The 82,435-nt window shown below is 70.2% G+C and carries 71 protein-coding genes and 3 pseudogenes (1 of these 74 only partly in view); 42 read left to right on the top strand and 32 right to left on the bottom strand.

The features are described from left to right. A pseudogene (locus tag O145_RS19835) lies at window positions 1-109 on the top strand (integrase core domain-containing protein); the annotation flags it as partial. A gap of 441 nt (window positions 110-550) precedes the next feature. Here the strand turns inward: O145_RS19835 and O145_RS05200 are convergent. Further along, window positions 551-1,471 carry an ABC transporter ATP-binding protein gene (locus tag O145_RS05200; RefSeq protein WP_043560570.1) on the bottom strand — a complete coding sequence of 307 codons (921 nt, stop codon included), beginning with the start codon at window positions 1,469-1,471 and terminating at the stop codon, window positions 551-553. 906 nt (window positions 1,472-2,377) lie between these two features. On the opposite strand from O145_RS05200, the gene tsaD reads away from it, so the two are divergent. Next, window positions 2,378-3,424, top strand: coding sequence for a tRNA (adenosine(37)-N6)-threonylcarbamoyltransferase complex transferase subunit TsaD (gene tsaD, locus O145_RS05195; protein WP_043560566.1), 1,047 nt, complete (start codon window positions 2,378-2,380; stop codon window positions 3,422-3,424). Window positions 3,425-3,575: 151 nt separating this feature from the next. Here tsaD and O145_RS05190 read toward each other — a convergent pair whose 3' ends face one another. From O145_RS05190 to O145_RS05180, 3 genes are all read right to left on the bottom strand, one after another. Continuing rightward, window positions 3,576-4,208, bottom strand: a complete 633-nt coding sequence (locus O145_RS05190) for a hypothetical protein (RefSeq protein ID WP_156966603.1) — start codon at window positions 4,206-4,208, stop codon at window positions 3,576-3,578. A 249-nt stretch (window positions 4,209-4,457) separates the two neighbouring features. After that, complete coding sequence (locus O145_RS05185) at window positions 4,458-5,642, bottom strand: glutamate--cysteine ligase (RefSeq protein ID WP_043560561.1); 1,185 nt, start codon at window positions 5,640-5,642, stop codon at window positions 4,458-4,460. Window positions 5,643-5,708: 66 nt separating this feature from the next. Further along, window positions 5,709-7,022, bottom strand: a complete 1,314-nt coding sequence (locus tag O145_RS05180) for a class I SAM-dependent methyltransferase (RefSeq protein WP_043560558.1) — start codon at window positions 7,020-7,022, stop codon at window positions 5,709-5,711. Between the two features lie 229 nt (window positions 7,023-7,251). Between O145_RS05180 and O145_RS05175 the strand changes: the two genes are divergently transcribed. Further along, on the top strand, window positions 7,252-7,974 hold the full coding sequence (locus O145_RS05175; protein ID WP_084682383.1) for a SanA/YdcF family protein: 723 nt from the start codon (window positions 7,252-7,254) through the stop codon (window positions 7,972-7,974). A 265-nt stretch (window positions 7,975-8,239) separates the two neighbouring features. Further along, the gene (gene groES, locus O145_RS05170) at window positions 8,240-8,536 is read left to right on the top strand and encodes a co-chaperone GroES (RefSeq protein WP_043560555.1); all 297 of its coding nucleotides are present in this window, start codon (window positions 8,240-8,242) and stop codon (window positions 8,534-8,536) included. Between the two features lie 185 nt (window positions 8,537-8,721). Here groES and O145_RS05165 read toward each other — a convergent pair whose 3' ends face one another. Continuing rightward, complete coding sequence (locus O145_RS05165; RefSeq protein WP_043560552.1) at window positions 8,722-9,021, bottom strand: WhiB family transcriptional regulator; 300 nt, start codon at window positions 9,019-9,021, stop codon at window positions 8,722-8,724. 247 nt (window positions 9,022-9,268) lie between these two features. Here O145_RS05165 and guaB point away from each other — a divergent pair, with 247 nt between their 5' ends. Further along, window positions 9,269-10,804 carry an IMP dehydrogenase gene (guaB, locus tag O145_RS05160; RefSeq protein WP_229118369.1) on the top strand — a complete coding sequence of 512 codons (1,536 nt, stop codon included), beginning with the start codon at window positions 9,269-9,271 and terminating at the stop codon, window positions 10,802-10,804. Between the two features lie 59 nt (window positions 10,805-10,863). On the opposite strand, the gene O145_RS05155 is transcribed toward guaB, so the two are convergent. Further along, on the bottom strand, window positions 10,864-11,640 hold the full coding sequence (locus O145_RS05155) for an exonuclease domain-containing protein (RefSeq protein ID WP_043560550.1): 777 nt from the start codon (window positions 11,638-11,640) through the stop codon (window positions 10,864-10,866). Between the two features lie 65 nt (window positions 11,641-11,705). On the opposite strand from O145_RS05155, the gene O145_RS05150 reads away from it, so the two are divergent. From O145_RS05150 to O145_RS05130, 5 genes are all read left to right on the top strand, one after another. After that, the gene (locus O145_RS05150; RefSeq protein WP_043560636.1) at window positions 11,706-12,830 is read left to right on the top strand and encodes a GuaB3 family IMP dehydrogenase-related protein; all 1,125 of its coding nucleotides are present in this window, start codon (window positions 11,706-11,708) and stop codon (window positions 12,828-12,830) included. A gap of 209 nt (window positions 12,831-13,039) precedes the next feature. Next, a complete protein-coding gene (locus tag O145_RS05145; RefSeq protein WP_084682382.1) occupies window positions 13,040-15,298 on the top strand; it encodes an alpha-galactosidase in 2,259 nt (752 codons plus the stop codon). A gap of 157 nt (window positions 15,299-15,455) precedes the next feature. Next, a complete protein-coding gene (locus O145_RS05140; RefSeq protein ID WP_043560547.1) occupies window positions 15,456-16,355 on the top strand; it encodes a carbohydrate ABC transporter permease in 900 nt (299 codons plus the stop codon). Between the two features lie 17 nt (window positions 16,356-16,372). Then, window positions 16,373-17,323: a carbohydrate ABC transporter permease gene (locus O145_RS05135; RefSeq protein ID WP_043560544.1), complete on the top strand. Its 951-nt coding sequence runs from the start codon at window positions 16,373-16,375 to the stop codon at window positions 17,321-17,323. Between the two features lie 8 nt (window positions 17,324-17,331). After that, entirely contained in the window at window positions 17,332-18,765 is a 1,434-nt protein-coding gene (locus tag O145_RS05130; protein WP_052374703.1) for an ABC transporter substrate-binding protein, read from the top strand. Between the two features lie 360 nt (window positions 18,766-19,125). Here O145_RS05130 and O145_RS05125 read toward each other — a convergent pair whose 3' ends face one another. Both O145_RS05125 and O145_RS05120 read right to left on the bottom strand, forming a co-directional pair. Continuing rightward, a complete protein-coding gene (locus tag O145_RS05125) occupies window positions 19,126-19,392 on the bottom strand; it encodes a Txe/YoeB family addiction module toxin (RefSeq protein WP_043560541.1) in 267 nt (88 codons plus the stop codon). Next, window positions 19,389-19,631: a type II toxin-antitoxin system Phd/YefM family antitoxin gene (locus tag O145_RS05120; RefSeq protein ID WP_043560538.1), complete on the bottom strand. Its 243-nt coding sequence runs from the start codon at window positions 19,629-19,631 to the stop codon at window positions 19,389-19,391. The genes O145_RS05125 and O145_RS05120 overlap by 4 nt, the downstream gene beginning before the upstream one ends. 716 nt (window positions 19,632-20,347) lie before the next feature. Here O145_RS05120 and O145_RS05115 point away from each other — a divergent pair. Further along, window positions 20,348-20,722, top strand: coding sequence for an alpha/beta fold hydrolase (locus tag O145_RS05115; protein WP_454931511.1), 375 nt, complete (start codon window positions 20,348-20,350; stop codon window positions 20,720-20,722). A 23-nt stretch (window positions 20,723-20,745) separates the two neighbouring features. On the opposite strand, the gene O145_RS19545 is transcribed toward O145_RS05115, so the two are convergent. Continuing rightward, complete coding sequence (locus O145_RS19545) at window positions 20,746-20,868, bottom strand: hypothetical protein (protein WP_267489914.1); 123 nt, start codon at window positions 20,866-20,868, stop codon at window positions 20,746-20,748. Window positions 20,869-21,111: 243 nt separating this feature from the next. On the opposite strand from O145_RS19545, the gene O145_RS05110 reads away from it, so the two are divergent. Beyond that, complete coding sequence (locus O145_RS05110; protein WP_043560536.1) at window positions 21,112-21,378, top strand: HPr family phosphocarrier protein; 267 nt, start codon at window positions 21,112-21,114, stop codon at window positions 21,376-21,378. 120 nt (window positions 21,379-21,498) lie between these two features. Here the strand turns inward: O145_RS05110 and O145_RS05105 are convergent, their stop codons facing one another. Together O145_RS05105 and O145_RS05100 are read right to left on the bottom strand one after the other, a co-directional pair. Beyond that, entirely contained in the window at window positions 21,499-21,780 is a 282-nt protein-coding gene (locus O145_RS05105; RefSeq protein ID WP_043560535.1) for a hypothetical protein, read from the bottom strand. A gap of 12 nt (window positions 21,781-21,792) precedes the next feature. Beyond that, window positions 21,793-23,538 (bottom strand): sodium:solute symporter family protein, encoded by a 1,746-nt coding sequence (locus tag O145_RS05100; RefSeq protein ID WP_043560533.1) that lies wholly within the window; start codon window positions 23,536-23,538, stop codon window positions 21,793-21,795. Between the two features lie 163 nt (window positions 23,539-23,701). On the opposite strand from O145_RS05100, the gene O145_RS05095 reads away from it, so the two are divergent. The 3 genes from O145_RS05095 to O145_RS05085 all read left to right on the top strand — a co-directional run bounded on the left by O145_RS05095 (window position 23,702) and on the right by O145_RS05085 (window position 25,851). Then, window positions 23,702-24,346: a MarC family protein gene (locus tag O145_RS05095; protein ID WP_043560627.1), complete on the top strand. Its 645-nt coding sequence runs from the start codon at window positions 23,702-23,704 to the stop codon at window positions 24,344-24,346. Between the two features lie 184 nt (window positions 24,347-24,530). Continuing rightward, window positions 24,531-25,160 carry an RNase H family protein gene (locus O145_RS05090; protein WP_043560530.1) on the top strand — a complete coding sequence of 210 codons (630 nt, stop codon included), beginning with the start codon at window positions 24,531-24,533 and terminating at the stop codon, window positions 25,158-25,160. Window positions 25,161-25,287: 127 nt separating this feature from the next. Then, on the top strand, window positions 25,288-25,851 hold the full coding sequence (locus O145_RS05085) for a GtrA family protein (protein ID WP_043560527.1): 564 nt from the start codon (window positions 25,288-25,290) through the stop codon (window positions 25,849-25,851). A 79-nt stretch (window positions 25,852-25,930) separates the two neighbouring features. On the opposite strand, the gene O145_RS05080 is transcribed toward O145_RS05085, so the two are convergent. After that, window positions 25,931-27,115, bottom strand: coding sequence for an acetate/propionate family kinase (locus O145_RS05080; RefSeq protein ID WP_043560524.1), 1,185 nt, complete (start codon window positions 27,113-27,115; stop codon window positions 25,931-25,933). A gap of 133 nt (window positions 27,116-27,248) precedes the next feature. Continuing rightward, the gene (pta, locus tag O145_RS05075) at window positions 27,249-29,309 is read right to left on the bottom strand and encodes a phosphate acetyltransferase (protein ID WP_043560521.1); all 2,061 of its coding nucleotides are present in this window, start codon (window positions 29,307-29,309) and stop codon (window positions 27,249-27,251) included. A 718-nt stretch (window positions 29,310-30,027) separates the two neighbouring features. On the opposite strand from pta, the gene O145_RS19830 reads away from it, so the two are divergent. From O145_RS19830 to O145_RS19820, 4 genes are all read left to right on the top strand, one after another. Beyond that, on the top strand, window positions 30,028-30,651 hold the full coding sequence (locus tag O145_RS19830) for a radical SAM protein (protein ID WP_084682381.1): 624 nt from the start codon (window positions 30,028-30,030) through the stop codon (window positions 30,649-30,651). Continuing rightward, window positions 30,584-31,081, top strand: coding sequence for an SPASM domain-containing protein (locus O145_RS19825; RefSeq protein ID WP_084682380.1), 498 nt, complete (start codon window positions 30,584-30,586; stop codon window positions 31,079-31,081). The genes O145_RS19830 and O145_RS19825 overlap by 68 nt, the downstream gene beginning before the upstream one ends. Then, complete coding sequence (locus tag O145_RS17085) at window positions 31,068-32,252, top strand: MFS transporter (protein WP_084682379.1); 1,185 nt, start codon at window positions 31,068-31,070, stop codon at window positions 32,250-32,252. The genes O145_RS19825 and O145_RS17085 overlap by 14 nt, the downstream gene beginning before the upstream one ends. A gap of 254 nt (window positions 32,253-32,506) precedes the next feature. Next, window positions 32,507-32,800, top strand: coding sequence for an SPASM domain-containing protein (locus O145_RS19820; RefSeq protein WP_169740318.1), 294 nt, complete (start codon window positions 32,507-32,509; stop codon window positions 32,798-32,800). A 603-nt stretch (window positions 32,801-33,403) separates the two neighbouring features. Here O145_RS19820 and O145_RS05070 read toward each other — a convergent pair. From O145_RS05070 to O145_RS05060, 3 genes are all read right to left on the bottom strand, one after another. After that, the gene (locus O145_RS05070; protein ID WP_084682377.1) at window positions 33,404-34,363 is read right to left on the bottom strand and encodes a sulfite exporter TauE/SafE family protein; all 960 of its coding nucleotides are present in this window, start codon (window positions 34,361-34,363) and stop codon (window positions 33,404-33,406) included. 199 nt (window positions 34,364-34,562) lie between these two features. Further along, window positions 34,563-35,561, bottom strand: a complete 999-nt coding sequence (locus tag O145_RS05065) for a sugar phosphate isomerase/epimerase family protein (protein WP_043560518.1) — start codon at window positions 35,559-35,561, stop codon at window positions 34,563-34,565. Between the two features lie 58 nt (window positions 35,562-35,619). Next, the gene (locus tag O145_RS05060) at window positions 35,620-36,825 is read right to left on the bottom strand and encodes a Gfo/Idh/MocA family protein (RefSeq protein WP_043560516.1); all 1,206 of its coding nucleotides are present in this window, start codon (window positions 36,823-36,825) and stop codon (window positions 35,620-35,622) included. A gap of 836 nt (window positions 36,826-37,661) precedes the next feature. Between O145_RS05060 and O145_RS05055 the strand changes: the two genes are divergently transcribed. From O145_RS05055 to O145_RS05045, 3 genes are all read left to right on the top strand, one after another. Beyond that, window positions 37,662-38,138, top strand: coding sequence for a peptidase inhibitor family I36 protein (locus O145_RS05055; RefSeq protein WP_043560514.1), 477 nt, complete (start codon window positions 37,662-37,664; stop codon window positions 38,136-38,138). A gap of 282 nt (window positions 38,139-38,420) precedes the next feature. Next, a complete protein-coding gene (locus tag O145_RS05050) occupies window positions 38,421-39,542 on the top strand; it encodes a LacI family DNA-binding transcriptional regulator (protein ID WP_043560510.1) in 1,122 nt (373 codons plus the stop codon). 294 nt (window positions 39,543-39,836) lie between these two features. Next, a complete protein-coding gene (locus O145_RS05045; protein WP_043560507.1) occupies window positions 39,837-40,268 on the top strand; it encodes a hypothetical protein in 432 nt (143 codons plus the stop codon). 201 nt (window positions 40,269-40,469) lie between these two features. Here O145_RS05045 and iolG read toward each other — a convergent pair whose 3' ends face one another. The 3 genes from iolG to O145_RS05030 form a co-directional block, all read right to left on the bottom strand. Then, entirely contained in the window at window positions 40,470-41,459 is a 990-nt protein-coding gene (gene iolG, locus O145_RS05040; protein WP_043560505.1) for an inositol 2-dehydrogenase, read from the bottom strand. Between the two features lie 198 nt (window positions 41,460-41,657). Next, entirely contained in the window at window positions 41,658-42,734 is a 1,077-nt protein-coding gene (locus O145_RS05035; RefSeq protein WP_043560503.1) for a transaldolase family protein, read from the bottom strand. Between the two features lie 245 nt (window positions 42,735-42,979). Further along, window positions 42,980-43,726 carry a GntR family transcriptional regulator gene (locus tag O145_RS05030; protein ID WP_043560500.1) on the bottom strand — a complete coding sequence of 249 codons (747 nt, stop codon included), beginning with the start codon at window positions 43,724-43,726 and terminating at the stop codon, window positions 42,980-42,982. Between the two features lie 239 nt (window positions 43,727-43,965). Here O145_RS05030 and iolC point away from each other — a divergent pair, with 239 nt between their 5' ends. The 10 genes from iolC to O145_RS04980 all read left to right on the top strand — a co-directional run bounded on the left by iolC (window position 43,966) and on the right by O145_RS04980 (window position 55,956). Next, complete coding sequence (iolC, locus tag O145_RS05025) at window positions 43,966-44,958, top strand: 5-dehydro-2-deoxygluconokinase (RefSeq protein ID WP_043560498.1); 993 nt, start codon at window positions 43,966-43,968, stop codon at window positions 44,956-44,958. Window positions 44,959-44,961: 3 nt separating this feature from the next. Next, window positions 44,962-45,840, top strand: a complete 879-nt coding sequence (locus O145_RS05020) for a Cgl0159 family (beta/alpha)8-fold protein (protein ID WP_043560495.1) — start codon at window positions 44,962-44,964, stop codon at window positions 45,838-45,840. After that, on the top strand, window positions 45,837-46,706 hold the full coding sequence (iolB, locus tag O145_RS05015; RefSeq protein ID WP_043560493.1) for a 5-deoxy-glucuronate isomerase: 870 nt from the start codon (window positions 45,837-45,839) through the stop codon (window positions 46,704-46,706). The genes O145_RS05020 and iolB overlap by 4 nt, the downstream gene beginning before the upstream one ends. A gap of 42 nt (window positions 46,707-46,748) precedes the next feature. Further along, the gene (gene iolD, locus O145_RS05010; protein ID WP_043560491.1) at window positions 46,749-48,656 is read left to right on the top strand and encodes a 3D-(3,5/4)-trihydroxycyclohexane-1,2-dione acylhydrolase (decyclizing); all 1,908 of its coding nucleotides are present in this window, start codon (window positions 46,749-46,751) and stop codon (window positions 48,654-48,656) included. Between the two features lie 251 nt (window positions 48,657-48,907). Further along, on the top strand, window positions 48,908-49,846 hold the full coding sequence (locus O145_RS05005) for a sugar phosphate isomerase/epimerase family protein (RefSeq protein WP_043560489.1): 939 nt from the start codon (window positions 48,908-48,910) through the stop codon (window positions 49,844-49,846). Between the two features lie 49 nt (window positions 49,847-49,895). Next, the gene (locus O145_RS05000) at window positions 49,896-50,903 is read left to right on the top strand and encodes a Gfo/Idh/MocA family protein (RefSeq protein ID WP_043560487.1); all 1,008 of its coding nucleotides are present in this window, start codon (window positions 49,896-49,898) and stop codon (window positions 50,901-50,903) included. A 177-nt stretch (window positions 50,904-51,080) separates the two neighbouring features. Next, on the top strand, window positions 51,081-51,953 hold the full coding sequence (locus O145_RS04995) for a sugar phosphate isomerase/epimerase family protein (protein WP_043560486.1): 873 nt from the start codon (window positions 51,081-51,083) through the stop codon (window positions 51,951-51,953). 144 nt (window positions 51,954-52,097) lie between these two features. Next, the gene (locus tag O145_RS04990; protein ID WP_043560484.1) at window positions 52,098-53,714 is read left to right on the top strand and encodes an MFS transporter; all 1,617 of its coding nucleotides are present in this window, start codon (window positions 52,098-52,100) and stop codon (window positions 53,712-53,714) included. Between the two features lie 291 nt (window positions 53,715-54,005). Next, the gene (locus O145_RS04985; protein ID WP_043560482.1) at window positions 54,006-55,016 is read left to right on the top strand and encodes a Gfo/Idh/MocA family oxidoreductase; all 1,011 of its coding nucleotides are present in this window, start codon (window positions 54,006-54,008) and stop codon (window positions 55,014-55,016) included. 76 nt (window positions 55,017-55,092) lie between these two features. Beyond that, window positions 55,093-55,956: a sugar phosphate isomerase/epimerase family protein gene (locus O145_RS04980; RefSeq protein ID WP_043560478.1), complete on the top strand. Its 864-nt coding sequence runs from the start codon at window positions 55,093-55,095 to the stop codon at window positions 55,954-55,956. Window positions 55,957-56,089: 133 nt separating this feature from the next. On the opposite strand, the gene O145_RS04975 is transcribed toward O145_RS04980, so the two are convergent. Both O145_RS04975 and O145_RS04970 read right to left on the bottom strand, forming a co-directional pair. Continuing rightward, window positions 56,090-57,121: a LacI family DNA-binding transcriptional regulator gene (locus tag O145_RS04975; RefSeq protein ID WP_043560475.1), complete on the bottom strand. Its 1,032-nt coding sequence runs from the start codon at window positions 57,119-57,121 to the stop codon at window positions 56,090-56,092. Window positions 57,122-57,302: 181 nt separating this feature from the next. Further along, the gene (locus O145_RS04970; protein WP_043560472.1) at window positions 57,303-58,931 is read right to left on the bottom strand and encodes an MFS transporter; all 1,629 of its coding nucleotides are present in this window, start codon (window positions 58,929-58,931) and stop codon (window positions 57,303-57,305) included. A 375-nt stretch (window positions 58,932-59,306) separates the two neighbouring features. Between O145_RS04970 and O145_RS04965 the strand changes: the two genes are divergently transcribed. Then, entirely contained in the window at window positions 59,307-60,464 is a 1,158-nt protein-coding gene (locus O145_RS04965) for a zinc-binding dehydrogenase (protein ID WP_043560469.1), read from the top strand. Window positions 60,465-60,569: 105 nt separating this feature from the next. On the opposite strand, the gene iolE is transcribed toward O145_RS04965, so the two are convergent. The 4 genes from iolE to O145_RS04945 all read right to left on the bottom strand — a co-directional run bounded on the left by iolE (window position 60,570) and on the right by O145_RS04945 (window position 65,820). Next, the gene (gene iolE, locus O145_RS04960; RefSeq protein WP_043560467.1) at window positions 60,570-61,496 is read right to left on the bottom strand and encodes a myo-inosose-2 dehydratase; all 927 of its coding nucleotides are present in this window, start codon (window positions 61,494-61,496) and stop codon (window positions 60,570-60,572) included. A gap of 116 nt (window positions 61,497-61,612) precedes the next feature. Then, a complete protein-coding gene (locus tag O145_RS04955) occupies window positions 61,613-63,277 on the bottom strand; it encodes an MFS transporter (RefSeq protein ID WP_043560464.1) in 1,665 nt (554 codons plus the stop codon). Window positions 63,278-63,329: 52 nt separating this feature from the next. Next, complete coding sequence (locus O145_RS04950) at window positions 63,330-64,526, bottom strand: Gfo/Idh/MocA family protein (protein WP_043560462.1); 1,197 nt, start codon at window positions 64,524-64,526, stop codon at window positions 63,330-63,332. 265 nt (window positions 64,527-64,791) lie between these two features. Further along, on the bottom strand, window positions 64,792-65,820 hold the full coding sequence (locus O145_RS04945; protein WP_043560459.1) for a LacI family DNA-binding transcriptional regulator: 1,029 nt from the start codon (window positions 65,818-65,820) through the stop codon (window positions 64,792-64,794). A 196-nt stretch (window positions 65,821-66,016) separates the two neighbouring features. Between O145_RS04945 and O145_RS04940 the strand changes: the two genes are divergently transcribed. Beyond that, window positions 66,017-67,399, top strand: coding sequence for an MFS transporter (locus O145_RS04940; protein ID WP_043560456.1), 1,383 nt, complete (start codon window positions 66,017-66,019; stop codon window positions 67,397-67,399). A 227-nt stretch (window positions 67,400-67,626) separates the two neighbouring features. On the opposite strand, the gene O145_RS04935 is transcribed toward O145_RS04940, so the two are convergent. Beyond that, window positions 67,627-67,884 (bottom strand): hypothetical protein, encoded by a 258-nt coding sequence (locus tag O145_RS04935; RefSeq protein ID WP_043560454.1) that lies wholly within the window; start codon window positions 67,882-67,884, stop codon window positions 67,627-67,629. Window positions 67,885-68,168: 284 nt separating this feature from the next. Between O145_RS04935 and O145_RS04930 the strand changes: the two genes are divergently transcribed. The 4 genes from O145_RS04930 to O145_RS04915 all read left to right on the top strand — a co-directional run bounded on the left by O145_RS04930 (window position 68,169) and on the right by O145_RS04915 (window position 72,305). Then, window positions 68,169-68,786 carry an HXXEE domain-containing protein gene (locus O145_RS04930; RefSeq protein ID WP_084682375.1) on the top strand — a complete coding sequence of 206 codons (618 nt, stop codon included), beginning with the start codon at window positions 68,169-68,171 and terminating at the stop codon, window positions 68,784-68,786. Then, window positions 68,783-69,235: an HXXEE domain-containing protein gene (locus tag O145_RS04925; protein ID WP_043560621.1), complete on the top strand. Its 453-nt coding sequence runs from the start codon at window positions 68,783-68,785 to the stop codon at window positions 69,233-69,235. Before O145_RS04930 ends, O145_RS04925 begins: the two co-directional genes overlap by 4 nt. Window positions 69,236-69,456: 221 nt before the next feature. Beyond that, entirely contained in the window at window positions 69,457-71,064 is a 1,608-nt protein-coding gene (gene guaA / locus O145_RS04920) for a glutamine-hydrolyzing GMP synthase (RefSeq protein ID WP_043560451.1), read from the top strand. Window positions 71,065-71,147: 83 nt separating this feature from the next. Then, window positions 71,148-72,305, top strand: a complete 1,158-nt coding sequence (locus tag O145_RS04915) for a DUF2974 domain-containing protein (protein ID WP_052374700.1) — start codon at window positions 71,148-71,150, stop codon at window positions 72,303-72,305. Between the two features lie 342 nt (window positions 72,306-72,647). Here the strand turns inward: O145_RS04915 and O145_RS19540 are convergent. Then, a pseudogene (locus O145_RS19540) lies at window positions 72,648-72,800 on the bottom strand (helix-turn-helix domain-containing protein); the annotation flags it as partial. A 157-nt stretch (window positions 72,801-72,957) separates the two neighbouring features. Between O145_RS19540 and O145_RS04910 the strand changes: the two are divergent. After that, window positions 72,958-73,761 carry a DUF4352 domain-containing protein gene (locus tag O145_RS04910; protein WP_229118366.1) on the top strand — a complete coding sequence of 268 codons (804 nt, stop codon included), beginning with the start codon at window positions 72,958-72,960 and terminating at the stop codon, window positions 73,759-73,761. Between the two features lie 887 nt (window positions 73,762-74,648). Next, complete coding sequence (locus O145_RS04905; RefSeq protein ID WP_052374698.1) at window positions 74,649-75,125, top strand: hypothetical protein; 477 nt, start codon at window positions 74,649-74,651, stop codon at window positions 75,123-75,125. Between the two features lie 97 nt (window positions 75,126-75,222). Here the strand turns inward: O145_RS04905 and O145_RS04900 are convergent, their stop codons facing one another. From O145_RS04900 to O145_RS04885, 5 genes are all read right to left on the bottom strand, one after another. Beyond that, window positions 75,223-76,233 carry an alpha/beta hydrolase gene (locus O145_RS04900; protein ID WP_229118365.1) on the bottom strand — a complete coding sequence of 337 codons (1,011 nt, stop codon included), beginning with the start codon at window positions 76,231-76,233 and terminating at the stop codon, window positions 75,223-75,225. Window positions 76,234-77,279: 1,046 nt separating this feature from the next. Further along, window positions 77,280-78,449 carry an ABC transporter permease gene (locus O145_RS04895; RefSeq protein ID WP_084682372.1) on the bottom strand — a complete coding sequence of 390 codons (1,170 nt, stop codon included), beginning with the start codon at window positions 78,447-78,449 and terminating at the stop codon, window positions 77,280-77,282. Beyond that, on the bottom strand, window positions 78,436-79,422 hold the full coding sequence (locus tag O145_RS04890; protein WP_229118364.1) for an ABC transporter permease: 987 nt from the start codon (window positions 79,420-79,422) through the stop codon (window positions 78,436-78,438). Before O145_RS04890 ends, O145_RS04895 begins: the two co-directional genes overlap by 14 nt. An 8-nt stretch (window positions 79,423-79,430) precedes the next feature. Beyond that, window positions 79,431-79,580, bottom strand: a complete 150-nt coding sequence (locus O145_RS18950) for a hypothetical protein (protein WP_229118363.1) — start codon at window positions 79,578-79,580, stop codon at window positions 79,431-79,433. Between the two features lies 1 nt (window position 79,581). Beyond that, window positions 79,582-80,544: an ABC transporter ATP-binding protein gene (locus tag O145_RS04885; protein ID WP_043560448.1), complete on the bottom strand. Its 963-nt coding sequence runs from the start codon at window positions 80,542-80,544 to the stop codon at window positions 79,582-79,584. 124 nt (window positions 80,545-80,668) lie between these two features. On the opposite strand from O145_RS04885, the pseudogene O145_RS19725 reads away from it, so the two are divergent. Beyond that, window positions 80,669-81,805, top strand: a pseudogene (locus tag O145_RS19725) (sensor histidine kinase); the annotation flags it as partial. Window positions 81,806-81,894: 89 nt separating this feature from the next. Beyond that, on the top strand, window positions 81,895-82,435 hold the 5' portion of the coding sequence (locus O145_RS04875; RefSeq protein WP_043560445.1) for a response regulator transcription factor. 128 nt of this gene lie beyond the right edge of the window; the window shows 541 of its 669 coding nt (coding positions 1-541); it begins with the start codon at window positions 81,895-81,897; its stop codon lies beyond the right edge, outside the window.

The raw sequence follows: 82,435 nt of genomic DNA, 5'->3' as shown, positions 1-82,435 counted from the left end.
GCCAGGCACCTGGAGAGCTACGGCATTCGCCCTTCGGTGGGCAGGACCGGGGTGTGCTGGGACAATGCCTGGGCGGAGTCGTTCAATGCGACCCTGAAGAACGAGAGGGTCTATCAGATGGTGTATCCCACAAGAAGCAAGGCCGTCCGGGATATTGCCTCCCAGGTCGAGCCCGGTACACACGCAGAAACGACTCCACTCCGCCCTGGGGCACAGGACGCAGGGCGAGGTCGACCAGGAGCACCGAGCAGTAAGACAAGCAGCCTGAAAGACCGCTTTCAGGGCTGTCCGAGACACGCCCAGCAGTCCATTCTGGCCTGTTCCGCCCTGGTTGTTTCGCTTCTCGGTATTGCTGCGCCTGCCGTTATAACTGCCGGGCAGGGCGCCGCTCCCCGCGTCTCTCGCGAGAGCCTTGGTTCTCCCGATTTCGATGACGTCTCAATAACTCATAGTCGAGGCGGCTGTCTTTTCCATATTCTCTGCCGCTGACCGCGCGTGATTTGTTTGTCCTCCTGTCCGCCCTGCCTTACAATAAATCGCGGCCCGAATATCACTGGCGGTCCGGGCGCTCATCTCGGGTGATCTTGATGTAGGCGTCTTCGAGGGTGGGGACGTGGATCTGAGCCCTGGCGGTGGAGATGCCGGCCTGCTTGAGAGCGGCGAGGGCCTGGTCGCGGTTGTGGACCTGGATGAGTATGCCGTTGGGCGCTGTTCGAGCGTGGTGTATCCCGGGCAGGGCGGTGATGGTGTCGAGGTAGTCGGCGGCATCGGGTGGGAGGAGGATTGCGCTCGGGACTGTGCCGGCGGTGAGAGTTGTTGGCGAGGCAGTGGTGAGCAGACGGCCTGCTTCGAGGATGGAGACCGTGTCGCACAGATGTTCAGCCTCGCTGGGGCAACAGGTGGTGCAGATGATGGTGGTGCCTTCTTCCCACATGGTTGTGAGCAGCTCGGCCAGATCGTGCCGGGCAGTGGCGTCCAGTGCTGCGGTGGGTTCGTCCAGGAAGAGCACCTCAGGATGATGGATGACGGCTGAGGCGATGGCGAGTTTCTGGCGTTCGCCGCCGGAGAGGTGCTCGACGCGCGAGCTTCGTACCCGACCCAGGCCCATAATTTCCATAAGTTGTTCGGCGCGGGCCTGCGAGGCTCCGAAAAGGGACGCGATGGTGCTCAGGTGCTCCCAGGCCGTGGCGTGTGAGAAGAATGCGGCGGCCTGGGACTGGACGCCGATTCGTGCCAGGAGGGCGGGGTCTCGTGGCAGTGGGGGGCGGCCCAGGAGCCTGATGGTGCCGGTGCGGGGCCTGCGTGCGCCGTGGATGATCTCGATCAGGGTGGTCTTGCCCGCCCCGTTGGGGCCGATGATGCAGTGAAAGGAATTGTGCTCGACACTCAGGTCGATCCCGTGGAGCACCTCACGGCTCCCGTAGGATTGGCGTACGCTGCGCACCACCACTGGCGCCTTGACGTCGTTCATTTTCTTCCCCTGTCAGAGAGATGCTTGGTGCCGGCCCGGCCGGAGCTCAGGGGCGCATCGCCGAGGTGTGCGTCCCCGGGATCTGCGGTCAGGCCCCTGTGCTGGCGCGCGAGCCGGCCGTTGACGGCTGCCCGGCGGATCTGTGCCGGTTCCCTGCGCCACTGGCGGTCGAGAGCCTGGTAGCGGCGGCGAGGCGCTCTGAGGTGTTTTCGTGCAGCCGTAGAACTCGTGCCCGGCCGGTGACGGCCCGCTCAGCCCGGTCGAGGGCCAGGGGCCTCCGGGCTGAACGTCTGGTGCACGGCGCCGACCGCGGCATTGATAATCCTGTAGCCGCGCGCGCAATGGTGCCGCGCCGGAGTCGACAACGCGGTCGTGCGGTCTCGATCACGGTCTCTCCTGTCCTGAGCGCAGTGGATTCACAAGCATCGCCTTGTTGCCGGGCAGGAGAAGAGTCTCTGAGGCGGAGGGGCTGCCGCTTCCTGCGCGAGGTTCGCCTGTTTCCTCCCTTCGGCGCATCCGCGGCCCTCCCTTGGGCCCGGGAGGCCCGGGAGTCTCTGCAGAGGAAGGGCCGCAGACGATCAGACGACGAGGCTCGTGGCCGGGCGCTGCTCGCAGTGCGTTCACCCGATGCGCCGCGCCCTCGCCGAGATCGGTCCGATCCCGTACCGAGGCAGGTGCGCGAAATCGTATGTGGCCCGTAAGCGAACGAAACCGCCGCAATCCGCCCCGCCTCGGCTCCCGGCACCGGGCACGGCTTCGCGCCCGGTGCCTGTAGGCTTCACCGTGAAGGGGCTCCCCTCCCGGGTCATGCGATCCTCGGCAAACCGCATTATCCCAGGCGGGACGAGTGCTTTCACCACGGTCCCGCCACCAACCGACGAAACCCCGAGGCTAGGCTGAGCGCTTGTGAGCGAACCTCTGATTCTGGGCATCGAGTCCACCTGCGATGAGACCGGCGTGGCCCTTGTGCGCGGCCGCGAGCTCCTCGGCGACGCCGTCGCCACCTCCATGGACGAGTACGCCCGCTTCGGCGGCATCATTCCCGAGATCGCCTCGCGCGCCCACCTGGAGGCCTTCATCCCCACCCTCGACGCCGCCCTGGAGGCTGCTGGAGCGGACCTGGGCGAGATCGACGCCGTCGCCGTGAGCGCCGGCCCCGGCCTCATAGGCTCGCTCACCGTGGGCATCAGCGCCGCCAAGGCCCTGGCCGCCTCCCTGGGCAGGCCGGTCTACGGCGTCAACCACGTCATCGGGCACCTGGCCGTCGATGAGCTGGTGGACGGCCCCCTGCCCGGCCGGTTCATCGGCCTCATCGTCTCCGGCGGGCACTCCAACCTGCTGCGCATCGGGGACGTCGCCACCGACGTCGTCGAGCTCGGCGGCACCCTCGACGACGCCGCTGGCGAGGCCTTCGACAAGGTGGGACGGCTGCTCGGCCTGCCCTACCCCGGCGGCCCGCACGTCGACCGCCTCTCCCAGGAGGGCAACCGGGAGGCCATCCGCTTCCCCCGCGGCCTGGCGGCGGGCAAGGACAAGGAGCGCCACCGCTACGACTTCTCCTTCTCCGGCCTGAAGACCGCGGTGGCCCGCTACGTGGAGACGCTCCGGGACGCAGGCCGGGAGGTTCCGGCCGCCGATGTGTGCGCCGCCTTCTCCGAGGCCGTCAACGACTCCCTGACCGCCAAGGCCGTCCAGGCCTGCCTGGACTCGGGCTGCGACACGCTCGTGGTCGGCGGCGGCTACTCCGCCAACTCCCGGCTGCGCGATCTGGCCGCCGAGCGCTGCGAGGCAGCCGGAATCGCCCTGCGCCTGCCGCCCCTGCGCTACTGCACCGACAACGGCGCCCAGATCGCCGCCCTGGGCGCCGCCGCGGTGCGCGCGGGCGTGGCGCCCAGCCCCATGGACTTCGCCCCCGACTCGGGAATGCCCCTGGACATCAGCGTCGCTTCCTGACTGCCACCGGGAGCCTCCGCCCGCCCTCCTCGCCGAGATCGGTCCAGTTCCGCACCGAGATCGGTTCACTTCCGGCTCGAGATCGGTTCACGGGGCCGCGCGACGAATGCGCCCGGGCCATCGCCCCGCGCGGCCGCCCTGCGACAGGACCTCACTGGAAGGGCTGGAGCGTGTAGGGGCGGGGCCGGTAGAGGCCGGGCCCCCACGGGGCGTAGGTCGACTCGGACGCGGTCAGGGGCTCGCCCTGGCGCCAGGGGTCGTAGGCCAGGATCCTCAGGGCGGTCCGATGGCTCTGCTGGAAGGCGGTGTGGGCGTTGCCGGCGTGGATCATGGTGCCGGGCAGGGGCGTCTCGCCCCCGTCGAAGGCGACGCACACGAATCCCATGGAGGCCGAGCCGACCAGGGCGGGCGTGTGCTGCGTGACGACCTTGACCAGGATGCGGCCGTGGGCCTCCTGCCAGGCAATGGTCCGAGCCTGCGCACCCGGCGCCCGCAGGGTGAGCCCGTGAGCGCTGACGATGGTGCACGTGCCACGGTGACGGCCTATCGCCCAGGCGCCTATGCCGATGGGGAGGGCGAACAGCGGAGTCGCGACGAGGACCAGGACGATGCCCATGCGGCCGAAGAACAGCAGCATGGCGAGCGCCATAGTTCCCAGGCTCAGCAGGAGCATCAGGACGATTGCGGCGCTCGAGCGCCGGGTGGACTGCGAGCGCAGAACAATGCTCCCAGCCGGGGTCGGCCCGGGGGGCGGAGCGGGGAGAGGCGTCATGGGGGCCGTCATGGAGACACGGTAGCGGGATCGCGGCGCCGCGGCGATGGGCCGGCCTCCCCGCCCGGGATCGCGGCGCCTGCCCGGGCGCGACGACGCCGGTCGGGCACCCGGGCGCGCGAGCGGAGCCGACGTCGGCGGTGGGACCGCCGGGCCGGGTCGGTGGCAGCGGCGGGCGCCCCGCCGGACTCCGTGAACCGATCTCGGCGCGGAATACGACCGATCTCGACGAAGGGGGGCGGCTCGGCCGGGCCCTCGGCCTCAGGCCGGGGCGGCCGGCGAGGCAGCCTCCTCGGGCCGCAGCGGGCGCCCGGCCCGCAGCTCGGCCAGCAGGAGCCGCACCGCCGCCTCGTTGCCGCCTTCGGCGCGCACGGCCGCCAGCTGGCGCTGGTAGGAGGCGCCCGCCTCCAGGGTGGCCCGCACCCCGTCCAGCTCGGCCTCGCACCCCAGGTCCGCGGCCACGGGCGCCAGCTCGGTCAGCATCCGCTCCACCGTGTCGGTCACCAGCTCCTCGTTGCCGAGCGAGTCGGTGATGAGGATGGCGTCCATGCCGTAGCGGGCCGAGCGCCACTTGTTCTCATCGACGTACCACGCCGGCATGACGTCCAGCTCCTCGCCGCGGTCCACGGCCCGCGAGAAGCTCTCCACCAGGCACTGGGTGAGCGCCGCAATGCCCGCCAGCTCGGTGAGGTTGGTGGCGGCGTCGCAGGCCCGCACCTCGACCGTGCCCAGGCGAGGCGAGGGCCTCACGTCCCAGCGGACCTCGGTGAAGTCCTCGATGACGCCGGTGTGGATCATGTCCCCGGCGTAGGCCTCGAGCTCGTCCCAGGTGTCCAGCTGGTGGGGCGCCCCGGCCGTGGGCAGCTGCTGGAACATCATTGCCCGGTTGTCGGCGTAGCCGGTGTCCAGGCCGGCCCAGAACGGCGAGGACGCGCTCAGGCACTGCAGGTGGGCCGTGCGGGTCAGCAGCGCCCGCAGGATCGGCAGCGCCTTGGCGCGGTCCTCCAGGCCGACGTGCACGTGGGTGCCGAAGATGAGCATCTGGTGGCCCCACAGGCGCGTGCGGTCCACCAGCCGCGCGTAGCGCTCGGCGTCGGTCACCTTCTGCACCAGGGGGTCGGCGAAGGGGTGCGTGCCGGCGCTGGCCAGGTCCACGCGCAGGGGCTCGGTGATCGGCAGGAGCCGGTCGAAGGCCAGGGCGATGTCCTCGACGCACTCGGCCACGGTGCGCCTGGCCCCTGAGACCAGCTCGACGGTGTTGAGCATCATCTCGCCGTGGATGTGCTCGTCGGGCCCCGCCGCCTGGAGGATCTCGGCGGCGCACTGGCGCAGGTCGAGGCTGTCGCGGTCGATGAGCTGGAGCTCCCACTCCACGCCGAGCGTGGAGCGCTCGGAGCGGGCGAAGGGCAGGGGTTGGCGGTGGACAAGGCGTGCGGGCGGGGCCATGGAGACTCCTCAACGGTGTCGGGGCGGGCCGGGGCGGTGGTCGGACGCCTGCCGGGGCGGCGCGCCTCAGGAGGCGGGAGCGGGGTCCTCGACGGGCGGAGTCGCCGGACAGGGCTCGGCGACGACGACCACTCCGCGCGTGCGGTCCTCACGGGGGCCCAGACGGGTCATGATCCAGGTCTCGTGGGCCTCGCCGCTGGGGCGGACGGCGGTGCGCACGGCCTCGGGCGCGACCGGCAGGCCGCGCTTGTGGATCTCCAGGCTGCCGATGCCGCGCTCGCGGACGCGGGCCCTGAGCGCCTTCAGGCTCAGGGGCAGCGCCTCGCGCACCCGCCACGAGCGCACGAACGGCGCCAGCGCGGTCTCGGGGAGCCGGTCGCCGCTGAGGTAGGCGATGCGCTCGCCCATCGGCGCCGCGTCGAGCCTCTGCGCCAGGTGGGCCACGAGCCCGGCGCGGATCGCGGCGCTGTCGGGCTCGTGGATGTAGGTTCTCAGGTCTCCGATCTCGGCCAGCGGCGCGAGCTGGACGGGTGGCGTGGAGGGGTCGTCGCAGTCGGGGTCGCGCAGGGTCCGCGCGGCCGGGCCGCCCTGCTGGCCCCGGACGCCCTGCGGGTCGCCGTCAGCGGGCAGGACGAGAGCCGAGCGGCCCGGGCCCTCGGCGGCGAGCGGGCCGCACCAGATGCCGGCCTCCACGACGTCGCCGCCCACGCTGACCCACTGCACGTGGGCGTCGGCGGGCAGCGCGGCGTGGTCGATGCCGGGGGCGGCCTTGACGCCGAGCGCCTCGACGTCCTCGCGCAGAGCCAGGACCCGGCCGAGCGCCGGCGACCACTGCTCGGGATCGGAGATGCGGCGCCCGTCGGCCCGGCGCGCCGGGTCGGCGAAGACGGCGTCGACGCCGTGCGCCGCCAGGTCGAGCTCGAGCGCGTCGGCGCACAGCACCTCGGCATCGGGGAAGGCCATGAGGTTGACCGTCGCCAGCGCGGCCGTCGCCTCGTCGCGCTCGACGGCGAGCACCTTCAGGCCCAGGCCCGCCAGCGCCATCGCGTCCCCGCCGATGCCGCAGCCCAGGTCGGCCACGCGCCGGAGCCCGGCGCGGGCGTACCGGGCGGCGTGGTGGGCCGAGACGGCCAGCCGGGTGGCCTGCTCCAGCCCGTCGGGCGTGAAGAGCATCCTGGAGGTGAACGGGCCGAACTTCGCCTCGGCGCGGCCGCGCAGCCGCTGCTGGGTCAGCGCGGCCGACACGAGCGCCGGCGGGTGCCCCTGGTCGCGCAGGGCCTGCCCCACCGACAGCGCGGTGGACTCGTCGTAGGGCGGGAGGTCTGCGAGCAGCGCCCAGCCCTCGGGCGTGAGCAGAGGAGCGAGGTGCGAGGCGTCCATCGAGCGATCATGGCACGCATTGGACCGGTGTGGGGTGACCCGCCGCGTGGCGATGGCAACGATCCGGGTGCGCCCGAGCGGCGGGGCCGGTGCGGTCCCGGCCGAACCCCCCGGTTCCGGGTGGAGAGGTCTCCCCCTCGTGGTGCGCCCGCCGCAGGATTACCGTGATGAGTCGACCGCCGCCCGGTGCCCGCCTGGGTGCGCTGCGGCGGTGAGAAGGGAGGCCCTCATGGGTACGGGTACGAGCGGGAGCACGGGTGCGCGGAGCAGGCGCCGGACCTGGGCGGTCCGGGCGGCGTGGATCACCGCGGCCCTGGCCGTCGTCGTCCTCGTGGTGCCCAATGCCTGGATCCTGGCGGCGAGCGCAGGCCGGGTGAGCGACTACGGCGAGGACGGGGACACGGCGGAGGCGCCCGTGGCCATTGTCCTGGGCGCGTCGGTCTGGGCCCCCGGCGAGCCCTCGCCGTGGCTGAAGTACCGGCTGGAGACCGCCGCCGGCCTGTACCGGGCGGGGCGGGTGGACGCCATCCTGGTCTCGGGGGACAACAGCCGGGTCGACTACGACGAGCCCACCGCAATGCGCGACTACCTGGTGGGCCTGGGCATCCCCTCCGAGGCGATCGCGCTGGACTACGCCGGGTTCGACACCTACGACACCTGCGTGCGCGCCCGCAGGATCTTCGGGGTCGATCAGGCGCTCCTGGTCTCACAGAGCTTCCATGTGAGCCGGGCGGTGGCGGTGTGCCGCTCGGCGGGCCTCGACGCCCGCGGTGTGGGCGACACCCAGGCCGCCGTCGACCGCGGCACGTGGGCGCGCAGCTGGCTGCGTGAGCGCCCGGCCGCCATCAAGGCCGCCTGGGACGTGATCACGAGACGCGACCCCATCCTGGGCAGGCGGGAGACCACCGTGGACGAGGCTCTGGCGTGGACGCGGGCCCACCGCGGGACGTGACCGCCGGCGCCGGCCTGCGGCGGTCCGGCCGGGTGAGGGGGGACGTCCTGCACGCCCAGGGCGAACCCGACCCGCCTTTCTGGCACTCGCATTGACTGAGTGCTAATCGCGCGCGTACATTCCGTGTCGGACGCGGGGCCCGTGCGGCCCCGCGGCGCGCGCCCTCGGCGCTGACGGACCGACCCCCGCGACGGCGGACCGGCACCGTCGGGACGCGGACCCAGACACTATCCGCATACTGAAGAAGCGAGAAGGGGAGGACGACATGTCGATCTCCATCAAGCCGCTCGAGGACCGGATCGTCGTGCAGACGGTCGAGGCCGAGCAGACCACCGCGTCCGGCCTGGTCATCCCGGACACCGCCAAGGAGAAGCCGCAGGAGGGCAAGGTCGTGGCCGTGGGCCCCGGCCGCGTCGACGACTCCGGCAAGCGCATCCCCGTCGACGTCGCCGAGGGCGACCTCGTCATCTACTCCAAGTACGGCGGCACCGAGGTCAAGTACGCGGGCGAGGACTACCTCATCCTCTCCGCGCGCGACGTCCTCGCCGTCGTCACCAAGTGACCCCTGCCTCGGAGCAGGCTCGCTGACGCGTCCCGGCCGGCCCGATGGGCCGGCCGGGACGCGTCGTCGCCAGGGGCGGCCCTGCATCGTTGTCGTGGTTATCGTGATCGCCGTGGCGGGGCGCGGCCGATGCGGGCCGCCGGGGGAGGCGCGGGGCCGCAGGGTCCTGAGCGGGGGACACGGGTTCAGGCCGGTGTCTCGCGCCCGCGCTCCTCCCGGTCTATCCAGGCGCGGCGCTCCTCCTCGGTCATGCCGCCCCATACGCCGTAGGGCTCATGGGTGGCCAGGGCGTGGTTGCGGCAGTCGACGATCACGGGGCAGGCGCGGCACACCGCCTTGGCGTCGTTGTCGCGTTTGCGGCGCGAGCTGCCGCGCTCGCCCTCAGGGTGGAAGAACCGCATGGAGTCCATGCCGATGCAGGCGCCCTGGTACTGCCACTCCCACAGCGTTGTGATGGGCCTGGGAAGACGTGCATTTCCTGCCATCACGCCCCTTCCTCGCGCGGATGCACGGATCGCACTTGAACACGTTGTGCCCGGTACAACATTAGGTACATCGCGGCGGCGAGATCAAGCACTTGCGGAGGGTGTTTTTTCTGAGATTCGGACGATCTCGGTGAGCGGGGCGGTCGCGGGGGGCGGGCTCCAATCTGACGCACGTTGGACACAGTTGGGCGTCTTCGCGCATCTGCAACGTCGCCGCGATGTGCGCCCGCGCGCACGCGGCCATACCATGCGAGTCGTGAGCGACTCGATCACCGCCCCCGACCTGTTTGCCCCCACCGGACTGACCTACGACGACGTTCTCCTGCTGCCCGGACTGACCGACGTCATCCCCTCCGATGTTGATACGGCCTCGCGGCTGACCGCGGGGATCTCCCTGGCCACACCCCTGCTGAGCGCCGCGATGGACACCGTCACCGAGTCCCAGATGGCGATCGCCATGGCCCGCCAGGGCGGCATGGGCGTGCTCCACCGCAACCTGTCCATTGAGGACCAGGCCCAGCAGGTGCGCCTGGTCAAGCGCTCGGAGTCGGGCATGGTCTCCGACCCGGTCACCGTCGGCCCGGACGCCACCATCGCCCAGCTCGACGAGCTGTGCGGCCACTACAAGGTCTCGGGCCTGCCGGTGGTCGACTCCGACGGCAACCTGCTGGGCATTATCACCAACCGCGACCTGCGCTTCGTGCCCCCCGAGAAGTGGGGGGCGCTGACCGTGCGCGAGTGCATGACGCCGCGCGAGCGCCTCATCACCGGACCCATGGGGATCTCGCGCGAGGACGCCAAGGCGCTGCTGGCCGAGCACCGCATCGAGAAGCTCCCCCTCATCGACGACGCCGGGCGCCTGACCGGTCTGATCACCGTCAAGGACTTCGTCAAGACCGAGCAGTACCCCCGGGCCACCAAGGACGAGGAGGGCCGTCTCGTCGTCGGGGCGGCCGTCGGCTACTGGGGCGACACCTGGGAGCGGGCCGGGGCGCTCGCCGAGGCGGGCGTGGACGTCATCGTGGTCGACACGGCCAACGGCGGCGCCACCCTCGCCCTGGAGATGATCGCCCGGCTCAAGCGGGACCCCGCCTTCGCGGGCGTGCAGATCATCGGCGGCAACGTCGCCACCCGCGAGGGTGCCCAGGCCCTCATCGACGCGGGCGTCGACGCCGTCAAGGTGGGGGTGGGCCCGGGGTCGATCTGCACCACCCGGGTGGTGGCGGGCGTGGGCGTCCCGCAGGTCACCGCCGTCTACGAGGCCGCCCGCGCCTGCACGCCGGCCGGGGTGCCGCTCATCGCCGACGGCGGCCTGCAGTACTCCGGCGACATCGCCAAGGCGCTGGTCGCCGGGGCCGACACCGTCATGCTCGGCTCCCTGCTGGCGGGCTGCACCGAGTCCCCCGGCGACCTGGTCTTCGTCAACGGCAAGCAGTGGAAGCGCTACCGCGGCATGGGGTCGCTGGGCGCCATGAGCTCGCGCGGCCGCACCTCCTACTCCAAGGACCGCTACTTCCAGGCCGACGTCACCGGTGAGGACAAGATCGTCCCGGAGGGCATCGAGGGGCAGGTGCCCTACTCCGGGTCGCTGGCCGCCGTCGTCTACCAGCTGGTGGGGGGCCTGCGCCAGTCGATGTTCTACGTGGGCGCCCGCACCGTCGGCCAGCTCAAGGAGCGGGGACGGTTCGTGCGCATTACGAGCGCGGGCCTGAAGGAGTCCCACCCCCACGACGTCAGGATGACCGTCGAGGCCCCCAACTACGCCGGTCGCGACAGCGCCTGAACGGCGCCCGCGGCTCGCCGGCCGGCGCACCGGGGCGCGGCTCGGGACCCGCCCGGGCCTCATAGCCCGGAGGGCAGGGGCCAGCCGGGGTCGGCGCCCGGGCGGCCGGGGCTCTTGCGGGCCAGCCACGCGTTGAAGGACTCGGCCCACATCCGGTGGGCGGACGCCTGGAAGGGGACGAGCTCGCCGAGGCTCAGGCGGGCCAGCTCGGGGTAGGCGCGCACCATGGCCTCCAGGACGTCGAGCGTGGCAATGACATCCACCTCGGCCGTGTGCAGCGACTCGTCCACGCTCACGCCGTAGACCTCGCACAGGTCGCCCAGGCGCCGCTTGCCGCGGCGGTAGCGGTCGACCCGGCGGTCCAGCACGAGCGGGTCGACCACCGGGCCCAGGTCCCCGCCCAGGCGCTCGCGCACGGTGGGCAGAGAGTGCCGGGCCAGCTCGGACTCCATGAGCGTCAGGTCGAAGGAGCCGTTGAAGACCACGACCGGCGTGCCCGCGTCCATGGCGGCGGCCAGCGCGTCGGCCACCTCCTCGAGCACCTCGGGCGCGGCCAGCCCCTCGGCGCGGGCGCGCTCGGTGGTCACGCCGTGGACCGCCGCGGCGGCGGCGGGGATCTCCACGCCCGGGTCGGCCATCCAGGTGCGCACCTGCTGCGTGCGCGTGCCGGCGGTCAGCGGCCCGCGCGCGACGAGGGCGGCCGTCACGAGCCGGTTCCTGCGCGGGTCCACGCCCGTGGTCTCGGTGTCGAAGCCGAGCAGCGGGCCGCGGATCCACGAGTCGCCGGTGCCGGCCGGGGCGGGGGAGGGGAGGGGGTGTCCGTGCTGTTGGTCCATGGCGGGGAGTCTGCCACCGGGGTGTGACACGAACCGTGGCGCGCACCGGCCGATACGATGCCGCCGTGAGCGGTGAGATCGAGATTGGGCGCTCCAAGCGCGCCCGGCAGGCCTACTCCTTCGACGATATCGCGGTGGTCCCGGCTCGCCGCACCCGGGACGTGCGCGACGTCCGCGTGGGCTGGCAGCTCGACGCCTACCACGTGGACCTGCCCGTCATGGCCTCGCCCATGGACTCGGTGATGAGCCCCGACACGGCGATCCTGGTGGGCCGCCTCGGCGGCATCGGCGTGCTCGACCTGGAGGGGCTGTGGACCCGCTACGAGGACCCCGCCGGTGCCCTGGACCGCATCCGCACCGCCGCCCCCGCCGAGGCCACCCGCGTCCTCCAGGAGGTCTACCGCGCCCCCGTGCGCCCCGAGCTCATCACCGAGCGCCTCACCCGGATCCGCGAGGCGGGCGTCGTCGTCGCCGGGCGCCTGAGCCCCGCCCAGACCCAGCGGCACTGGCGCACCGCGGTGGAGGCCGGGGCGGACCTGCTCGTCATCCGCGGCTCGGTGGTCTCCGCCGAGCACGTCTCGGGCAATACCGAGCCCCTCGACCTCAGGCGGTTCATCTACGAGCTCGACGTGCCCGTCGTCGTCGGCGGGGTGACCACCTACACCGCCGCCCTCCACCTCATGCGCACCGGCGCCGCCGCGGTGCTCGTCGGCCAGGGCGGAGGCGCCTCCTCCTCCGTGCGGCAGGTCCTGGGCCTCCACGCGCCCATGGCCACCGCCGTGGCCGACGTCGCCGCCGCCCGGCGCGACTACCTGGACGAGTCCGGGGGCCGCTACGTCCACGTCGTCGCCGACGGCTCGGTGGGCAACTCCGGGGACGTCGTCAAGGCCATCGCCTGCGGGGCCGACGCCGTCATGCTCGGCGCCGCCCTCGCCCGCGCGGCCGAGGCCCCCGGAGGCGGCTACCACTGGGGCGCCGAGGCCCGCCACGAGCGCCTGCCGCGCGGCTACCGCAGCCGCGTGGGCACCGTCGGCACCATGGACGAGATCCTCAACGGCCCCTCCGACCGCGCCGACGGCACCCTCAACATCATGGGGGCGCTGCGCCGCACCCTGGCCACCACCGGGTACTCCGACGTCAAGGAGCTCCAGCGGGTCGAGGTCGTCCTGGCCCCCTATGACCCGAGCTGACCCGAGCTGACCCAGGCTGACCCGGGCCGGGGCGCGCCGGGCGCCGTGGGAGAGTGAGCCGGGGAGCCCCGGGAAGGCCGCGCCAAGGTATTTTTTATCTCGAAAAAATGAGGTAGCCTGCCTCCTGAACCCGCCGTCCCACTGCGGCACCCCCGCACTCATCCGGGCCGTCCGGCACCGGATGGGCCCGACGTTCAAGGAGGAGCGTGATGACCGACCCGCGCATCGCCCCCACCGCCCCCACCGCCCCCACGGTCCCCGCCGCCGCCCCGGCCCCGCCCCGCCACCTGCGCCGGGGCGGCACCTCCCTGGTCCTCGACCTCATGGACGATCGCTTCCCCGTGGTGCGCCACTGGGGCGGGGACCTCGGCGAGACCGGCGCCTCCACCCTGGACGACCTGAGGGCCGCCCAGACGATGAGCACCGGCACCAACCGCACCTGGACCACCCCCGACCTGCCGGTGCTGCCCCTGCCGCACCTGGGCTGGTCCGCCCGGCCGGCGCTCCTGGTCCACCGCCAGGACGGCTCCGCCTTCTCCGCACACATCGACGCCGTCGCCCACTCGGTCGCCGTCGACGACGCCCCGGGCGGTGAGGCCGACGTCGTCGTCTCGCGCGGCACCGACGCCGTCCACGGCATCGAGGTCGTCACCGAGATCCGCCTGGAGCCCTCCGGCCTGGTGCGGCTGCGCGCACGGGTGACCGACGTCGCGGAGGAGGGGTCCTCCCCGCTGGAGGTCGACGAGGTCACCCCGCTGCTGCCGGTGCCCTCCGACGCCGCCGAGCTGGTCGACATGACCGGCCACCACGGCTTCGAGCGCCGCCTCGTGCGCACGCCCTTCGCCCCGGGCACCCGGTTGCGCGAGGCCTGGGAGGGCCGCCCCGGGCACGACGCCGCCACCTGGCTGGCCGCGGGGACCCCCGGCTTCGGCTGGCGCCGCGGCCGCGTCCACGGCGTGCACCTGGCCTGGTCCGGCAACACCCGTGCCCTGGCCGCCCACCCGCCGCAGGGCTACCGGCTCCTGGGTGCGGGCGAGCTCCTCCACCCCGGAGAGGTCGTCCTGAGCGCCGGCCAGTCCTACACCACGCCCTGGCTCGTCGGCTCCTGGGGCGAGGGCCTGGACGCCCTGGCATCCCGCTGCCACGCCCACCTGCGCGCCCTGCCGGCCCACCCCTCGCGGCCGCGCCCGGTCCTGCTCAACACCTGGGAGGCCGTCTACTTCGACCAGGACCCGGAGACCCTGACGGCGCTCGCGGACGAGGCGGCCGCCATCGGCATCGAGCGCTTCGTCGTCGACGACGGGTGGTTCGGGTCCCGGCGCGACGACACCTCGGGCCTGGGCGACTGGCGGGTCTCGCCCGAGGTCTGGCCGGCCGGGCTGGAGCCCCTGGCTGCGCACGTGCGCGACCTGGGCATGGAGCTGGGCCTGTGGGTCGAGCCGGAGATGGTCAACCGCGACTCCGACCTCGCCCGCGCCCACCCGGACTGGATCCTGTCCGACGGCGCCGGCGGGGCGGTCGAGCACCGCGGCCAGCGCGTCCTGGACCTGGCCGCCCCCGGGGCGTGGGACTACCTGTACGAGGCGATCAGCGGCCTCGTGGAGAGCCTGGACCTGGCCTACATCAAGTGGGACCACAACTCCACCGTCCTGGCCGCGGGCCACATGGCGGCCGGCACCGGGGCGGGCTCCCGGACGGGCGCGCGCCGCGGGGCGCCGGCCGTCCACGACCAGACCCTGGCCCTCTACCGGCTCCTGGACGCCCTGCACGAGCGCTTTCCGGCCCTGGAGATCGAGTCGTGCTGCGGCGGCGGCGGACGCATCGACCTGGGGATCATGGAGCGGGCCCAGCGCGTGTGGGCCTCGGACTGCAACGACGCCCACGACCGGGCGGACATCAACCGCGCCACCATGCTGCTGCTGCCGCCCGAGCTCGTCGGCACCCACGTCGGCGCCGGAAGGGACCACACGACCCTGCGCGGCCTTGACCTGTCCTTCCGTGCCGGCCAGGCGCTGTGGGGGCACATGGGGGTCGAGTGGGACCTGCTGTCCGCCACTGAGGGGGACCGGCGCGCCCTGGCCGACGTCATCGCCCTCCACAAGAAGCTGCGCCCCCTGCTGCACGGCGGCGAGGTCGTGCACGCCGACGTCGATGAGGACGACGCCGTGCGCATCCAGGGCGTCGTCGCCCCCGACCGGACCGACGCGCTCTATCAGCTCGCCGGACTCGCCCAGGCCACCACCTGGCCCGGGGCGCCCCGGCCGCTGCCCGGACTGGACCCCGGGCGCACCTACCACGTGCGGCTGGCGGTCCCCGCCTACGAGGGCCTCCACCACCAGGCCGCCTGGCTCCGGCCCGAGGGAGTCACCCTGCCCGGTTCCTACCTGACGGCCACGGGACTCAGCCTGCCCGTCATCCATCCCGACCACATGCTGCTGGTGCGCGCCACCGCGGTCGACAAGACCTGAGTCGACGACGCCGAGCCCGCTCCCGGTCGCGCCCGCGCGCCTGTCCGCCCCCGCGCACCCTCGGGGCGGAGCCGGCCCGCCTCGGCGGCTCATCCCATCCGCCCGGCCTCTTCCCCCGCCTCCATCACCTCCATCAACGACGAACGGAGAACCATACATGTCCGCAACCACTCCGGCGGCCTTACGCCGGCGGCCGAAGGACGACCGGGTCCTCGGCCTGACCTTCATCGTGCCCGCGGCGGTCGGCCTCATCGCCTTCTACATCTGGCCCCTCATCCGAGGCATCTGGCTGTCCTTCACCGAGTACAACCTCCTGACCCCCGAGAAGTTCGCGGGCCTGGACAACTACAAGCGCATGGTCCACGACGACACCTTCTGGAACGCCGTGTGGGTGACCCTGGAGTACGTCGTCATCAATATCGGGCTGCAGACGATCCTCGCCCTGGCCATCGCCGTCCTCATGCAGCGCCTGACCCAGTCCACCTTCGTCCGCTCGATCGTGCTGACCCCCTACCTGGTGTCCAACGTGGTTGCCGCCATGCTGTGGCTGTGGATCCTGGACAACACGCTGGGCATCACCAACCAGGTCATCGAGGCCGTCACCGGCTCGCGCGTGGACTTCTTCTCCTCCGCCCTGGCCATTCCCACCATCGCCGTCATCAACGTGTGGCGGCACGCGGGCTACACGGCCCTGCTCATCTTCGCGGGCCTGCAGTCCATCCCGAACACCGTCTACGAGGCCGGCAAGGTGGACGGCGCCAGCGAGTGGCGCATGTTCTGGAGGATCACCGTCCCCCTGCTGCGCCCCATCCTCGCACTGGTCCTCATTATGACGATGATCGGCTCCTTCCAGGTCTTCGACACCGTCTCGGTGACCACCCAGGGAGGCCCCGTCAACGCCACGCGCGTCCTGCAGTACTACATCTACGACATGGCCTTCGGGCGCTTCCAGTTCGGCTACGCCTCGGCCATGGCGGTGGGCCTGCTCATCATCCTCGCCGCCATCACCGCCCTCCAGTACCGCATGACCCGTGCGGGCCAGACGGACCTGGACTGAGACTAAGGAAGCCACCCATGACTGCTGCAACCGCAACCGCGAGCTCGCGCACCGACGTCGGCCCCGGCCCCTCCGCCACCGTCCCCCCCAGGACCCGCCTCACCACGGGCCGGATCCTGGCCTGGGCCGCAATGGTCCTCATTATGCTCTTCACCCTGCTGCCCTTCTACTGGGTGCTGCGCACCGCCCTGTCCTCCAACGCGGGCATCACCGCCGACCCCACGAGCATCCTGCCCGTGGATACCAACCTGCGCGGCTTCGCCCGCGTCTTCGGCGCGCAGTCCACCCAGGAGGCCCTCGCCGACGGCGGCTCTGGCGCCGCCATCAGCTTCTGGCTCTACCTGCGCAACTCGGTCGTCGTGGCCACCCTGGTGACGGCGGGGCAGGTCTTCTTCTCCGCCATGGCGGCCTACTCCTTCTCCCGCCTGCGCTGGAAGGGGCGCGACACGGTCTTCGGGATCTTCCTGGCCGCCCTCATGGTCCCCTCGATCTTCACGCTCCTGCCCAACTTCGTCCTGGTCAAGCAGCTCCACCTCGTCGACAGCCTCCTGGGCGTGGCCCTGCCGACCATGCTCATGACGCCCTTCGCCGTGTTCTTCCTCAAGCAGTTCTTCATGAACATCCCCCGCGAGCTGGAGGAGGCGGCCCTGCTCGACGGCGCCTCGAAGGTCCGCGTGTTCTTCCAGCTGATCCTGCCCATGGCCAGGGCGCCCATCTCCACCCTGGCGATCCTGACCTACATCACGGCCTGGAACGACTACTTCTGGCCCCTCCTGGTCTCCTACACCGACTCCTCCCGGGTGCTCACGGTGGCCCTGGCGGTCTTCAAGTCCCAGGCCCCGCAGACCGGGCCCGACTGGTCCGGGCTCATGGCCGCCACGCTCGTGGCCGCCCTCCCGATGCTCCTGCTGTTCGCGGCCTTCGCCAAGCGCATTGTCAACTCCATCGGCTTTACCGGCATTAAGTGAGGCACCAGATGACGGCTACGAATCTCACTCAGAATCTTACTCAGAATCTCACTAAGAATTTCGCCCCTCGCCCCTCACTGTCCCGTCGCGGATTCCTCGGCGGCCTGGCCTCGGGCGCCGCGGCCCTCGCCCTGGCGGCGTGCTCCGGGGGCTCCCGGAAATCAGGCCCCTCCGGCGCCGTGGAGTACTGGCTGTGGGACGCCAGCCAGCTCCCCGCCTACGAGGCGTGCGCGGCGGCCTTCGAGGAGGCCACCGGCATCCACGTCAATATCACCCAGATCGCCTGGGACGACTACTGGACCAAGCTGACGGCGGGATTCATCGCCGGCACCGGCCCGGACGTCTTCACCGACCACATCTCCAAGTTCGCCCAGTTCGTGGACCTGGACGTCCTGCTTCCTCTGGACGAGCAGGCCGCCTGGTCGGGCGTGGACGAGTCCGCCTTCCAGGAGGGGCTCATCGACCTGTGGAAGGGCGAGGACGGCCGCCAGTACGGCTGCCCCAAGGACTGGGACACCGAGGCGGTCTTCTACAACAAGGACATGCTCGCCGACGCCGGTCTGAGCGAGAAGGACCTGGCAGCCTGGACCTGGAACCCCGACGACGGCGGCACCTTCGAGAGGATCCTCGCCCGCCTGACCGTCGACAAGAACGGCGTGCGCGGGGACGAGGACGGATTCGACAAGAGCCGGATCGCCGTTTACGGCCTGAGCATCAAGGACGCGGGCTCGGCTGACGGACAGACCCAGTGGAGCCCCTTCACCGGTTCGGTGGGCGATTGGTACTACACGAACAAGGAGACCTGGGGAGACCGCTACCGCTACGACGATCCGGTCTTCCAGAAGACCATGGACTGGTACTTCGGCCTGGTGGACAAGGGCTACATGCCTCCTCGCGGCGCCTTCTCCACCACCTCGGGCACCGATGTCCAGCTGGGCTCGGGGTCCATCGCCATGTGCATCAACGGCTCGTGGATGTTCAACACCTACGCGAACCTGGAGGTCAGTGTCGGAATCGCCGCGAACCCGGTCGGCCCCAACGGCAAGTCCGTCTCCCTGTTCAACGGTCTGGGCGACTCCATCGCCAAGCAGTCGGGCAACATTGAGAACGCCTCCAAGTGGGTGGCCTTCCTGGGCACGGCCGAGGCGCAGGACATCGTGGCCTCCTACGGCGTCGTCTTCCCGGCCATCGCCTCCTCCACGCGCAAGGCGGTCGAGGTGTTCGAGAGGACGGGGCTGCCGACGGCGCCCTTCACCGACCACGTGGACAGGGGGACGACCTTCTACTTCCCGCTGACCTACTTCGGCGCTGACGTCGCGGCAATTATGAAGCCCGCCACGGACGCCCTGTGGGCGGAGCGGAGGCCCGCCTCCACGCTCACCAGGGCCAACGAGCAGATCAACCTCCTGTTCGAGACCTCCACGACGCACGACAAGGGCTGAGGACTGAGGCGCCCCGGAGCGTCGTCCGTCCCGCACGGAGCTCCGCAGGGGCGCCGGGCCCGCGGCTCCCCTTCGCCGAGATCGGTCCAGTTCCGCGCCGAGATCGGTCCAGTTCCGCGCCGAGATCGGTCCAGTTCCGCGTCGAGATCGGTCCAGTTCCGCGCCGAGATCGGTCCGAGATCCCGGCCCGCCGTCCGTCCTGCACGGGGCTGCACCGGGCTGTGCGTGACCGCGCACTCCACGACCGGTAGAGCACGCGCCGCGGCCTGTGCCCGCCTCGGGGGCGCCCCCCCCAAGACGGGCGCAGGCCGCACTCATATGAGGAGCCGTCCCCCGAGAAGTCTCCGTCATCGACCCGTGTCATTCATAGTGCGTCCACATCCGCAGGACCAGGACTATCCGCTCCTCCGGGAACACCTCGTAGACGAGTCGATGCTGGATGTTGATCCGACGGGAGTAGCAGCCCGCCAGGTCGCCCACCAGACGCTCGTAGGCCGGCGGGCGGGCGAAGGGATCGTCCGCGACGATGTCGAGAAGACGCTGCGCACGATTCCTGAGGTTCGAGGCGGCGAGCCTACGCGCATCCTTCTGCGCCTGACGCGAGTAGCGCAGAGTCCAGGCGCTCACCAGTCGAGCTCTTCCGATGCGGCCTCGACACCCTCCTCACGGGCCCGCCGAACAGAGTCAACCAGCCCGGGTACCGCCTGGAGATGCAGAGTCTCCTGGATCGCCTCCCAGTCCTCCTCGGACACGAGGACCGCGGTCGACCGCCGCCCGGTGATTCTGACAGGACGGGACTCCTCGGCGACCTGATCGATGAGTCGATACAGATTGGACCTGGCTGCTGTGGCGTTGATAGTACTCATGACGCATCCCCCTCCCGTAGCGTACGACTATGCGTACGTATCGGCAAGCTCCTTCGTCGAGATCGGTCGGGTTCCGCGTCGAGATCGGTTCGAGGCGCTCGCCGGGCGCCGCTGCGCCCCAGAGGGTGATCACCTGGCGCACCCGCAGCCTCGCGCGCCGCCCGTCCGGCCCGGGCCGACGCAGAGTCTCCTGGATCGCCTCCCGGTCCTCCTCGGACACGAGGACCGCGGTCGTCGTCGTGACCGAGAAAGAGAAAAGAGAAGAAAGCCCTGGCCGGTGCGGCATGGCCGAGGTTGTGCGCATCTGCCCCGAGCCCTTCCTCGGCTGCGCTCTCCACCGCCCCCGACCACTTGCGGCCTGCGCGGCGCGCTCCTGAGCGCGAACGGGCCGGAGACCACACCGATCCGCACGGTGTCCTCCGCACGCTGCGGGCACCAGGAGCGGGGAGTGCCGGCTGCCGCCGCGGTGCGGACGGTGGACGCGGACTATTCCTGAGCCGTACGGCGCGCTTCAGCCGGCGCCCGCCGCGGGGCGGTCCTCCGCCGCCCGCAGCGAGGAGATCTCGCTGCGGGGGATGGACGTGGTGAGCAGCTCGCAGGTCCTCCACGGGAGTGAGAGACCCGGTGCGCTCCTGGTGGGCGTCTGCCGCTGTCTCCACGATGGCGCGGCAGCCCGCGTGCACCAGCTCCTGCTTGGAGCTGCAGTAGTGGAGACCATGCCCGCTCCCAGCGAGACGGACGACGTCGCCACCAGCTTCGGAACGGTGCGCGTCTACACCTGGGCGGGCGGCGGGGAGCAGGACTCGCCTCCCGTGGTCCTTCTGCCCGGGAGGATCTCGGGAGCGCCCATGTGGGCGGCGAACGTTCCGAAGCTGGCCAGGTCCCGCCGCGTCATCGCCCTCGACGCGCTCGGAGACGCCGGCATGTCCGTCCAGCCCGCGCCCCTGACGTCCGTGGAGGACCAGGCCGCCTGGACCGACGAGGTGATCTCCGCCCTCGCCCCCGAGGGCCCTCACCTGGTCGGACACTCCTTCGGCGGCGCCACCGCCGCCGTCTACGCCGGCTCCATCCCGACCGCGTGCGCTCCCTGACCCTGCTCGAACCGGTCTTTCGCCTACCCGCCCGCGGAAGTCATGGCCTGGACGGTGACGGCCTCGGCGCCGGCTCTTCCCAAGAGCTGGCGGAACAGGGCGCTGGAGCGCATCGGCGGCGAGAGGCTGTCGGGAACAGACCCCATGGAGCTCATGATCACAGCGGGAGCGGAGAGCTTCGACGCCAGTCGGCCCACACCGAGCCCCTTGACGGATCAGGCAGACGCCGAGTCCTCGTGAATGAACCTTTGTGCGTCCGTAAGGCGCCGCCGGCCGCCGAAGTCGGGTAGTGTGAAGGCGCAATCAGCCGTCGGCTGGTCCTCGCATCGGCGCGCAGGTGCAGATGCCGCCCCATCGCCGTCGGCCCCATCCCCGTAAGGAGCAACTCCATGGCCCAGGTCACCGCCACCATCGCCTCCAAGGTCGGCCTTCACGCCCGTCCCGCCGCCACCTTCGTCAAGGCCGTCGCCGAGAAGGGCGTTCCCGTCACCATCGCCAAGGAGGGCGGCGCTCCTGTCGACGCCTCCTCCATCCTGGGAGTCATGACGCTCGGCGCCGGCTTCGGCGACGTCGTCACCCTGGCCTCCGACGCCGATGGCGCCGACGCCGCGCTCGGTGAGCTCAAGGCCCTGCTTGAGACGGACCTCGACGCCTGAGCCGACTCAACCGATCAAACGCGGTCGGGGGCTCCCACCACCTGGTGGGAGCCCCCGACCGCGTCGTCCGCCGGGGAGCGGACCCGCCGCACCCCGGCAGCCCCGGCGGCCTCGACGGGCTCAGCGCGAGCGGCTCTGCTCGATCTCCTCCTCCGGCATGCCGGTGATGTTCTCGTCGCCGGACTCCCCGCCCGGGTCCGCCACCCACCACAGGATCATGAGGACGGCGATGACGACCAGGCCCAGCCCCGACCACAGGTTGGCGTTGACGTCCCCGGTCTTGGCCATCTCCTCGGGGCCGTTGAGGAACGCCGAGCAGATCAGCAGGAACAGGCCGATAATGCTCAGGACGGCGCCGATGACGATGCGGATGTCCGCCAGGGAGCGAGTGCGTGCATTCATGAGTGGCTCCGATCAGTGGAAGATGAGGTTGAGCAGGACGACGAGGCCGCCGGACAGGATCGCCAGCGGCACGGGGCGGCGGAACCAGGCGAGCTCGGCGGCGGCAGGGTCGCGCCGGTCTGACGCGGGCGTCAGCGAGTAGACGAAGCCCTTGAGCTGGTCGTCCGGGCGCGGCGCCGTGCCGAGGGAGACCGCGATGGTCACCACGATGTCGACGGCGAAGGCGATGCCCGCCGCGAGGAAGGCGGCCCCCTGCCCGGGGAAGGTGACGATGTGGTTCCAGTTGAGGATGTTGACGGCCAGCGCCGCCAGCGTCCCGGCCGTCAGGCCCGCCCAGCCGCCGTGGTTCGTCGCGCGCTTCCAGAACATGCCGATAATGAAGGTGGCGAACAGGGGCGCGTTGAACATGGAGAAGAGCTGCTGGAGGTAGTCCATGAGGTTGGAGTAGGTCGAGGCGATCAGCGCCGTGAAGATCGCGACGACGGTCGCCACGCCGGTGGCGATGTGCCCCATGCGCAGGTAGCGGGCGTCGTCGGCGTCCTTGTTGATGTAGCGCTGGTAGAGGTCGACCGTGAAGACCGTGTTGAAGGCCGAGATATTGGCCGCCATGCCGGCCATGAAGGAGGCCAGCAGGCCGGTGATCGCCAGGCCCAGCAGGCCGTTGGGCAGGACGTCGCGCATGAGCAGCAGGACGGCGTCGTTGTACTTGACGTCTCCGGTCTCCGCTGCGGTCCCGGCCAGTGTGGCGAGCTTGAGGCCGTGGATCTCGCTCACGAGCACCGCGGCCACCATGCCGGGGATAATGACGAGGAAGGGCACGAACATCTTGGCGAAGGTTCCCACAATGGGCGCCGAGCGCGCCGAGGAGATGGAGTCGGCCGCCATGGCGCGCTGGACCTCGACGAAGTTGGTCGTCCAGTAGCCGAAGGACAGCACGAAGCCCAGGCCGAAGACGATGCCGACGACGGACAGCGCCGAGGAGTCGAACCCCGACAGCAGCACGCCGGGCCAGGAGTGCAGCTGGGCGTCGGGGTTGGCGTAGGCGTCCGCGCCGTGCGCGACGGCGTCGTCGGCGATCTTCGCCGTCAGGCCGCTCCAGCCCCCGACCCGGTGCAGGCCGACGAGGGTCAGGGGCAGCAGGGCGGCGACGATGACGAAGAACTGGAGGACCTCGTTGTAGATGGCTGCGGACAGCCCGCCGAGGGTGATGTAGGAGAAGACGATAATGGCGGCGACGATGAGCGCCACCCACAGGGGCCATCCCAGCAGGCGCTGGACGATCGAGCCCAGCAGGTAGAGGTTGACGCCCGCGATGAGCAGCTGCGCCAGGGCGAAGGACAGTGCGTTGATCAGGTGCGCCGCGGTCCCGTAGCGGCGGAACATGAACTCCGGGACGGAGCGGACCTTCGAGCCGTAGTAGAAGGGCATCATGACCAGGCCGAGGAAGATCATGGCCGGGATCGCGCCGATCCAGAAGTAGTGGAAGGTCGGCAGGCCGTACTGGGCCCCGTTGGCGGACATGCCCATGATCTCCACGGCGCCCAGGTTGGCCGACACGAAGGCGATGCCGGTGACCCAGGCGGGCAGCGAGCGCCCGGAGGTGAGGAACTCGTCGGAGGAGGCGGCCTTGCGTCTGGCCATGAATCCCACCCCGATGACGAAGGCGAAGTAGACGACGATCGGGAAGTAGTCGTACCAGCGCGCGTCAATGAGCGTGGAGCCGGAGGAGCTTGCGAGGAAGGCGGGGATGAAGGTCATAGGGGTCCTCGAGGTCGGATCGTGACGGGCGACATTGCCCGGCCCCGCCTACTCTACGTCTCGGACGTGAGACGCGTCATCGCTTCGGCGGGAGCGTGTCGAACGCGGAACAGGAGCCGTGCTCCGCCACCATGATCGGAGTCGGCGAGGCATGATGCTGTCCATGGACACAGCCCTGCTTGTGAAGGCCCTCGGCGCCTTCTTCGCCATTATGAATCCCTTCGTCAACCTGCCCCTGTTCCTGGGCCTGACGACCGGCCAGGAGGCCGCTCAGCAGCGCCGGACCGCCTGGCGCACCGTCGCCTTCAGCGCCGTCATGTGCGCGGTCGTGGCGGCGGCCGGAACCACTCTCCTGAACTTCTTCGGCATCACCGTGGACGACTTCCGGGTCGCCGGAGGACTCGTCCTGCTCACCATCTCCCTGGGCATGCTGAGCGGGCGCGGCGCGAGCGCCCACGAGGGCAGCAAGGCCGAGAAGGCCCAGGCCGCCGACTACGCGGCCGCCAACGACATCTCCTTCTACCCCATGACCTTCCCGATCCTCGTCGGGCCCGGCACGATCACGACCATTATCGTCATGGTCGCCCAGGGGCAGAACGTCAGCGGCAAGCTCACGGTGGCGCTCGCGCTGTTCACCATTCTGGCGCTCCTGGGCCTCGTGCTCCACTTCTCCGCCACCATCGGCCACTACATGTCCATCACGCTGCGCACCATTATGACCCGTCTCATGGGCATGATCCTGGCGGCGATCGCCGTCGGCATGCTGACCATCGGCCTGAAGAACCTCCTGCCCGGCCTGGCGGGCTGAGCGCGCGGGCGCCCGAACGCGGTCCGGCCGCCCCCGCCCGCAGCCCCCGCCCGCAGCCTCGCGGTCCTCTTCGCCGAGATCGGTCGTATTCCGCGTCGAGATCGGTTCACTTCCGACTCGAGATCGGTTCACTTCCGGCTCGAGATCGGTCCGGGGGCGCCCCGCGCGCCGGTAGGGTGCGGGCATGACGATCATCGCTGCTGCGGACGGCTCCGCGCTCGGCAACCCCGGACCCGCGGGCTGGGCCTGGTACGTGGACGACGGCTGCTGGGCGGCTGGCGGCTGGCCGGAGTCGACCAACAACCGCGGCGAGCTCACCGCCGTGCTCGAGCTCCTGCACGCCACCGCCCATACCGGGGAGGACCTGCTGGTCCAGGCCGACTCCCAGTACGTCATCAACTCCCTGACGAAGTGGATGAAGGGCTGGAAGCGGCGCGGCTGGCGCAAGGCCGACGGCAAGCCGGTCCTCAACGACGACCTCATGAAGGCGCTCGACGCCGCCCTGGCGGGACGGGCGGTGCGCTTCGAGTGGGTGCGCGGCCATGTCGGCCACCCCCTGAACGAGGCCGCCGACTCGCGCGCCCGCGCCGCGGCCATCGCCTACCAGCAGGGCCGCGCCGTTCCTGCGGGCCCCGGCTGGCGGGACACGGGCGGCACTGACGCCCCGACGGCGGCCGGCGCCAGGGCCTCCGGCGCTCCCGCGGTGTCCGACGACGGCGCCGCCCCCGCGGTCTCCGACGCTGCCGGAGCCGTCCCCGGCGCCACCGCCGCCCGCCGCGCCCGGCTCCGCAAGGAGAGCGGCAGGCTGTTCTGAGGCGGGGCCTGAGGCCACGGGTGAGAAGCGCCCGGCCCGCCCGCCGTGCCCGGCCCGCGCGGGCCCTCACAGGAACGGCACAGGCGAGACAGGTCGGCCGCACAAGGCCCCCCAGCAGGCTGGGGGCATGACGACGAACCTCGCCCTCCCCGCCAAGCCGGTTCTTCCGGGGCTCTCGGCGAGCCTGGGGCTCTCGGCGAGCCGGGGACTCCTGGCGGAGCTGGCGGCCCAGCCGGGGCTGGCGGCCCTGAAGGCGGCGAGGGCTCTGAGCGGGCTCCGCGACCGCCTGCCCACGGTCGTCCTGTTCGCCACCGTCTCCTTCTCCAGCTGGACGGTGGACTACGTTCTTGCGCTCCTGCTCAACTTTCTGACGGGCTCGGTCCTCTGCGCCGTCGTTGGGGCCCGGATGGTCTCCTGCACCATGAGCCTGCTGCTCAACCGTTGCCTCTTCCGGGCGGCCCCGGAGACCTTCTGGCGCTCGGTCGCGGGCTACGCGGCCGTCCAGACGACCACGACGACGATGTCGTACCTGGGGATCGCCCTCCTGACCGGAACGGGGGCGCCGCTGTGGCTGGCCAAGATCCTCGTCGACTCCAGCCTCTTCGGCCTCAACTACCTGCTGCAGTCCCGCCTGGTCTACCGTTCCGGCTCGACGCCGCTGCGCCTCGGGCCCGGAGCCGCCATCGCCTGAGCGGCCCAGCGGGAGGGGCGAGAAGCGGGCGGGCCCGAGCAAGGGGAAGCGGGCCCGCCCGCGGCCCGACGGCCCAGGCCTACAGGAGCGTGACCGCCTGGCGGGCGATGGCCAGCTCCTCGTTGGTGGGGAAGACCGTGATCACCACGGAGGACTCGGGCGTGGAGATCGTCACCGGCTCGGAGGCGCGCACGTCGTTGGCCTCGGCGTCGATGCGCACCCCCAGGTAGTCCAGGCGCCGGCACAGCTCGGCCCGCACGCGCGAGTCGTTCTCCCCGATGCCGGCGGTGAAGGTGATGGCGTCCACCCCGCCCATGACGGCGATGTAGGCGCCCACGTACTTCAGCAGGCGGTGGACGTAGACGTCGATGGCGTCCCGGGCGTTCTGGTCGCCGGCATCGACGAGCCTCCACACCTCGCGCATGTCCTGCTGACCGGTCAGGCCCTTCATCCCGGACTCGCGGTTGAACAGGTGGTCGATCTCGTCGATGGACATGCCGGCCACGCGCACCAGGTGGAAGACGGCGGCCGGGTCGATGTCGCCGGTGCGCCCGCCCATGACCAGGCCCTCCAGAGGGGTCAGGCCCATGGAGGTCTCCACGGCCCGGCCGTTCACGACGGCGGACACCGACGCGCCATTGCCCAGGTGCAGGACGATCTGCTTGAGGTCGTCGCGCCCCAGGCGCTTGGAGATCTCGCCGGAGACGAAGTGGTGGCTGGTGCCGTGAGCGCCGTAGCGGCGGATGGAGTAGGTGTCGGCCACCTTGCGGTTCAGGCCGTAGCGGGCCGCCTCCTCGGGCAGGTTCTGGAAGAAGGCGGTGTCGAAGACGGCCACGTGGGGCACGTCCGCCAGGAGCTCGCGCCCCACCTCGATTCCCTTGAGGTGGGCCGGGTTGTGGAGCGGGCCGAGCGGCACGAGCTCCTCGATCCTGGCCACGACGTCGTCGTCGATGAGGGCGGGCCCGGAGAAGTAGTGGCCGCCCTGGACGACGCGGTGGCCGACCGCGACGATGTTGGCCTCCGCCAGGCTGGGCCCCTTCTCCTCGAACAGGCGCAGGACCTCGGACAGGCCGAAGCCGTGGTCCGGGACCGGCTCGGTGATATCCGTCCTCTCCCCGGCGCGCTTGTGGGTGATGGAGCCGGTCGTGTCACCGATGCGCTCGACGATCCCGGAGGCGAGCGACTCCCCGGAGTCGGGATCGATCAGCTGGTACTTGATGGAGGAGGAGCCGGAGTTGATGACGAGGACGGTCCGGGTGGTCACAGTGGGCCTTTCTGGCTGTTCGACGGGGCCCGCTGGGCGGGCACGGACTGGGCGGGGGCGGGCGCGGCGGCGCGGGCACGACCCCGGAAGGATCTGCGGGAAAGGCTATCCCGCCGCGGATCGGGAGGCCGGGTCAGCCCTGCGCCTGAACGGCGGTGATGGCGACGGTGTTAATAATGTCCTCCACCAGGGCGCCGCGGGACAGGTCGTTGACCGGCTTGTTCAGACCCTGGAGCACCGGGCCGATGGCGATGGCGCCACTGGAGCGCTGAACCGCCTTGTAGCCGATGTTGCCGGACGACAGGTCGGGGAAGATCAGGACGTTGGCCCGCCCCGCCACCGCCGAGCCCGGCGCCTTCTTGGCGGCGACCACGGGGTCGACGGCGGCGTCGTACTGGATGGGGCCCTCCACGGCGAGCCCGGGGGCCTTGGCGCGCACCATCTCGGTGGCCTCGCGGACCTTGTCCACGTCCGCGCCCTTGCCGGAGGTGCCTGTGGAGAAGGACAGCATGGCCACGCGCGGGTCCACGCCGAACTGCCTGGCGGTGGCGGCGCTGGAGATGGCGATGTCGGCGAGCTGCTCGGCGGTCGGGTCGGGGTTGACGGCGCAGTCGCCGTAGACCAGGACCCGGTCCTCCAGCAGCATGAGGAAGACCGAGGAGACGATCGAGGTGCCCGGCTTGGTCTTGATGATCTGGAAGGAGGGCACGATCGTGTGGGCCGTGGTGTGGGCCGCCCCGGAGACCATGCCGTCGGCGTCGCCCATGTGCACCATCATGGTGCCGAAGTAGGACACGTCCTGGATGGTCTCGCGGGCCTGCTCCAGAGTCACGCCCTTCTTGGCGCGCAGGCGCGCGAACTCGGCGGCGTACTTCTCGCTCAGCTCGGGGTCGGAGGTGGAGGCGACGCGGGCCGCGGCGATGTCCAGCCCCAGCTCGGCGGCGCGGGCGCGCACGGCCGTCTCGTCGCCCAGCAGGACGACCTCGGAGATGCCGCGGCGCAGGATCGCGTCGGCCGCGCGCAGGATGCGGTCGTCGTCGGGCTCGGGCAGGACGATCGTCCTGCGGTCGGAGCGGGCCCGCTCGACCAGCTCGGCCTGGAACATGATGGGCGTGACCACGTCGCTGGGCTCGACCTCCAGGGCCGCCAGAAGGGCCTCGACGTCGGCCTCCTGCTCGAAGGTCGTCACGGCCACGTCGACCTTGCGCTCCGAGCCGTGCGCCAGCTCGCCGGTCAGGGAGCCCGCCGTCGAGGCCGCCGCGAAGGTGTCGAGCGGGGAGGTGAAGACCGGCAGGGGCATGTCCAGGCCCTGGATGAGCCGCAGCGCGTGCGGGGCGACCGGGAAGCCACCGTTGAGGACGAGGCCCGACATGCTGGGGAACGAGGAGGAGGCCTGGGCGGCCGCCAGCGAGATCAGCGCGGCGGAGCGGTCGGCGGGGACGATGACGAGCTGGCCCTCGACCAGGCGCTCCAGGACGTGGGAGACGTCCATGGCGGCCACGAGCACGGACTCGGCCTCGCGCTCCAGGAGCGCGGCGTCGCCGGAGATGAGCTCGCCGTCGAGGGCCTCGAGGACCTCGTGCACGCTCGGCGCGGTCAGCAGCGGGATCTCCGGCAGGGTCGTCGTCGCGACCCCCTCGACGCCGGCGATGGCGGCCGAGACGGCCTCGCGGGTGGCGGCCGGGCACTTGTTGGCGACGGCGGCGACCGTGCGGGCGTGGTTCTCGGCGATCTCGGCGATCGAGACCTCGATGCTGCCCCGCACGTCCTCGGGGGAGCCCTCCCCGGAGACCACCAGGAGGACCGGGACGCCGAGGTTGGCGGCGACGCGCGCGTTGAGGGCGAGCTCGGGGGTGCCCGCGACGTCGGTGAAGTCCGAGCCGTCGATAATGACGACGTCGTGGTCGCGGGCGAGCGCCCGGTAGGAGGAGACGATGCGGGACAGGGACTCCTCGGGCGCCGCGTGGTACTCGTCCCAGGTCACGCCGATGCAGTCGGCGGCCGAGGCGCTCGAGCCGGAGCGTGCCAGGAGCAGGGCCAGGAAGGGGTCGGCGCCGCGGTCGCGCGAGTCGACGAAGGGGCGGAAGACGCCGACCTTTGCGACGACCTTGGTCAGGGAGGCGACCAGGCCCAGGGCCACGGTCGACTTGCCGGTGCCGGCACTGGGTGAGGCGATGTAGATGCTGCGCGCCACGGTGTAGGTCCTTTTCGCGTCTCGACGTCGAGTGGTGCTGCCGGCTCCTCCGGCGATGCTCAGTCCGATTGTGCCCCCAAGTGGCGGGTGCATGTGACCAAAGGCCCGGCCGATCTCGTTCTGCGGCTGTGGGAACCCGCACAGGCCGGGGCGCGCGTGAGCTCCGTACGGCGGTTTGACCGTGCGCCGCCTGTGCTGCACGTGAGGGGCTCCACTGCGGCGGTAGATGGGACGTCCTTCCACGGCAGGGCCTTGAGCGCGGCCGGCAGGACGGGATGGGTGGCACTGGCCTTGACAGTTGGACCCGGTGGCCGCCTGCGGCTCTGATCGTCTCGGCGGCGGCCCGCCGGGTGTGCGCGGCATCGTCGGTGACCATCGTGCCGCCCAGATCTGAATACTCGTTCCACGAGCGCTGCGATGCCTCGGGACGGGGGCTTGTTGCTCCTGGATCCACCGCCCGATGTGCGATGACTGCGCCGGTGGCGTGATCCAAAACGGCTGGCAGATGGATGCCGGTGGCGCGGGCCCTCGTGACCAGGGATGCGTAGAACACGCCTGCTGTAATTCATCACCCGTGGAAGTTAAACGATTTTATTAATTAAATCTGATCTTAGTCGCTTGATCGGGCTCGCTCGGGCCTTGTTGGGCAGGTAGATGTGTGATACACTCAAGGTGTTGTCAGATTAGAAGTTTAAATGCTGTTCGCGGGCGGGCGTTGATGGGAGTCAAGATTGCAATGGGTCGTTGCAGGAGTCGCTTGTCCGAAAAGATGCCTCTCCATCTTGTGTGGTCACTTACGAACGCCTGCAATGCCCGGTGTATTCATTGCTATGCTTCTTCTGCTCGTCGCAGTCCCGGTGAACTCTCCAGGCAAGAAGTTCTTAAGGGCATAGATGAATGCGCGCGCGACGGGCTTCTGGATCTGGCGCTCAGCGGCGGGGAGCCGCTTCTGGTAGGAGACCTTGAGTTCATTGTAGAACATGCGGCATCAGTTGGGCTGACTGTTGGGGTGGGAACGGGTGGGTGGGCTTTGACTGCTCGTAGAGCACGTAACTTGGCGAGCCCCGGGATTTCCCGAGTTCAGGTTTCCTTGGATGGCCTAGCGGAAGCACACGATAGAATTAGGCAAAGGGAGGGGCTTTTTAGTCGCGCGCATAGAGCGATAGAGAACAGCCGATCTGTTAATATAAAGACCAGGGCGCGTTTTGCCGATCGCCGAGGAAACGTAAACGAGATGGGTCAAGTATTCGAGTTCTGTCGTTCGGCAGGAGTCGATGGGTTTAACCTTTCCCAACTCGTGCCGGCCGGCCGAGGAGACCGATTCAATGGATCTTCTCCCTGAACAATGGCGAGACGTTCTGTTGTGGTGGAATGAAATGCGCTTAAAATTCCCCGAGATTAGAATGACGGAGCACCTTGCACAACTTGTACTTGTCGCGCCGAATTTAGTTCTGAAGCCTCTGTTCCGTGGATGCCGAGCAGGCCAGTCGCAGGGCGCTATCAGTCCAACAGGAGAAGTTTTCCCCTGCGTGGTGTTTCCACATGCGTTAGGAAATATTCGGGCGAAGTCGCTTCGAGAGATGTGGAATACTTCACCGGAACTCATGCGCCTTCGAGACCGTAGCGGGCTTTTGGGGCGTGCGGCTCCTGCAAAATCAGTGATAAGTGCGGAGGCTGTCGTGCAACCGAATACGCACTTACGGATAGTTTTATGTCCTCTGATAGTCGCTGCTGGTCACCGGATGTTTGCTCGCAATCATGACGACGCCTAAAAGTACTTCTTCCCTGGCGCGGCTCCCGCGTCCAGTCTACTATCTGGTGCTCGCCACGCTCGCGAACTCCTTGGGCACTTTTTTGTTGCCATTTATACCGCTATATCTGGAGCAAATGCAGATTCCTGTGAACAGAATAGGGCAGATGGTGGGGGCTTATGGTGCTGGAGCACTTTTAGCGTGCGTAGGAGGCGGTCATCTTTCAGATAAGTTGGGGCGTAAGCCTGTCATTCTCATAAATCTCTTAGCGAGCGGCTGCTTTACTGCCGCTATACCGTTCGCACATGCTCTGCCCGTGATCCTCATCCTTTTATTTATCATTGGTTTTTCGGCAGGAATGTCGCGACCCGCAGTAAATGCTCTTGTGGGCGATTTGACGGACAGTGTAACGGGACCCCTTTCTTATGGCCTTCTCTATTGGGCCAATAATGCTGGGTTTCTCATTGCGTCGCTTGTCGGAGGAATCATTGCGTATCAGTCATTCTCGCTGCTGTTTGCGATCGATTCGGCAACATGTTTTTTAGCCTTTTCTGTCTTATCCATAGGATTTAGAAAAACTTCTATAAAAACAAGCTCCGCGACAGAAGTCTCGGAAGAACCTCAGCGTCGTTCTGGGTCCTTAATTCATTTAATAATTTTGCTATTCTTCATGTGGTTTATTCAAACTCAGGCATGGACTGCGCTTCCGATGACGATAACTTCTCGAGGCCTAAATTCAATCGATTGGGGAATAGTATCCGCTGCTAACGGCGCCGTAGTGCTGCTTTTTCAACCTGTGAGCATAAAACTCATCAAGTATATGGGTATGCAGTACTCTCTGGCTATTGGGTGTCTTGTTCTTGGGACTGGTTTTGCGGTTACGCCACTGCTCGCATCTGTAACCGGGTTCGTTCTTCAAACAGCAGTCTGGTCAACAGGCGAGGTTATGGTTGCGACAACTGCTCCCGCGATGATTGCGCAACTGACTTCGTCCGGTGGGCGTGGCAGGTGGATGGGATATATGGCTGCGTCATTTTCCTTAGCCTCAGTTATTGGCCCCGCGCTGGGAGGGGAAGCGATCGCCCGTCAGCTAGATTCTCAACTTTGGATGGCCTGCTTTATTCTGGGACTGTCTGGTGCCCTGTTTGTTGGGTACTCACATTTTTTTAACGTGAAGAGTGGATCAAAATGAAGTTCTGGCTGGAATTAAACAGAGCGGCATGCTGGGGTAACTACTGCAGGAGTTCTGGTTGGCATTTGCGGAGCGTCTTGTACAGAATCGCTCCGCCTTCATTCCCGCAAGCCTGTAGGTGTCCGAACGCTTTTTCCGCCTGGTGGGGATATCCCGTTCTTCGTTCGTCATGTCGATCTACATGAGATAATTCTCGTGCCGGGCGACCCGAGAGCGCCAGCCCAGACAACGATTTTATTTAATTCCAGCCATATTTGGCTCCTGAGGATAAGGCAAAATATACTGGATGTGGCGCTGGCCGCGTTCTTTGTAGGATTACTGTTGATGGTATGGTTGCTCCCTGTGCGACTCTTCCGATGGCGGCTGGGAGTCTTCGTGAGCAATTATTGGAGGATATTTGGCTCGATCCGGTAGTCATGAAACGCATACGGGACCGCGGCAATATTACTGGAAACTGCGTAGGGTGCGATTTGCTGAACTCCTGTGGGGGATGTCGCGCTATGGCGTTGGCTAGCGATGCTTTAGGGAATCCTGTGTCAGGTACTTGACCAGGGGTGAGGGCCTGACTGGCCGGGCTCAGGGGTCCGCACCAATGGGGCCGGGTCCCTATGTCGCTGCGCCGGGGGCGCGCCGGTGCCCAGGGTGGACTTCTAGCCCCGTCCCGGTGTGCCCCCGTCCGCTACCGGTAGTGCAGGAAACGGGTTGAAGGAGGCGGTGCCGGCAGGCGGCAGGGGGGGGTATCTTGGCCGGTGCTGGGCGGTGCGCGAGGTTGCTCCGGAGGAGGTGAGCTGGACTGCCGGGCGCGTCTTGGACGGTTTTGAGAGTGTGTTTCGGGCTGTTCGTCTTGTTGTTCGGTACTCCTGGTCGGCCTCGCCCTAGTGTCCTGTGTCCCGGGACGGGGTCGTTTGCGATCGTGTATCGGCCCCGGCCTGGGGGCGGTATCCCGGGCGGTCTTGCTTCTGGCGGTGGTGGGCCATCTGTGAGGTGCCCGGTGTTTCTCGAATACGGATTCTTCCCACCACTGCCCGAGAAACACCAGGCACCTCGCACCACCCTGATGAGAAAACTTCAGTGGCTGTGAATGGGCGCTGCGGGGCGGGCACCTGCGGCGCGCCCAGCGTGGTTGGTCGGCGTCGTGGTTCAGCTCTTCCTCACTGCAGCAGGGGCAGGGCCGACAGGATCGTCAGCGCGATGACAATGGGCTCGAAGACCCTCTGGTCCATGCGGTCGGCCAGGCGCCGGCCCGCCAGGGCGAGGACGACGACCACGGGCGCCAGGACAGCGTCAAGGGCGAGGTGCTCGGGGCGGATAATGCCCAGGCTCAGGGAGAAGGGGAGCTTGGCGAGGTTGACGAGGAAGAAGAACCAGGCGGTGGTCCCCAGGAAGGCCTTGACGGGGTAGCGGCAGGCGAGGAAGTACATGCTCGTGACGGGGCCGCCGGCGTTGGCCACCATGGTGGTGAACCCGGCGAGGGCCCCGTACAGGATCCGGGCCGGCGGGCTGGAGCCGGCTCCGGAGCGGGAGCCGACGGCGTCGTCCGCCGGCCGGGGCGAGGGCGCGGGGGAGGGCCCGCCCGCAGGGCCCTCAGGGCCCGCGGCGGCGGCCGCGCCGGGCGCCGGGCGCGCGCTGCGGCGCCGCCCCCACAGGGTCGCGGCGATCAGGAGCAGGAGCACGACGCCGATGACCCGCCGTGTCCCGGTGTCGGAGGCCAGGCGCAGGAAGACGGCGCCGGCGAGGACCCCCACGGCGACGGCGGGGATCAGCCTGCGCAGCATGGTCACGTCGGCGTCGCGCCGGTAGGACCACACCGCGAGCACGTCCCCGACGAGCAGGAGGACGAGCATGACTCCCGTGGACTCCTTGGCCGGCAGGACCGCGGCGAACAGGGCGACGGCGATCGTGGCGGCCCCGGGCAGCACGGTCTTGGCCAGGCCGGTCAGGCAGGCCGCGGCCAGCAGGAGCAGCCAGCTGCCCAGCGTCAGGGAGGCCAGGCCGGCGAACCCGCCGGCCAGGCGGACGGCTTCGGGCGGGGCGGCGCCGAGCGCGGCCAGGGGGCCGGGGCCCTGGGCGGAGAGCGGTAGGAGCGTCGTCGTCGATGCGGCGGGAGTCATGCCTGAGATCCTATTCTTTTGTTCGGACAAAAGTGGGTATTTCTTCCGCGGTCGGATTCGTGCCGCGCGATCCGTGCCGCGCGAGTGGGCCGACGGCGCTGCGCGCGGCGCCGTCGGCCCACTCGGGTGCTCACTCCTCGTGGAGGAGGGCTCACTCAGGGGGGCGGATCCGCCGCCCCGGGCCGTGCTCACGCGAGACTCACGCCAGTGCGGCGGCCTCGAGCAGGTTCTTGGCGGAGATCTGGAGCCCCTCGACATTGCCGTACTCGGCGTCCTCGTGCTCGATGTTGACGTTCATCTCCGGGTTGACCCGGGCGATGGCCCGAAGGAACTCGGCCCAGTAGTCGGCGTCGTGACCCAGGCCGAAGGCGACGAAGCGCCAGGCCGGGTCCTTCGGCCACGAGTTGCACCAGTAGCCGTAGGCCACCGGGACCTTGCCCTCGGCCTCGGCCGGGACGTGCCCGAAGTCGGTGTCCAGCACGCCGCGGTAGGCCGCGCCGGGGAGGATCTTGGTGTCCTTGGCGTGGACGTGCCCCACGAGGCCCCCGAGGCGCCTGGTGGCCTCGATCGGCTCCATCTGCTGCCAGAACAGGTGGGAGGGGTCCATGTTGACCTTGATGTTGGTGGCGCCGGTGGCCTCGACGAGCCGCTCGAAGGAGGGGACGTTGAAGACCAGGTTGCGCGGGTGCAGCTCCAGGCAGACCTGCACGTCGTTGTCGCGGGCCAGGGCGTCGATCTCCTTGAAGAAGGGCACGACGACGCTCCACTGGTAGTCGAGGATCTCCATGTCGATGCCGTTCCACGGGTTGACCACCCAGGTGGGGTACTTCGCCGTGGGGTCGGTGCCCGGGGTGCCGGACATGGTGACGATCTCGCCCACCCCCAGCAGGCCCGCCAGGCGGATGGCGCTGCGGATGTCCTCGGCGTGCTTGAGGCCCTCGTTGGGCAGGGGCGAGGTGGGGTTGCCCGAGGTGTTGAGGCCCGACAGGACCATGCCCCGCTCCTTGAAGATGCCCAGGTAGTCCTCGCGGGCGGTGGCCGAGGCCAGCAGGGCGTCGACGGGGCAGTGCGGGGAGGGGATGAATCCCCCGACGTTGACCTCCGCGCCGGTCAGCCCCGCGTCCTTGAGGACGTCGAGGGCCTCGGGCAGGGAGCGGTCCTGGAGGCAGGCGGTGTAGGCGCCGTAGGTGAGTGCCATGAGTGGGCTCCTTACTGTGAGATTCTGTGAGAGGTGTTCGTGCGTGGTCGGTCGGGGCTCACTTGCCGAGCCCGGAGACGTCGATGGCGGCCCCGCCGGCGGCTGCCGAGCGGGCCACGGCGTCGGCGATGAGCATCTCGCGGTAGCCGTCGGCGAAGGTGGCGCAGGGCGGCAGGGCCGCCTCGCCGGTCACGCCGGCGACCTGCTGGAGGAAGGCGTGGGCCTGGTAGGTGAACTGCTCGATCTGTGTCAGGCCCACCCCGCCGAAGGCCATGGAGGAGCCCCGGGCGAAGTAGGGGAAGCCGGGGTTCACCAGGACGCGGCGGGCGCCGCCGAGGTCGGCGGGGGAGCTCGCGTCGTCGATCTTGATCTCGCCGCAGCGCGCCAGGTCCCACGAGGCCCGGCCTCTGGTGCCCAGGACGTCGACCATGAGCGAGTTCGGCAGGCCCCAGGCCACGCGGGAGCAGGAGAAGGTGCCGACGGCGCCGCTGGCGAAGCGGGCGGTGAAGGTGGCGACGTCGTCGTTCTCCACGGGCTCGTAGATGGCGTTGGCGGTGTCCAGGGCGGTGCCGCGGGTGACGTGCCCGGTGGCGACCGGGCGCTCGGTGATGGAGGTCATCATGGCGGCGCCGGAGACCGAGACGATGGGGCCGAGGATCGTCTCGGCGGTGTCGATGAGGTGGCTGCCGACGTCGCCCAGGGCGCCCGAGCCCATGGGGCCCTTGTAGCGCCAGGCCATGGGGGCGGTCGGGTCCACGCCGTAGTCGCACCAGTAGCGGCCGTCGAAGTGGTTGATCTCGCCCAGGTGTCCGGAGGCGACCAGCTCGGCGAGCTTGGCGACGGCGGCGTTGCGGCGGTAGGTGAAGCCGACGGCGGTGACGACGCCGGCCTCCTTCTCGGTCTCGGCCATGGCGCGGGCGTTCTCCAGGGTGTCCGCCAGGGGCTTCTCGCACAGGACGTGCTTGCCCGCGCGGATCATGGCCTCGGCGATCTCGCGGTGCAGGGCGTTGCCCACCACGATGGAGACGATGTCGATGCTGGGGTCGTCGGCCACGTCGCGCCAGTCGGTGACGGCCCTCTCGTAGCCGTAGCGCTCGGCGGCGTCCGTGGCGAAGGGCTCGTAGGCGTCGGCGATGGCGGCCAGGCGGACCTCGGGCAGGCCCAGGTCGAAGACGGTGCCCACCTGGCGCCAGGCGTTGGCGTGGGTGGTGCCGGCCATGCCGGCGCCGATGACGGCGACTGACAGGGGGGTGCTGCTGCTCATGGGTGTTCTGTCCTCGTTGACTGGTGAGCGCGCGCCTCGCAGTGATTCACGCGCGTGAACATGTGGCACCAGTATGGGCGCGGGGGCGGGGGTTGTCAACAGTCTGCGGTGTCGATCTTGCCGATTCGTCAGGACAAACCGCCCCACCCGCCCTCCCTGGGGCCCTCCCGTCGCCTCGGCCCTCTCGCCTCCTTCGTCGAGACCGGTCGTATTCCGTGTCGAGATCGGTCCGACGGACCGATCTCGACACGGGGCGGGTGCGGGGTGGGTTCTGGTCGACTGATGTCGAGAAGACGTTCGGCTCCCCCGGCCTGCGGAGCTGCTGTCCGTCAGAATGACATTGGCCGTTCGGGCCGCCGAGGTGCTGGCGAAGAACCGCGTGTTTGCAGGGATCCCTCCAGGGCGCGCGATACCGGATCTCCCTAATGTCATTCCGGCGGACATCCGGTATCCGGCTCATTGGTTCGCGTGCGGGCCGCAGCCCAGGTGCCGCGGTCGAGGGGGCGATGGCCGGGAGAGCCGGCCTATGGGCGCGAGCCGGACGGAGGTGGACGGCCTTCTGGGGCCGATCGCCCAGTCGTTGACGAGGATTTCGGATACTGGTCTTCGGCGGAGCCCGTGTCGGTTGGGCTCAGTTTTTAGCAGAAAAATGCTATTGCGTCAAGGGCAGGCCTTCCTCTGGTGGGCTGCTCCTCTCACCCTTAGCCTTTTGCCGTCGGGTACCCGACAGCGACGTCGACGTGAAAGAACATGCTGCGGAGCGCCCCGGGCCCGGGGCGCTCCGCAGGCAGACCAGTGCCCGCGCAGGCGGGACGCTCGCAGAAAGGATTCTTATCATGATCAACAAGCTCGCCCCTTACGCCGCCGGCGCCGCAGCCGTCCTCGCTCTCGCTGCCGGCGCTCTGTCCGCTCACGCTCCTGCCGCACAGGCCTTCTACTGGCCTCCGGATCCGACGCCGACGCCGACGCCGGCTCCGGATCCTCCTGCGGAGCGCAACGGCGTGTGCGAGGACGGCGAGGTCTGCTTCTACTACAACAGCAATTATGAGGGGTCGGTATCGGACTTCCCCTTCTCCGTTGAGGACTACGGGACCTCTCAGCCCGGCTGCTATGACTTCAAGGGCCCAGGTCAGGGCCAGGGCGAGTGCATCAAGAATGAGGCGGCCTCGGTCATCAACCGCACCGATCAGCCCGTGACGGTCTACTTCAACTCCGGCTACAGGGGGACCGCCCAGGTCATTCCCGCCCACTCCTCCGCCAACCTCGGCGACACCTTGAAGAACGACAACGCCTCCCACCTCATTGGCGGATAGCTCCGACAGCGGACAGCTTCAACTCGCGGTCCTCGTCCTCTTCGTAATCCGCAGGATCCCCCGGTGAGAAGAGCCTCAGCGGCTCGGCCGCCCAGGCGTCTTCCTGGTCGATCTCGGAGTGCGCTATCAGGACATGCTCAACGCCGCGGGCGCGCCCCGCCCCGCCGCAACCGGCCCAGCGGCGTTCCCGGCGGGCGGTGCTCCCCGGGCACCGGGTACGCTGCGCAGCGGGCCGCGCCCGTCGCACGGCCCTGACGGGTTCACGACAGGGAAAGGGGCCGCATGCCCGCACCGCGCCGTCGTCGGGTCACCATCTCCACCGTCGCTAGGCGCGCCGGCAGATCGGTGTCCACCGTCTCCGCCGCCCTCAACAACGCCCCCGGGGTCGCGTCCTCCACCCGGCAGGAGATCCGCGACATCGCCCACCAGCTCGGCTACGAGGCCGACCCGAAGGCGCGCCTCCTGCGCCGGGCGAGCACCGGCCTGATCGGCGTCTCCTTCGTGGCCGGCCAGGCCTTCCAGGTCGAGCTCGTCGACGCCCTCTACGCCGCCTGCGAGCGGCGCGGGCGCGACATCGCCCTGTCGGCCGTCACCGGCAGCCGGGACGAGACCGAGGGCGTGCGCGGGCTCCTGCGGGAGCGCTGCGAGTCGCTCGTGCTGGTCGACTCCGCCGTCGAGGACGCGCTGCTGCGGGAGGCGGCCGCCGTCATGCCCGTGGTCCTCCTGTGCCACGACACCGGGGTCCCCGGCGTCGACGTCGTGCGTTCCCAGGACGACGTCGGGGTGCGCGCGCTCGTGGAGCACCTGCTGTCCACGGGCAGGCGCCGCCTCGTCCACATCGACGGCGGGGGCGCCTCCGCGGCCCCGGTGCGGCGCCGGGTCTTCACCGAGGTCCTCGCCGAGCGAGGCCTACCGGCGTCCGTTGTGGCGGGCGGCGACGACGAGGAGTCCGGCACGCGCGCGGCCTCGGCTCTGGCCGCCCGGGGCGTGCTGCCGCAGGCGCTGGTCTGCTTTAACGACCGCTGCGCCCTCGGCGCCGTCCTGGAGCTGCGGCGCCGGGGCCTGCGGGTTCCCGAGGACGTAGCCGTCACCGGCTACGACGGCATCCCCTTCTCCGGCCTGTCCGCCCTCGACCTGACGACGGTGCGCCAGGACGCCCCCGTGATCGCCGACGTCGCGGTGCGTCGGGCCGTGGCGGGCATGGAGAGTATGGCGGACTCGGCGGGCTCGGCGGGCACGGTCTCCCGGCCGAGCGGCGGCGGGGGCCCCGAGGCGGACCCCGACCAGGGGCTGCCGGGCGGCCTGCCCGCGGGCGTCGTCGTCGATCGGCTGCCCGGGGGCGGCGCCGTCTACTCCGTGCGCCCCCACCTGCTCGTGCGGGGCTCCTCGGCGCCGAGCTCCTGAGGCCGGTTGTGCGGAAGCTCTGCTGGGTCTGTGCCGGCCGGATGGCGGGCGTGCGCTGGTTGATGGGCGGCCGTTGGGCGCCTGGAGTGATCCCCCCCCGGCGGGTGGGGGCGGTGCGCCGCAGCCCGAAACCCGAGACGGAAGGCACTGGATCCCCCCGGCGGGTGGGGGCGGTGCTGGGGGCTGTGGGGATGCTGCCGGGGCTGAGCGGGTGGGAGAACCTCATAGTGCTCGCCGTTGGGAGCGGCCTGTCGCGGGAGGCGGTCGGTGAGTGCCTGGAGGAGGCGGGTCTGGGTGCGCACGCTTCTGCGCGAGCGGGTGTCGGGAGGCGGCGCCGTGCTCGTCTCCTCCCACCTGCTGGCCGAGCCGTCCCAGGTGGCGGACCGCTATGTGGTGATCGACTATGTGGTGATCGACCGGGGCCGGGTGCTGGCGCAGGCGAGTCGCGCCGAGCTGGCGGCCGCCGCCGTGTCCTGCGCCCTCCTCGGCCTGGTGTGCGTGGGAGCCTGCGCGGCGGCGCGCTCGACCCTGGCCGCGCTCACCGCCGTCTTCGCCCTCCTCGCGGCCGGACACGTCGGCGGGCTCCTCGCCGGCCGGCTTCACGGCCCAGCCCAGGCGCTCGCGGCGCCCCGGCCCTTCTCCGCCCTGCCCGCCGTCAACTCGGCCGACAGGACGACCCCGGCCTCCGGGGTCTCATGGGCCGTGCTCGCCGTATGGCGGCGGTAGCCTGGATCGGCCTGCGCCGAGCCACCGCGCCCTGACCGGGACGGAAGGGCCTGCCCGCCGTGGCCGCCCGCCGCTCCCGACGGCTGGCCGCACCGGGGGCCGGCATGACGCCGCACCCGTCTCGAGCCCAAGACGGCTCGGCCGCGAGAGGGCGCAGCACCCCCGCGGCCGAGCCGTGCGTGTGGCGGGCCGGCCGGTCCGTCAGGCGACGCTCACCGGCTTGCCGGTGCGGGCCGACTCGGTGGCCGCCTCGGCCAGGGCGAGGGCCCTGACGGCGTCGTCAATGGTCGTGGGCGTCGGGGAGCCCTTCTCGACGGCCTCGATGAAGGCGGACAGCTCCAGGCGGTAGGCGTCGGCGTAGCGCTCGAGGAAGAAGTCGAGGTACGGCTCCTGGGCGTCGGTGACCTCGGCGTTGGACAGGCGCACCGTGGTGGCGCGGATGTTCTCGGCGAAGAGCGCCCCGCCGCGGCCCGAGGCCTCCAGCCGCTGGTCGTAGCCCGAGGCGCAGTGGCGGTTGTTGATAATGGTCGCCACCGCGCCGGAGGCCGCCCTGAGGGTGACGACGGCGGCGTCGAAGTCCCCGGTCTCCTTGATCGCCGGGTCCAGGTTCTGGCCGGCGGCGTAGACCTCGGTGATCTCGCCCAGGAAGAAGCGGGCGGTGTCGAAGTCGTGGATCGTCATGTCGCGGAAGATGCCGCCGGAGACCTTGATGTACTCCACCGGCGGAGCGGCCGGGTCGCGGCTGATGATCGTCAGCTGCTCCAGGTCGCCGACGCGCCCGTCCCTCACGGCCGCGTGCACCGCCGCGAAGGACGGGTCGAAGCGGCGGTTGAAGCCGAACATGACGGGGGTGGCGACGGCGTCGAGCTCGGACTTGACGGCCTCGACGTCCTTCATGTCCAGGGCGATCGGCTTCTCGCACAGCACGGCCTTGCCCGCCCTGGCGGCAGCCAGCAGGTGGGGGATGTGCAGGGGAGTGGGGGAGCCGATGATGACGGCGTCGACCTGCGGGTCGGCGAAGACCTCCTCGGCCTCCTTGCACGCCCGGGCCCCGTACTGGTCGGCGAGTTTCTGGGCGGCGTCGTCGATGGGGTCGCACACGACAGCGAGGGCGGCGTCCGGGTGGGCGGCGATGGTCTTGGCGTGGACGTGGCCGATGCGGCCGGCGCCGATGACGGCGATGTTCAGCATGTCAGGACTTCCTTGTAGTGAGCGGTGCTGGTGTTCTAGTGGTTGGCGGTGGTGGATGCGGATGGTGACGCGCGTCAGCACTGGGCCCGGGAAATCCCGACGTCGGCCGGGGCGGGCACGGCGCAGCGGCCGGCCGGGGCGGGCACGGCGCAGCGGCCGGGACCCCCCGACCGACGTCGGGAGATCATGGCCTCGGGCTCACGGCTGGGGCATGATGACGTCGCGGACCAGCGTGTCCAGGTCGGCGTCGGCCTGGAGGAAGCCGCGCAGGGTGCGCACGGTCGCCCCGTAGGTGTCGAACTCCTCGGGAGTCATGCCGTCGGGCTCGTAGGCGCGCACGAACTCGGGGATGGACTTGAGCGTCTTCATGATCTCCGGCGCGACCGGAACGTCCATGCGGGGCTCGACCTTGTAGCCGGAGTCGTTGATGAGCCTCTGCCACTTGAAGGGCGGGGAGATGACCACGTCCCCGCCGACGAGCTCGGACCAGTGCATGACGTTGCGGAAGGCGGCCGACAGCGGGCGTGCGCGCAGGCCGCGGGACTGGAACTCCTGGTAGGCGCGCTTGAAGGCGGCCACGCCGGCCCACTCCAGGTGGCCCGGGTCGAGGAAGAGGTTGTCGCGCTTGGCGACGATCTTGATCCAGTCGTCCAGGCGGCCGACCATGAGGGTGACCACCGGGCCCATGGTGGAGATGTCCTTGCCCTCGGCCTCGCGGCGCTTGAGGCCGCGCTCGATGGCCTCGCCCGTGGCGACGGCCTGCGGCACTGAGAAGGAGACCGTCACGTTGACGGACACGCCCCGGTAGGTGGCGTCCTCGATGGCCCTGACGCCCACGGAGGTGGCCGGGATCTTGACGATGATGTTCTTCGTCAGCTTGGAGAACTCCTCGGCCTGGTCCGCCAGGGCCTTGGCGCTGCGAGCCAGGCGCGGGTCGGTCTGCATGGACAGGCGCCCGTTGCGGCCCCTGTGCTCCTCGAAGGCGGGCTCGAGCAGCTTGGCGGCCTCCATGCTCAGCTCGCGAACGACCTGCCAGCCGATCTCGGACTCGGTCGCCTCGGGCATCTCCTCGGCCAGCTCGGCGATGCGGGGCAGCCAGCGGTCCTTCTTCAGGTTGATGCAGGTGTAGGCGATGGTCGGGTTGCAGGTCGCGCCGACGCCGCCGAAGGAGATCGACTGGCGGAGCTCATCGGGATCCGCGGAGTCGTTCCACAGGGCGGTCGGCGTGGTGCGAGAGGCCTCAAGAAGGGGGCCGGGTGTGTAGTCATTGCTCATCGGCATACTCCATGGGGGTGATCGGCCGCGGGAGGCGTCGTCGCCGGTTGCGGCTCTTGCGCCCCATTCAAGTGGCACACGGCGCAGATGTCAAGAATTTGTCCATACAAATCGGGGCGGTTGGCGGTTCGGTCGGAGCGACGGGCGGCCTGCTCGCTGCGGGCGCCGGCGAGCCGAACCGATCTCGGTGCGGAAGTGAACCGATCTCGGCAAGGGAGCGGGGCGGGAGGTGCGGGCCCGCGCGGCTAGGCGTTGAAGAGGGTCGTCTCGAAGGAGTAGCGCGAGGCGCGGTAGACGTGCGTGCCGTACTCGATGACGGTGCCCGAGGAGTCGTAGGCCGTGCGGGTGACCGTCAGCAGGGCCGCGCGGCGCTTCTCGTCGAGCGCCTCGGCCTCGGCGGGCGTCGCGTTGCGGGCGCCGATGGACTGCGTGGCGGTGGAGGGCACCACGCCCTGGGTGCGCAGCAGGTTGTAGAGCCCGTCCTGCTCCAGCTCCTCGTGGGAGGGGGCGATCGCCGCCGGCAGGAGGTTCTCCATCAGGGCGATCGGCTCGCCGTCGGCGCTGCGCACACGCTTGATCCTCGTCACGTTCGTGCCCGGCTCGATGCCGAGGTGCTCCGCCTCCTCCTCGTCGGCCGGGTGCATGGAGTACTCGGTGATGGATGTGGATACCGCGTGCCCGTTCTTGGTCAGGTCCGCCAGAAGACTCGACAGCTCCATCGGCCTGCGCACGTGCGGGGAGGTCACGACCGTCCCTGCTCCGCGCCGTCGCGAGATGAGGCCGCGGTCGACGAGGCGCTGAAGCGCCTGTCTGGTGGTGGGGCGCGAGACCTCCAGGCGCCGTGCCATGGAGACCTCGTCCTCGATGCGGGTGCCGGGTGCCAGGGTGCCGTCGAGGATGAGGGCGGCGAGCGCCTCTGCGATCTGGCTGTAGAGCGGAACATCGCTCGTACGATCGATGGCGATGTTGGGCTGGAACGGTGTGATGGGCATGGGAGTTCCCTGAAGTCAATGGGGCAACTCATAATACAGACAGTGAGCCGCCGCGTCGTCATCGGGCGTGTTCGGTTGTGTCCGGCTGCCGGCCCGGTGTCGAGCCCGGCTGCCGAGATCCAACCCGGATTTGTTCGGACAAACCTCTTGACGGGGACGCGTCGGTGCGGCAGGCTGTGGGCATCGGCTCGCCACGAGCCCCGCGACACACCCGCCCCGATGATGTGGAAGGGACCATTATGACCGCCCCTCTTCAAGCCCCGCCACTCGATGTTCTCACCATTGGACGCTGCGGCGTCGACATCTACCCGCTCCAGATCGGGGTGGGACTGGAGGACGTGGAGTCCTTCGGCAAGTTCCTGGGGGGCAGCCCGACCAACGTCGCTGTTGCCGCCTCCCGCTACCGCCACCGCTCGGCCGTCGTCACCGGCGTCGGCGACGACCCCTTCGGGCGGTTCGTGTGCGCCGAGATGCGCCGCCTGGGCGTCTACGACGACTACGTCGTCACCAAGCCGGAGTTCAACACGCCCGTCACCTTCTGCGAGATCTTCCCGCCCGACGACTTCCCCCTCTACTTCTACCGCGAGCCCTCCGCCCCCGACCTGGAGCTGACCGAGGAGGACGTCCCCCTGGGCGCGGTGCGCGATGCGCGGATCTTCTGGGTCTCCGCCACCGGGCTGAGCAAGGAGCCCTCCCGCTCCGCCCACAACGCCGCCCTGGAGGCCCGCGGGCGCAAGACGCACACCATTATCGACCTGGACTACCGGGCCATGTTCTGGCCCGATGAGGCCACCGCCCACGAGGCCGTCTCCGCCGTCCTGCCCAGGACGACCGTGGCCATCGGCAACCGCGAGGAGTGCCGCGTCGCCGTCGGCGAGACCGAGCCCGAGCGCGCCGCCGACGCCCTGCTCGACGCCGGCGTCGAGCTGGCCATTGTCAAGCAGGGCCCGCTCGGGACCCTCGCCAAGACCCGCGACGAGCGCATCGAGATGCCCGTGACCCCGGCCACCACCAAGAACGGCCTGGGCGCCGGCGACGCCTTCGGCGGTGCCGTCTGCCACGGGCTGCTGTCGGGCTGGTCGCTGGAGAAGACGATCTTCGCGGCCTCGACCGCCGGAGCCATCGTCTGCGAGCGCATCGAGTGCTCCACCGCGATGCCCGCCGAGCCCGAGCTGCTCAACGTCATGCGCGCCCACCGCGACCAGTGCGCCCCGAACCTCAAGGACCTGTGACATATGCCCCCCACCCCGCTGACCGACAGGATCGTGGACATCCGCGCCCACGCTCCCGAGCGCATCGCCCGGACGCTGGCCGACCGCCCCCGCGGGACCCTCCCCGAGGGCGACGGCAAGCTCATGATCATCGCCTGCGACCACCCCGCCCGCGGCGCGCTCGCGGCCGGCGGCGCCCCCATGGCCATGGCCTCGCGCGAGGACGTGCTGGCCCGCTGCGTGACCGCCCTGGACCGGCCCGGCGTCAACGGCTTCCTGGGCACCGCGGACATGATCGAGGACCTCGCCCTGCTCGGCGCCCTGGACGGCAAGCTCGTCTACGGCTCCATGAACCGCGGCGGGCTGGCCGGCGCGGCCTTCGAGATGGACGACCGCTTCACCGGCTACGACGCCCGCGGGGTCGCGGACGCCGGGCTCGACGGCGGCAAGATGCTGCTGCGCGTCAACTACGAGGACCCCAGGACCGCGGACACGCTCGCCGCCTGCGCCCGCGCCGTCGACGACCTCGCCGAGCGGGGCGTCATGGCCATGGTCGAGCCCTTCATCTCGCGGTGGAGCGACGGCAGGGTGGTCAACGACCTCAGCCCGGACGCCGTCATCGCCTCCATGGCCATCGCCTCCGGCCTGGGGCGCACCAGCGCCCACACCTGGCTCAAGCTGCCCGCCGTGGCCGACATGGAGCGCGTCACGGAGGCCTCCACGCTGCCCGCCCTTATCCTGGGCGGCGCGGTGAGCGAGGACCCGGAGGCCGCCCGCGCCTCCTGGGCCAGGGCGCTGGCCCTGCCCACCGTCAAGGGACTGGTCATCGGCCGCTCCCTGCTCTTCCCGCCCGACGACGACGTCGCCGGCGCCGTCGACAACACCGTAGGACTGCTCTCATGACACTCGACATCCACGTCCCCGCCGGCTCGACCGGCCACGACTCCCTCACCGTCGACATCTCCGCCGCCGACGCCGGATGGACCTACTCCGGCCTGCGCGTGGCGGTCCTGGAGGCGGGGGAGACCCTCGCCCTGGAGACCGGCGACTACGAGCTCCTCGTCCTGCCGCTGGCGGGCGCCGCCGCCGTGGAGACGGGCGGCGAGACCTACGAGCTCGCCGGGCGCTCCGGCGTGTTCGAGGAGATCACCGACTCCCTCTACGTGCCGCGCCGCACCTCCTTCACCCTCACCTCGGCGGCGGGCGGGCGCTTCGCCCTGCCCGCAGCGATCGCCGTGCGCGACCTGCCGGTGCGCCACCTGGGGCGCGACCAGGTGCGCACCGACCTGCGCGGGGCCGGCGACTGCTCGCGCCAGGTCAACAACTACGCCCTGAACAATGGGGTCGAGACCTCCCACCTGCTGTGCTGCGAGGTGCTCACCCCGGGCGGCAACTGGTCCTCCTACCCGGCCCACAAGCACGACCGCAGGGGCGCCGACGAGCGCGAGCTGGAGGAGATCTACTACTTCGAGATCGCCCCCTCGCCTGCCGGGGACCCCGGCTTCGGCCTGCACCGCACCTACGCCTCCGATCCCGGCAGGCCGATCGACCTGTGCACGGAGGTGCGCGACGGCGACGTCGCGCTCGTGCCCCACGGCTACCACGGCCCGTGCGTGGCCGCCCCCGGCTACGACATGTACTACCTCAATGTCATGGCCGGACCCGACGAGGACCTGGCCTGGCTCGCCCCCGACGACCCCGCCCACCACTGGATCCGCGGCACCTGGGAGGACCAGGAGATCGACCCCCGCCTGCCCATGACCCGCTGATCGACGCACCGCACCGACAACCACCAGAGAAGAGCGCACATCGTGAGCAATGAAGCCTACGCCGGCACCATCCGCCTGACGGTCGCCCAGGCGACCATCCGGTTCCTGACCAACCAGTACACCGAGCGCGACGGCGTCGAGCACCGCCTCATCGCCGGCGCCCTGGGCATCTTCGGGCACGGCAACGTCGCCGGCATCGGCCAGGCGCTGCTGCAGAACGAGATCGCCCCCGACCCGGGCGAGGGCGAGATGCCCTACATCATGCCCCGCAACGAGCAGGGCGCCGTCCACGCCGCCTCGGCCTTCGCCAAGGTCCGCAACCGGATGTCGACCTACATGATCACCGCCTCGATCGGCCCCGGCTCGCTCAATATGGTCACCGGCGCGGCCCTGGCCACCACGAACCGCGTCCCGGTGCTGATCCTCCCCTCCGACCAGTTCGCCACCCGGGTCCCCGACCCGGTCCTCCAGCAGCTCGAGGACCCGACCAGCCTCGACGTCACGGTCAACGACTGCTTCCGGCCCGTGGCCCGCTTCTTCGACCGGATCAACCGCCCCGAGCAGCTCATCCCCTCGCTGCTGAACGCCATGCGGGTGCTCACCGACCCGGCCGAGACCGGCGCCGTCGTCCTGGCCATGCCCCAGGACGTCCAGGCCGAGGCCCACGACTGGCCCGTCGAGCTGTTCCGCAAGCGCGTGTGGCACGTGCGCCGGCCCGTGCCCGAGCCCGCCGCCCTGGAGCGCGCCGTCGCCCTCATCAGGGCGGCCAGGCGCCCCATGGTCATCTCCGGGGGCGGGACCATCTACTCCGAGGCCTCCGAGCAGCTGCGCGCCTTCGCCACCGCCACCGGCATCCCGGTGGCCGACACCCAGGCCGGCAAGGGCGCCATCAGCTACGACCACCCCTGCGCCATCGGCGGAGTGGGCTCCACCGGCGGGGACTCGGGCAACCACATCGCCGACAGGGCCGACCTGGTCATTGGCGTCGGCACCCGGTACTCGGACTTCACCACCGCCTCCAAGACCCAGTTCAAGGACCCGGGGGTGCGCTTCGTCAACATCAACGTCACGCCCTTCGACGCCGCCAAGCAGAGCGCCGAGATGGTCGTGGCCGACGCCCGCGAGGCCCTGACCGCCCTGACCGCGGCCCTGGAGGGCTACCGCGTCAGCGAGGACTACTCCCGCGAGATCGCTGCCGAGCGCGAGTCCTGGTTCGCCAGGACCGAGCGCTGCTACCACCTGGGCCACGGGCCGCTGCCCGCCCAGACGGAGGTCTTCGGCGCGCTCAACGAGCTCATGGGGGACGAGGACATCGTCATCAACGCCGCGGGCTCCATGCCCGGCGACCTGCAGGCCCTGTGGCAGGCCAGGACGCCCGTGCAGTACCACGTGGAGTACGCCTTCTCCTGCATGGGCTACGAGATCCCGGCGGGCCTGGGCTGCAAGCTCGCCCGCCCCGAGTCCGAGGTCGTCTCCATCGTGGGCGACGGGACCTACCAGATGCTCCCCATGGAGCTGGCCACGGTCGTCCAGGAGAACATCAAGGTCATCTACGTGCTCCTGCAGAACTACGGCTTCTGCTCCATCGGGGCGCTCTCGGAGTCCCACGGCTCGCAGCGCTTCGGCACCAAGTACCGTCAGCGCGGCGCCGGCTCCCACCTGGAGGACACCGAGAACGTCAAGGGCGTGGACATCGCCGCCAACGCCGAGTCCTGGGGGCTGAAGGTCTACCGGGTCTCCAGCATCGAGGACTTCAAGAAGGCCTACGCCGAGGCCCACGCCGGCGACGAGGCCGCGATGATCCACATCGAGACCGACCTGTACGGCCCCAACCCGCCGGGATCCTCCTGGTGGGACGTGGCGGTCTCGGGCGTCTCCCGCCTGGAGTCCACGCAGAGGGCCTACGAGCAGTACCTCCAGGACCGCAGGCCTCAGCGCCACTACCTGTGAGGCCCTGCGGCCTCGTGGAGGCCCTGCGGGACGACGGCGGCGGGCCCCGCGCACGCGTGGGACCCGCCGCCGGGGCCGTGGGGGGCGCGGGCGGCCCGCGGCGGCGTGCGGCTCCCGGGCCGGGCGGAGACGGCCGGGGCGAAAGCCGGACAAATTTGTCAGTACAAAGATCTAGCGTGTCGGGGTCGGATTCGTTATCCTGAGTCATGTCCGAAACGATTCGGATGTAACCTCGATGAGGAGCGACAACGATGTCTGAGCCATCAAAGGCTGTCAACACGACCAACCCGAAGTACTCCAAGCTGACCATCGGCGTGTGCCCCGACCAGTGGGGCGTGTGGTTCCCGGACGACCCCAAGCAGATGGCCCCCCGCCAGGCCTGGCAGGAGATGGCCGAGGCCGGCTTCGAGGTGATCGAGACCGGGCCCTTCGGGTACTTCCCGACCGACCCCAAGGAGCTCCAGAAGTGGTGCGACGAGTTCGGCATGCGCGTCGTCGCCGGCACCGGCTGGGGCATCCTGCACAAGCAGGAGGCCTGGGAGACCACGCTGAGGACCTTCCGCGCCATCGCCGAGACCCACGCCGCCGTCGGTGCCGAGTACATCGTCCACCTGCCCCCGCTCTACCGCGACGACAAGACCTGGGAGTGGACCGACGACCGCGTGCTCAGCGACGACGCCTGGAAGCTCTACGTCGAGCACGCCAACGCCCTGGGGCAGATGCTCCTGGATGACTACGGCCTGAAGATGGTCCTGCACCCGCACGGCGACTCCCACATCGAGACGCCCGAGGAGATCGCCCGCATCTTCGACGCCACCGACCCCGCCTACGTCAACCTCTGCCTGGACTCCGGGCACGTGGTCTACGGGGGCGGCGACCCGATCGAGCTGTGCAGGAAGTACCCCGAGCGCATCACCTACGTCCACATCAAGGCCTTCGACGAGGACATCACCCGCGAGGCCCACGAGAAGGACTGGCCCTTCGGCGAGGCCGTCACCAAGGGCGCCTCGGTCTGCCCGCCGGCCGGCCTGCCCGAGATGCACGCCTTCGTCGACGCCCTGGCCGAGCTCGACAAGCCCCTCTACGTGATCTGCGAGCAGGACTGCTACCCCTGCGACCCGTCCTTCCCCAAGCAGAACGCCATCAACATGCGCACCTACCTGGCCGAGTGCGGTCTGGGGCTGGCCTGACCGCCGCCGCGACCACTCCGGCGATCGCTCACGGAAGAGAGATACACACATGACCGTTCGCATTGGACTCATCGGCGCCGGCGGCATGGGCCGCGCCCACCTCGCCCGCATCACCAACGACCTGTCGGGCGGCCGGATCGTCGCCGTCGCCGACATCAACCACGACGCCGCCGTCTCGGCCGCCGAGCCCTACGGGGCCAGGGCCTACGACTCCTCCGAGGAGCTCATCAACGACCCCGACGTCGACGCCGTCGTCATCGCGACCTTCGGCAAGGTCCACGCCCCCGACGTCATCAGGGTCATCGAGGCGGGCAAGTACGTGCTGTGCGAGAAGCCGCTGGCCACCACGGCCGAGGACTGCATCAAGATCATGGAGGCCGAGCAGAAGGCAGGAAGGAAGCTGGTCACCGTCGGTTTCATGCGCCGCTTCGACGCCTCCTACAATGAGATGAAGGCGGTCCTCGACTCCGGCGACCACGGCTACGCCACGCTCGTCCACTGCCGTCACCGCAACCCCTCGGTGCCGGAGAGCTACACGACGCGCAACATGATCGACGACACCGCCATCCACGAGATCGACATCTGCCGGTTCCTGCTGGGCGAGGAGATCGTCTCCGTGCGCGTGGACGCCCCGCGCTCCACCTCCCACCGCTTCGACCACCTCCGGGACCCGCTGGTCCTGGTGGCCAGGACGTCCTCCGGCGTCCTGATCGACGACGAGGTCAACGTCAACATCCAGTTCGGCTACTCCATCGAGTGCGAGCTGGTCATGGAGACCGGCACGGTCCGCCTGGGCGACCAGGAGAAGGTGCACGTGCGCGACCTGTCGGGCGACCGCAACGCCATGTGCCAGTCGCACATCGACCGCTTCCAGGCGGCCTTCAACCAGGAGTTCCAGCAGTGGATCCGGGCCGTCGAGCGCGACGAGCACACCGGCTCCACCGCCTGGGACGGCTATGCCGCCACCTGCGTGGTCGACGCCGGATTGGAGTCCCTCGACGGCGACGGCCGCGAGGTCGCCGTGACCATGATCGACAAGCCCGCCTTCTACGCCTGAGGGCCGACTGCGGGGCGGCACCTGTCGCCCGCCGGCAGCCGCCGGCACCGCCCTCGCGCCGGACGAGCAGCCGGCGCGGGGGTGCCGGGCCGCCGGGCCCGGACCCGGGGCGGTGAGCCCCGGCCTGCTCACGGACACAACCCCGCCGACGCCGTCGGCGTCCTGAGAGGAGACCCCATGGTCGACATCGCTCTCGACCCCAACATGTACTACATGACCATGTCCACGGCGGACACGCTGCACAAGGCGGCCGAGCTCGGCTTCCGGTACGTGGAGCTCTCGCCCAACAACGAGTTCCACCTGTGGCACCACTACCCCAAGGCCGACCGCGCCTTCATCGAGGACCTCAGGAGGGCCGAGAGGGAGAGCGGGGTCGAGGTGCGCACCCTCAACCCGGTGTTCAACTGGTCCTCCCCGGACGAGGCCGAGCGCCAGGCCCAGGTGCGCAACTGGCGGCGCCTGCTCGAGCTGGCCGACGCCCTCGACGTGCGCGACATCGTCTCGGAGTTCTCCGGCGACCGCAACCGCGCGAGCCGCTCCGAGCAGCAGTGGTACCGGTCGATCGAGGAGCTGATCCCGGACTTCGAGAAGTACGGCATCCGCCTCAATATGGAGGCCCACCCCTACGACTTCGTCGAGCTGCACGACCGCGCCCTGGAGCTCGTGCGCTCCGTGGACAAGGACTGGCTGGGGTACGAGTACTGCTGCCCGCACACCTTCCACCTGTCCGACGGCGCCGGCGACGCCGGTCGCATGATCCGCACCGCCGCCGCCGTCGGCAAGCTCCGCGAGGTGCACGTCTCCGACGGCTTCAACCACCGGATCAACGACGGCAACCGCTACATCATCAACCCGCCCGGCGCCGACGTCACCGTCCACCAGCACAACGCCATCGGGCAGGGCGAGGTCCCCTGGGACGAGGTCTTCTCGACCCTGCGGGAGGTTCACTTCGACGGCGTCGTCTCCGTGTGCATCTTCGGGTGGCACGAGTACGCTGACGAGTACAACAAGGCCGCTCTCGAGCGGCTCACCGCCGAGCTCGGCGCCTGACAGCCACGCGTCGTCCCTCCCTCCCGCGCCGCGAGGGAGGGACGCACGACTCCTCCGTCCCGTCCGCAGCTGCGCGGAGGCCGGAAACCCGTGCGGCGCAGCCCTCGAGCCTGCCAAGGGCGGCAGGCACCCCAAGGAGACCACATGTCCTCATCCCCCCTCGCGGCCAGTGACCTGAGCCGCGACAAGATCCAGGAGCTGGTCGACAAGACCCCTCCGTCCGGCAAGAAGCGCTCACTGGGGCTCATCGCCCTGGTGGCGACGCTCGGCTCGCTGCTCTTCGGCTACGACACCGGCGTCATCTCGGCGGCGCTGCCCTACATGTATCTGCCTCACAGCGCCGACGGCCTCAATATCAACACAGTCGAAGAGGGCCTTGTGGGGACCTTCCTGTGCCTGGGTGCCGCGATCGGCGCGTCGGTCGGCGGCAAGCTGTCCGACAAGTACGGACGTCGGCACAACATCACGCTCCTGGCGGCGGTCTTCTTCTTCGGCGCCCTGGGGTGCACCTTCTCGCCGAACATCTGGATCCTCTACTTCTTCCGGGTCGTGCTGGGCTTCGCCGTCGGCGGCGCCTCGGCGACGGTGCCGGTCTTCCTGGGGGAGACCGCCCCCAAGCGCATTCGCGGCACACTCGTGGCCGTGGACCAGATGATGATCGTCTTCGGCCAGTTCCTCGCCTTCTCCATGAATGCGGTCCTGACTCAGATTCACGGCGGGCCTGAGGTGACGGTCTCCAATGATGTCGTCAACAGCTCGGGTCAGCTCGTCGCCCGTGCCGGTGAGACGGTCTCCTGGGAGTCGGTCCAGAACCTCGCCAATGTCATGGTCGCGTCCGGCAATGGGACGACATGGCGCTACATGCTTGTGCTCGCCTCGATCCCGGCCATCGCCCTGTGGATCGGCATCCGCCTCATGCCCGAGTCCTCCCGCTGGTACGTCGCCAACCTCAGGATTCCCGAGGCCATTGGCTCTCTCAAGCGCGTGCGCGACGAGGCCAAGGACGGTCCCATTGCCGAGGAGCTCGATGAGATGATCGAGGTTCAGCGCAAGGAGGCCAACCAGGAGAAGTGGGGGCTGGGACAGATCATCGGAGTCAGGTGGACCAGGCACCTGCTCATTATCGGCATTATCCTGGGTCTGGCCGACCAGTTCACCGGCATCAACACGGCCATGTACTACACCCCCAAGGTTCTCTCCGCCGCGGGACTGCCCATGAGCGACGCGATCTCCCTCAATGTGGTCTCCGGCGGCATCTCCTTCATCGGGTCCGCGACGGGCCTGTGGCTGGTCACCCGGTTCGCGCGCCGTCACGTGGGCATCTACCAGGAGTCCTCGATCGTGATCTCGCTGGGACTGCTGTCGGCGGTGTTCTTCTTCCTCATCCAGCCCTACCAGGACGCCGACGGCAATATCTCGGGCGCCCCGAGCTTCGCTCCGTACCTGGTGCTGCTTATTGTCTCTGTCTTCGTCTTCGCCAAGCAGTCCGGCACCGTCACCTGGGTGCTGGTCGCCGAGATCTTCCCGTCGAAGGTCCGCGGTACGGCCATGGGGCTGGCGGTCGCCACCCTGTGGATTGCCAATGGGATTGTGGCCTTCGTCTTCCCCATCATGATGAAGAACCTGGGAGGGGCGTTGACCTACCTCATCTTCTGCCTCATCAACGTCCTCTCGCTCATCTTCTACATGAAGTTCGTCCCCGAGACGAAGTACCACTCCCTGGAGGAGCTCGAGGAGCGGTTCGAGAAGGAGTACAGCTGATCGCGCGCTGCGATCCCTGCTGAAGGACGACGTGCGGGCCGGGGGCGACGACATCACCGATGTCGTCGCCCCCGGCCCGCAGCCATGCCCCGACCGATGGCCAGAGGCGGCGCCTGTTTTGGATCAGAGTGCCGAGAACCTTGACGAAAGGACGCGGAACAGGCATTATGGAGCCATGAATTCACGCGTGTGAACCGCATGATTCCAGCCGTGCATCAGCGCTGCCGCACGGCCCGCCATTGCTGTCCCGCCCCGCCGACGAGCCCCGGAGCGGGTCCGAAAGGATCTCCTATGCCGAATACGCAGACCTTCGCCCTCCTGGGCGCCGGATTCATCGGTCGCGTCCATGCCGAGAACCTCGCCGCCCAACCCGGTGTCGACTTCGCCCGCGTCTTCGACGTCGACGCCTCCCGAGCCGTCGCGCTGGCCGAGGCCCACGGCGTCGAGGCCGGCGACGACCTCGACGAGATCTTCGGCGACCCGGCGATCGACGCCGTCGTCGTCGCCTCCTCGACCAACACCCACGCCGACCTGCTCAAGCGCGCGGCCGCCGCCGGCAAGGCCGTCTTCTGCGAGAAGCCGATCGACCTGTCCCTCGACGTCGCCCGGGACGCCGCCGCCGCGGTTGAGGCGGCCGGCATCCCCGTCATGATGGACTTCAACCGCCGCTGGGACCCGGCCTACGCCGCCGTCCACGACGCCGTGCGCGCCGGGGAGGTCGGGGAGGTCGAGCTGGTCTCCATGACCACCCGCGGCCCCTCGCTCCCGCCGGTCTCCTACCTGAAGGTCTCGGGCGGGCAGATGCGCGACCAGACCGTCCACTTCTTCGACCTGCTGCGCTGGATCACCGGCCTGGAGCCCGTCGAGGTCCACGTGACCGGGGCGGCGCTCGTGGACCCCGCCGTCGCGCAGGTCGGGGACGTCGACACCTCCATCGCCGTGCTCAGGATGACCAACGGCGCCCTGGTCCAGATCGACTCCCAGCGCCGCATCGGCTACGGCTACGACGAGCGCATCGAGGTCAACGGCTCCGAGCGCATGGTGGAGGCCGCCCGTCATCGCACGGGCTTCGTCAACCACTACGGGCCGGGCGAGATACGCACCAACGGGCTCGACGCCGGCTGGTTCGAGCGCGTCCGCGGCACCTACCGCAAGAGCCTGGACGCCTTCGTCGACGCCCTCGAGCGCGGCGCCCCCGTCCCCGCCCCGATCTCCGACGGCCTGCGCGCCCAGGTCATCGCAGAGGCGGCGACGCAGTCCCTGCGCACCGGCGCCCCCGTCGCCGTCCCGCCGGGCCTGTGACGGCGCCGCGCTCCCGCCATCCCCTCCGCACACCCGCACCACCAGTTCGAACGCACACGATCCAAGGAGAACACCGATGAAGCTGTCCATGAACGTCACCTCCACCTTCCACGGCACCGCCCTCAACGACATCACCGTCGCCAAGGACGTCGGATTCGAGGGCATCGAGCTGCAGAGCCCCAAGCTGTGGCGCTACCTCGACGCCGGCTACACCCCCGCCTCCCTGCTCCCGCACCTGGAGGGCATCGAGGTCTCGGGCATCGGCGCGCTCCAGGAGGATGAGCCGGAGGCCTTCCGCGCCGAGGCCGAGAAGCTGGCCCGCGTCGGCCAGATCGTCGGAGCGCCCTGCATGCAGATGTGCACCGGGCCCGTCGACGTCACTGTCGTCCAGGACTTCAGGGCCGGGCGCCTTGCCGACGACGACCCGCGCTTCCGCGGTCTGCTCGGCCGCAGCGACAAGGAGGTCATGGAGGGCACCGCCAAGAACGTCGCCCTGGCCGCGGACATCGCCGCGGACCACGGGCTCGACCTCTTCCTCGAACCGCTGGGCTGGGCGCCCGTCCACCACGTGGACCAGGCGCTCCGCATCCTCGACATGATCAACCGCCCCAACGCGAGGATCGTCGTCGACTTCTGGCACTTCTGGGTCACCGGCTCCACGCCGGAAGAGGTCGCCAGGCTCGACAAGGACCTCATCAGCGCCGTCCACGTCTGCGACGGCCTGCCGGTCCCCGCCGGGGAGGTCCCCGACCAGGGCGTCTCGCGCAACGTGTGGACCGGCGGCGGCTCCATCCCCCTGCAGGAGTGGGTCGATGCGGTCAAGGCCACCGGCTACGACGGCTGGTACTGCTCGGAGATCTTCCACGACCGCTCCGCCGAGCTCGACTTCCACCTCGTCGCGCAGACGCTGCTCAACGAGATGAGGATCCTCACCGCCTGAGATGATTGATGCCGGAGCGGTGGGTGGGAGTGCTCCCCGCCCGCCGCCCCGCAGCTCTCTATTTACCGATCTTGGCGAAGAGAGCCACGGGCCGACCCTGAGAACCAGGCAGGACCGGCCCCGTCGGAGTCGATCACCTGAGGCGTTCGGTGGTGGCCGCGGACGATCCCCGCACGACCAGGCGCCCCTCTGCCTCAACGTCCCGGGCGGGCAGGGGGGCGCCGGGGTCGTCCACCAGGGCGGCGACGCGCTCGGCGACCAGGCGCAGGGCCTGGCGCGCCAGGAACCGCTCGGGCTGCTCGATGCTGGTCAGGGCGAACTCGTCGCGCCGAGCGAGGTAGGTGTTGTCGTAGGACACGAGGGGGGCGCGGCGCGAGCCCTCCTCGCCGCCGTCGCGCAGGACGGCGACGGCGTCAATGGCGAGCATGTCGTTGTGGGCCACCAGGCCCACGCCGGGCGCCTCCGCCAGGAGCCGGCGGATGGCCCGACCCGCCCCGTTGTCGTCCCCCTCCTCGGTGACGAGGGGCAGGCCCGCCTCCGCGGCGGCCTGCGCCAGCGCCCTCTCCCGCTGGAACCGGGAGGCGTCGTCGACCACCCTCGGGGCGGCGTAGCCAATGGTGGTCGCGCCCCGGGACGCGAGGTGGGAGACCACGAGGCGGGCGGCCTGGTCCTCGTCGATGTGGACGGAGTCGACGTGGCCGCCCGGCGGCCGGCGGCCGATGACGCAGGTCGGGGCCTCCTCGCCGATCGCGACGATCTGGGCGTCGGTCAGCCACGGGGAGACGAGGACCAGGCCGAGGACCCGCACGCCCAGCAGGCTGTCGATGGCGCGCCGGAGCCGCTCCTGGTCCTGCGCGCCCACGGCGACGAAGACTGTCAGGCCCTGCTCCGCGGCGGCGTCGTCGAGAGCCCGGGAGACCTGCTCGAAGAAGGCGTTGCGGAGGTTGGGCAGGACCAGGCCGATGGTCGTCGAGCGCCGGCGCGCCAGGGCGGAGGCCGCCGCATTGACCCGGTAGCCGAGGGCGCTCGCGATGCGGGCGATATGGACGCGGGTCTCCTCGGCGACCTTCGGGGAGCCGCTCAGCGCGAGGGAGACCAGGCTGCGCGACACCCCGGCGGCCTCGGCGACGTCGGACTGCGTGACGTCGTGACCGTTGGTCGGCATGGCGCCCCCTCTTCTGCTCTCGCGTGCGGACCCTCGGACTCTAGCCGATGCGTCCTGAGGGGCGCGGGCCGGGCCTGCCCCCGCTCGCCGAGATCGGTCCGCGAACCGATCTCGACGCGGAATACGACCGATCTCGGCGAAGGGGGAGGGAGGATCAGGGGGCTCGGTCGAGCCGGTGGGCTCAGCCGTACTGGGCCTGGAAGGTCTCCTCGAGCTCCTCCAGCGAGGAGTACTTGGTCTCGGGGACGCGGCGGATCATGTAGATCACCGCGATGACGTTGACGACGGAGAAGACGAGGTAGGTGGCCACGGGCCCCAGGTAGTCCATCATGACGGGGAAGAGGAAGGTGATGATGGCGTTGGCGATCCACAGGCACAGGACGGCGAAGCCCATGGCGGCGCCGCGCATACGGGCGGGGAAGAGCTCGGACATGATGACCCAGGTGCCCGGGGCGTTGCCGCCCTGCATGAAGAGCAGGTAGATGATGATGACCACCACCACCAGGTAGGGCACCATCGCCGGCATGGTGCCCAGCACGTTGCCCTCGGCGTCCAGGTGCGGGTTGATGCCGAACAGGAAGACGGCGGTCATGACCCACAGCATGACGGTCAGGCCGATGGTCCCGCCGATGAGGACCTTCCGGCGCGGGAGCCTGAGCAGGAGCCACAGCCCCAGGGAGGAGCCGATGACGGAGGCGATCCCGGTGAGCACGGTCAGGGTGATGGCCGCCTGGGTGCCGAAGCCGGCGTTCTGGAGGATCTTGGGGGCGTAGTACATCATCGTGTTCACGCCCGTGGTCTGGTTGAACACGCCCACCATGACTCCGATGATCAGGACCCTGCGGGTCCAGCGGGTGGCGAAGCAGCGGGCCAGGCTCCAGTGCTCCGCAGTGGCCTCGCGGCGGTTGATCTCGATCATCTCGTCGATCTCCCCGGCGACGTCGTCGACGGGCCTGCGCACCCGCTTGAGCTCGGCGATGGCCTTGGCGTAGCGGAAGTTGGCGGCGTGCCAGCGGGAGGACTCCGGCATCATGCGCATGCCGATCCACAGGGCGACGGCGGGGATGGAGCACAGCACGAGCATGTAGCGCCAGGTCTGACCGTTCCCGCCGTCCACGGTGATGGCGTCGGAGACGGCCTTGAGCGCGTCCCAGGAGTAGGTCCGGCCGACCTCCACGGCGGTCTCGACGCCGCCCACGGTGATCGTGGTGCCCGGGTCCGCGGCGGTGACGGTGGCCTCGGGGCCGCCGGTGATCCGGGCGATGCCTGCGTTCATGGCGAAGGCCAGGAACTGGCCGGTGACGATCATGAGCTGGTCGATCCCCACCAGGGTGCCGCGGATGGACTTGGGCGCGGTCTCCGCCAGGTAGACGGGCACCGTCGCGGAGGCCCCGCCCACGGCCAGCTCCAGGATGAAGCGCGCGGGGTAGAGGGCCCAGATGTTGGGGGAGAAGGTGCAGCCCATGGCGCCCAGGAAGAAGACGAAGGCGAGGAGGAGGATGTTGTGGCGGCGGCCGTACTGGTCCGAGAGCCTCCCGCCGAAGAAGGCCCCGCAGGCGCACCCCAGGAGCAGGGTGGCGGTGACGAGGCCCTCGCGGACGGCGTCCAGGTGGAGCCCGCCCGCGCCGACGGGCATGTGCATGTAGGGCAGGGCGCCGGAGATGACTCCGGTGTCGTAGCCGAAGAGGAGCGAGCCGAGCGTGGCGACGAGCGCCACGAAGCCGACGGAGCGACGCTTGCCCGATGGGGGAGTCCTGTCGACCAGGGCGTCGATCTCCGCCCTGGTGAGCTCGGTGGGGGTCTGGGTCATGGGACGGATCCTTCTGCTTGCGCCGATCGACTCTGATCGGCGGACTGTCGCACGGAGGTGTGCGCCGCCCCATTGTTCACGCGCGTGAACGATGAAGTCAAGTCTTTGTTGTGACAAATCCTCGTTCACGTGGTGGCCGCTGCTCGGGGTCCTGGGCTCGCCGTCCTCGGCCGTGAGGCGCCCGGTCCGCGCCCCGCCCCGCGGGTCCGCCCTCGCTCCCCGGCGGCCGCGGCGGCGGGGGCGCGGGCCGCCAAGGTCCCCGCCACTCGAATATGAGGACAATTTGTAAGGACAAATAAGCCATTCTGCGCTAGGCTTGCGCTGTCGGCGGTCGATGTCCACCGCCGTCCAACCCCGCCAGAGAGTGACAGCGACATGACCAGCAACGAAGCAGTCCGAACCAGTCCGACGATCCCCGAGACCATGCGCGCCGCCGTGCTGCGCGACCACGACAAGGGTCTTGAGGTGGAGACCCTGCGCACCCCCCGCCCCAAGGCCGGCGAGGTGCTCATCAAGGTCGCCGCCTGCGGCCTGTGCCACTCCGACCTGCACGTCATCGGCGGCGCCATCGCCTTCCCCCTGCCCGCCGTGCTCGGCCACGAGGTCACCGGGACCATTGTCGAGCTGGGCCCCGGCAACGAGCACACCGGCCTCGAGGTCGGCCAGAACGTCGCCGGCGGCTTCCTCATGCCCTGCGGCCAGTGCGACGCCTGCGCCGCCGGCCACGACGAGCTGTGCGGCCCCTTCTTCGACCTCAACCGGCTCAAGGGCGTCCTCTACGACGGCACCACCCGCCTGGCCACCCCCGAGGGCGAGCCGGTCTACATGTACTCTATGGGCGGCCTGGCCGAGTACGCCGTCATCCCCTCCACCGCCGTGGCGCCCGCGCCCGAGTCCATCGACCTCGTGCCCGCCGCCATCCTGGGCTGCGCGGCCATGACCGGCTACGGCGCCGTGCGCCGCGGCGCCGACCTGCGCTTCGGCGAGACGGTCGCCGTCGTCGCCACCGGCGGCGTGGGCACCAACATCGTCCAGATCGCCCGCGCCTTCGGGGCGAGCCAGGTCATCGCCATCGACGTCGATGACGACAAGCTCGCCCCCATGCCCGGCTACGGCGCCACCGCCGTCGTCAACTCCGTGACCCACGACGCCCGAGAGGAGGTCCTCGGGCTGACCGGCGGCAAGGGCGTGGACGTCGCCTTCGAGGCCCTGGGCATCCCGGCCACCTGGACCACCGCCCTGAACGTGCTGGCCGACGGCGGCCGCATGGTGCCGATCGGCCTGGGCGCGGGCGTCCAGACCGCCGAGGTGGAGATCAACCGCACGGTGCGCCGCAGCCAGTCGATCCTCGGCTCCTACGGCGCCCGGACCCGCCAGGACCTGCCCGCCGTCGTCGACCTGGCCGCGCGCGGCGTCATCAACTACGCCGACGTCGTCTCGCGCCGCTTCCCGCTCCAGGAGGCGGGCGTGGGCTACGAGGCGCTGCGCAACCGCCAGATCCAGGGGCGCGCCGTGGTCGACATGAGCCTGTGACGGCGGCCCTCCCTGCCGCACCCGAGCACGACGGCGGCGCCCCCTCCAGACCCGGAGGGGGCGCCGCCGCACTGGGACCGGGGCTCGGAGCAGCCGGGCCGGGCATCAGGCCTTGAACAGGGCGCCCTCGATGTAGGCGCGGGCCTTGGTGGCGTACTCGTGCGGGTTGGCGATGGCCGGGTCCTGCTCGGCCTCCACCAGGATCCAGTCCTTGTAGCCGTGGTCGACCAGGAACCTGTAGGGCTCGGTGAAGTCGATCATGCCGTCGCCCGGCACGGTGAACATGCCGGCCAGGAAGGAGTCGAGGAAGGAGCGCTCCGCCTCGCGGGACTCCTTCATCTTGTCCGGGCGCACGTCCTTGAAGTGGACGTGCTTGACGCGGTCGACCGTCGCCTCCAGCAGCCCCATGACGTCGCCGTCGCCGACGAAGGCGTGCCCGGTGTCGAACAGGAGGGAGACCCTGGCCGGGTCGGTCAGCTCCATGAGGCGGATCGTCTCCTCCTTGGTCTGGATAACCGTGCCCAGGTGGTGGTGGTAGACGAGCTCGAGGCCGTGGTCGTGGGCGATGTCTCCCAGGCGGTTCAGGCCCTCGGCCAGGAGGGGCCACTCCTGGCCGCTCAGAACCGGCTTGTTGGTGAAGATGCACACGTCGCGCACGCCCTGGACACTGCCGGTCTGCTCCGAGACGACGATACGGGTGGCGCCCAGGTACTCCAGGTACTCGCAGGTGGCGGTGAAGTCGGGAACGACCGCCTCCACGCCGTCGCGCACGATGAAGGCGGAGAACCACTGGGCGACGATCTTGATGCCGCGGGCGTCGATGCGCTCCTTGACGACCTCCTTGGGCGGGAAGAAGCCGGCGCACTCGGTGCCGCGGAAGCCGACGTCGGCCAGGTCCAGGAGCATGTCCTCCAGGGTGTTGAAGGCGCCGACCTCGGGGATGTCGTCGTTGCGCCAGGTGATGGGGTGCATGCCCCAGGTGATGCCGTTCGGGTCGGTGATGGCGGTGGCGGGGTCGAGCCGGAATGTCATGAGCTTTCTCCTTTGAAGTCTCGGGTCCGCGGGGCGGGCGGCCCCTCCGGTGGGGGAGCGGGCCGCCGGGCCCGTTGGGTGCAATCGTAATTGTCAGGACTAATGCGGGTCCAGTGTCAGGAGTAGCGGGCCTCCATATCCTGCTCGATCTGCTCCAGGGAGCGTCCGGAGGTCTCGGGCATGATCTTGAGGAGGACGACGGCGATGGCGAGGTTGAGCGCTCCGTAGATGGTGTAGGTCAGCCCGCCGCCGAGCCTCTCCATCATGGGAGGGAAGGTCCATGTGATGGCGGCGTTGGCCACCCACATGCAGAAGATGGCGGTGCCGTTCATAACGCCGCGGACGTTGGCGGGGAAGATCTCGCCCATCATGGTCCACACCACGGTGCCGTTGGAGGACTGGACGATGAGCATGAAGACTGCCATGAGGCCCAGGATGAGGAAGGCGGCCCACGACGGCGGGGCGGTGCCCGCCTCCATGTGCGGGGCGATGGCCAGCTGGAAGGTCGCGGCGATGCCGAGCAGGCACACGCCCACCCCGGTGACGTCGGCGATGAGGATCTGACGGCGCCGGAAGCGCATGATGAGCCAGATGCCGATGGCCGACCCGATGACGCTCATGACGCCGTTGGCGACCTGCGCGGTGATGGACGACGAGGTGGACATGCCGGCGTACTCCAGGACCTTGGGCGCGTAGTACATGACGGTGTTGACGCCCGTGGTCTGGTTGACGATGGCCAGGAAGATGCCCACGCCCAGCAGCCTGCGCAGCCACGGGGTGCTCCAGACGTACCCCAGGCCCCGGCGCCGGGCCTCCTCGGCGAGCTCGCGCTGGCGCGCCTCGGCCATCTCGATGAGCTCGTCCTCCAGGGGGCCGTCCTTGAGGGGGTTGCGCACGCGCTTGAGGGCGCCGATGGCGTCGTAGAGGCGCTCCTTGGCCACGTACCAGCGCGAGGACTCGGGCATGAGCCGGATACCGATCCACAGGGCGACGGCGGGGACGGAGCACAGGACGAGCATGTAGCGCCAGGTCTCGCCGTTGCCGCCGGAGATGACGATCTGGTCGAGGAACTGGTGGTAGGCGGCGGAGCTGAGCGGGCCGCCCTTGGAGGCCTGCAGCCTGGAGATGTTGTCGAAGGGCTGCAGCCCGGTCTCCAGCCCGTAGCTCTGCGCGGGCAGGGAGGAGATGGTGACCTTCGGGCCTCCCTGGGCGGTGCTGATGGCCGCGTTCATGGCGAAGGCGAGCAGCTGGCCGGTGACGATCATGAGCTGGTCGATGGCGACGATCGAGCCGCGGATGCGCTTGGGCGCCGTCTCGGCCAGGTAGACGGGGACGGTCGCGCTGGCGCCGCCCACGGCGAAGCCGAGGATGACGCGGAAGGGGTACATCACCCACACGCTGGGAGCGAAGGTGGTGCCCAGGGCCCCCAGGAGGAAGAGGATGGCCAGCATGGTGATGTTGTGCCGGCGCCCGTAGCGGTCGGACAGGCGTCCGCCGATGAGCGCGCCCAGCGCGGCGCCGATGAGCAGGGTCCCGCCGATGGCGCCCTCCTCCAGGCTGGTCAGCTGGAGGCCCTTGGCGCCGAAGGGCATGTACATGTAGGGCAGGGCGCCGGAGATGACGCCGGTGTCGTAGCCGAAGAGCAGCGAGCCGAGGGTGGCCACGCCGGCGATGGCGAGGATCCCGCGGTGCCTGCCCGATGGTGGAGTATCCGCGACGGCCTTCGTCATCGCCTCCGGGGTGATCCCCTTCAGGGGGATCGTCTGCGCAGTTGTGCTCATGCGGTTGTCTCCTTGGAGGCTGGGGGTCTTGGGTCTCGAACGGCGGCCCGGCTCAGGCGTCGAATGTGGTGGGCAGGTCCACGCGCGCAACGTCGTGCCAGCGGGCGTCGGCGGCCGAGGCGACGACGGCCTCGTCGACCTCCGCGGCGCACCAGGCGTCGGCGGCGGACGGCGCCACCTGGGTCCCGGTGAGGAACGAGCGCAGGAACTGGGCGGCCTCGACGGACTTCAGGTCGTCAAAGCCCATCGAGGTGCCGATGGCCGGCTGGTAGCGGCTCCAGTCGCCCCAGGCGGGACCCGCCATGGCGCGGGTGTAGCCATGGGTGGGACCGCCGTCGACGGTGGTGCACACCTGAAGCTCGTTGAGCCGCTCGAAGTTCCACCGCGCCGAGCCGCTGGTGCCGTAGACCTCGACGACGTACTCGGCGCGCGGCCCCACGCTGACGCGCGAGGACTCCATGGTGCCGATGACCCCGCCGTCGAAGCGCACGAGCATGCCGACGTAGTCCTCGTTCTCCACCGGGCCGACCTCGTCGCCGATCTCGAAGCCGGAGTGGCCGATGCCCATCTTGGTGGGGATGGGGCGCTCGGTGATGAAGGTGTCGGTGACGGCGGTGACCGAGGCGATGCGGCCGACGACGTACTGGGCCAGGTCGGCGCCGTGGCTCATGAGGTCGGGCACGACGCCGGCGCCCGCCTTCTCGCGCGAGGCGCGCCAGGTCAGGGGGCCGCGCGGCGAGGAGTTGTAGTCGGCGATGAACCACACGCGCACGTTGGTGATCCGGCCGAGCTCGCCGGAGCGGACCAGGTGGCGCATGTACTCGATGGCCGGGGCATGCCGGTAGTTGAAGCCGACGGCGGTGACCAGGCCCGCGTCCGCGGCGGCGCGGGCCACGTGCCGGGCCTGCTCGGCCGAGACTCCCATGGGCTTCTCGATCCAGAAGGGCTTGCCGGCCTCGACGGCGGCCAGGGCGATCTCCTCGTGCAGGTAGTTCGGGGAGCAGATGGAGACGGCCTCCACCTGCGGGTCGGCGAGGAGCTCGCGGTAGTCGGCGTAGGCGCGCTCGAAGCCGAGGTCCTCGACGGCGGCGCGCTGGGCCTCCTCGACGGGATCGGCGGCGGCCACCAGCCGGGCCCGGGCGCCGAGCTCCGGGAAGCGCTCCGAGACGGAGCGGTAGCTGCGGGCGTGGAGCCGGCCCATCCATCCCAGGGAGATGACGCCGATGCCGATCTGCTTCTTGGTGCTCATTGACTCTTTCTCCTGACGGCCGTCGTCGGCCAATGTGAGGAAGATTGCTAACGCGCGTCAGCAATATGTAAGGACAAAGATAGCGGGCCGTGACCGGGTGCGCAAGACCCCTGTGGTGCACGGAACCTGTCGCCGTGCAGGTGCGGCGCCCGTGGGCGCCCGCCGTGCCCCATGTCGAGATAGACATTTTCGTACGAGATCGGCGGTGTCACCGTCTACCTCATACGAAAATGTCTATCTCGACGCAGTGGGGCGCCGGCGCGGCTCACGGCCGCGCGGGGCCGTGCAGGCTCGAGGCGCGCGCCACCAGCGATCCCTGCACCGTGACGCGGGCGGCCGGGGTGCGCGCCGGTGAGAGCAGGGCGGTGATGGCGGCGCGCGCCAGCCGGTCCGGGGACTGGTCGATGCTGGTCAGGGAGAACTGCCTGCGCGCGGCCAGCTGGGAGTTGTCGTAGGAGACGAGCGCGACGTCCCGCCCCGGCTCCAGGTGCGCCGCGAGCGTGGCCGCGAGCACGTCGATGCCGAGCACGTCGTTGTAGGCCACCGCACCCAGGGGGGCGCCGAGCTCGGCGCGGGCGCGGGCCAGCGCGGCGCTCGCGCCGTCGTCGCACGTGACCTCGGTGAAGGCCAGGCCCGCGGCCCCGGCGGCGGCGCGGCAGGCCCCGCGGCGCTCATCCAGCAGCAGCTCCTGCAGGCCGGGAGCCGGGGAGAAGAAGGCCAGGTTCGTCAGGCCCTGGGCGGCCAGGTGCGCGGCGATGCGCCGGGCGGCGTCGGCCTCGTCCAGGCGAACCACGGGGACGATCCCGGTCTCCAGGTCGCGGTCGATGACGCACAGGGGGACCTGTCCGGCCAGGGCGGCGAGCTCGTCCTCGCTCATGGAGGTGCCGGGCAGGAGGAGCCCGGCCGGCCGCATGGACAGCACGTCGTCGACCGTCGTGTGCTCCAGGGAGTCCTCCAGGTCGGAGACGAAGGCCACCAGGACGTGACCGGCGTCGGCGGCGTGGCGCCGCAGGCAGCGCAGGAGGACGTCGAAGAAGGGGTTGTCCAGGTAGGGGACGATGACGGCCAGGCGCGACGAGCGCCGGGCCGCCAGCTCGGCCGCGGCCGTGTTGGTCCGGTACCCGAGGGTGCGCGCCGTGCGCAGGATGCGCCGCCGGGTCTCGTCGGACATGCGCCCCTCGCCCTTGAGCGCCAGCGAGACGAGGCCGCGCGAGACCCCCGCCGCGAGCGCGACGTCCTGCTGGGTGGCGGGGCCGGTGCGCGGGCCTGGAGCCGGCGGGGGCGCTGCGGGCACACTTCCTCCTCGGGGGTGAGCCGACGTGTCGCGGGCCAGGATAGGGGCCGCGACGGGGGTCGCAGAAGTGGACATTATTGTCCGCACAAAGGCATCCTATGGTCCTGAGGTCCCGGGTGGGCCGCCGGGTCCGGAGGGACGGCGCGGCGACTTGCGGCGCGGGCCGCCGCGCACGGCCAGCACAGGAGGGTGACCGATGACGACCGCGACCCGCTCCCCGATGCAGCGGCTTCTGGGCGCCCACCTCGCCTGCGTCGGAGCGGCCACCGGGGCCGTCTGGGGGGCGCTGGGGGTCTGCCTGGCCGACGACGGCGCCGCGCGGGCCGCGCTGTCGGGCGCGGCGCACGGGTGGGGCGTGCCGGGCGGCACGGTCGCGCCGGCGGGCGGGGCGGCGACCCAGAGCGCGCTCCTGATGCTGCTGCTCGCCTCCGTCCCGCTCGGCTCCCTGCTGGGCGCCCCGGTGCTCGACCTGGTCTCGCACGTCGTGGGGCGCCGCCCCGCCGTCCTCGCCTCCGGCTTCCTCGTGGCTCTCGGCGCAATCGCCGGCGCCCTGCCCGGGGCCTGGACGGGCGCGGCGGCGGGGGCGGTCGCGGGGCTCGGGATCGGCGGGTACGCCATCGTCGTGCCCAAGCTCGCCCACGAGCTCTCCGTGCGCGGGCACCGCCGTCTCATGCCGCGCGTGCGCGCGCTGGCGCCTGCCGGGGCTGGGCTGGCCCTGGTCGTGGGCGCGGGCGGCGGGGCGGCCATGCCCGGCCAGGCGCGGGCGTGCGCCTGGACGGTGGCGGCCGCGCTGGCGCTGGCCGGGTGCGTGCTCGCCATATCCCTGCCGGAGACGCCGCACTGGTACGCGGCCCGCGGCGGGCTGGAGGCCGCCTACGCGTCGCTCAGGCGGATGCACGGGGCGCTGGAGGCCTCGGTCGCCATCGACTGGGTGCGGCTGGACGCCGGCATGCAGGGGGAGCAGCACCCCCTGGCGGTCGATGACCTGCGCATCGCCCAGGTGCGCCGCACTGTGCTCGCCGGGCTCGTGCTCGAGGCGGTGCAGGCCCTGCCGCTTGGACTGGCGGCGCTGTGCCTGACGCCGTGGGCGCTCGGTGAGGCCGACGGGCGGGCGCTGCCGGTGTGGCCGGCGGTCGTGGTCGGCCCGCTGTGGGCGGCCCTGGCGGTGGCGGGGGCGTGCAGACGCTCCGAGCGGTACCCGCTCGCCTGGGTGCTCGGCGGTACAGGCGCCTCGGCCTGCGCCGTCGTGCTGCTGGTGCTGCTGGGCGGACTCCGCGGCGGTGAGGCGCTGGCGGTGCTGGTCGTCGTCGCGGTGCTGCTCGTGGGCGGCCAGTACGTCGCCGTCGTGCCCGCGTGCACCGGCAGCATCGACCCGATGGTGCCGCCGTGGCTGCTGCGCTCCCAGCGCCGCGCCGGCGCGGCCATCCGCCCGCTGGTCCAGATCGGCTCTGTGCTCGGCCCGACGGCCCTGCTGCTCGTCTCGGCCGGGGCCGCGGTCGCGGTGGTGCTGACCTGCCAGGTTGCCGCCATGCTGCTGGCGCTGCTGGCGCTGCCGCGCGCGCTGGCCGCGCTGCGGTGACGGGGCCGGCGTCCAGATCGTCGTATTCCGCGTCGAGATCGGTTCGAGGCGCCTGGTGCGGGAGCGGCCCGGACATGACGCGAGCGCCGCCCCCGCCGGGGTGGCGCTCTCAGGTGCTGATGAGGTTGCGGGTCGCCCTGGGCGACCTGCTGCGCGGTCCACGTCGCCCGCGCAGCTCGGGAAGGACCGGTAGGGCCGGCGTCCCTCCGGGGTCTGCGAGCGGCTGCTCAGGCGGCTCGGTCGATGAGGTTCACGCCGGTGTAGACGCCGGTCAGCGCGCTCGCGGCGCCGATGAAGCCCGAGGCGATCAGCAGCGCGGAGGAGCCGGCCACGGCGCCGACGACGGCCATGACGAACACGACGGCGGCCACGATGCCCATGCCGATCTTGAAGGTCAGCAGGTCGGCGGCCTTGGCCTCGGTCCTCGAGGAGGCGGTGGACTCCGGGGTGGTGACGGCGACGGTGTCGATGACGGGAGCGGTCATGATTGTGTCCTTTCGGTTCCTGTGCGGAACCGAGACGGGACGGCCCCGCACGGCGGTGTGCCCGGCCCTGCGGGCCGGTGCGGCCGTGGTTCGGCCGGTGCAGTGAGAGTAGGAGCGTGACCGCCTTTTTGTACAGACAAAAGGGTGATAGTCGCGTCACCCGCCGCGTTCCTGCCGAGACGGAGCGGGATGACGGGCGAAAGCGCCCGTCGGGGCCTGGCGCCGGTGCCGCGGGGAGAGTACCGTCACCATGTTGCTCCCGAGGGCTTTGAAGGGTTGCTGCTGTGAGTGGTGCTGGGAACGTTGCTCCGGGCGGCTCGCTGAGCGGCCCCATGCGGGTCCTGGTCCCCGCCTCGCTGCTGGTGTCCTTCGCCGCCAACGACGGCGAGGAGCTGGCGACCATGTCCGCGACGATGGCCGGCACCCTGGCCCGCCTGCCCGCCCCGTTGCGGCGGCTGGCCGGCCCGCGCCTGGGAGCGCTGACCGTCTCGCGCAGGCACGTCCAGGTGGCGGTGCCCGTCATGGGGCTGCTCTTCGGGGCCGCCGCCCTGGACGGCGTGCGCACCGCCGGGCGGGGCTGGTTCTACCAGGACGCCCAGCGGCTCTTCGGCCTGCACGCCTACGGGCACATGGCGGCCGCCCTGCTCACCCGCGGCTACGCCTCGGGCGCGGCAACCTCGCCGACCGTGGTGCTGCCGGTGTGGTGGTGGGCGCGCTCGCGGCTGCGGCGCGCCGGTGTGCCCGACCGCTCCAGCCTGCCCCGGGGTGTGCTCGTCGTCGGCTCCTGGCTGGTGCTCTCCCACGCCCTGGGCGCCTGCGCCGCGGCGCGCGAGAGCCGCACCGCTCCGACCGGCGTCTCCTCCGCCCCGGCCGAAGAGCCCCGGGCCGGGTGGTCCGGGTGAGCGGCTCCGCGCGCCACGCCCTGAGCCCCGACCAGGTCTGGGCGCTGACCCTGGGGCTGCTGGCGGTCCACCAGACCGAGGAGGTCGTCTACCCGATCGAGGCCTGGCTCGAGCGCGTCGGCTCGACGGGGTGGCCCCGCCTGGACGCCCACGTCCGGGGCCCCTCGGGCACGGGCAACCCGCTGGCCGACGCGCGCGCCTCCCGGCGCCTGGCCGTCGTCGGGGCTCAGACGCTCGGCGCAGGCGCCCTGTGGGCCTGCGCCCGCCGCTCCGGGCGGGCCACCCGGGTGCTCGCCACCGGGCTGTGCCTGGGAGGGGCCGCGGCATTCGCCATGCACATCGCCGTCTCGGTGCGCACCCGCTCGGTCATGCCGGGGCTGGCCACCTCCCTGGTGCCCGGCCTGCCCGGGGCCGCCCTGACCCTGTGCGCCATCTGGGCTCGAGCTTAGGCGACTGGTTCTGAGGCGGCGGGCAGGCCAGCGGCGCTCCGGATGTCAACGGTGGTGACGCCGTGAATGGTGCCTCGGGGCGTGGACGTCTCTTTCTCTCCTCTCCGACGGGGGCAGAGGGCGGGGGAAGGGTGGCGCTGACGTTCTGCCTCGCTTCCTCGCTCGGGTATCGCGGGTGCTGGCGTCCCGGGGGCCGGTGCGCCGCACATTATGCTGGGCGCGTGACCATCCCCCCCAGCGCCGCCGACCCCGAGGCGCGCGAGGACGGACCCGCCGGCCCGGTCCTCGTCGTCGATTTCGGCGCCCAGTACGCCCAGCTCATCGCCCGCCGCGTGCGCGAGGCCTCCGTCTACTCCGAGATCGTGCCGCACACCATGCCCGTGGCGGACATGCTCGCCAGAAGGCCGTCCGCGATCATCCTGTCCGGGGGGCCGTCGTCGGTCTACGCCGAGGGCGCGCCCGGCATCGATCCGGCCCTGTTCGAGGCGGGCGTGCCGGTGCTGGGCATCTGCTACGGCTTCCAGGTCATGGCCCGAGCCCTGGGTGGGGCCGTGGGGCGCACCGGCACCCGGGAGTACGGGCGCACCCGGGCCGAGGCCAGCCCCGACTCCTGCCTGTTCGCGAACGCCCCGGCCGAGCAGATCGTGTGGATGAGCCACGGTGACGCCGTCCAGGCCGCCCCGCCGGGCTTCGCCGTCACCGCCTCGACGGCCGAGACGCCGGTGGCTGCCTTTGAGGACCGCTCGCGTCGCCTGTTCGGCCTGCAGTGGCACCCCGAGGTCCTCCACACCGAGCAGGGCCAGCGCTCCCTGGAGAACTTCCTGCAGGTGGGCGCCGGCATCCCGGCCACCTGGACGGCGGGCAGCATTATCGACGAGCAGGTGGCCGCCATCCGCGAGCGGGTGGGGGACGCCCACGTCATCTGCGGCCTGAGCGGGGGCGTGGACTCCTCCGTGGCCGCGGCCCTGGTCCACCGGGCCGTCGGTGACCGGCTGACCTGCATCTTCGTGGACCACGGGCTGCTGCGCGCGGGCGAGCGGGCCCAGGTCGAGCACGACTACGCCGAGGGCATGGGCATCCGCGTCATCACCGTCGACGAGTCCGAACGCTTCCTTGCGGCGCTGGCGGGCGTGACCGATCCGGAGGCCAAGCGCAAGATCATCGGCCGGGAGTTCATCCGTTCCTTCGAGGCCGTCCAGCGGCGCGTCGTCGAGGAGGTGGGGGAGGCTGGCGGCCAGATCCGCTTCCTGGTCCAGGGCACTCTGTACCCCGACGTCGTCGAGTCCGGCGGCGGCGAGGGCGCCGCCAATATCAAGAGCCACCACAATGTGGGCGGGCTGCCGGAGGACCTGGACTTCTCTCTCATCGAGCCGTTGCGCACCCTGTTCAAGGACGAGGTGCGCGCTATCGGACGCGAGCTGGGGGTGCCCGAGAAGATCGTGGCCCGTCAGCCCTTCCCCGGGCCGGGCCTGGGCATCCGGGTCATTGGGGAGGTGACGGCCGAGAACCTGCGCGTCCTGCGGGCGGCCGACGCGATCGCGCGCGAGGAGCTCGCCGGCGCCGGGCTCGACGGCGAGATCTGGCAGTGCCCGGTGGTGCTGCTGGCCGGGGTGCGGAGCGTGGGCGTCCAGGGGGACGGACGCACCTACGGCCACCCGGTCGTGCTGCGGCCGGTCAGCAGCGAGGACGCCATGACGGCGGACTGGACGCGCCTGCCCTACGACGTCCTCGCCCGCATCTCCACGCGCATCACCAACTCCGTGCCCGAGGTCAACCGGGTGGTCCTGGACTGCACATCCAAGCCCCCGGGCACCATCGAGTGGGAGTAGCGGGGTGAGCGGCCGGGACGGCCGCCGTCGGCCCGGGCCGACGGCGGCGCGAGGGGCCCGGGACCTGAGCGGAGGAGGAGCACATGAGTCGCATGAGGAACATGCTCGACTACGCCCGGCGCCGGCTGGAGCGCTTCGACGAGCGCGGGTTCTGCGCCGTTGACAGCCTCGTCCTGTCCTGGGCGGCCTACACGCGCCTCCCGGCCGACGACCCGGACCTTGCTCCGGCCCGCGGCTGGGAGGGGGTGCGCCTGGCGGACCTGTACCGCGCCGAGCACTTCGACGCCTACTACGCCGGCATGTGGAGCGAGAAGGCTGGCCTGGACCTGCTCGCCGCCATGGCCGCCAGCCCCCGTTTCCGGGACGTGCGGGTCATGGGCTATGTGGACGTCACCGACCCCCGGGCCGAGAAGCAGTTCGCGGCCATGACGCTCCGGCTCGCCGAGGACCTGTCCTACGTCGCCTTCCGGGGCACGGACGCCTCCCTCGTGGGCTGGAAGGAGGACTTCAACCTCGCCTACCGATGCCCCGTGCCCTCCCAGACCGAGGCTGCGCGCTACCTCGGCGCCGTCGCCGCACGGGTCGACGGCGACCTGCTCGTCGGCGGGCACTCCAAGGGCGGCAACCTCGCCGTCTACGCGGCGGCGACGGCCCCGGGGGGCGTGGGCGACCGCGTGGGGCGGATCTACTCCCACGACGGGCCCGGGTTCCTCGCGGACTTCCTCGCCACCGAGGACTACCGCAGGGTGGAGCCCAGGGTCGACAAGACGATCCCCCAGTCCTCGGTGGTCGGGATGCTGCTGGAGCAGCAGGAGAGCTACCGGGTGGTGCGCAGCAGCCGCGCCATGATCTGGCAGCACGACCCGTTCTCCTGGGTGGTGGAGGACTGCGACCTGGTGTCCCTCGACGGCCTGGCGCCGGATGCCCGCTACCTCAACCGCACCATCAGCGCCTGGCTCGGCGGCCTCACGGCCGAGGAGCGCGGGCGCTTCATCGACACCCTCTACTCGGTGATCGACCTCGGGGACGTGGCGACGACTCGCGAGCTGCGGGCCGACTGGCGTCACAGCATACCGGTGCGCGCCCGCGCCTTCGCGAGCCTCGACGCCGAGACGCGGTCCTTCATCACCCAGACCCTCATGGCGCTGGTGCCGCTCGGGGTGCGAGTCGTCCCGGGACTGCTCGTCGAGGACCTCCAGCAGGCGCGGCCGAAGACCCCGGCGGCCGTCGAGGGGTCCTGAGGCTCCGTGAGCGGCCTGAGGGGGCCCGCCCGGGGGATGACACGATCCGGCGCGCGGCGCCTCTGCGCCTGCTTCCCCTGCGCGCGAGCGGTCGCGCTCGTCCTCGTCAGGTTGGCAGGGGCGATTGTGGGCGCGTGCGCCTGTTGACGGGCACTCGGCCTGCGGCTGCGCCGACGCCGGAGTGGTCCAGCAGGGGACGGGCGTGGTGACGGCCCGCAGCGGTCGATGGCGATTTTGGTGCGGAAGCGAACCGACCTTGGCGAAGGACGCGGGGCCGGCTTGGTGGGCGACTTCAACCGCTCTTCGTCTTGGTGCAGACGTGGGGAACAGGCCAGCGGGCGGAACGTGCAGAGCGTGTGCGACGCGGTGGATGTTGTCGAGGCTGACATTGCGCTCGCCCAGCTCGACGCCGCCCATGTAGGAGCGGTCCAACTCCGCCAGGTGGGCCGACTGCTCCTGGCTCAGGCCCTGGCGCCTGCGCAGTGTCTTGACCTGGTGGCCGAAATCTTGCCGCTGAGTCTACTCGCGGGCGGCGGTTGTGGGCATGGGAGAACCCTGAGGAAAAAGGTTCATGAGTCGCGGACTATGAGTACCATAGGGGTGGCGGCCTTCCCCCCGCCGTACCCCGTCGCAGACGACCTCAGGAGTCGCAATGTCATACCCCCTTCAAGCACCCGTGCCTGCTCCCATGCCGGAGAAGAAAGCGCGCAACATCGTCGGCCTCATCGCGTTGGTCATGTCGGTCATCGGCTTCGTCTTCGCGTGCATCCCCGGCGCGCTCATCATCGGCTGGATCTTGCTACCGGTTTCCTTCATCCTTGGGCTGGTGGGCCTGTTCCGGCGGGGCGAGAGCCACTGGCCGGCTATCACCGCGGTCATTGTCGCGGTAGTTGGCACCATCGTCGGTGTGATCGTGTTCCTCGGCGTGGTCTCAGATGCCGTTGACGATGCTTTCTCCTCGGCGGGAGCCTCCGTTGGCTCTGCCGCTGCCGACTCGTCCTCGCAAGGGGCGTCTGCGTCCAAGAGCGGCACTCGCGACAACCCTCTTCCCCTGGGGACTGAGATCTCTGGTCAGGACTGGAAGGTCGTTGTCAACTCCGTGACCTTCGATGCGAACGATGCGGTGCGTTCGGCGAACGAGTTCAATGAGGCGCCGGAGGAAGGCCATGAGTATGTCCTTATCAACTACAGCGTTACTTACACCGGTGACGACCCCAACGGTCAAACTCCTGCTTTTGTCTCCGTGGACTACGTGTCCCCTGATGGCGTCACCATTGACAGAAGTGATTCTCTGGCTGTCGCTCCTGATGCCATTGATACACTGACGACCCTCTACAACGGCGGGAGCGTGACGGGAAACACTGTGCTGTCGATTCCCTCGGCAACGGCGCAGGACGGTGTGCTCGCGGTGCAGCCCGGTCTTCTTGATGACAAGGTCTTCGTCGCGGTGAAGTAGCACAGTGGCTCGTGCTTGGCGTTGTCGTTGGGGGGCGCCACCACCGTGGTGGCGCCCCCCAACGATGTTTCAGTTCTTGTTCGGAGAACGCCCGATCCGCAGGTGCCCATGGTGGCGCGTTTAGGGCACCATCGGGTGCGTGGTTGAGGTTCTCCCCGATGTGCGGCATAAAGTTGATGTCGGCCTCCGTAAGCCTGTCGTGGGCGTGCTGCCTGCCCATATCTCGCTCATGACCATGAGCGGTTTGGGGGCCGTGAGCGGGCTGGCGTCGACGTAGTCCGCAATATCCGGGTTTGCGTGGATGATGTCCACCCGGGGGAACGGCAGGGCCGGCTCATCGGGCTGACTGACGAAGCTTGGGGCGCCGTCGTCGGCCCCGGAGTCTTCGACGGAGTAGGGGGCGGAGTCCTCGTCGACCGGGGCGTGCGCGCCTGGCCGCCGGTGCCGGGTGATGGCGTCCCCTGCCGGGGGCGAGGAAGCGGCACCGCCTCGCCGTTGATGCGGTGCCGAGGACCCGCACAGAGCCGGGGGAGGGGCTCGCGCGCTCCGCGGGCCTTCCACGACCGTGGCATCTCCCTGAGCGGCGTGGACCTGGACCCGCTTGCCCGTGTGTGAGATGCATATTACACTTGCCTTGCAGCATTGTTACGATAGAGGAGATGGTTCACGTGCTGCCCCGGCGTGCGTGCCACCCTGCTCAGGGGGCGCGCAGCAGGATTCTGTCTCTCTCGCTATCGTTCTCGCACTGCCTTCTACGACGGGTCGGTTCGGGCCTCTCCTGGAATAGCTGGGCGCTTGGAACGTGTCTCGCCGCGTATTGCTGCGTCGGGACGCAGTACTGCTGCACCGGGTGGGTGCAGACCTGGCACGAGTACTGAGGCGGTCTCATGGTCCACGGGTTCTTCGATGACGTGTCGCGCTGGTCCCGCGAACACACCCGGTGGGAGTGGTCCGACACGCGCTTGGTTCTGTACTGCGGGGCGGTGTGGCTCGTCTGCGTCGTCCTCGGGTACGGTTCGCCGCTGCGCGGCCTTGTGCACAGCCCCGTGCGGCACGTGATCCTCCTCTGCTCCGTCTCGCTCACGGTGTGGCTGCTTCTTCCCGTCGTGCAGGTCGTGGTGAGGCGGGCTCCATTGCGCAGGGCCCTGAGATGCGCGGTCAGCGCGTTCTCGCTCGCGGCTGGGGCCGGGGGCGGGGGTGCCCTGTGGGGCATGTGGCTGATTGCTCGTGCCCCGCATATCGCCGCGGACTACGCTCTTGAGACGACAGTCCCCTGCGCGCTTCTTGCGCTTCTCGGGGTCGTGGGTATCGCGGTGCTGGCCTGGGGGCCGGATACTGGTCCCCGTAAAGAACTGAGCGCCTGAGCCTTTATGCTCATGCCCGGCTCCGGAGCCGCGACCGACGCGGAGGTGAACCGATCTCGGTGCGGAGTACGACCGATCTCGGCGAAGGGGGAGGGGCTCAGGCAGAGGCCCGGCCGGAGACGATCCGGGCGATCTCGCGCCGGGCCCGGCGTCCCTCGGGGGAGGGGAACATCGGGTAGACGTGGTTGAGGTTCTCCCCGACGTGCAGCGTGGAGGTGACGCCGGCCTTCACGAGCCTGTCGTGGAGGAGCGCGTTGTCCGGGAGGAAGAGCTCCCGGCTGCCCACGAAGGTGGTGACCCGGTGCAGCGCTGACAGGTTCCCGTTGATGGGGGACAGGTGCCAGTCGGTCGTGGGTGTGTCGCCCGCCCACGTCTTGCCCATGACCGTGAGCGGCTCAGGGGCCATGAGCGGGTCGACGTCGACGTAGTCCGCGATGTCGGGGTTCGCGTGGGTGACATCCACCCAGGGGGACAGCAGGACCAGCTCATCGGGCTGGTTGGCGCCCCGCTCCGCGAGCGACAGAGCGATGACCAGAGCCAGGCCCCCGCCCGCGCTGTCGCCCATGAGAATGACCCGCTTGCCGGGATTCTCCGCGACGGTGCGCAGGTACAGGTCCAGTACGAGCCGGTGCGCCTCCTCCCACGTGTGGTGCGGCGCCAGTGGGTAGAGCGGCACGACGAGCTCGGCGCCCGTGGCGCGGGCGAGGTCGTCGACGAGCAGGGCCTGGCCCAGGGACGCCGTGGCGATGTAGCCGCCGCCGTGGATGTAGATGACCACGGTGTCCGACGGCGAGTGCGGGCGGGCGTAGTAGACGGGCATGCCGCCGCCCTCGCGTCGCTCGACGTCGTAGAAGAGCCGCGACCAGATGGGGAAGGCCATGTCCCGACGGGGCTCTGGGCGGCTCGCCATTCGCGCGATCCGGTCGGTGAACGAGATGCGGGGACTCATCAGCCTCATCGTCCGGGTGCCGTACTCCGACAGGGTCGCCAGTGCCGAGCGCTGGTAGCGCAGATGGGAGAAGGCGCTGAAGGCGCCCGCTACCAGACCGGCGCCCGCCATTGCGCCGGCAACAGTCTTCAAGGTCCTGCCCCGAGCTGTCATGATCATGCCTCCTCCGCTTCGCCGGGGCCGTCCGGATGCATTGAGAGTGGCGGCCCAGAGGCACTGTATGGACAAAACGACCATAATGCCGTAGGTGACACAATATGATGTGTGACACTTTCTCGGCTCCGCGTCATCTGCCCCAGGTCAGGGGTTTCCCGCCTCTTCCGGTTCGTGAGGTCATAGGCCGACCTGCGCAGGATGCAGCCATCGTGCGGGATTCGCCGAGATCGGTGCGGTTCCGGCTCGAGATTGTAGTGTGTCAGTGCATCTGAGACAGTGAGGCAGTGTTTGTCCTCTACGTCTGAGGCGGCGCCCTGTGCGTGGTGGGTCGGTTGCGGGGGTGTGGGGTGTTGGAGGTCGGCAGGCAATGGCGGGTGCTGCGGCTCGCCGACTGCGCTGTGATGATGGGGTCGGGCTCATCAGGACTGCGTGCCGGATTCGTATGGCGTCCGGTCTTGAGAGGGTCCCTGGTGTTCCCGCCCAGAGGCCGTGTCGAGGCGTGAGCGTGGGGGATAGGGGTGGTCTTCTCCGGTGTTGCACATGGGAGAGGAGCGCCGCTGCGGGGCGGAGGCCGTTTTCCCGCAGGATCGTGCGCTTTCCCGTTGGTTGTCGTGTTCGGTCGTCGGGCTCCCGTGTGCGCTGAGGGGGGTCTGCGCACATGGGAGCGGGATCGTGGCCGCCGTTGAAACTTCTTTTCTGCATGATTCCGGGGTTTCTGCCAGCGCGGAGCGCACGCGAATGTGCAGCAGCCACCGCCCCGGCACCCGTGGCCCTCAGTCCCGGGACCATCCCCGCCGGATCACCACGTCCAAGACCCTCGAAGTGTCTCAGATGCACTGAGGCATCACATTCCGGCTCGAGATCGGTCCGGGGGGTCCGAGTGCGGTGGAACGGAGTGCGGTGCTGAAAGCGCGTGAGAGCCTCACTTTCCCGCGAGACGGCCGCACCCGGCAGTGCCTCGAATCGGCCTCGGTGCGGAACTGGGCCGATCTCGGCTGGCGAAGGGGCTTTGCTGGGCCGGCTGCCGCTGGCCGGCCCCGCAGCCCCGCTCACAGCGCCGAGCGCGCCCGGGTGCGTCCCGCCGCCAGCCCCACGCTGAAGATGGCCACGGCGAACAGGGCGCACACCCCGCAGTCGGCCAGCAGCGGCAGCACGGTGTCGGCGGAGACGGAGGTCACCTCGGAGGCGCCGGTCATCGCCCTGTTGGCCCAGTACGTGGGGGTGAACCTGGCGACGGCGACCAGGGCGGCGGGCATGATATCGGCCGAGATCCACGCCCCGCCCAGGAAGGACAGGGCCAGGCCCCCGATGTTCGCGATGACGTTCGCCGCGTTCTCTCCCAGCCCCAGCTGGCCCAGGAGGAAGCCCAGCGAGACCGGCACCAGCGTGTAGGCGCCCAGCGCGGCCCCGACCACCCCCAGCAGCGGGGCCGCGGAGACCAGGTACCCCCGGCCGAAGACCGCCACCCCCAGGCAGAGGATCCAGGCCCACCCCACCAGGCCCACCACCAAGCAGGACCCCAGCAGCCCTCGGCCGCGCTCCCAGCCGCTGACGGGTGCGGCGGACAGCCGTGAGCGCACGGCCCGGCGCCCCAGCGACGCCATGAGCGTGGAGACGGACACAATAGCGAAGGCCGTGAGCGGGTAGAGGGAGAACTGGGCGTACACCAGGAGGCTGTGCGGCAGGGGAGTGGACTCCTGGGGTATCAGCTCGGCGGCCGCGGTGTGCTCCATGGCGGCGTCGGCCAGGGCGACGGCCCGGGCGGGGTCGTCGGTGACGGCCCCCATGTAGGTGCGCACCTGCTCCAGGTAGGAGGTGGTGCGCACGTCCATGAACGAGCCGGCCGCTGACTCGTAGTTGACGACGGTCTCCAGCGCCGGCGGCTCGCCGCCCTGGCGGGCGGAGGCCTGGAGGGCCTGCCCGTAACCGGCGGGGATAACGAGGATGTAGGAGATGCGGTTCTGGGCGGTGGCGTCCTGCATCGCCTGCCGGGAGTCCTCCAGGGGCCGGGCCTCACCGACAGACCCCAGGTAGCGGGTCACGCCCCGGGAGACCTCCGAGCCGTCACGGTCGACCACCGCCACGGTGGCGTGCACGTCGGCCGCGTCCGTGACGGACAGCCCCATGAGCAGGCCGAACATGGACAGCGTCAGCAGGTACACCAGGATAATGACCCGGTGCGCCGCCACGATCCGCAGTGACGTCCTAAAGGTGCTCATGGCTCATCCTCCTCATACGGACCAGGGCCAGGCCCAGGAACAGGCAGGTCATGCCCACCATCACGGCACAGCTGCGGGCGAAGGGGGCGAGGCTGTCGTAGTAGAGCAGCCCGTAGAAGCTGTGGGCGGACTGCCACAGCGGGTTGGCCTGCGCCAGTAGGGGGACGTGGTACTCGACGGCGTCGGCCAGCTTCTGGGCCCCGGACCCGTACAGGCCGGTGAACAGGGACAACAGGGAGGCGATGCCGGAGACGATGCCCGTGTTCATCCGGCGGGAGGTCCCCAGCATCGCCCCGGCCGCGCAGGACAGGAGGCTGGAGACCCCGATGGCCACCAGGCACAGCAGCGCGTGGGGCCCGAAGTCCACGCCGACCACCAGCCGTATGAAGGCGAAGGCGACGAGCAGGCAGCCCAGGACGCAGACCCACGCGGCGGCCAGCGTGCCGACCAGGACCTTCCACCGGGGCAGGCCCGCCAGGGTCAGGCGCGTCCCCAGGTGGGAGGAGGTGGCCGTGACCCCCTGGACCGCGGTCATGGCCACGGCGGTGCCCATGCCGCAGGCGAAGGCCAGCAGCGAGAAGTAGTAGCGGGTCTGCGGCTTGACGGTCGACGGGGTCACCTGCGCCCGTCGGGTGGGGACGCTGCCGGTGTCCGGTGGCCCGGCCTGCGCCCCGGCCGCGGCCAGGGCCTCGTACTCGGCCCGGGTCTGGGTGTAGGAGTCCAGGACCGCGCGCAGCACCAGGACCGTGTCGCCCTTGCTGCCGGTGTTGGCCTCCTGGGTCACGTGCAGGACGGGGTTGCCGTCCTCCACGTCGATGTAGCCGACGGTGTCCCCCTTCCGGGCGGCCTCCTGGGCCTGGTCCGCGGTGGCGTAGAGGGTGGGATTGAGCAGGTGGCGCTCGCCCTCCTCGGAGACGGCCCTGATCGTGGCGTCCAGGCCGGTGGCGGCGCGGTAGGCGTCGTCCTGCACCACGCCCAGGTTCAGGGGGGGGTGGCCTGGTAGGTCTCGTCCAGGTTGGAGAACATGGCCATGAAGAGGCACGACAGGATGACGGGGAAGGCCACGACCCACGCCAGCAGGATCCTGTCGCGCAGGAGCCGGAGCACCTGGTAGGTGAGGACGGAGAGCATGTCAGGCCGCCTCGTCCCGCAGGGCCCGCCCGGTGATCTCCAGGAAGACGTCGTTGAGCGTGGGGGGCTCGGAGGTGATCCGCCCGCAGGTGACCCCGGCCCGGGTCAGCGCCCCCAGCACGTCGGAGAGGTTGTGAGCCCCCGGGGAGCACTCGACCACCAGCTCGGGGGCCTGGTAGGAGGCGGTGCGCACGTGCTCCAGGGCCCGCTCGCCCAGGGGTACGGGGGCGATGATCTCGGCCCGGATGCGCTCACCGGTGCCGATCATGGCCTTGAGCTCATCGGCCGTGCCGGAGGCGACCTGCCGTCCGGCGTCCATAATGACGATCCGGTGGCACAGCTGCTCGACCTCCTCCATGTAGTGGCTGGTGTAGACGATCGTGGCGCCCCGCTCGTTGAGGCGCCTGATGCCCTCCAGGATCGCGTTGCGGCTCTGGGGGTCCACGGCGACCGTGGGCTCGTCGAGGATGATGAGCTCCGGGGCGTGGACGATGCCGCAGGCGATATTGAGTCGGCGCAGCAGGCCGCCCGAGAGCTTGGCGGGCCTGAAGCCCGTGAACCTCTCCAGCTCGACGAAGGCGATCGCCTCCTCCACCAGGCGCCGCCGCCGGGCGCGGTCGTGCACGTACAGGGCGCAGAAGGCATCCACGTTCTGGGCCACGGTGAGCTCGTCGAAGACGGCCACGTCCTGCGGCACGATGCCGATCCGGCGCTTGAGGTCGTAGGAGGTCGCCGTCATGCGCTCCCCGAAGACGCTGATCTCGCCCCGGTCGTAGGTCAGCAGCTGCAGCAGGCAGTTGATGGTCGTCGTCTTGCCCGAGCCGTTGGGGCCCAGCAGGCCGAGCACCTCCCCCCGGGCGATCCGCAGCGACAGGCCGTCCACCGCGACCAGCTCCCCGTAGCGCTTGACCAGGGACTCGACCAGTACAGCCTCGCTGCGCTCGGGTACCGTCTCACCGCCCATATCGGCTCCTGCTTCCTTGCTCGGTCTCTTGCAGGCCCGGCGCTCGCGCGGGCCGTCGCCGTGATGCTCTCGTGGCGGTGGTCGGCCGGAGAAGCGCCTGTTGTCATGGCCCGGGCACCGGGCCATGACTTCTGTCATGAGCACTGTGCGGCGGCGCGGATACCGGCCCGCCGGGTACGTGCGCGGCCGATCGGTCGCTGATAATCGTGGTGTGAGGGTACTGGCCGACAAGAGTGTGGTCCTCGGCGCCTGCGGCCTGCTGGCGCTGTTCTCCGGGGCGACGCGGGCTGCTGGTACCGCTGACGCGGCGGAACCCGCCGCGGTGATATGGCTGCTCCTGGCCGTCATCACGAGCGGGCTGTGCGCGGTGGCGGACTGGCGGCGCGCGCTGATCGTCATTCCCGGCGCTTATCTCCTCCTGGGCTGTTCGACGACGGCGTCGGTTTCGGGCGCGCCGCTGGTCGTCTACGACCTCGTGCGCATTGCCGCGCTCGGCCTCGGGCGGAATCGGGGTATCTCCCTGCTGTGCTGCACCCCGCTGCTGCTCGCCGTCATGCGGCGGGCATCGCAGGAACCGGCTCTCGTCCTCGCCGTGGCGGTCGGGGCCCTTGCGGCTCTGCTGGCGCTGCGCACCTGGCAGGACGAGTCGGCGCGCCAGGGCCTCCATGCGGTGCGGGACGACCTGCGCGAGAAGGTCCTCGCCCTGCAGGAGTCCAATGCCAGGCTCCTCCAGGCGCAGGACCATGAGATGCGCGCCGCGGCCCTCGCCGAGCGCACGAGGATCGCCCGGGAGATCCACGACGGCGTCGGGCACCTCCTGACCCGCCTCCTCCTGGCGGTCAAGGCCCTCCGGATCAGCCACCGCGACCAGCCCGGCGTCGTGTCCGACCTGGCGGCGCTCGACTCGGGGCTGGACGAGGCTCTCGACTCCATGCGCCGCAGCGTCCACGCCCTGTCCGACGAGGGCGAGGAGCTTGCCATCGCCCTCGGCCTGCTGGGCTCCCGCTGCGGGATCGGCCGGGTGTCGATCGACTGCTCCCTGGACGCCGAGCCGCCGGCCGCGGTCTCGCGCTGCATCGCCGCGGTGGTGCGCGAGGCGCTCACCAATGCCGCCCGGCACGGCCGGGCCGGTTCGGCACGCGTGGTGGTCGCCGACTACCCTGCGTTCTGGCAGGTCAGGATCGACAATGACGGAGCCGCCCCGCAACGGGACGACCCGGCGTCGGGCGGCGGCCTCGGGCTGCGCTCCATGACGGACCGGGTCGAGGCGCTGGGCGGGACGGTGCGGGTCACCCCGAGGCCGAGGTTCACGGTCTTCGCCATGATCCCGAAAGGCGGGGAGGACGGAGTATGCGGCTCTTTGTTGTTGACGACGACGCCCTGGTCGCCCAGTCGCTCGCCACCATCCTGTCGGCGGAGCCGGACGTCGACGTCGTGGGCCTGGGCGGATCGGGCCCCGAGGCGGTGGAGAGGTACCGGGAGCTGCGCCCCGACATCCTGCTCATGGACATCCAGATGCCGGGCGGCGACGGGCTCAGTGCGGCCGAGCGGATCCTTGCGCGCGACGGGCGGGCGCGCATCGTCTTCCTGACCACCTTCTCCGACGACGAGTACATCGTGCGGGCCCTGAGGATGGGGTCCCGCGGCTACCTCGTCAAGCAGGACGTCGCCCAGATCGCGCCGGCCCTGCGGTCCGTCATGGCGGGCGTGTGCGTGCTGGAGGGAGAGGTGCTCGAGCGCGCGACCATGGGGCCCGGTCGCCAGGGGCGGGGCGCCCGGGAGGGGCGGCAGGGGGCGCCGTCGTCGGGCCTCTATCAGCGCAGCGCCGCCTTCTCGCCCCTGACCGACCGCGAGTACGAGGTGGTCGAGGCCGTGGCCCAGGGGCTGGACA

Source organism: Actinomyces israelii DSM 43320 (genome assembly GCF_000711965.1).
Lineage (GTDB): Bacteria > Actinomycetota > Actinomycetes > Actinomycetales > Actinomycetaceae > Actinomyces > Actinomyces israelii.
The sequence above is the reverse complement of the archived record's forward strand: the minus strand, read 5'-3'. Positions and strand labels throughout refer to the sequence as shown.

What these genes read in the sequence shown, in the direction of transcription:
- O145_RS05200 (WP_043560570.1), bottom strand. Translation starts at nt 1,471, where the DNA reads ATGAACGACGTCAAGGCGCCAGTGGTGGTGCGCAGCGTACGCCAATCC.
- O145_RS05190 (WP_156966603.1), bottom strand. Translation starts at nt 4,208, where the DNA reads ATGACGGCCCCCATGACGCCTCTCCCCGCTCCGCCCCCCGGGCCGACC.
- O145_RS05185 (WP_043560561.1), bottom strand. Translation starts at nt 5,642, where the DNA reads ATGGCCCCGCCCGCACGCCTTGTCCACCGCCAACCCCTGCCCTTCGCC.
- O145_RS05180 (WP_043560558.1), bottom strand. Translation starts at nt 7,022, where the DNA reads ATGGACGCCTCGCACCTCGCTCCTCTGCTCACGCCCGAGGGCTGGGCG.
- O145_RS05175 (WP_084682383.1), top strand. Translation starts at nt 7,252, where the DNA reads ATGGGTACGGGTACGAGCGGGAGCACGGGTGCGCGGAGCAGGCGCCGG.
- groES (WP_043560555.1), top strand. Translation starts at nt 8,240, where the DNA reads ATGTCGATCTCCATCAAGCCGCTCGAGGACCGGATCGTCGTGCAGACG.
- O145_RS05165 (WP_043560552.1), bottom strand. Translation starts at nt 9,021, where the DNA reads ATGGCAGGAAATGCACGTCTTCCCAGGCCCATCACAACGCTGTGGGAG.
- guaB (WP_229118369.1), top strand. Translation starts at nt 9,269, where the DNA reads ATGCGAGTCGTGAGCGACTCGATCACCGCCCCCGACCTGTTTGCCCCC.
- O145_RS05155 (WP_043560550.1), bottom strand. Translation starts at nt 11,640, where the DNA reads ATGGACCAACAGCACGGACACCCCCTCCCCTCCCCCGCCCCGGCCGGC.
- O145_RS05145 (WP_084682382.1), top strand. Translation starts at nt 13,040, where the DNA reads ATGACCGACCCGCGCATCGCCCCCACCGCCCCCACCGCCCCCACGGTC.
- O145_RS05140 (WP_043560547.1), top strand. Translation starts at nt 15,456, where the DNA reads ATGTCCGCAACCACTCCGGCGGCCTTACGCCGGCGGCCGAAGGACGAC.
- O145_RS05135 (WP_043560544.1), top strand. Translation starts at nt 16,373, where the DNA reads ATGACTGCTGCAACCGCAACCGCGAGCTCGCGCACCGACGTCGGCCCC.
- O145_RS05130 (WP_052374703.1), top strand. Translation starts at nt 17,332, where the DNA reads ATGACGGCTACGAATCTCACTCAGAATCTTACTCAGAATCTCACTAAG.
- O145_RS05120 (WP_043560538.1), bottom strand. Translation starts at nt 19,631, where the DNA reads ATGAGTACTATCAACGCCACAGCAGCCAGGTCCAATCTGTATCGACTC.
- O145_RS05115 (WP_454931511.1), top strand. Translation starts at nt 20,348, where the DNA reads ATGCCCGCTCCCAGCGAGACGGACGACGTCGCCACCAGCTTCGGAACG.
- O145_RS19545 (WP_267489914.1), bottom strand. Translation starts at nt 20,868, where the DNA reads ATGGGGTCTGTTCCCGACAGCCTCTCGCCGCCGATGCGCTCCAGCGCC.
- O145_RS05110 (WP_043560536.1), top strand. Translation starts at nt 21,112, where the DNA reads ATGGCCCAGGTCACCGCCACCATCGCCTCCAAGGTCGGCCTTCACGCC.
- O145_RS05105 (WP_043560535.1), bottom strand. Translation starts at nt 21,780, where the DNA reads ATGAATGCACGCACTCGCTCCCTGGCGGACATCCGCATCGTCATCGGC.
- O145_RS05100 (WP_043560533.1), bottom strand. Translation starts at nt 23,538, where the DNA reads ATGACCTTCATCCCCGCCTTCCTCGCAAGCTCCTCCGGCTCCACGCTC.
- O145_RS05095 (WP_043560627.1), top strand. Translation starts at nt 23,702, where the DNA reads ATGGACACAGCCCTGCTTGTGAAGGCCCTCGGCGCCTTCTTCGCCATT.
- O145_RS05090 (WP_043560530.1), top strand. Translation starts at nt 24,531, where the DNA reads ATGACGATCATCGCTGCTGCGGACGGCTCCGCGCTCGGCAACCCCGGA.
- O145_RS05085 (WP_043560527.1), top strand. Translation starts at nt 25,288, where the DNA reads ATGACGACGAACCTCGCCCTCCCCGCCAAGCCGGTTCTTCCGGGGCTC.
- O145_RS19830 (WP_084682381.1), top strand. Translation starts at nt 30,028, where the DNA reads ATGGGAGTCAAGATTGCAATGGGTCGTTGCAGGAGTCGCTTGTCCGAA.
- O145_RS19825 (WP_084682380.1), top strand. Translation starts at nt 30,584, where the DNA reads ATGGGTTTAACCTTTCCCAACTCGTGCCGGCCGGCCGAGGAGACCGAT.
- O145_RS17085 (WP_084682379.1), top strand. Translation starts at nt 31,068, where the DNA reads ATGACGACGCCTAAAAGTACTTCTTCCCTGGCGCGGCTCCCGCGTCCA.
- O145_RS05070 (WP_084682377.1), bottom strand. Translation starts at nt 34,363, where the DNA reads ATGACTCCCGCCGCATCGACGACGACGCTCCTACCGCTCTCCGCCCAG.
- O145_RS05065 (WP_043560518.1), bottom strand. Translation starts at nt 35,561, where the DNA reads ATGGCACTCACCTACGGCGCCTACACCGCCTGCCTCCAGGACCGCTCC.
- O145_RS05060 (WP_043560516.1), bottom strand. Translation starts at nt 36,825, where the DNA reads ATGAGCAGCAGCACCCCCCTGTCAGTCGCCGTCATCGGCGCCGGCATG.
- O145_RS05055 (WP_043560514.1), top strand. Translation starts at nt 37,662, where the DNA reads ATGATCAACAAGCTCGCCCCTTACGCCGCCGGCGCCGCAGCCGTCCTC.
- O145_RS05050 (WP_043560510.1), top strand. Translation starts at nt 38,421, where the DNA reads ATGCCCGCACCGCGCCGTCGTCGGGTCACCATCTCCACCGTCGCTAGG.
- iolG (WP_043560505.1), bottom strand. Translation starts at nt 41,459, where the DNA reads ATGCTGAACATCGCCGTCATCGGCGCCGGCCGCATCGGCCACGTCCAC.
- O145_RS05035 (WP_043560503.1), bottom strand. Translation starts at nt 42,734, where the DNA reads ATGAGCAATGACTACACACCCGGCCCCCTTCTTGAGGCCTCTCGCACC.
- O145_RS05030 (WP_043560500.1), bottom strand. Translation starts at nt 43,726, where the DNA reads ATGCCCATCACACCGTTCCAGCCCAACATCGCCATCGATCGTACGAGC.
- iolC (WP_043560498.1), top strand. Translation starts at nt 43,966, where the DNA reads ATGACCGCCCCTCTTCAAGCCCCGCCACTCGATGTTCTCACCATTGGA.
- O145_RS05020 (WP_043560495.1), top strand. Translation starts at nt 44,962, where the DNA reads ATGCCCCCCACCCCGCTGACCGACAGGATCGTGGACATCCGCGCCCAC.
- iolB (WP_043560493.1), top strand. Translation starts at nt 45,837, where the DNA reads ATGACACTCGACATCCACGTCCCCGCCGGCTCGACCGGCCACGACTCC.
- O145_RS05005 (WP_043560489.1), top strand. Translation starts at nt 48,908, where the DNA reads ATGTCTGAGCCATCAAAGGCTGTCAACACGACCAACCCGAAGTACTCC.
- O145_RS05000 (WP_043560487.1), top strand. Translation starts at nt 49,896, where the DNA reads ATGACCGTTCGCATTGGACTCATCGGCGCCGGCGGCATGGGCCGCGCC.
- O145_RS04995 (WP_043560486.1), top strand. Translation starts at nt 51,081, where the DNA reads ATGGTCGACATCGCTCTCGACCCCAACATGTACTACATGACCATGTCC.
- O145_RS04990 (WP_043560484.1), top strand. Translation starts at nt 52,098, where the DNA reads ATGTCCTCATCCCCCCTCGCGGCCAGTGACCTGAGCCGCGACAAGATC.
- O145_RS04985 (WP_043560482.1), top strand. Translation starts at nt 54,006, where the DNA reads ATGCCGAATACGCAGACCTTCGCCCTCCTGGGCGCCGGATTCATCGGT.
- O145_RS04980 (WP_043560478.1), top strand. Translation starts at nt 55,093, where the DNA reads ATGAAGCTGTCCATGAACGTCACCTCCACCTTCCACGGCACCGCCCTC.
- O145_RS04975 (WP_043560475.1), bottom strand. Translation starts at nt 57,121, where the DNA reads ATGCCGACCAACGGTCACGACGTCACGCAGTCCGACGTCGCCGAGGCC.
- O145_RS04970 (WP_043560472.1), bottom strand. Translation starts at nt 58,931, where the DNA reads ATGACCCAGACCCCCACCGAGCTCACCAGGGCGGAGATCGACGCCCTG.
- O145_RS04965 (WP_043560469.1), top strand. Translation starts at nt 59,307, where the DNA reads ATGACCAGCAACGAAGCAGTCCGAACCAGTCCGACGATCCCCGAGACC.
- iolE (WP_043560467.1), bottom strand. Translation starts at nt 61,496, where the DNA reads ATGACATTCCGGCTCGACCCCGCCACCGCCATCACCGACCCGAACGGC.
- O145_RS04955 (WP_043560464.1), bottom strand. Translation starts at nt 63,277, where the DNA reads ATGAGCACAACTGCGCAGACGATCCCCCTGAAGGGGATCACCCCGGAG.
- O145_RS04950 (WP_043560462.1), bottom strand. Translation starts at nt 64,526, where the DNA reads ATGAGCACCAAGAAGCAGATCGGCATCGGCGTCATCTCCCTGGGATGG.
- O145_RS04940 (WP_043560456.1), top strand. Translation starts at nt 66,017, where the DNA reads ATGACGACCGCGACCCGCTCCCCGATGCAGCGGCTTCTGGGCGCCCAC.
- O145_RS04935 (WP_043560454.1), bottom strand. Translation starts at nt 67,884, where the DNA reads ATGACCGCTCCCGTCATCGACACCGTCGCCGTCACCACCCCGGAGTCC.
- O145_RS04915 (WP_052374700.1), top strand. Translation starts at nt 71,148, where the DNA reads ATGAGTCGCATGAGGAACATGCTCGACTACGCCCGGCGCCGGCTGGAG.
- O145_RS04910 (WP_229118366.1), top strand. Translation starts at nt 72,958, where the DNA reads ATGTCATACCCCCTTCAAGCACCCGTGCCTGCTCCCATGCCGGAGAAG.
- O145_RS04905 (WP_052374698.1), top strand. Translation starts at nt 74,649, where the DNA reads ATGGTCCACGGGTTCTTCGATGACGTGTCGCGCTGGTCCCGCGAACAC.
- O145_RS04900 (WP_229118365.1), bottom strand. Translation starts at nt 76,233, where the DNA reads ATGATCATGACAGCTCGGGGCAGGACCTTGAAGACTGTTGCCGGCGCA.
- O145_RS04895 (WP_084682372.1), bottom strand. Translation starts at nt 78,449, where the DNA reads ATGAGCACCTTTAGGACGTCACTGCGGATCGTGGCGGCGCACCGGGTC.
- O145_RS18950 (WP_229118363.1), bottom strand. Translation starts at nt 79,580, where the DNA reads ATGCTCTCCGTCCTCACCTACCAGGTGCTCCGGCTCCTGCGCGACAGG.
- O145_RS04885 (WP_043560448.1), bottom strand. Translation starts at nt 80,544, where the DNA reads ATGGGCGGTGAGACGGTACCCGAGCGCAGCGAGGCTGTACTGGTCGAG.